This window comes from Dyella flagellata, assembly GCF_030160275.1.
GTDB classification, from domain to species: Bacteria; Pseudomonadota; Gammaproteobacteria; order Xanthomonadales; family Rhodanobacteraceae; genus Dyella_B; species Dyella_B flagellata.
The window spans coordinates 57672-144532 of record NZ_BSOA01000043.1; the positions used below are offsets into that span (position 1 = coordinate 57672).

General features: G+C 60.5%; 74 protein-coding genes (1 of these 74 only partly in view). 37 read left to right on the forward strand and 37 right to left on the reverse strand.

The window, feature by feature from the left end:
* On the reverse strand, positions 1-3167 hold the 5' portion of the coding sequence (locus QQJ96_RS17070) for a hybrid sensor histidine kinase/response regulator (protein ID WP_284333227.1). 370 nt of this gene lie to the left of the window's left edge; 3167 of the gene's 3537 nt are visible here — the first part of the coding sequence; its start codon is at positions 3165-3167; its stop codon lies off the left edge, out of view.
* Positions 3168-3319: 152 nt separating this feature from the next.
* Positions 3320-3670: a hypothetical protein gene (locus QQJ96_RS17075; RefSeq protein ID WP_284333228.1), complete on the reverse strand. Its 351-nt coding sequence runs from the start codon at positions 3668-3670 to the stop codon at positions 3320-3322.
* Positions 3671-3861: 191 nt separating this feature from the next.
* On the opposite strand from QQJ96_RS17075, the gene QQJ96_RS17080 reads away from it, so the two are divergent.
* Together QQJ96_RS17080 and QQJ96_RS17085 are read left to right on the forward strand one after the other, a co-directional pair.
* Positions 3862-4170 (forward strand): PadR family transcriptional regulator, encoded by a 309-nt coding sequence (locus tag QQJ96_RS17080; RefSeq protein WP_284333229.1) that lies wholly within the window; start codon positions 3862-3864, stop codon positions 4168-4170.
* Positions 4170-4535 carry a hypothetical protein gene (locus QQJ96_RS17085; protein ID WP_284333230.1) on the forward strand — a complete coding sequence of 122 codons (366 nt, stop codon included), beginning with the start codon at positions 4170-4172 and terminating at the stop codon, positions 4533-4535. The genes QQJ96_RS17080 and QQJ96_RS17085 overlap by 1 nt, the downstream gene beginning before the upstream one ends.
* A 37-nt stretch (positions 4536-4572) precedes the next feature.
* On the opposite strand, the gene QQJ96_RS17090 is transcribed toward QQJ96_RS17085, so the two are convergent.
* On the reverse strand, positions 4573-5535 hold the full coding sequence (locus QQJ96_RS17090) for a GlxA family transcriptional regulator (RefSeq protein WP_284333231.1): 963 nt from the start codon (positions 5533-5535) through the stop codon (positions 4573-4575).
* 106 nt (positions 5536-5641) lie between these two features.
* Between QQJ96_RS17090 and QQJ96_RS17095 the strand changes: the two genes are divergently transcribed.
* The 3 genes from QQJ96_RS17095 (at position 5642) to QQJ96_RS17105 (ending at position 8646) form a co-directional block, all read left to right on the forward strand.
* Positions 5642-5953 (forward strand): putative quinol monooxygenase, encoded by a 312-nt coding sequence (locus QQJ96_RS17095; protein WP_284333232.1) that lies wholly within the window; start codon positions 5642-5644, stop codon positions 5951-5953.
* Between the two features lie 126 nt (positions 5954-6079).
* Positions 6080-6838, forward strand: coding sequence for an alpha/beta fold hydrolase (locus QQJ96_RS17100; protein ID WP_284333233.1), 759 nt, complete (start codon positions 6080-6082; stop codon positions 6836-6838).
* Positions 6839-6924: 86 nt separating this feature from the next.
* Entirely contained in the window at positions 6925-8646 is a 1722-nt protein-coding gene (locus QQJ96_RS17105; RefSeq protein WP_284333234.1) for a cytochrome c biogenesis protein DipZ, read from the forward strand.
* 7 nt (positions 8647-8653) lie between these two features.
* Here the strand turns inward: QQJ96_RS17105 and QQJ96_RS17110 are convergent, their stop codons facing one another.
* From QQJ96_RS17110 to QQJ96_RS17120, 3 genes are all read right to left on the reverse strand, one after another.
* Positions 8654-9040, reverse strand: a complete 387-nt coding sequence (locus QQJ96_RS17110; RefSeq protein ID WP_284333235.1) for a VOC family protein — start codon at positions 9038-9040, stop codon at positions 8654-8656.
* A gap of 300 nt (positions 9041-9340) precedes the next feature.
* Positions 9341-10525, reverse strand: a complete 1185-nt coding sequence (locus tag QQJ96_RS17115; protein WP_284333236.1) for a right-handed parallel beta-helix repeat-containing protein — start codon at positions 10523-10525, stop codon at positions 9341-9343.
* A gap of 191 nt (positions 10526-10716) precedes the next feature.
* Positions 10717-11724 (reverse strand): LysR substrate-binding domain-containing protein, encoded by a 1008-nt coding sequence (locus QQJ96_RS17120; protein ID WP_284333237.1) that lies wholly within the window; start codon positions 11722-11724, stop codon positions 10717-10719.
* A gap of 58 nt (positions 11725-11782) precedes the next feature.
* Between QQJ96_RS17120 and QQJ96_RS17125 the strand changes: the two genes are divergently transcribed.
* The 3 genes from QQJ96_RS17125 to QQJ96_RS17135 all read left to right on the forward strand — a co-directional run bounded on the left by QQJ96_RS17125 (position 11783) and on the right by QQJ96_RS17135 (position 14251).
* Positions 11783-12424: a hypothetical protein gene (locus QQJ96_RS17125; protein WP_284333238.1), complete on the forward strand. Its 642-nt coding sequence runs from the start codon at positions 11783-11785 to the stop codon at positions 12422-12424.
* A gap of 439 nt (positions 12425-12863) precedes the next feature.
* A complete protein-coding gene (locus tag QQJ96_RS17130; RefSeq protein ID WP_284333239.1) occupies positions 12864-13700 on the forward strand; it encodes a TolB family protein in 837 nt (278 codons plus the stop codon).
* A gap of 122 nt (positions 13701-13822) precedes the next feature.
* The gene (locus QQJ96_RS17135; protein WP_284333240.1) at positions 13823-14251 is read left to right on the forward strand and encodes a hypothetical protein; all 429 of its coding nucleotides are present in this window, start codon (positions 13823-13825) and stop codon (positions 14249-14251) included.
* Positions 14252-14283: 32 nt separating this feature from the next.
* Here the strand turns inward: QQJ96_RS17135 and QQJ96_RS17140 are convergent, their stop codons facing one another.
* The 3 genes from QQJ96_RS17140 to QQJ96_RS17150 all read right to left on the reverse strand — a co-directional run bounded on the left by QQJ96_RS17140 (position 14284) and on the right by QQJ96_RS17150 (position 18295).
* Positions 14284-16080: a CHASE3 domain-containing protein gene (locus QQJ96_RS17140; RefSeq protein ID WP_284333241.1), complete on the reverse strand. Its 1797-nt coding sequence runs from the start codon at positions 16078-16080 to the stop codon at positions 14284-14286.
* A gap of 406 nt (positions 16081-16486) precedes the next feature.
* Positions 16487-17188 (reverse strand): YceI family protein, encoded by a 702-nt coding sequence (locus QQJ96_RS17145; protein ID WP_284333242.1) that lies wholly within the window; start codon positions 17186-17188, stop codon positions 16487-16489.
* Between the two features lie 825 nt (positions 17189-18013).
* Positions 18014-18295, reverse strand: a complete 282-nt coding sequence (locus QQJ96_RS17150) for a hypothetical protein (protein ID WP_284333243.1) — start codon at positions 18293-18295, stop codon at positions 18014-18016.
* A 115-nt stretch (positions 18296-18410) separates the two neighbouring features.
* On the opposite strand from QQJ96_RS17150, the gene QQJ96_RS17155 reads away from it, so the two are divergent.
* Together QQJ96_RS17155 and QQJ96_RS17160 are read left to right on the forward strand one after the other, a co-directional pair.
* Positions 18411-18791, forward strand: a complete 381-nt coding sequence (locus tag QQJ96_RS17155; RefSeq protein WP_284333244.1) for a hypothetical protein — start codon at positions 18411-18413, stop codon at positions 18789-18791.
* Between the two features lie 466 nt (positions 18792-19257).
* The gene (locus QQJ96_RS17160; RefSeq protein WP_284333245.1) at positions 19258-21108 is read left to right on the forward strand and encodes a hypothetical protein; all 1851 of its coding nucleotides are present in this window, start codon (positions 19258-19260) and stop codon (positions 21106-21108) included.
* A gap of 192 nt (positions 21109-21300) precedes the next feature.
* On the opposite strand, the gene QQJ96_RS17165 is transcribed toward QQJ96_RS17160, so the two are convergent.
* The gene (locus tag QQJ96_RS17165) at positions 21301-22125 is read right to left on the reverse strand and encodes a ParB N-terminal domain-containing protein (protein ID WP_284333246.1); all 825 of its coding nucleotides are present in this window, start codon (positions 22123-22125) and stop codon (positions 21301-21303) included.
* Between the two features lie 453 nt (positions 22126-22578).
* Between QQJ96_RS17165 and QQJ96_RS17170 the strand changes: the two genes are divergently transcribed.
* From QQJ96_RS17170 to QQJ96_RS17205, 8 genes are all read left to right on the forward strand, one after another.
* Positions 22579-23046: a chemotaxis protein CheW gene (locus QQJ96_RS17170; protein ID WP_284333247.1), complete on the forward strand. Its 468-nt coding sequence runs from the start codon at positions 22579-22581 to the stop codon at positions 23044-23046.
* Positions 23043-24479 (forward strand): CheR family methyltransferase, encoded by a 1437-nt coding sequence (locus tag QQJ96_RS17175; RefSeq protein ID WP_284333248.1) that lies wholly within the window; start codon positions 23043-23045, stop codon positions 24477-24479. The genes QQJ96_RS17170 and QQJ96_RS17175 overlap by 4 nt, the downstream gene beginning before the upstream one ends.
* Before the next feature lie 14 nt (positions 24480-24493).
* Entirely contained in the window at positions 24494-25135 is a 642-nt protein-coding gene (locus QQJ96_RS17180) for a chemotaxis protein CheW (RefSeq protein ID WP_284333249.1), read from the forward strand.
* 40 nt (positions 25136-25175) lie between these two features.
* Positions 25176-26645 carry a CHASE3 domain-containing protein gene (locus tag QQJ96_RS17185; RefSeq protein ID WP_284333250.1) on the forward strand — a complete coding sequence of 490 codons (1470 nt, stop codon included), beginning with the start codon at positions 25176-25178 and terminating at the stop codon, positions 26643-26645.
* Between the two features lie 5 nt (positions 26646-26650).
* Positions 26651-28975 carry a hybrid sensor histidine kinase/response regulator gene (locus QQJ96_RS17190; RefSeq protein WP_284333251.1) on the forward strand — a complete coding sequence of 775 codons (2325 nt, stop codon included), beginning with the start codon at positions 26651-26653 and terminating at the stop codon, positions 28973-28975.
* 52 nt (positions 28976-29027) lie between these two features.
* A complete protein-coding gene (gene cheB / locus QQJ96_RS17195; RefSeq protein WP_284333252.1) occupies positions 29028-30074 on the forward strand; it encodes a chemotaxis-specific protein-glutamate methyltransferase CheB in 1047 nt (348 codons plus the stop codon).
* 20 nt (positions 30075-30094) lie between these two features.
* Positions 30095-32830: a GAF domain-containing protein gene (locus QQJ96_RS17200; protein ID WP_284333253.1), complete on the forward strand. Its 2736-nt coding sequence runs from the start codon at positions 30095-30097 to the stop codon at positions 32828-32830.
* Positions 32831-33218: 388 nt separating this feature from the next.
* On the forward strand, positions 33219-33509 hold the full coding sequence (locus QQJ96_RS17205; RefSeq protein WP_284333254.1) for a hypothetical protein: 291 nt from the start codon (positions 33219-33221) through the stop codon (positions 33507-33509).
* A 4-nt stretch (positions 33510-33513) separates the two neighbouring features.
* Here QQJ96_RS17205 and QQJ96_RS17210 read toward each other — a convergent pair whose 3' ends face one another.
* From QQJ96_RS17210 to QQJ96_RS17225, 4 genes are read right to left on the reverse strand one after another with little or no spacing between them, the layout of a single operon-like run.
* Positions 33514-34479, reverse strand: coding sequence for a Csu type fimbrial protein (locus tag QQJ96_RS17210; RefSeq protein ID WP_284333255.1), 966 nt, complete (start codon positions 34477-34479; stop codon positions 33514-33516).
* Complete coding sequence (locus QQJ96_RS17215; protein ID WP_284333256.1) at positions 34476-36773, reverse strand: fimbria/pilus outer membrane usher protein; 2298 nt, start codon at positions 36771-36773, stop codon at positions 34476-34478. The genes QQJ96_RS17210 and QQJ96_RS17215 overlap by 4 nt, the downstream gene beginning before the upstream one ends.
* Positions 36774-36815: 42 nt before the next feature.
* Positions 36816-37535 carry a fimbrial biogenesis chaperone gene (locus tag QQJ96_RS17220; protein WP_284333257.1) on the reverse strand — a complete coding sequence of 240 codons (720 nt, stop codon included), beginning with the start codon at positions 37533-37535 and terminating at the stop codon, positions 36816-36818.
* 14 nt (positions 37536-37549) lie between these two features.
* On the reverse strand, positions 37550-38074 hold the full coding sequence (locus QQJ96_RS17225) for a Csu type fimbrial protein (protein ID WP_284333258.1): 525 nt from the start codon (positions 38072-38074) through the stop codon (positions 37550-37552).
* A gap of 203 nt (positions 38075-38277) precedes the next feature.
* On the opposite strand from QQJ96_RS17225, the gene QQJ96_RS17230 reads away from it, so the two are divergent.
* Together QQJ96_RS17230 and QQJ96_RS17235 are read left to right on the forward strand one after the other, a co-directional pair.
* Positions 38278-39222, forward strand: a complete 945-nt coding sequence (locus QQJ96_RS17230) for a GlxA family transcriptional regulator (protein ID WP_284333259.1) — start codon at positions 38278-38280, stop codon at positions 39220-39222.
* A 115-nt stretch (positions 39223-39337) separates the two neighbouring features.
* A complete protein-coding gene (locus tag QQJ96_RS17235; RefSeq protein WP_284333260.1) occupies positions 39338-40330 on the forward strand; it encodes a VOC family protein in 993 nt (330 codons plus the stop codon).
* Positions 40331-40467: 137 nt separating this feature from the next.
* Here QQJ96_RS17235 and QQJ96_RS17240 read toward each other — a convergent pair whose 3' ends face one another.
* Positions 40468-40716: a high-potential iron-sulfur protein gene (locus QQJ96_RS17240; RefSeq protein WP_284333261.1), complete on the reverse strand. Its 249-nt coding sequence runs from the start codon at positions 40714-40716 to the stop codon at positions 40468-40470.
* 216 nt (positions 40717-40932) lie between these two features.
* Positions 40933-41307, reverse strand: a complete 375-nt coding sequence (locus QQJ96_RS17245; protein WP_284333262.1) for a hypothetical protein — start codon at positions 41305-41307, stop codon at positions 40933-40935.
* On the opposite strand from QQJ96_RS17245, the gene QQJ96_RS17250 reads away from it, so the two are divergent.
* Positions 41284-42405 (forward strand): cytochrome C, encoded by a 1122-nt coding sequence (locus QQJ96_RS17250; RefSeq protein ID WP_284333263.1) that lies wholly within the window; start codon positions 41284-41286, stop codon positions 42403-42405. The genes QQJ96_RS17245 and QQJ96_RS17250 overlap by 24 nt on opposite strands.
* Positions 42406-42494: 89 nt before the next feature.
* Here the strand turns inward: QQJ96_RS17250 and QQJ96_RS17255 are convergent, their stop codons facing one another.
* Positions 42495-45737, reverse strand: coding sequence for a TonB-dependent receptor (locus QQJ96_RS17255; RefSeq protein WP_284333264.1), 3243 nt, complete (start codon positions 45735-45737; stop codon positions 42495-42497).
* Positions 45738-46049: 312 nt separating this feature from the next.
* Here QQJ96_RS17255 and QQJ96_RS17260 point away from each other — a divergent pair, with 312 nt between their 5' ends.
* From QQJ96_RS17260 to QQJ96_RS17270, 3 genes are all read left to right on the forward strand, one after another.
* Positions 46050-47063 carry a LacI family DNA-binding transcriptional regulator gene (locus tag QQJ96_RS17260; protein WP_284333265.1) on the forward strand — a complete coding sequence of 338 codons (1014 nt, stop codon included), beginning with the start codon at positions 46050-46052 and terminating at the stop codon, positions 47061-47063.
* A 69-nt stretch (positions 47064-47132) separates the two neighbouring features.
* Positions 47133-48428 (forward strand): MFS transporter, encoded by a 1296-nt coding sequence (locus QQJ96_RS17265; RefSeq protein ID WP_284333266.1) that lies wholly within the window; start codon positions 47133-47135, stop codon positions 48426-48428.
* A 279-nt stretch (positions 48429-48707) separates the two neighbouring features.
* Positions 48708-50477, forward strand: coding sequence for a beta-1,3-glucanase family protein (locus tag QQJ96_RS17270; RefSeq protein WP_284333267.1), 1770 nt, complete (start codon positions 48708-48710; stop codon positions 50475-50477).
* Between the two features lie 63 nt (positions 50478-50540).
* On the opposite strand, the gene QQJ96_RS17275 is transcribed toward QQJ96_RS17270, so the two are convergent.
* Positions 50541-51749: a cystathionine beta-lyase gene (locus QQJ96_RS17275; protein ID WP_284333268.1), complete on the reverse strand. Its 1209-nt coding sequence runs from the start codon at positions 51747-51749 to the stop codon at positions 50541-50543.
* A 73-nt stretch (positions 51750-51822) separates the two neighbouring features.
* Between QQJ96_RS17275 and QQJ96_RS17280 the strand changes: the two genes are divergently transcribed.
* Positions 51823-52770, forward strand: coding sequence for a LysR family transcriptional regulator (locus tag QQJ96_RS17280; protein WP_284333269.1), 948 nt, complete (start codon positions 51823-51825; stop codon positions 52768-52770).
* Positions 52771-52846: 76 nt separating this feature from the next.
* Here the strand turns inward: QQJ96_RS17280 and QQJ96_RS17285 are convergent, their stop codons facing one another.
* Complete coding sequence (locus QQJ96_RS17285) at positions 52847-53017, reverse strand: hypothetical protein (protein ID WP_284333270.1); 171 nt, start codon at positions 53015-53017, stop codon at positions 52847-52849.
* Between the two features lie 130 nt (positions 53018-53147).
* On the opposite strand from QQJ96_RS17285, the gene QQJ96_RS17290 reads away from it, so the two are divergent.
* Positions 53148-53735, forward strand: coding sequence for a hypothetical protein (locus QQJ96_RS17290; protein ID WP_284333271.1), 588 nt, complete (start codon positions 53148-53150; stop codon positions 53733-53735).
* Between the two features lie 73 nt (positions 53736-53808).
* On the opposite strand, the gene QQJ96_RS17295 is transcribed toward QQJ96_RS17290, so the two are convergent.
* Positions 53809-56103: an FdhF/YdeP family oxidoreductase gene (locus tag QQJ96_RS17295; protein ID WP_284333272.1), complete on the reverse strand. Its 2295-nt coding sequence runs from the start codon at positions 56101-56103 to the stop codon at positions 53809-53811.
* Positions 56104-56327: 224 nt separating this feature from the next.
* A complete protein-coding gene (locus tag QQJ96_RS17300; protein WP_284333273.1) occupies positions 56328-57818 on the reverse strand; it encodes a multicopper oxidase family protein in 1491 nt (496 codons plus the stop codon).
* Between the two features lie 322 nt (positions 57819-58140).
* On the opposite strand from QQJ96_RS17300, the gene QQJ96_RS17305 reads away from it, so the two are divergent.
* Positions 58141-59337, forward strand: coding sequence for an FAD-dependent oxidoreductase (locus tag QQJ96_RS17305; protein WP_284333274.1), 1197 nt, complete (start codon positions 58141-58143; stop codon positions 59335-59337).
* Positions 59338-59357: 20 nt separating this feature from the next.
* Here the strand turns inward: QQJ96_RS17305 and QQJ96_RS17310 are convergent, their stop codons facing one another.
* From QQJ96_RS17310 to QQJ96_RS17335, 6 genes are all read right to left on the reverse strand, one after another.
* On the reverse strand, positions 59358-60842 hold the full coding sequence (locus tag QQJ96_RS17310; RefSeq protein ID WP_284333275.1) for an asparagine synthase-related protein: 1485 nt from the start codon (positions 60840-60842) through the stop codon (positions 59358-59360).
* Between the two features lie 362 nt (positions 60843-61204).
* Positions 61205-63040 (reverse strand): CHASE3 domain-containing protein, encoded by a 1836-nt coding sequence (locus QQJ96_RS17315; protein WP_284333276.1) that lies wholly within the window; start codon positions 63038-63040, stop codon positions 61205-61207.
* 219 nt (positions 63041-63259) lie between these two features.
* Entirely contained in the window at positions 63260-63655 is a 396-nt protein-coding gene (locus tag QQJ96_RS17320) for a hypothetical protein (protein WP_284333277.1), read from the reverse strand.
* Positions 63656-63847: 192 nt separating this feature from the next.
* Positions 63848-65347, reverse strand: coding sequence for an asparagine synthase-related protein (locus QQJ96_RS17325; RefSeq protein WP_284333278.1), 1500 nt, complete (start codon positions 65345-65347; stop codon positions 63848-63850).
* A gap of 12 nt (positions 65348-65359) precedes the next feature.
* Positions 65360-66247 (reverse strand): glycosyltransferase family 2 protein, encoded by an 888-nt coding sequence (locus tag QQJ96_RS17330; protein ID WP_284333279.1) that lies wholly within the window; start codon positions 66245-66247, stop codon positions 65360-65362.
* 232 nt (positions 66248-66479) lie between these two features.
* Entirely contained in the window at positions 66480-67376 is an 897-nt protein-coding gene (locus tag QQJ96_RS17335) for a LysR family transcriptional regulator (protein ID WP_284333280.1), read from the reverse strand.
* A gap of 188 nt (positions 67377-67564) precedes the next feature.
* Between QQJ96_RS17335 and QQJ96_RS17340 the strand changes: the two genes are divergently transcribed.
* The 5 genes from QQJ96_RS17340 to QQJ96_RS17360 all read left to right on the forward strand — a co-directional run bounded on the left by QQJ96_RS17340 (position 67565) and on the right by QQJ96_RS17360 (position 71128).
* Positions 67565-68011, forward strand: a complete 447-nt coding sequence (locus tag QQJ96_RS17340) for an Ohr family peroxiredoxin (protein ID WP_284333281.1) — start codon at positions 67565-67567, stop codon at positions 68009-68011.
* A 105-nt stretch (positions 68012-68116) separates the two neighbouring features.
* A complete protein-coding gene (locus QQJ96_RS17345) occupies positions 68117-68563 on the forward strand; it encodes an Ohr family peroxiredoxin (RefSeq protein ID WP_284333282.1) in 447 nt (148 codons plus the stop codon).
* Between the two features lie 100 nt (positions 68564-68663).
* Positions 68664-69365 carry an SDR family oxidoreductase gene (locus QQJ96_RS17350; protein WP_284333283.1) on the forward strand — a complete coding sequence of 234 codons (702 nt, stop codon included), beginning with the start codon at positions 68664-68666 and terminating at the stop codon, positions 69363-69365.
* Positions 69366-69441: 76 nt separating this feature from the next.
* Complete coding sequence (locus tag QQJ96_RS17355) at positions 69442-70530, forward strand: alkene reductase (protein WP_284333284.1); 1089 nt, start codon at positions 69442-69444, stop codon at positions 70528-70530.
* 187 nt (positions 70531-70717) lie between these two features.
* The gene (locus tag QQJ96_RS17360; RefSeq protein WP_284333285.1) at positions 70718-71128 is read left to right on the forward strand and encodes a hypothetical protein; all 411 of its coding nucleotides are present in this window, start codon (positions 70718-70720) and stop codon (positions 71126-71128) included.
* 5 nt (positions 71129-71133) lie between these two features.
* Here QQJ96_RS17360 and fdxA read toward each other — a convergent pair whose 3' ends face one another.
* From fdxA to QQJ96_RS17400, 8 genes are all read right to left on the reverse strand, one after another.
* A complete protein-coding gene (fdxA, locus tag QQJ96_RS17365) occupies positions 71134-71457 on the reverse strand; it encodes a ferredoxin FdxA (protein WP_284333286.1) in 324 nt (107 codons plus the stop codon).
* A 64-nt stretch (positions 71458-71521) separates the two neighbouring features.
* Positions 71522-72715 (reverse strand): NRAMP family divalent metal transporter, encoded by a 1194-nt coding sequence (locus QQJ96_RS17370; protein WP_284333287.1) that lies wholly within the window; start codon positions 72713-72715, stop codon positions 71522-71524.
* A gap of 485 nt (positions 72716-73200) precedes the next feature.
* Positions 73201-75537 carry a nitric-oxide reductase large subunit gene (locus QQJ96_RS17375; protein ID WP_284333288.1) on the reverse strand — a complete coding sequence of 779 codons (2337 nt, stop codon included), beginning with the start codon at positions 75535-75537 and terminating at the stop codon, positions 73201-73203.
* Positions 75538-75714: 177 nt separating this feature from the next.
* Complete coding sequence (locus tag QQJ96_RS17380) at positions 75715-76500, reverse strand: helix-turn-helix domain-containing protein (protein WP_284333289.1); 786 nt, start codon at positions 76498-76500, stop codon at positions 75715-75717.
* A 183-nt stretch (positions 76501-76683) separates the two neighbouring features.
* Positions 76684-77424: a hypothetical protein gene (locus QQJ96_RS17385; RefSeq protein WP_284333290.1), complete on the reverse strand. Its 741-nt coding sequence runs from the start codon at positions 77422-77424 to the stop codon at positions 76684-76686.
* Positions 77425-77665: 241 nt separating this feature from the next.
* Complete coding sequence (locus QQJ96_RS17390) at positions 77666-77953, reverse strand: EF-hand domain-containing protein (protein WP_284333291.1); 288 nt, start codon at positions 77951-77953, stop codon at positions 77666-77668.
* A gap of 141 nt (positions 77954-78094) precedes the next feature.
* On the reverse strand, positions 78095-79417 hold the full coding sequence (locus tag QQJ96_RS17395) for an ATP-binding protein (RefSeq protein ID WP_284333292.1): 1323 nt from the start codon (positions 79415-79417) through the stop codon (positions 78095-78097).
* Positions 79410-80132 carry a response regulator gene (locus QQJ96_RS17400; RefSeq protein WP_284333293.1) on the reverse strand — a complete coding sequence of 241 codons (723 nt, stop codon included), beginning with the start codon at positions 80130-80132 and terminating at the stop codon, positions 79410-79412. Before QQJ96_RS17400 ends, QQJ96_RS17395 begins: the two co-directional genes overlap by 8 nt.
* A gap of 275 nt (positions 80133-80407) precedes the next feature.
* On the opposite strand from QQJ96_RS17400, the gene QQJ96_RS17405 reads away from it, so the two are divergent.
* The 4 genes from QQJ96_RS17405 to QQJ96_RS17420 all read left to right on the forward strand — a co-directional run bounded on the left by QQJ96_RS17405 (position 80408) and on the right by QQJ96_RS17420 (position 83223).
* Positions 80408-81241, forward strand: coding sequence for a sterol desaturase family protein (locus QQJ96_RS17405; protein ID WP_284333294.1), 834 nt, complete (start codon positions 80408-80410; stop codon positions 81239-81241).
* A 39-nt stretch (positions 81242-81280) separates the two neighbouring features.
* Positions 81281-81604, forward strand: coding sequence for a hypothetical protein (locus QQJ96_RS17410; RefSeq protein WP_284333295.1), 324 nt, complete (start codon positions 81281-81283; stop codon positions 81602-81604).
* A 19-nt stretch (positions 81605-81623) separates the two neighbouring features.
* Complete coding sequence (locus QQJ96_RS17415) at positions 81624-82289, forward strand: DUF3313 domain-containing protein (RefSeq protein ID WP_284333296.1); 666 nt, start codon at positions 81624-81626, stop codon at positions 82287-82289.
* A 208-nt stretch (positions 82290-82497) separates the two neighbouring features.
* Entirely contained in the window at positions 82498-83223 is a 726-nt protein-coding gene (locus tag QQJ96_RS17420; protein ID WP_284333297.1) for a carbonic anhydrase, read from the forward strand.
* On the opposite strand, the gene QQJ96_RS17425 is transcribed toward QQJ96_RS17420, so the two are convergent.
* Both QQJ96_RS17425 and QQJ96_RS17430 read right to left on the reverse strand, forming a co-directional pair.
* Positions 83224-84216, reverse strand: coding sequence for an alpha/beta fold hydrolase (locus QQJ96_RS17425; RefSeq protein WP_284333298.1), 993 nt, complete (start codon positions 84214-84216; stop codon positions 83224-83226).
* 123 nt (positions 84217-84339) lie between these two features.
* Complete coding sequence (locus QQJ96_RS17430) at positions 84340-85323, reverse strand: GlxA family transcriptional regulator (protein WP_284333299.1); 984 nt, start codon at positions 85321-85323, stop codon at positions 84340-84342.
* A 416-nt stretch (positions 85324-85739) separates the two neighbouring features.
* On the opposite strand from QQJ96_RS17430, the gene QQJ96_RS17435 reads away from it, so the two are divergent.
* Complete coding sequence (locus tag QQJ96_RS17435; protein ID WP_284333300.1) at positions 85740-86696, forward strand: IS1595 family transposase; 957 nt, start codon at positions 85740-85742, stop codon at positions 86694-86696.
* Positions 86697-86861: the final 165 nt, after the last annotated feature.

An 86861-nucleotide genomic window follows, 5' to 3' on the forward strand; every position in this document is an offset into this window, starting at 1 on the left:
AGCACGTGCGAGCGGCGGCTTTCGTGACGCAGTTCCGGTGACGGCCGTTCGACTGGCGCAGCCATTGCTTGCAGGGGCAGCCGCACGTAGAACCGGCTGCCCAAGCCGGGCGCCGATTCGAGCTGGATGGAGCCGCCCATGAGCGTCGCCAGTTCGCGGCAGATGGCCAGGCCAAGACCGCTGCCCGAGTCGCGCTGCGGGCTGTCCAACTGCTGATAGCGCTTGAACAGCTTGGCCTGGTCGGCTAGCGCGATGCCCGGGCCGGTGTCGCTGATGGTGAATTGCAGTCCCTCGGCGTCACTGACTAGCCCCAGGCGCACCTGCCCGCGTTCGGTGAATTTCAGCGCGTTGTTGCTGAGATTGAGCAGGATCTGCCGCACGCGCACGGCATCGCCCAGCACCAGCGCCGGCACGCCGTCGGCGATATCCGTGTATAAAGCCAGGCCCTTTGCCAAAGCCTTGGCCTGTTGCAGCTCGGCTACGTCCTGCAGCAAGCTGCTAGGATCGAAGATCGTGTGGACCACCTGCAGGCGGCCCGACTCGATGCGGGCCAGGTCGAGCGCATCGTTCACCAGCGTGAGCAGCACTTCGCCGGAGTTGCGGATGGTCTGCGCGTAGCGCCGCTCGGTATCGTCCAGCGGACGGCTGAGCAACAGTTCGGCCATGCCCAGCACGCCGGTCATCGGCGTGCGGATTTCATGACCGAGCTGGGCGAGAAACTCGGTCTTGGCCTGGTTGGCGGTGCGTGCCAGTTGGTGTTCCTGGGTGATCAGTTCCAGGCGGTGTCGCTGCGCCTGGCGGCGGCGCATGGCTTGCAGCAGCGCCGCGAACAACGCGGTCAGCAGCAGGGCGTAAGCGAGCCATGCCCACCAGCGCAACCACGGCGGGCGATCCACATGCAGGCGCAGCGGCGTGGCCAGTTCGCCCCAGCTGCCATTCGGGCCGGCTGCTTGCACATGCAAGCTGAAATCGCCGGCCGGCAATTGCGTAAAAGAGCGATCGCCGCGCGCGCCGGTATCGACCCAGCCGTTGTCCAGGCCGTCGAGATGGAAACGGTAGAGGTTGCGCTCCGGCGCGATGAAGGACATGGCGCGCGCTACCACGGTGAGATCACGATCGTCCCAGGCAAGCGTGATAGGGCCACTTTTCGGCAGCTGTTCAAGCATCCCGTTGCGATGGCGCACACTCAGCGCGCTCAGGCGTACTTCCGGCTGGCGATGATGCGGTTGAATCGCTTCCGGCTGGAATCCGACGATGCCGTTCTTGGAGGGAGCGTATAGACGTCCATCCGGCATGCGTGCGATCGCATTGCTGCCGAAATAGGTATCCACCAGGCCATTTTGCAAGCCGAAGCCGCGCAGGCTGCCGCTGGCTGGCTCGTATAGCCACAGGCCGGCGCTGGTGAACAGCCAGGCGCGGCCGGCGGCGTCCACGCGCAGACTCATCACACTGTCGATCGTGCGCGGGTCGGTGAGCGGATAACGTGCCACGCGTGCCGCGTGATCGCCTTGGCAGCGATACACGGAAAGGCTGCCGCCGTCGGCCACCCATAGCTCATCGCCATGAAAATCCAGCGCGCGCACGAAGCGCCGCTCCACGCCCTGTAGGAAGTGGCCGGGCTGGCCATCTTGCCAGCGCGCCAAGCCTTTGTCGGTGGCTATCCATAACGCATGCCCATGCCAGCGCATGTCGTTGATCGACGCTGCCGCCAGCTCGGAGTCGAAGGGTAGGGGCGTGCAGCGCGTGCCGTCAGCGGGAACGGTGCATACGCCCGAAGGGACCAGGACCATATACGCGTTGCCGCTCTCGTCCAGCTCCACGTTATACGGCTCTGCGGGTACCGAAATGGACTCGATATGGCCTTGGTTGTAGCGAAAGCTGCCGTTGGAGGCGTTGATCCACAGCCGCCCGCGCGTGTCTGCCGCCATGCCGTAAATATCGTGGTGGGTGCCGGGCAGCCGTATCACAGCCGGTTCCACGGCCTGCGTGGCCGGGTCGAGGCGCTCGATTACGCCGTCCTCGTTACCAATCCACAGCTTGCCGTCCGTGGCGGCAGCCACTGCGGAGAAAGCTCCCGGGCTTAGGCTGGTCGGATCGTCGGGGCGATGCACGCTGCGGGTGAACTCGTTCCAGTCCGGCGACAAATAGGCCAGGCCATTATTGGTGCCCAGCCATAGGCCGCCTTCGCGATCGCGCAGCAGGCGCAGCACGATCTGTCCGGGGAGTGCGTGAGGCAGCAGTTGATCCGCACTGAAACGGTAGATGCGCCCGTTCTGGTCGCGCAGTACCAGGCCATGAATGGTGCCCAGCCACAAGCGGCCGGTGCCGTCGGCGGCGATCGAGGCGACCGGTCCAGGCGGCACGCCTTCCAGCGGCACAGCTTGGGCAACCTTGTCGCGGTCTAGGCGAAACAGGCCGCGCACGGTGCCGATCAGCAGAGCATCGCCGTCGCGGACCAGGGCAATGACCTGGGGCGGGTCCAGGACCTGGCCGTCTTCGCTTTGAAAATGCACATGGCTATAACTGCCGTCACGCTCGCGCAGATCTACACCGGCACTGGTGCCTATCCACAGGCGGCCGTCGGGTTCGGCCAGGAGTGCGTGGATCTGGTTGTTGGCCAGGCTGCGCGGATCAGTCGGATCATGGCGGGCATGCGCGAAACGGTCTTCGCCCAGCATGCGGTCCAGGCCGCCGTCGCTAAGCCCCACCCACAGCGTGCCGTCGCGGTCCTGGGCCAGCGCTTCGACCTGGTTGCCACCCAGGCTGTCGGGCAGCTTGTCGTCATGGCGCCAGTGCACGAAGCGGTCGCGCGCAGCGTCATAGCGCGCCAGGCCATCGTCGCCAGCGTTCCACAGTCGTCCCTGCGAATCCACCAGCAGGGCGCGTACGCGATCGGATGGGGCGGCGTAGGCATCGCCGGCGCGGTGCGGCCAGGTCTTGAATTCCACGCCGTCGTAGCGCGCCAACGCTGCTCCGGCACCTATCCATACATAACCCTCGTGATCCTGCACTAACGCACTGATCGTCGGATCAGGCAGCCCCTCGGCGGTGCCGAAGCGACGAAATTGCGGCGTGGGCGCAGGTGAGATGGCCGCTGGTGTTGCGATGCTGCCGGCAGCGGACTGCGTGCCGCCGAGCAGCAGCGCGGCAAGCACGAAAGTCAGCACGGGCGCCCCGATGGCCGTATGGCCTGGCTCGGCGCGTATTCGGTGGCCGTCACTTCGTTCGATCCTGTCCCATAAGCCACCCATGATGCCGCGTGCGGAACCTGTTGGGTACATGTCCGCTCACGCCAAGCGGGCCTGTCTGACCTGTCCGTTCAGTCACCCGCAACCAGGAAGCCGTGCGCAAAAAACTTCGCCAGCACCGCCGCGAAGGCAACGCCTATGGCAAGCACCATCCAGCGCACTCGCAGCCAGGTCGCCCGATAGACCGAAAATTGCAAGGCGACATCCACGATGTACGCGGCGCAATAGGCGACATTGGCCAGCACTGCCAAGACAAACAGCGCTAAAAACAGGTTGAAACCCAGCTGGCTTCGCGAGGCGGGCAGGTTGGTGAGAAACACGGCGACAACGACCAGTACCAACACAAGGTTATAAAGGATGCGTCGCCGCTCCCAGTATCGAAGCGCGTCCGACAGCGCCAGCTGCAGAGTCATATCCGGCATGGGAAGCTCCTTGATGTTGCGCGTTGTAGCCACTTCAACGCGCCCTCGCCAGCTTACGCCCAATATGTAGGCTGGGATGCAATCCCAGCATCTTTATGTATGCGGCACAAGCAGTGCTGGGATTGCATCCCAGCCTACGAACAGGGTCGGGGGCGTTTGCATTGATATATCTACATATGTAGACTTTATGCATGACACAGTTCCGGACGCCCTCGACACAAACCAGGCAGCTGCTCGCCGCGCTGCTTGCGCAGCGTGCCCAATGGCAGCACGGCTATGACCTATCCGAGCAGACCGGGCTTCCCTCCGGAACGCTCTATCCCATCCTCATGCGCTTGAGTGATCGGGGCATGGTCGAATCCAAATGGGAGCCATCGCTGCACCAGGGCCGCCCACCCAGAAAGCTGTATCGCCTCACCGCCGAAGGGGCGGCCTACGCGGTCGAGCATGCGCAGTCATCTAGGGCGAAATGGCGACCGTTGTCGCCGGGGCGTGCCTGATGAGCAACAGCAACATGAGATCAGGCCGCTTGCCTGCGGCGGTTCGGTTCGTAACCTGGATATTGCCGCCGCACCGTAGAGATTGGGCTGAAGCCATGCTCAACGAGATGGCCTATGCCGGCTCGCATCGAGCCGCATTGCTTTGGGTGTTGGGGTGCACGCTATTTGCGATCAGGGCGCGAACAGCCTACGAACTGGAGAGAACATTCATGTCCCGCAGAATCCTCAGGGCGCTACTTGGAATAAGCGCCGCTTCGGTCATCGCCGTAGTCGGCGTATACGCCATACAAAAGCCTTATCAGCGCGAACGTATTCTGCTCTATGTCTTTCACGGGTGTAACAAGTTCGGCTGCCCGCGACACTGAAGCCGTTGGTAGTGAACGTTCTCCATCGCATCCACGCTTATTCGCGCGGACGCAACTCGCGGATGCCCTTGCCAAGCCGTCGGCGCAGCAACGTGCGTAGCGTCACGCCGTCGGCGTAACCCACTTGTTCGGCGATCTGGTCGACGCTGTGCTTGCTGGTTTTCAGCAAATGCATGGCGCGCTCGATGCGCAGATCTTGAATGTATTCAAGCGGTGTCTTGCCTAGCACGCTATCGAGACGTCGCGACAAGGTGCGCTTGCTGGTTCCCAATGCTTCGGCGATCGCATCGAGCGCGAGCGTCGAGTCGAGATGTTCCCGCACCCAGCGATCGAAACGCTCGACCAGGGGATCGGAATGGGCGAGCTGATCGGATATCACGTACCCCGACTGGGATAGTCGCGTATCGAAGACCAGGTATTTGGCGACCAGCGCGGCAAGTTCAGGGCTGTTGTTGCGGATCAGCCAGAGTGCAAGGTCCAGGTGGCTGAGCGCTGCACCCGCTGTCACCATCACGCCGCTCGGCACGACCAGTCGATTCGCGTCCAGCCGCACATCCGGATAACGCTGGCGAAACACTGGCGTGAGCCACCAGGTGGTAGTGGCTTCGCAGCCGGCGAGCAGGCCGCTTTCGGCCAGTATGAAAGTGCCGGTACAAGCTGCTGCAAGGCGGGCACCCTCGTCACGCCAACGACGCAACACGCTTTGCGCATCCACCACATCGTCGCGTGCAAGCGTAGGCAGCAGTCGCTCGGGCACGATGTCGGCTAGCGCCGGCACGATCACCCAATCCGGGGCCGGTGCATCGGCTACTTCGCGCACCGGCACCTGTAGCCCGAGCGCGGTGCGTACTTGGGGCCGCACACCCATCAGCGTGACATCGAAACCCGGCGTAGCTATGCCAGTCCATTGCGCCAGCGTGTTGGCTGTCGCAAGCGCATCCAGCACCGTCGTCAAACCGGTATCGAACATTCCTTCCAGGGCGAGGATGGTAATTTTCATGGCACGATCGATATCAAAGATGTCAATCGGGACAGTATTGGCCTGGGCCGCGTGTTTGTAAAGTTTCGCCCACTGCGCAGCCCCACCCAAGCCAATACCTGGAGAAATGACGATGGTTAAATGCGGATTGTTGGTCCGGCTCGAAGCGAAGCCGGGCCGGGAACAGGCGGTGGCGGATTTTCTCGCCGCCGGACTGGAAATGACCAACCGGGAGGCGGGAACGCCGATCTGGTTTGCGATCAAGCTGTCGCCCACGACCTTTGGCGTGTTCGACGCGTTCGCCAACGAAGCTGGCCGCCAGGCCCATCTGAACGGCGACATGGCCAAGGCCCTGATGGCACGCGCCAGTGAGTTGCTGGCTACCGAACCGTCGGTGGAGCCAATCGACGTGCTGGCGATGAAGAACCAACTGGCCTGACCTCTTTGCGCCCCGGCGTGGTGCCGGGGCGCGCTTTTATTGCACCCAACGCTGATCGCCCAGCCTTCACCCGGCCGCTTTGGCCTGGGCAAGTGCGGGCCATGCAAACCCTTTTGGAGACAAGTAATGCTCACCCTACGCAAGAAGACTGCTTTGGCATTGATGCTCGCGCTTAGTGGCACGATCGCCCAGGCCGCGCCGCAACCGGCCGCCAAAGACATCGTTATCGTCCATGGTGCCCTGGTGGACGGCTCAGGCTGGCGCGCCGTGCACGACATCCTGGTCAAGGATGGCTTCCAGGTAACCATCGTGCAGGAGCCGCTCACCAGCCTTGCCGATGACGTCGATGCCACCAGGCGCATCCTGGACCAGCAGACCGGCTCGGTCGTACTGGTTGGTCATAGCTACGGCGGCGCCGTCATCACCGAGGCCGGTGCGGATCCGAAGGTGAAGTCGCTGGTTTATGTATCCGCACTTCAGCCCGATGTCGGCGAAGCCGGCGGTCAATTGCTGTCGAAGTTCGCCGCGCCCAACGATGCGATGCGTGCGACCCCGGACAAGTATTTCTACCTGCCGGCGGCGAAATTCCGCGCCACCTATGCCGCGGACCTGCCCGCTGCGGAAGCCCAGTTCCTGGCGGACTCGCAACAGCCATTGGCGCAGAAAGCCATGGGCGCGCCGATCAGCGTGGCGGCATGGAAAACCAAGCCCAGCTACGCCGTCCTCACGACCGAGGATCGCATCGTCAGTCCTCAGCTGCAGCGTTGGATGTATCAACGCGCGGGTTCGAAGGTCACCGAGGTCGCTGGAAGCCATGCTTCGTTCATTTCCCAGCCGTCGGCGATCGCCCGAGTGATCGAGGCCGCCGCAAAACAGACGGACTGATCGCAGGTTCCCGCGATGCAGGCATGCCCGCCGCGCAAGCCGGCATGCCTGCATCGCCCCATGCATCCACCAAGGAGTTCGCCCGTATGCTTTTACTGATCCTTGCTTACCTGGGTGGCGTACTGACCATCCTCAGTCCTTGCATCCTGCCGGTGCTGCCGTTCGTCTTTGCGCGGGCAGACCGTCCGTTCGTGCGTAACGGACTGCCCATGCTGGCGGGCATGGCGCTCACTTTCGCCGTGGTCGCCACGCTGGCCGCTGTCGGTGGCGGCTGGGCCGTCCACGCCAACCAATACGGCCGTATCGTAGCTTTGGCCGTGCTTGCCGTGCTTGGTCTTACTTTGCTTTCAGGTCATGTGGCCGAGTGGATTAGCCGTCCGTTTGTCGCGCTGGGCAACAAGCTCTCCCAGCGTGAGGGTGGCGAAAATGACTCGGTGCTCTCGGCAGCAGGCCTGGGCGTCGCCACTGGACTGCTATGGGCGCCGTGCGCGGGGCCTATCCTGGGCCTCTTGCTCACTGGAGCGGCGCTCAAAGGCGCCAGTGTCCAGACCACTTTGTTGCTGCTCACCTACGCGGCAGGCGCCGCTACATCGCTTGCGCTGGCACTTGTCATCGGCGGGCGCGTGTTCGCCCTGATGAAGCGCTCGCTCGGCGCCGGCGAATGGGCGCGTCGCGTCCTGGGTGTGTTGGTGTTGGCCGGCGTCGCAGCCATCGCCCTGGGGCTGGATACTGGCTTGCTTACTCGCGTATCGCTGGCCAGCACCAGCGGCCTCGAACAGAAGCTCGTCGATGCGGCGCGTCCTGTGCCTGCGGTGCAAGCTGCCGTCAAAAGCGGTGAGCCATTGCCGGTGGAAGGCGACATGCCTTCGCTCGACGGCGCCGCTCAATGGCTCGGCAGTCCGCCCGTTACGGCGCAGTCGCTGCGTGGCAAGGTAGTGCTGGTCGATTTCTGGACCTACTCCTGCATCAACTGCATCCGCGCGCTACCTTACGTGCGTGGTTGGGCGGATAAATACAAGGATCATGGCCTGGTGGTAATCGGCGTGCATACGCCCGAGTTCGCCTTTGAGAAAGAGCCGGGCAACGTCACGAGCGCAGTCAAGAATCTGGGCGTCGACTATCCGGTCGCGCTCGACAACAACTATGTCATCTGGAGAGGCTTCGATAACGAGTATTGGCCTGCGCATTACTTTATCGATCCGCAAGGCCACATCCGCCACCACCACTTTGGCGAAGGTGGCTACCAGGAGAGTGAGGATGTCATTCGCCAGCTGCTTACCGAAGCCGGTCAGAAGAACTTGCCTGGCGGTTACGTACATCCGAACGCGCGGGGCGCGGAGGCTACCGGCTCCGGTGGCGCCAATCTCTCGCCAGAAACCTACCTGGGCTATGCGCGCGCCGACAACTTTGCCGGCGGTCAGGTAGCTCAGGACAGCAGCTCGATCTACCAGGCACCGCCGGCACTGAAGGTCAACCAATGGGGGCTCGACGGACACTGGACGGTGAGCGACGAAAACGCGCGGCTCGACGGCGCCCTAGGCCGCATCGTCTATCGCTTCCGTGGCCGCGACTTGCACCTGGTCTTAGGCCCCGGCCGCGAAGACAAGCCGGTACGTTTTCGTGTACTGCTCGACGGTAAGGCGCCCGGCGCCGATCATGGTGTGGATACCGATGCGAATGGCAACGGTACCGTCACCACCCAGCGCCTCTACCAGCTAGTACGACAGGCCAACGGCAACTCTGAGCGCAGCTTCGAAATCATTTTCCTCGATCCTGGCGTACAGGCTTATGCGTTCACCTTTGGCTGAGTCTTGCTTACTTCCCAGCCGGCGGCTGCCAGAGTTCGACCTTGTTCCCGTCCGGGTCGACCACCCAGCCGAACTTGCCGAATTCGGATTCGTCCACCTTCTCCTCGACTTGCACGCCTTCGGCGCGCAGTGCCGTCAACAAGGCATGCAGATCCTCGACACGATAGTTGATCATGAAGGTCGCCGAGCTTGGGGCGAAATAACTGGTGTCCGCGGCGAAGGGACCCCAGGCCGTTGTGCCAACTCCTTCCGGGTTGTCCGGTCCGTTCCAGCGAAACGCGGCGCCACCCCAATCCTGGACGTCGACGCCAAGGTGCGTCTTGTACCAGGCGCCAAGGGCTTTGGGGTCCTTGGATTTGAAGAAGATCCCACCGATGCCAGTGACACGTTTCATGGTTGCTCCCGTATAGGCGAATGGAGACGCCGGTTATGCGTGGCCTAACGCTTGAGTAGCTTTGTCCAATGCCCGCCAGTTGGCTAGCTGAGAGTGGTCGGGTCCGATAGACATGAACATTCCCCTCTGGCTGAAGCAGCACAATGGCCGGGGGATCATAGCGTCGATTGGGGAGCGGCGCTTGGCTTGGCTTCGAAGGCAGGATAGGCCGCGCGATGACGGCGGTCATGAGGGGGCGCCGTAGCGGCCCCTGCATCGGAGAAAAGCCGCACGGGTCGTCGACCCATGCGGCCTTGCACGTTACCTCATCGGAGACAGAAGGTTGTTTGACTGCGTGACATATTTCGTCGAGTTGGCGATATCGATGTCGCGCGGTGCCGTGCCCGGAGTGAAGATCGACTGCCCATGCGCGTAATACCACGCATCACCGTTGTAGTTGATGGTGTTGTCGGCAATCTTCACGTAGCTGGTGTCGGCAGAGAGAGACACGCCGAACAGGTTGTTCTCGCTCAGCTTGCTGTTGGCGATGGTCAGGTTTTTCGGGCCGCCGGTGTAGACGCCGAAGCCCTTGTTATGCTCGGCAGTTACCTTGTTCAAGGTCAGCGCGTCCACGTTGTGGTGAACCTCCAGGCCATTGCCGTCGTTGCCCGACAGGCTGGTGTTTTCCAGGCGCACCTGCGAGACCCAGCCTTGCGCTCTCGGCTCGATGTCGATGCCTGACTGCGGTGCCGTACCGTGGGTGCCGGTGAAACTGCTGTTCACCACATACACGTGGTTGGAAGGGGTGATCGACATGCCTTGGCGCCGGTTGTTCTTCGACTTGACGCGGTTCAACGTCACATTGGTCGACTCCACCATGCCATGGCCTGAGCCTAGCGCGCCGATCAGCAGGCCGTCGCCCCAGCAATCCTGAATCGTGATGTCATGTACGTAGACCTTGTCGGAAGAGGAGATGTTGATGCCATAGCCCCATTCGCCACCGGCGCTGCCGCGATGGCTGTAGCGATCGCCAATGATGCCGCCTCCTTCGATCTCCACGTTGTTGACGTTCCAGGCCTTCACCACCCAGTAGCGCCTGGCGTCGTTGCCGATTGCCTTGAGCGCCGCGCCACTGTGCAGCGACAGGCGGGTGTGTGAGCGCAAGCTGATGCCCTTGAGGGCGTTGATCATGTAGGTGCCGTCCGGCACCACAATCGTGCCGCCGCTGGCTGGCAGGGCATCAATGGCGGCCTGGATGGCCTTGGTGTCGTCCATGGAACCATTGCCCATGGCGCCGAATTGACGGACGTTCACGACTGCCGAACCGATCGACACGTTGGGTGTCGCCGTCCACCAATTGCCTGCCAAAGCCGGCAGGGTTACAGCCGATAGCGCAAGCGCTGCAGCGGATGCCAACAGCTTGCGGTTGAATTTGCGTCGTATGGATAGGCCCGAATATGGGAAGGAAGACCCCTGTTCGCATTGCTGCGCATACTTAATTTTCACGCCTGAAATCGCCTCTCTTGTGTGAATGGCGCGGGAAAGGTGCGTCATTCACAGGTGAATTGGCAAACGTGAAAATTTGGCTGGGGTTCAAGTTTGTGAAATAACGCTATTCGTATGCGTTTTTTTGTATGCTGAGCCGCTGTAGCGGGGCGTCTTTGTCTGGGTGGATTGTCAAATAGACGTTTATACGTCTATTTGGATATTAACTGGGAAATGGACTGGCCCGGTTTTGCCCGGCGAATGTAATCGCGCGCGGCGCGCAGATCCGCTTCGATTTCCTCGCACAGCCATTCGCGGAAGCGGGCAATCTTCGGGCGACGCTCCTTCGCACTGGGAAACGCCAGCCAGAACGAGCGGCCATCGGTGGCGACGAAGTCGTGCGCGGGCACGAGCCTGCCGGCGTCGATTTCGGCGCGGAACAGAATCGGCGAGCCGATCGCGATGCCGTGTCCCGCAACCGCCGAGGCAATATCGAGATATTCGGTGGGAAGGCTGGTGCCGAACTCGCCCGGGAGTGTGTCATCGCGGCAGCCTTGCGCGCGGTACCAGGCGGCCCACCAGTCCGGACGGCCAAGCAGGGGAACTTCCAGCCGCGCATGCGGGTTGGCGATGTGTTGCGCGGCGTCTTTCAGCGCAGGTGCGCAAAGCGGCATGAAGATGGCCGGAAACAGTGGCACCGCGCGCAGCCCGGGCCAACGGCCGTGGCCATTGCGGATGGCTGCGTCGAAGCGGCCTTCGGTGAGGTCCTGTGCGGGCACCGACACGTCAAGCTCGAAGGTGATCTCAGGGTGCCGCGCACGAAATTTTCCCAGCCGGGGCGTTAGCCAGGTCGTGCCAAAGGTGGGCAGGGTGGTCAAGGTGAGGTGCGATTCCTCGGTGTCGAAGGCCTTGATGAAGCTGGCGCGCAAGGCAGCGAAAGCCTGGGTGGCCTCCGTCGCCACCAGCTGGCCGGGCACGGTCAATTCCACCTTCTGCGCGTGGCGTGCAAACAACTGCACGCCGATCTGCTGTTCCAGGCGGCGCACGTGATAGCTGACCGATGCGGAAGTGGTGTCCAGCTCGGCAGCCGCCTTGGCAAAGCTACCCAGCCGTGCGGCGGCTTCGAAGGCGCGGATTGCCGTGAGCGACGGCAGCCGGTAATCGGCGACCCCAAGTGAAACTTGGCCTCGACGCCGATTCTTGAGTGGTGGGTGGCTCATGGGCAGGGCCAGAATGACCTGGCTGCATCCTCTCATCGCCCGACACTGGAGGTCCAGAATGACGCTGTTTACTTGCAAGCCGTATGCTTTTCTGCTCGCTGTGCCGTTCGTCTTTACAGCCGCGGCGGCGGCCGCCGCGAATGATGCGACCCAGCCCGATCCCGGCGCACTCCCTCCGGGGTATTCGACCGGGGTGACCGGGACCATGCACGATTTCGACTACTTCATGGGCAGCGGCTGGAACGCCACCCAGCACCGCCTCAAGGCCACCGGCGTCGGCAGCAAAGAGTGGTATGAGTTTCCCTCCAGGCTTTGCGCAACGCCTTACCTCGGCGGCATGGCTACGGTGGATGAAGTGGACATGCCCAGCAAAGGCGCTGCAGGTCTGACGGTGCGCACCTTCGATCCGGCCAAGCATCAGTGGTCGATCTATTGGATCAGCAGCCGCGATGGGATCCTGGAAATGCCGGCCATGGTCGGCGGTTTCCATGGCAGCCATGGCGAGTTCTATGGCCCGGATCACGACGCGCAAGGCCGACCGGTCAAGGTGCGCTTCCTCTGGACCCTGCTCGATCACGATCATGCGAAGTGGGAACAGGCGTTCTCCTACGACAACCGCACCTGGGAAACGAACTGGATCGCGGACTTCGTGCGCGGCGATCGTGCCGAGCTATGCGATGACGGACGTCCCAGGCGGTAAGGTCCATACGGATCGGACGCCAGTTTAAGGCGAGTCGTCATCCAGCGAGGACTCGCTGCTGTTCGGGGAAAGTTCAATACTTGATCGCAGGGCGTAGGCTGGGATGGCAATCCCAGCATCCGGTAATCCGCGGGGGAAGCTGGGATTGCCATCCCAGCCTACGACTGCCGCTCGCGGTGCGCGGGATACCGTTCACCCCATGCCAAGGATGCTCCGTCCCGTCGTTCTTGTCCCTCCATGTCAGCTCTGCGAAGGTTGAACAGCCATGTGCAAGACCGCTGGCCGACCTTCCTTCCCAACGCTGATCCGGGGCAAGACTCGCATGTCGAATCGCTCATTGGACCTAGACTTCCTGCGCAAGCTTCCCATCGCAGGACTCTTCTTGGCACTAGGTACTTTGCCGGCGAAGGCAATAACGCCACCCGGGCAAGCGGTACCAGTGACCAAAGCCTCGGCGCAGGTCAGTCTTTTCGAGCCCGAGGCCGTATGGCCAAGCGGCAGCGATTCGGCGCCCGCCTTCACGCCCGACGGCAAGACGGTGTTCTTCACCCACCGGGACGATGCCATCTCGATCATGATGGCCAGGTTACGCAACGACGTCTGGTCCAAACCCCAAGTCGCGCCCTTCTCGGGTAAATGGCGTGACATCGAGCCGGCCATGGCGCCGGACGGCTCTTACCTCGTGTTCGTTTCCAACCGACCGACGAAGGCGGGCGGTGCGCCCCTGGATGGCTATTTTGGCGGGCGAACGCGACCTGGCGCGGGCGGCAATATCTGGCGGGTCGATCGCAAAGGCGACGTTTGGGGCGAACCCATGCGGCTTCCGGACGTCATCAACAGCAATTCGGCGATCTATTCGCCCGCTGTCGCCGCCGACGGCAGTATCTACTTCAACCAGCCCGATCCGGTGACCAGGAAGAGTCATGTGTATCGCGCGCAGGCCAAGCGCAATGGTTTCGAGACACCTGTCGCGCTATCGATCAGTGATGGGACTCATCCGGGCTACGACGTGGCGGTCGCTCCCGACGAATCGTTTCTGGTCTTCTCGGCCAACCGCGCGCCGGCGGCGCAGGATCAGTCCTTGCTCTTCGTCGCTTTCCAGCGAAACGGCAAGTGGACCGAGCCGCAAGCGCTCGATCCCCACCTGGAAGGGATCGAGGCCCGGCTCAGTCCCGACCTCAAGACCCTCTATTTCCAAGCGGATGACGCGACCCAAAGCAAGACTCATGGCCGGATTTTTCAGGTTCCGTTGCACGCATACATCGCCCCGCATTGAGGCAAGCGCGCTAACGGCATGTCATTGCATTATGTATGCAAACCGACTCATGGACGGTGCCTTCAAACGATCATGACGTTCGGCTAACGGCTTGGTGTGCATGTTTGGTTGTGTGCTGCCGCATGAGCAGTTTTGCCCTGGTAGCCCACTTCGACCTCGGAGGTCCCGAAGGATCCCCCATGCAGAACACTTCTCTTAGCCTCATGGTGATACAGCTTGTGCTGGTCGCCGTCCTGTCGCTGATCGGAGCATCCCTGGTGGTGCTCATTCCGGCGATGATCTATCGAAAAGGCATGCCGGAACGACGCGAGATCAAGTGGGCCGCCAATTTTTGCCTGTTTCTCGGCATCCTCGCCGCACTCGGCATGTTTGACATGTTCCTCAGGAACGGTGGCGAAAGCGGCCTGTTCGCGCTGTTGATGTTGGGCATTTCAGCGGCCTACTGGTTTTGCCTCAGGCATTGGTCGACTCGCCCCGGCCTGAAGCCCAAGCTCAATCCGCGACGGGTGCGAACGCATCGGGCCCGGATGGACATGATTTCCCACCGGTGAGTAGCTTGCGTCTCGCGCTGCCAATCGGTCTGTCAGTCGTCGTTCAAGGTCGCCCGTAGTGCTTCAGCCAGCTCCCGGATGGTGAACGGCTTGGCCAAAAGGCGCGTTTGATCGTTACGCTGGGTGCGATCGATGATGTCGCGCGGATAGCCACTCATCAGCAGGACCCGCAGCTCCGGATAGCGCTTGGTCATCTCCCTGGCCAGGGTCACGCCGCTGGGGCCGGGCATCACCACGTCCGTCAACAAAATCGAAACTTCCGGGTGCTCCCTCAATACCTGTTCTGCCGCTTCGGCGCCATCGGCTTCCAGGGCGGTGTAACCCAGCTCTTCCAACACACCTTTCGCCAGTTCACGCACGTCCGGGTCGTCTTCCACCACCAGGACGACATGCGGGAGCGCCGAAACCGGGGTGTCTGCGTGTTCCCCATGGTGGTTATTCGCCATGGGCGCGCGAGGCAGATACAACTTGATGGTGGTGCCCGCGCCAGGTGTGCTTTCCATGGCGATGTGGCCATTGGATTGGAGCACAAAGCCGTGGATCTGGCTCAAGCCCAGGCCAGTGCCGCGACCGACGGCCTTCGTCGTGAAGAAAGGCTCGAACACCCTTTGCATGACCTCGGGCGTCATGCCTTGGCCGGTGTCAGCGACGGACACCATTACGTAATCGCCCGCCAGCATCCCTTCGTTTTGCCCGGCATGTTGTTGGTCGAAACTCGCATTGGCGGTTGTGATGATGAGTTGTCCACGGCTGTCCATGGCGTCACGACTGTTTACGGCCAGATTGAGAATCGCACTTTCAAGCTGAGTCCGGTCCACATACGCCGGCCAGGACAAGTCGGCGAGGTCCAACTTGATGGCGATGTTTTCCCCCAGGGTGCGAGTGAGGATGGTGGACATCTCATGCACACAGGCGTTGACGTCGACGGCAGTAGGGCGCAGGGCCTGTCGCCGGGAAAACGCCAGCAGCCGCTTGGTCAGGTCGGCCGCCTTGCCTGCGCCCAAAAGGGCGTTGCCGATGAATTTTCCGGCGTCACCGACGCCTCGCTCCAGTCGCAGTTGGGCGATTTCCAGATTGCCGACCACCACCGCGAGCATGTTGTTGAAATCATGTGCAATGCCACCCGTCAGTTGCCCGAGGGTGTCCATTTTCTGCACGTGCCGCAACTGCGCCTCGGTGGCCGCTTGTTGATGGATTTGCTCCTTGAGCACGGCGTTCTTCAAGGCAAGCTCAGTGTGTTGCCGTTCTCCTTGCCGGATGACGAATATGCCCAGAAGGAAGGCAACCAGCGTGGAGGCGATGATGGCGCCAACCAGCATCTGTTGCTGGAGATGGAACTGTTGCAGGCGGCTCTGCTCCAGGTGTTCCTCGCCATCATCCAGTTGACGAACCAGTGCTCGGATTTGCGTCATCAAGGCCAGGCCATGATCATCGTTGACGATGGCCAGGGCGCTTGCCGGGCCGGAGGTATCGTAGAGCTGGATCGTGTGTTCCAGCTCCGCCATTTTCTGGCCGATGACGGCATGCAACTGGTCCAGAATCCGCAGTTGGGTATCCGTGCGGGCCATCAGCGTCTGTAGCCGCGAACAGGTCTGGTCCAATTCCTTGCCGGCGCCATGATAGGGAACCAGATAGTCGGACTTCCCGGTCAGCAGATAACCCCGCTGTCCCGTCTCCGCATCTTTGACTTCGTTGGAAAGTTTTTCGATGGCATGGCGTGCTTCAAGCGACTGGCTGGCAAGGCGAAAGGCATGGGCACTGTTGACGGATGCAAGGATCGCCAGTGCACAAGCCTGCAACAAGAGCAGAAATCCCGCCAGGATCTCCATGCGAACGATCGTGATTCTTTGTACAACAGCCATAATGCAACCAAGCAGACGCACGTACGTGAGTTACGTAAAGAGATGAACGGTCCCTTGAAAAACGATGACTGACCAACGCGCCGTTGTTCAGCCGGAAGCCACGCATCGATGTGCGTGGTTCAAGCCAAAGGTAGGCGGTATTGCGTTGGAAAGTGGAACGTCGAGACCGCTGATCCATGCGTCCGAGATGGCTGTGTTCGATCGCGTTGCATGAACCACAGCCACCAGCAGTAATGCTGCTGCTGGCTGGGTTGCATGTATGATCGCTGGCGATACCGCGCAGCCATCGGCCCTGTTCCAGACGCTACGATAAAAGATGGTCAAATGCGCAGCAAGCAAACGGACTCGACAGTATCCGGATGGCCTAGGGATGCTAGTGCGATTTGCCCGCAGCACCCGCCAGCGCGGGACCCGTGAACTCGGCCTCGATCGTCACGTCGATCAAGTCACCTACGCCCATGGTGGTGCCCGGCGCGGGTACGCCGTAGCCCATCCCGAAATCGGAGCGCTTGAAGGTGCCATGGGCGGAAAATCCGATGCGCGCGTGCGGGTCCATGTCAGGCATGCCTGGATAACCACCGTTATAAGTGGCGGTTAGCATCAATGGGCGGGTGACCCCGTGCAGTTTCAAGCTACCCATGATTTCGAAGCTCTTGGTGCCGGTCATGCGAATCTTTTCCGAGCTAAAGACGATATCGGGATACTGGGCGGCATCCAGGAGCTTGGGTCCTTCCACGATATCCGTGCACATCTTCGGCGCCGCATCCATTTGCAGCGAAGCGGCATCGATCGTGGCCGTTAGCTTGGAGGAGGGGATGTTGCGCGGATCAAACGTCAAAGTGGCATCGAAGCGGCTGAATCGCGTGGTGTAGGTCGAGAACCCCATGTGGTTGACACGAAGTTGCAGACTCGCGTGAGCCTTGTCGATGCTGTACGCCCCGGCCGGCGGTGCCGTCATGGCGGGTGGCGTGGACGAATCGGCGGCGTGGGATGCTGTGCAAGGCATGCCGAGCAGGATGGCAACCGCGCCTACCATCAACGGCTGCAAAGTTTTTGGGACGGTGTTGTTGTTCATGACGAAGGATTCCGTATCAAGTTGAAGTATCCCGCTTGGCGGCTTGCGCCCCTTACGGTTCCGCGTGCCATGCGCTCAGTCGCGCACTCCGCCATCCATGCAACGAACGATTGCCTGCGAAATCGACATTTTCCCCCGTATGCCATGGTGCCTGGGCACGGTCATGGCTGCGCTGCGTAGGCTGGGATGCCAATCCCAGCATCACCATGCATGCCGCGCAAGCCATGCTGGGATTGCCATCCCAGCCTACACGGTGATCTCTGGGTCATTATCTTTCGCTTAGCTTGCGTGCATCCATGCCATAAGTCATGGCTTCCAACCCTAAACTTTCCCTCTAAATCTCGTACGTATAGCTGGCCATCAGGAAGGCCGTCACACCTAAATGGAAGCTGATCCGCGCGTAGCTGGTTACACTTTTTTTTCACGGATCATCACTAAATTTTGTACTCGGGCTGACGGGTCCTCTTTAGAGAGGGAAGTCCTTTGGACTTGGAATTTCTCCTGCACTCGATAGCACACCTATTTGTGGCGTACGCCCCGTACTCGCCAACGTGGCGTGGTTTTACCATCTCGGCTCCCTTTGCCGAACTCCTTTTAAAAAGTCATTTGAGGTGCCTGCCGGGAATGGCATCTGTATCGCTTTCGGAGGTGCTGCAGGAAGGTGGCCGCAGAGGGCTATGGGATGCTTGCGTTGACCCGGAGTATCAAATGGATATCGTTGTAATCCGCTGGGTATGCAGGGAAACAATCCAACAGGCACCTGCTGGCGCCAGCCAGGCATTGCGCAACAGCCAATGATGGCTATCGCCACTCATGGGATAGGGGCTAGGCGCGAGGCTTTTCGGCTGCGCAGATTGGGGCCTCTTCCTTGAGCCAACACCACACTTGATGTTGCTTGATCTCATCGATGATCAAGCCTCGATGCACCAAAAAGGCGTCGAGCGCGTCCTGCATCAAGTGTAAAAGCTCCTCCGGCAGCGTCGCGTCGCATCCCCATTCCTTCCATTGGTTGACCCTGTACGCTTGATGGTTGATCGACAGCCGCGCCTCGGCAATGTGCCGATCGGCGATCGACAAGGCGGAATTGGCGGCGGCAAGGCTTCTCACAATGCGCCCTCCAACCTGACTGATCTATGGCTAGCGCAACGATATGGTGCGTATGTTATTCCACCTGAAGTAGAGGTCAGGTTAAGCTGATATGTCGATCAAGCTCGGCTGATCCATGGGCGCCGACGACTTCCATAGGCTCACGCAAGCAAGTTGGAGTGCTGCGATGGCTCGTCAACCATTGAACGTAGAGACGCTCTATAAACTGGGAGACTGCGCGCAGGAGTACCTGGCGGCCGCATCGAAAATAAATCCGCTGTATGCAGCGAAAGACACTGTGATGTCGATCCAAGGCATGGTCGGTCTGGCCAAGGAAGCCGCGGGCATCGTACCCGCGCAAGGAAGTGCGATGGATTTCACCATGCGTGCGATAGATGCCAAGGATATAGCTGCCGTGCTGGACTATTCACGTGAAATGCTGCGGGCCTTGTCCCGTACCGAATCGACGAACGTTCGGGGTGCGATGCTTTATGCCTGGTTCCAGGGGGCGTGCTAGGGATGAGTTTGGCCCGAACGGCCTGTTGCTCTTGCATCCAGCTGGCGGCAATCACCACGGCCGAGCCTGTTCGCATTTTCGTTTGCCAACGCGTTCCATTTCATTGAAAGATGCTATCGCCAGGCATTTCTTATTACCGATAGTTCCATTTCGATGAAAAGCGCGCCAAGTCTCTATTGACGAATCTCGATAATCTTTGAAGGCCATTCCCTATCGAAAAGTCGAAGGGGCGATCTTTTGTTTTGCGTGTGCATGGCTTGGATAAATGCGCGCTGGGATCGACGGTTGCCCGTTTAAAAAAATCGTAGCCATTGCATGAACGATGGCGACCCATTACGAAAGCGCGTATCGTAACCGGGCGCATATAACAAGTATGCGTACTTGCGCGAACGCTCATCGGCACCGCCCACGTCGACGTTCACAAGGGGGCGCGGTCACCTAACGTAACAGACAGGAGACCACCGATATGAAGACTCGACTGCTCTTCGCAGTGGCGGTGATGGCGTTCGCTACCTGTGCCATGGGTGCGACCCCAACCGTTCTCAAGCTGCAACGAGGGGGCACGACGGTACCAACGACCACGCTGCTTGGGGGCGCGCCGCTGACAAACCTGGAGCTGGACCCGGCCATGACGGGCGGTGATACCGATTCAATCAATGCCAACGGTCTGGGATTGAAGCAGATAGTCAATCGCAGCATTGCGCATGGTCACGCTGGCAGCAACAGGATCGGCAATGCCACGCGCGCCAAGTCGAACCCTGGGCTCCTGCGCGGTTTCGACGGCCTCAACTTCTTCGACCAGCGTTTTGCCAATGGCGGCAACCAGTTTTCGGTGGAACCGCCCGATCAAGGCTTGTGTGCCGGCAACGGCTTCGTCATGGAGAGTGTCAACGACGTACTGTCGATCTATGACCGTTCGGGCAACGAACTGGTGGGGCCTGTCGATCTCAATACGTTCTACGGCTACCCGGCGGCGATCAATCGCGGCACTCTTGCGTATGGACCTGAAATCACCGACCCCTCCTGTTACTTCGATGCGGCGACGCAGCGTTGGTTCCAGGTTGCGTTGACGCTCGATCATATCGGCACGACACCGTTTCTGGCCGGCACCAATCACCTGGACCTCGCGGTCAGCAAGACCTCCGATCCGACCGGTGGCTGGATCATCTACAGCTTGCCCGTGCAAAACAATGGCACGCAAGGCACCCCGGATCACGGCTGTGATCTCGGCTTCTGCCTGGGCGACTATCCCCACATGGGTGCCGATGCCAACGCGATCTTCCTGACCACCAACGAGTTCTCCTTGTTCGGCTCGGCTTTTTACGGCGCGCAGATCTACGTCGTCTCCAAGCACGCGTTGGCCTCAGGCGCAGCATCAGCGAATGTAGTGCTGTTCAACACGGGCAGTCCGGCCGTTTCGGTGGAGGGATTTGCGGTGATACCGTCCATCGCGTCCGGTGGGCATTTTGCCAGCCTACATGGTGGAACCGAGTACCTCCTTAGCTCGGACGCCGTGTTCAGCAATGCTGGCACGTCGAACAACCTCTGGTTATGGTCGGTGTCGAACACGCGGGCTATCGATACCATGCCTGCGAACGTGACATTGAATTTCTCGTCGCTGACCGTGCAACAGTATGCCGTACCAACCAGTCTGGCCGAGCAGAAGGCAGGCGATACGCCCTTGCTCGACTGTTTTGCAACCAGTTGCGCGCCGACCTATCTCGGCTATCCGACCAACGTCTATCCTGGGCCGCGCGCCTTGGCGGTGAATGATTCGCGCATGGAGCAGGTGAGCTACGCCAACGGCATGCTCTGGAGCACGCTGGATACCGATGTCTTGCTGGCTGACAGCAGTCATGGTTCGGGCATCGATTACTACGTCATCAATCCGAACACCGGCTTCGTCTCTGCCAACAACACGCTGGCCTTGCCAGATGCGAATCTGACCTATGGCGCGGCGGCCATCAAGCAAAACGGAAACGGTGTCATCGCGTTCACCGTGGTTGGCCCCAACGACTATCCGAGTGCCGGCTACGCCAGCTTCGATGCGAAGACCGGTGCTGGCCCAGTGCATGTCGCCGCGGCGGGCGCCGGTCCTTGGGACGGTTTTACCGGCATTCCATTCTTCGGTAGCGGCCCGCGTTGGGGCGATTACGGAGCGGCTGTGGTTGACGGCAACTCGATCTGGATCGCGTCCGAGTACATCGCGCAAACGTGCACCTTGGCCCAATACTTGACCTCTCCGATCGGTCAATGCGGCGGAACGCGTGGTGCTCTGGGCAATTGGGCGACGCGTATCTCGCTTCTCGGATTCTGAGTCTTTGGACCGATGAATGTTCCTTGCTCCCTCCCCTATGTGTAGTGGGGGAGGGAGAGGGCAAGCTCGCGGTGAACGCAAAAACTGCCGCAAGCGCGTAGGCTGGGATGTCAATCCCAGCATCGGGATGCCGTATGGAAAAGCTGGGATTGGCATCCCAGCCTACGCGCTATCTGCCGTCCACGGCGCTATTCACGCCGACGCAGCCCGCAAATCGGCCAGCTCTTTGCGCAGCGCCGCGTTTTCTTCTTGCAGCTGGGCGACCTGCCGGCGCAGTCGTGTCAGTTCGTCTGCATCGTCGTCGATACCCGGCTCGGCTGAAGCCGTGATCGGCTCCTTGGCGGGTTTTTCCTTGCGCTTGGATTCGCGCACGCGCCGCGCCACCTCCTTGAGTTCCTTGCTGCCCGCCAGGGCGGCTTCGCGCTGTTCCTCTTCCGGCAGGCTCGACACCGCAGCCGCGGCATTGATGGAGATCACGCCCGAGCGCACGGCCGCCACGACCTCGGGGGCCGCCTGCTTCTGGATCTTTTCGATCAGTGCCACTTGATTGCCGCTGAGCTTGGCCTCGCGCGCGAGCGCTTCTCGGCTAGGCGGGCGCTCGGTGGCGGCGGCCGTGGCCGGTTCGTCGGCGGAAGCGGCCTCGCCCTCGTGCTCGGTGGCAGGCTCAGGGGCTGCCGCAACCTGGACGGCGGATCGTTGCGCCAGGATCTCGCGCTTGCGTAGCGCCAGCACGCCACGCTGGAAATCCGACACGCTGCGCCGGCCCAGGTGTTGGTCGATCATCCATAGATGCACGTCCTCAATCGACTGGAAACGGGGGTTCTGTACGGTCTGGAACGGCAAGCCGTGCTGCTGGCAAATGCCGTAGCGATTGTGCCCGTCCACCAGCACGTTGCCCCATAGCACCAGGGCGTCGCGGCAACCTTCCGCCAGCAGACTGCGCTCCAACGACTCGTGTTCCTCCGGCGTCAGAGGGTCGATGTAGGCCTTGAGTTCTTGGTTGACGACGATGTCCATCAAAATCCGCGCGGTCCGGTATCAGCAGAAAAGGGCGCGCATTGTAATGGGCCGGGCTGGGAAGGGAACACCGTGACGGCCGGGCATCATTCGTCGGCTTGACACCGTTGATGAATCGCGGGCTGGGATGGCAATCCCGGCATTTCAGGCAGCAGCAGGATGCTGGGGTTGCCATCCCAGCCTACCGGGCCGGTCCATGACCTTCATGTATTGAAGACCCAATATGCACATTTCATTAACATTTTTACTGACATTGTGCGGTCAGCGCCAAAGTGATTGAACGTCAGTACACAGAAGTATAACGTCCATGACGCCATCGCCAAAGCGATGCGCGGGTCGCGATGATCATCCGGCATCGGTAGCGACGAAAAGGGGCGGTCACGGAGCAGTGATCGGATTGAAAACGTCATTGCGGTGTCATGGCTTTAGGTCGACTTCCTGGGGGCGATCGAAATGCGCGACAGGGAAAACTATGTCGTTTTTCTGCTCGACCAGAACCGTTACGCCCTGTATCTGACCGCGGTCGAAAGGGTGGTACACGCGGTGTACGTGACGCCCTTGGCCAAAGCTCCCGATGTTGTCCTGGGTATCGTAAGCCTGCATGGCCGGATCGTGCCGGTCTTCAATGTACGTCGACGCTTTCGCCTGCCGGAGCGGGAGGCCAGTCTGGGCGACCGGATCATTTTTGCGCATACCGGGCGACGACTAGTGGCGTTATGGGTCGATACGGTCACCGATGTGATCGAGTGCGCTACCTGCGACGTGACCCACGCCGGGACCATCCTGCCGGCCATGGACTACGTGCGTGGCGTCATCCAGCTTGACGACGGCCTGGTGCTGTTGCACGACCTCGATGCTTTTCTGTCCCTGGACGAAGAAGAGTCCCTGGACAACGCTTTGGAAGCGAATCAGTCGCCATGATGCGGACGACCATTCCAAGGCAGACCTTGTCGCAGCTGAGCGATTGGCTTGCCAGTTCGATGGGCTTGAATTTTCCGGTGGAACGCAGCGGCGACCTTGAGCGTGGCATTGCCGCCGCCGCCCCGGCGTTTGGCCTGCCAAGCGCCGAAAGCTGCGCCAATTGGTTGTTGTCAACGCCGCCCACGCGCAGCCAGATCGAGACATTGGCCAGCTATTTGACCATCGGCGAAACGTATTTTTTCCGCGACGAGTGTTGCTTCAAGGCCCTGGAGATGAACGTATTGCCGGAGCTGATTCATGCGCGAATGGAAAATGAGCGGCGCCTGCGCATTTGGAGTGCCGGCTGCTGCACGGGCGAGGAGCCTTATTCGATCGCCATGCTGCTGGACCGGCTCATTCCCGATGCCCATGCTTGGCATCTAGCTATCCTTGCTACTGACATAAACCCTGCGTTTCTAAGCAAGGCGTCGGCAGCAGTGTATCCGCGCTGGTCGTTCCGCAGCACATCGGGCATGGCAAAGTCCATGACGGGGTACTTTCGACGTGTTTCCGAGTCACGCTACGAAGTAAAGCCCGGCATCCGGAAATACGTGTCGTTTTCGTATCTGAATCTGGCCGACGACATTTATCCCTCCATGACGAACAATACCAACGCCATGGACATAATCATCTGTCGCAACGTAATGCAGTATTTCACGGCGGATCAGTCGGAGCGGGTTTGCAAGAAGTTCCAGGATGCCTTGGTTGACGGCGGATGGCTGATCGTCGCACCTGCCGAGACGTGGGTGCAGCCACGCCAGGGCTTGAAGATGGTGGAATTTCCCGGCGCGATCTTTTATCAAAAACGTGCCGATGAGAGTAGTCGGGCGTCGATACCATCGCCGGCGAGGATTTCCCCAAAGTTCGCAGCAGCTTCCTTGCCTCACCCACTCGGCAACAGAGCAGCGAAGGCTCCGGATGTAAAGCAAACCGAAACGCGCAAAGCGGCAGTATCGATACCGGCTGTCCCGGCCATCGAGCCGGTGTCTTGCCAGGAAGCTAGGGACTACGCCAATCAAGGAAAATTGACCCAAGCGGCGGCCTGCTGCGAAACCGCTATTGCGGCCAATCGGGTCGACCCGATTCCCCGCTATTTGCTGGCCGTCATCCAGCAGGAGCAGGGCCGATATGACCAGGCCACGCAATCGCTGAAGCATGCCTTGTATCTGGATCCTGCGTTTGTGTTGGCCCATATGGCCTTGGGAAATCTTTATACATCGACCGGACGCCCGCGCGAAGCAAGGCGATCTTTCAAAAATGCACTTGACCTTCTGCTTTGCCTTTCAGGGGAGGAAGTGGTGCCCGAGTCCGATGGGCTCAATGCCGGACGTCTTGCGGAAATTGTCGCGGCATTGCTGGCAAGTCTCGATGGAATCGAAACGGTGAACGCTTGAAGGAGGAGGATGGGATGCAGGGCGAAAATACCAAGTCGGGCCGGCCTTCGACCGCTCGTTTCGACTATGCCGCCATGGAAAGGAAATTCGCGGCCGCGCTGGCTGTGATCGAGTCCGGTTGGAAGCCAACGCTCGAAGACAGTCGCAGGGTGCTCGCGTCAAGGGCGCAAGCCCTGGCCATGGTTCAGACACCTGATGAAGCCGCCGAGGCCTGTATCGAGGTCGTGGAATTTCATTTGGCCTACGAGCGTTATGCGATCGAATCGCATTACGTGCGCGAGGTCTATCCGCTTGAAAATCTCACTCCGGTGCCATGCACGCCGCCACACGTGCTTGGTGTCGTCAACCTGCGGGGCGAGATCATCTCGGTGATCGATATCCGGGTCTTTTTCGATCTGCCAAAAATAGGGCTGCCTGATCTCAACAAGCTCATCGTGCTCGAATCTGAACACATGAGTTTTGGTGTGCTAGTCGATGCGGTTACCAGGGCTGACAAGATCCGGGTGGCCGACATCCAACCGGCATTGCCGGCCATCACGGGAATCCGCGAAAGCTATCTCAAGGGCCTGACCGCCGATTGCGTGGCGATTCTCGATGGCGGGAAATTGTTGTCCGACGCGGGCATCGTAGTGAACGAGCAGGTACGCGAAAGTTGAGTCGAATCGGGCTACTCCAACAACCAGGCATGGGGGCGATATGAAACTCACCGTTGGGGCAAAAATAGCTGTCGGCTATGCCGTTGCCTTACTGATCATTGCCGTACTCGGCATTGCTTCGTACCGGAACGCCAGCGGCTACGTGGAGGCGGTGCAACAGCGCGCGCACGATTACCAGGTGATCGATAACCTCTCCGCTACGCTTTCCACCATGCAGGATGCGGAGACGGGTCAGCGTGGCTACCTGATCGTTGGCGCGGACCGCTACCTTGAACCTTACAATGCGGCAACCGTGAATGCGTACAAGGTCTTGCAGAACCTGAAAGACCTTGTCGGCAGCAACCCCGAGCAGCAACGGCAGCTCGATCAACTCCACGCGCTGATCGATGCCAAGTTCGCCGAACTCAAGGAAACCATCGCGCTGCGGCAGACCAAGGGGCTTCAGGCCGCGATCGAGGTCGTGCAAACCGACAAGGGCAAAAAGGCCATGGACGACATACGGACGGTGATAGCGGATATGAGCCGCCAGGAAAAGGCGACGCTGGATCAGCGCGATGTCGACCTCAATGTGAAGTCGAATGCTGCCATTCACACCATCGTCTACGGCGTGCCGATTGCTTGCGCGGTCCTGGCGTTGCTGGGCTTTGTGATCGTACGCACGATCACCCACGAGCTTCGGGACGGCATTTCCAGGCTGGCATCCTCCGCGTCGGAAATCCTTGCCACCACCACTCAACTGGCCTCCAGCGTCGTCCAGACGGCTACCGCCGTCAGCGAGACAACAGCTACCGTGGAAGAAGTAAAACAGACGGCGCAGCTCACCACCGAAAAAGCGCGCTATGTTCTGGACAGTGCGCAGAAGGCATCGAATGTCTCCACGGTGGGCCGCACCGCGGTGGACGACACCGTGCAGGGCATGCATCGCATTCAGACGCAAATGGAATCCGTCGCGGACAGCATCGTGCGGCTGAGCGAGCAAAGCCAGGCGATCGGCGAGATCATCGCCACGGTCAACGGCCTTGCCGAGCAGTCGAACCTGCTGGCGGTCAACGCCGCCATCGAGGCCACCAAGGCGGGTGAGCAAGGCAAGGGTTTCGGGGTGGTGGCGCAGGAAATAAAAAGCCTAGCCGACCAGTCCAAGCAGGCCACGGCCCAGGTGCGCACCATTCTGGGCGACATCCAGAAAGCGACCAGTGCCGCTGTGCTTGCTACCGAGCAAGGCAGCAAAGCGGTGGAGGCTGGCGTAAGGCAGACCGGCGATACCGGCGAATCCATTCGCCTGCTGGCCGACAATATTACCGAGGCGGCGCAAGCGGCCACGCAAATCGCCGCGTCCAGCCAACAGCAGATGGTGGGCATGGATCAGGTCGTGGTCGCGATGGAAAGCATCAAGCAGGCCAGCACGCAAAACGTAGCGGGCACGCGCCAAGCCGAAGAAGCGGCCAAAGGCCTGCATCAGCTGGGGCTGCGCCTCGGTGATTTGATCGGAAGCCATCGCGCGGCGGTGTAACGGCCATGACCAGGCGTCCAACCGACAACAAGAGCGACGATCTGCTGGAACGTCTACGGGTGACGTTCCGGGCCGAGGCCGGCGAGCATCTGCAGTCGATGTCATCAGGCTTGCTGAGTTTGGAGCAGGCCTCGTCAGGCGAATCCCAAAGCCTGATCGAAGCCATCTTCCGTAGTGCGCATAGCCTCAAGGGGGCCGCGCAGGCGGTCAATCTAGAACCCATCGGCCTGGTGTGCCAGCCGCTGGAAAGCATTCTGGCTGCATTGAAAGCGGGGCGGCTCGAGCTTAAGCCCTCGTTGCTCAATCTCCTGCACGAGTCGTTGGACACGATCGGCCGTCTGCTTTCGGACATGGCCCTGCTGGAGCAGCGCCGGCCACTCGCGGCGGCCGCGGCGCGGCGGCTCGATGACGCGCTGAAGGGGGCGTCCACGAATGGAGCAAAGCCCGATGACTCCGCCATGGAAGCCCCGGCCGAAATGTCATACGTAGTTCCCAATGTCACGCCTGGAACAGTGCGTGTTGCCATCGCGAAGCTCGATACCGTGATGCGCCACGCAGAGGAGCTGCTGGTACCTCGCCTGGCCGCAAGCCAACGTTTGCTGGAATTGAATGAGGCGGTGTCGATGCTGGCGTCGTGGAAGAAGCAGCGGGCGCGGCTGCAGCCCGCCTTGCGCGTGATCGAGCATTCGCTGCAGGCTTCCTCGCGAGGTGTAGCGGGGGAAGGCAGCGACCACGGCATCCTCAATGGTGCGGCAAGCCGCAAGCAGGAGCTGTTGAAGCTGTTGGAGTATCTGGATAGCGAGCAAGTGCAGCTGAAAGTTATGGAGGATCATCTGGCCAGGCTCAGCCGATCCACGGCGCACGATCAGCGTGTGCTGACCGGCATGGGTGACAGCCTGTTGCGCGACTGCAAAGAGATGCAGCTGCTGCCGTTCTCGTCGCAGTTGGAGGGATTTCCCCGTCTTGTGCGTGGCCTGGCGCGCGAACAAGGCAAGGCGGTGGAACTGATGATGCAGGGAGGCGATATCGAGATCGATCGGCGCATCCTGGATGCGATGAAAGACCCTCTCATTCACCTGCTGCGCAATGGCATCGATCATGGTATCGGCACACCGGCGGTGCGTGCCGCCAAAGGCAAGCCGCCGCACGGCACCATTACGGTGGCCATCTCGCAGAAGGACAGCGGCAAGGTCGAGGTAGTCGTCGCCGACGATGGCTCGGGCATCGACGTGCCGGCGGTAAAGGCCGCGGCCGGCAAGCTTGGGGCCATGGCCCCGCAGGACGGAGCAGGCATGGATGAGCAGGAGGCCATGGCGCTGGTTTTCAAATCAGGCCTCAGTACCAGTCCCATCATCACCGACGTTTCCGGCCGTGGCCTGGGTCTGGCGATCGTGCGCGAAAAGGTCGAGAAGCTCGGCGGCAGTATCGCCATTGAATCCCACCGCGATGCCGGCACGGTCTTTCGCATCGTCCTGCCCTTGATGCTGGCCAATTTCCACGGTTTGATCGTTCGCGAACGTGGCCAGCTTTTTGTCATTCCAACGATCCACATCGAACGCGTCATGCGCTTGGCCAATAACGCGATCCGCACTGTGGAAAATCGGGAAACGATACCGGTGAATGCGCAGGCGGTTTCGCTGGTGGGACTAGGCGACGTGCTGGAGATGCCGCCATCACGTGCAGGCGAACAGCCAAAGCCCAGTACCCTGGTGGTGGTCATTGAAATGGCCCATATGAAGATGGCGTTTCGCGTGGACGAGATCCTTGGCGAGCACGAAGTGCTGGTCAAGCCGCTGGGCCGTCAGCTGGTACGTGTACGAAATGTCGCCGGTGCGAGCGTACTGGGCACGGGACAGGTGGTGCCGGTGTTGAATGTTTCCGACCTGCTGAAATCAGCGACGAGACACATGTCCACGTCACGCGCCGCGAGCGGCAAGCTTTCAGGCGATAACAGCGAAGCGGTCGAAAAGCGCGCGATACTCGTGGTCGAAGACTCGATCACCTCCCGCTCCCTGCTGAAGGGCATCCTGGAGACGGCCGGCTACCGGGTCAGTACGGCGGTAGACGGCGTAGACGGTTTCACCACCCTCAAGACAGGTAAGTTCGACCTGGTCGTGTCCGACGTGGAAATGCCGCGCATGGATGGCTTTGACCTTACCGCCAAATTGCGCGCCGACAAACAACTGTCCGACTTGCCGGTGGTGCTGGTGACGGCACTAGGGTCGCGCGAACACCGCGAACGCGGAATCGACGTGGGTGCCAATGCGTACATTGTGAAGAGCCATTTTGACCAGAGCAACTTGCTGGATGCGGTAAAGAGACTGGTGTGACGCCGCCAGACCCGTTCCGGCCGATTCTGCAAAGGGCTCCAGGAGGAAGCGCGTGATCAAGGTGCTGGTCGTAGAGGATTCGTCCGCGGTCCTCGATTTTCTTGTTCACGTGCTGGGTTCGGATCCCGACCTGAAGGTCGTGGGTACTGCGCGCGACGGCATGGAAGCGCTGGATGCAGTGCGCCGTTACCGGCCCGATGTCATCACCATGGACATCCACATGCCGAAGATGGATGGATTGGAGGCCACACGCCGGATCATGGAAACCACGCCGACACCTATCGTCATCGTCTCCGCAAGCCGCGATGCGAGGGAGCAGGCGACCAGCTTCAAGGCGCTGGAGGCAGGTGCGTTGACCGTACTGGCAACCCCCATGGGCATTGGTCATCCGCACCATGCGAGCACGGCCAAGGAACTGGTGCAGGCGGTAAAGCTGATGTCGGAGATCAAACTGGTACGCCGATGGCCGCGGGGACAGCATGGAACACGCGCGTTAATGCCCGAGGCGACGGACCTGTCTGCCCCGTCAAGGATTCGCGTGGCGGCCATCGGGGCTTCTACCGGCGGCCCGCCGGCGATTCAAGCGGTGCTGGGGCGTTTGCCAAAAGATTTTCCCATACCGATGCTGATCGTGCAGCACATGACGGCCAGCTTCACCGAAGGATTCGTCGATTGGCTGAGGCCCACGATCAAGCTTCCGATCCAGATAGCCCGCCACAATGAACTCATTCGCCCCGGGCACGTCTACGTGGCGCCGGATGGATTTCAGATGAAAGTGTCGCACGGCGACGCCATCGTGTTGACCTCCGACCCGCCCGAGAGCGGCTCGCGCCCATCCGCGTCCTGCCTATTCCGTTCCGTAGCCGAGGTTTATGGTGGCGAGGCGGTCGCGGGCTTGCTCAGTGGCATGGGGCGGGATGGCGCCCAGGCGCTGCGCCTGCTCAGAGAGAAGGGCGCGATCACCTTTGCGCAGGACGAGGCGAGCTCCGTTGTACACGGCATGCCCGGTGAGGCCATCCGGCTTCAAGCCGCGATGCACGTCCTGCCGCTGGACAAGATTGCCGACATGTTCATGGCGGTCACCACTCGACGCCCATAAGCCACAGGGGATGGTGAATCATGACTTCTGAAACGACCAAGGCCATGGAAAAGACTCGCAGCACCGAGATTCTGATTGCCGAAGACAGCTCGACCCAGGCCGAACGCTTGCGCTATCTGCTCGATGAGCATGGCTATACGGTGAAGGTGGCGGTCAATGGCCGTCAGGCACTGGATGCGGCCAGGCAACACAAGCCTGCGCTGATCATTAGCGATGTGATGATGCCCGAGATGACCGGCTTCGAGCTATGCAAGGAAGTCAAGCACGATGAGAAGCTGCATGATGTGCCGGTGATTCTCCTCACTTCGCTGTCCGAAGCATCGGACATCATGCGGGGATTGAAATGCGGCGCCGACAATTTCATCCGCAAGCCCTACGAGGACAGCTATTTGCTGGCGAGGGTCGACTATCTGCTGATGACCAACGAGCTGCGCCGCAATCAAAAGATAAGCATGGGCGTGGAAATCTACCTGGGCGGGGAAAAGCATTTCATCACCGCCGAGCGGCAACAAATCGTGGATTTGCTGATATCGGTCTACGAGGAGGCCGTCCACCTGACCTCCGAATTGACCCGGCGCGAGCGTGAACTGTCCGAGTTCAATCTTACGCTGACCGGCTTGAACCGCATTGCCGAAGGCTTGAATGGCGCCATGAGCGAGCGCGAGGTATGCGCCCAGGCACTGGAAAATGCGACGTATCTTCCCGGCGTGGAAGGGGGGTGGATTGACCTGTGGAACGGCGATGAGTCGTTCCGGCTTGGTGGTACATACAACCTTGCGGGGATGCTGCGGGCCAAGTGCGCGGCCCACGATTTGTGCGAGTGCCAGCGCCAATTTTTTGCGGACGGCAAGGGGCGGGCTGTCAATGTGCCGGCTTGTGGAATGATCTCTGGGAGTGGCGGCGCGCGCGCCCATGCTTGCGTGCCACTATGGAGCGGGGAAGAGCGTTTGGGCATCCTGAACCTGATCGGTGGGGAAGAGGCTTTCACGGAAGCTGCGCTGGAAATATTTGACAGCCTGGGACAGCAGCTTGCCATTGCGTTGCAGCGCGCCAATCTGCACGCGCACCTGGAACGTCTAGTGGCTGAGCGAACGGCCGCGTTGACCGCCGAAATGGTTGAGCGCAGGCGCGTGGAGTTGAAGTTTCATAACCTGTTCGAATATGCCCCCGATGCCGTGCTGATGATGGACGGCAGCGGCAGGATCGCACTCGTCAATCGGCAGGCCGAAGCCGTATTCGACTACCGCCGGGACGAGCTTGTTGGTCAAAATGTCGGCAGGCTTTTACCACGTGTGCTGGACGAGGCTCACGTGGACCCGCATCGGAAGGTTCCCGTTGAAGCTGCGGGGATTGGCCTGTTCGGTGTGCGCCGGGACAAGACGACCTTTCCGGTGGACGTCAGTCTCAGCCCGATGGAGGCCGACGGCGGAACGATGGTGGCGATCGCTATTCGCGACGTCACGGAACGCAAGATCTATGAGGCGAAGATAGCCCGCCTCAATCGGCTTTACGCCGTACTCAGCGGCATCAACAGTGTCATCGTACGCGTGCAGGATCGCGAGCAGCTTTTTGATGAAACCTGTCGTATTGCCGTGGAACTTGGAAAGTTCGCGTTGGCATGGATAGGCACGGTGGATGAAGAAAACCAGGTGGTGACGCCGGTTGCCTGTAGCGGTCACGAAGATACCTGTCGGTTCATACTGGGCTTGGGCAAGGCCAAGGACGCAAGCTGGAGTGGCGCGTCGGCTCTGCACGCGTTGTTGGAGCATAAGCCGGTGATATTGAATGACCTTGCCCAAGACGATCGCCTGCAACCCTTGCGCGAGGAGGCATCCAGACGCGGCTATCGTTCTTCAGCCATGTTCCCCTTGACGGTACAGGGCCGCTTGGTAGGCGTACTGGGCTTTTATGCATCCGAGGAGGATGTGTTCGATACCGACGAGATACAGCTGCTGGTGGAAATCGCCAGCGATATTTCCTTCGCGATGATCCATTTGCAGAACGAGGAAAACGAACGTCGGCTGCGCGAGAAAAACATCGAATTGCGCGCCACCTCCGAAGCCAAGGATCGTTTCCTGGCTTCCATGTCGCATGAATTGCGCACGCCACTCAATGCGATCCTCGGCTATACCGGAACCTTGCTGATGCGCTTGCCCGGCGAGCTGAACGAAGAGCAGGAAAAGCAATTGCAGACGGTTGAATCCAGCGGCAAGCACTTGCTGTCGCTGATCAACGACCTGCTTGATCTGGCCAAGATCGAGTCCGGCCGCACCGGACTCAATATGCGCTATCTCTCCTGCAAGGAGATTATCGAGGAGGTGGCCACCTTGCTGCATCCCTTGGTCAAGCGCAAGAACATTTCGCTTGAACTGAAATTTCCGCCCACCGAGCTGGATGCCTATGCCGACCGGCGAGCATTCAGCCAGATCCTGATCAACCTGGCCAATAACGCCATAAAGTTTACCGAACAGGGCGGAAAGATTTCCATCGAAGCCGAGCGTACGATGGTCGACGGCGTGTTTTGCTGCGAAATACGAGTCGTCGATACCGGATGCGGCATCCGGCCGGAAGACCAGAAAGCCTTGTTCCAGGCCTTTTCGCAGGTCGACCAGGCCACGGACCATCCGGTCGAGGGCACTGGCCTGGGCCTTTATCTTTCCAAGCGCCTTGCCGCCATGCAGGACGGAAGCATCAGCTTCGAAAGCGAATACGGGCGTGGGTCGACCTTCAAGCTGCTACTGCCTGAGCGCCACTAGGCGATATCGACGTACCTACCGCATCTACTCCCTCCCCTACGTGTAGTAGGGGAGGGTTGGGGTGGGGTGAAGCAACCTCGCGATAAACCCAAGCACTGCTGCAAGCTCGTGCAACCCCACCCCAACCCTCCCCTGCAAGCAGGGGAGGGAGCCCCCTTGTTAGCTTGTTGAGCTTTACGCGTGACGACGGCGTCATTTGCTGAGAACTTCATGCGCTTGTTGCTACACATGGCCCCATCTGCACATGGCTCTTCGACGGAGCGCTTGTCACGCGATTGCGCTTATGGTTCGTCAGGCATCCTCAACTTTTGGTGCCGCTGGCCGATACCCGGTAAAGCCCCTTGTATTTGCGATACGGGTCGTCGTTTACTGCCAAGCAAAGCGGAATATGTTGTCACGTTTGTTGTGTACCGGAATCGCCGCGCTGCTTCTTGCAGCCGTTGCCAATGTCTCGGCCTCGTCCAGTCGATCGACGCCGATGCAAGTCAGCCTCGTGATCGAGGAGCTTTGCCAAATCACCGGCTTGGGCGTGAATCAATCCCCTGTGGTGCAATGCCGGCACGAAACGCCTTATCGCGTGATTCGGCGTATGTCGGGCAAACTGGCTGCCGATCCGAGATCCACTGACGCGACTTATCAGGCCAAGTCAGCGGGCGGCTTCTGGGTGGTCCAATTCTGAGCTTTCAGAACGCGACGGTCGCCGTGATGGTATCGCTGTAGTTGCCTGGTGCAGGTGTCGTTTGCGCAGGTACGTTGCCGTAGACGGTCGCGGTTTGGGCGTTGCCCGTGCCGGTGCCGGTATACATGCTGGTTCCCGCGGTGCCGTCGCCCCACGGAGTGCTGTGCGCGGCGTCCAGGTAGAGCTGATAGGACACCGTCCCCCCTCCGCCTGAAGGGGACAGCGTGCGCGCGCTCACATTGCCGCTGCCCCCGCCATTGAGCGCGATGCGATAGGCATCGTTGTTGGTGCAGGTTACCGAGATCGACGTCGTGGCATTGATGCCGCTGCTCAGCAGGCCGGTGGTACCGAAGCTGAGATTGCCGGCGTTGATCAGGCAATCGTTGACCACGGTGGCGCTGGCCGTAAAGGGGAAGGCCGTGGCGGGTGTAGTGATGGCCGGACAACCCGGAGGAGTAAGCGTGTAGTACGCATAGTTGAGCACGGTCTGGGCGCCGCTGAAGGCCTGGCTATAGACAGTACTGCTGTCGCTGACGGTTGGCACCAGCGGCTGATTGGCGGCGATAAGGCCATAGAACGAAACCGTCTGGTTGGCCGAAGTGCCGATCAGCGGCTTGGCAATCGTCAAGGATATCGGTGTGGTTCCGGCGCTGGTCGAGCCCCAGGCGATGGAATCGGCCGCATCCTGGTACAGGCCATACTGCAAAGCATTGCTGCCATTGGTCATGCTGAGCGGCGTGGTGGCAGCGAGGTTGAGGCAGACCTGTGCGTTAGGCGCCAGGGAAATCAGGGTCCAGTTGCAGCTTACGGTGACCGAGCCGCTGGCCGACACGGCGGCGCCGCTGATGGGATTGACGTTGCCAAAATTGATGTTCGTAGGGGTGGCTGAGCAGGTTTGCGCATGAACCATCTGTCCTATGAGCAGTAGCAGGGCGGCCAGCAACAGCTGCCATCGGTTGCGCCGGCTCATGGCCGCATGGCCTCGCGGCGACAGACCAAGGGCCCAATCAAGGGCAGGGCATGGTCAGTCGGCGGCTTGTAAGGGAAGGTGACGGTGCAATGCCATGCAACGCCATCGAGCTGAAGATGATTGCTGGCTTGCAGTTCATTGACGAACGTAAGGCCGTCGTAGCCGACGATAGTGTCGGAGCCACTTTCGACGTGATGGACTCTTGTTCCGGCCGGTATTGGCTTGCCCGCCTCGTCATGCAGAAGAATCGATGCGGCGGCATAGCGCGTGATCGTAAATCGTCCCAGCACTCCCGATTGGACTTGCGGTACAACGACCATTGCCGTGGTATCGATGCGCATGTCGACCGGCAGCGCCGAGGTGTCGATCGCTATGCGGTTGGCCTGGTAGGAATTTAAGTCCGGCACGAGCAAATGGCCGCTATCGTCGGTATGGCCAAGCAGGCGATTCTCATGCAGGACCGGCACACCCGCCACGCCGTTCGTCGAAACCAGGGCGAAGCCATCATAGATACGCCGGGAAAATTGAACGTCGCCGTCCATCAGCACGATGGAACCGAGAGCGTCGAACGATGCCGTGGTATGTCCGGCGTAGTTTTGCACGATACCGGTAAGCTGGCCGGCATTGCCCAGGTATTGCAATTGCGCCTGGTGAAAGCCCATCTGGTTGAATTGACCGGTTTGCAGGCCCCAGCCCCAGCCGCCGGCATAATCGACCGGACGAAACGCCTGCAGATTGTTGTAAGCACGCCCGCCTTGACTGCCCACCACCGCGTTCAAGGAGACGTGATCATCCAGCCCCAGGCTTACATTGAGAAACACACCGCGTGAAGCGTGCTGGTAAATGTCGCGGTATGCGCTCAGATTCACCGATAGGCTGTGGCGCAAACTCAGGCCGTAGGTCAGGGAAACGATACGCGATGCTTGCACCTGTGGAAGTTTCGATCCGATATAGCTCAAGGCGAAATTCTGGTTGCCGAAAAAGGGCAGCGAGACCGTCAGCCGATCGGTGTGCGTGGGGACGGGGGCGCCATCACGCGCTGCAAGATCACCATAGTGGCCAAACGTACGAATGCTCTGCGCATCGATGGCGTAGTGAGGTTCGAGCCATTGATAGCCCACGCTGAGCTGGGTGCCTGCCAACCGGCCAGCGCTGAACCCGATGGCGCCATTGACGACACCGTCGGCGCCGAGCCTCACCAACGCGCCGGCGCCGGCGTTGAAAAGATGATCGGTGGCCTCGCCATGCGCTTCGACGGTAAGCGCATCGCTGAGGCCCTGGCGCCAGGACCCGCTGCCGGCCAGGTGCGGGTCGTAGTCGAAAGAAGCGATGCCGTAATCACGCCGCAAAAAACCGACTTCCATCGAATAGCTCGACAGGCCCTTCGCCAGCATCTGGGTGTCGATGTAGATCGGCATCGACAGCGTAACGGTTTGTCCCAGGGCGTTGCGCGTGATCAGGGTGGCATTGCCGCCGCCGGTGATGCCGGGTACTTCATTGACCACGAATGGTCCGCTCGGCACCTGCACGTTGAAGTGCTGCATGTTGTTCACATACAGATCGAGCGATGAGGGCACCAAGGCCGATCCGGTCAGGACCGGAAGAGGGAAGGTCACCAGGTCCGGACGCAGGGCGAAGTTGCTGCGCCATTGGAAGCCGGCAAAACGGATCGAGCGCGACCAGGCCAGGGACGAAGTGATCGCATCGCCCCATTGGAATGTGCTCAGCGTATCCGGATTGGACCGGCTCCACGATGTGTCATAGCGGAGATAGTGTCGTGAAGCAGCGTCGAGATACGCAATGCCGGTATTACTGAACACCCCGGCAGGGTCGAAATAGCGCTGCTCCATCCAGAGTGCGAAACGATTGCCTGTCTGGTTTTGGGCAAAGGCATCGTAGTTGAGCACTAGGCCGCGCCCCGATGTCGCGGGCATGCTTGGCGACAACTGCCGTGAATCGACCATATAAGGCTGGCGCGCGTTATCCGGCAGCGTCAGGTCTACCCGCTGGTGCGTTCTGTCGTAACGGTAGCGAGCGCCCGCAATCGCATCGAGCTGCACTTGGGCGGATGCGGCGATACCCAACTTGCCGATCGCTACGCCTATGCGCGCAAGGTCGGCTCCGGTGGCGGACAACCTGGCTCCAGTCGCCTGGAAGTGCACGATGAAAGGGACCTCCTCTCCGTTCACCGCCACCTCCAGGTACACGTCCTGGGTCTGCTGCATTTCCCCCGCGAAGCTGGCAGGAACGGCTGCGCGTCCCGGCAGCAGCATGAAAGCGCCTGCCAATGCCATTGCCAGCTGTGCTTCGCGACGGGCGCAGTGATTGAGCACGCGTCAGGGGGAGGTATCGATGGCGACATGATCTTCAATCGACAGCGCATTGACGTTGGCGCGAATAGTGACCGGTGCCTTGAGCGCGCTATGGCTGTCCAGATTCACCCGCCACTGCATGGTCTGACCAGCCAGTGCGTAGCCGAGCAAGCCCTTTTCCACCGTGTAGGTTTTCCCATCTGCGGCCGTGAATTGCACCATGCTTATCCGCGCCCGGCGCCGGCCGGCATTGGTGACGCGCAGCCACCAGCCTTCGGTATCATGTAGCGCGTGCCAGGTAAGTGCAGGTGCTTGTGCCGAGCCATCAGATTCGACGAATACCGGCACGGAGTAGCGCAGCCGTATCGTCACGCCATTTTCGTCGGCGTTATCGGCTGCAGGCAGTTCGTCGATCAGCAGGCGGTAGCTTTGCTCTTGGTTGGCATTGCCCCTGTCGCTAAGTACCAGCCGGACGTACTGTTCGCCGTGCGCGGGAATTTCGATCAAAGGCGGGCTGGCTACCAGGCTCTGGGTGGGCAGAAGCTGGTCTTGGTCATTCGCCTGATCCCAACGAAAAACCCGCACCTGCCCGTACAACGAGCGCTCGCCAGGGTTTTTGAGGGTAAGGGTGGCGGCGCCTTCGCCGTGCCGCAGCTCGATCATCACCGGGGAAATCTGCAGCGACGACGCCCGCCCGATGACGCAAGGCGTCAGCAACCCCACCGCAAGCAGCAGGCGTCGCACCGGGGCGCCCGTACTTAGAAATAGACCGTTGCGGTAACGGTGGTCTGGTAGGTATCCGGTTTTGGACTCGTTTGGGCCTGCACCTGGCCGTACACCGTGATGGATTGCGCGGCGCCCGTTCCGGTACCACCTACCGTATTGGTGCCTTGCGTATTGCCCCATATCGTGGTGTGGCCGGCGTCCTGGTATAGCTGGAAGCCGATGGTGCTGCCCGTATTGCCGGTCGCGGTGCCGGCGATCAAGCGGCTGGCAACCGTTGAGCCGGACACCGTGCCTGCATCCAGGCCGACGTTATAGGGTGTGGTGTCACTGCATGTAACGGACACCGTCGTCTGCTGATTGATGGCCGATGTCAGCACGCCGGTGGAGCCAAAATTCAGCGGATTGGCCGCGATGCTGCAATTGGCCTGCAGCGTCAGGGTGACAGTGAAAGTCGAGGTACTAGTGCCGTTGCTATAGACAGCTGCGGCAATCGGCAGCGGCAGGGTTGCAGCGATCACAGCAACAGCCAACGCAAAGCACAACAAATGGCGCTTCATGGAGGGCCCCCCCTTAAGTTGCGGAATGATCAAGCAGCATGCCCGTCACGCACAACTTCCACACCGCTTCCTGGGCATGAACGACCTTATCTTTCTCGCATTTACTGGCCGGGTCAAGTATCGCCTGGCGATTGGCAAGTTCGGCCAACTTGACGCCTGCCTTGGCGTTACGCCACTTTCCCATAACTGGACCAAGTCATGCGATGACCACCATGCGACGCGAGATCGCCATCGTCGTTTTTCCCGGTTTTCAACTGCTGGATGCCGCCGGCCCCGTTGCCGTGTTCGAAATGGCGAATCGTTTCCGGCCTGACAGCTACGCGATCAACGTGCTGGCCCCGGCGGGTGGCGTTGTGCGCAGTTCGTCGGGGGTATGCCTGGTGGCTGCCCCGATTGAACAGGGGCGTTTCGATACGGTGATCGTATCCGGCGGCAACATGGCCCAGGTCGAAGAGAGTCAGGCTGGCATCGTGGCCTGGCTCGGCTGTGATGCTTGGCGCCGCACAGCGGGCGTCTGCTCGGGAGCGTTCTTCCTCGCGGCCGCGGGACTGCTCGACGGCCGGCGCGCCACTACGCACTGGGCGGTGGCCGAGCGGTTCCAGTTGCTCTATCCGCAGGTGCGACTGGACGCCGACCGGATGTTCGTCAGGGATGGCAGCGTGTGGACTTCGGCCGGCATTTCCGCCGGTATCGACCTGGCGCTGGCGCTGGTCGAAGACGACCTTGGTCCTGGCATCGCGCGACGCACGGCCCAGCAGCTTGTGGTGCACCAGCGCAGGCACGGTGGACAGTCGCAGTACTCGGTACTGGTCGAGCAGGGCGGTAAAACGGGGCGGTTCGGCGACCTGATCGGCTGGATGCGCGCGCGCATTGCCGAGCCGATGACGGTGGAACGGTTAGCCGAGCGCGCCGCGATGAGTCCTCGGAACTTTTCCCGAGCGTTTGTCACGGAGATCGGTGCTACGCCGGCGAAGGTCGTGGAAGGCCTGCGGCTGGAGGCCGCCCGCATCGCCGTCGAAACCAGCCATCTCAACCTGGACCACATCGCCGCGTCGACCGGCTTCGGCGATTCCAGCCGCATGCGCCGCGCCTTCGTGCGCGCGTTTGGCATGTCGCCCCAATCGCTACGTCGTAGCGCGGGCGCCTGATTGCAGCGCGTAGGGGTGCTCCCGCATTGGCCGTTTTTGTTCGGAAATTGTCCTTGTGGGTGCCGGCCAGGCCGTTCATAAAATGCGCGTCTGCAGGCACTTTAAGAGAATTGGCATGCGCTTGATCCTGTTTGTTGCGGCATGGTTTTTGTGTTTGGGAGCCGCACAGGCCTCGACATCCACCCCGGCTCCGGTGGCCTCCCCCACACGGCTGGACCACATCCTGCTGTGGGGGCGTGGGATCGACCAGGTCACCTCCATCATGGCGGTCAAATTGGGCTTCCAGGTCCGGCCAGGGCACGATCCCGGTGGGGTGGCCAACCGCTATATCCGGTTCTCGGACACCAGTTTCATCGAGCTGCTCGGCATCACCCGGCCCGACCCCAAGTTCGATCCGGGCATGCAAGAAGATCAGCAGGTGCTGAAAGCTGGCCCGGGCTCGCGCAGTTTTGGTTTCCGCTCTTCGTCGCTGGATGCGATCCATCGCTCACTGCAGGCGCAGCACTACGCAGTGACGCCTTTCTTTTCCGGCCCCGATAGTGCGAAGCCGGGCTGGCGCTTGTTCGCGTTCGACCGTGCGCCGTTGTCGAGCAACACCTTTTTTATTGACTATGCCGCCAACTACGCCCCCGACCAGTTCGACCCCGCCAATGCCGGCGACTATCGCGTGACGCGTGAACACCCCAACGGAGCGCGCGAGCTTTCCTCGATATGGCTGGTGTCGAGCGATGCCGATGCTGATCGCAAGCAGCTTGAGAAGATGGGCTTCGGCCATGCTGTGCCAGTGAAGCTACCCGAGCTTGGTGCGAAGGGATTTTGTGTGCCGGTTGGCCCGACCGCGCTATTGGCGTTACAGCCCGATGGCACGGGTCTCGCCGAGCAAATCATGACGAGCGGCGGTCCACGCATTCTGGGCGTGAGCTTCGGGGTGACCGACCTCGGCCGCGCGCAGCGCTGGGTCGAGCGTGGCTACGAGCGCAGGTTGGTGACCTACCGTGGACTATCGGGCGAATCCTTCCTCGCCCCCACCCAGGACGACCTCGGCTTGTCCATTGAATTCCACGCGATGCAGCAGCGCAGCTCGCCTTGTGCGGGTGCAGGCTTGTAACGCATGTGATGCCATTTCAAAGCGCGTAGGCTGGGATGACAATCCCAGCATCGAGATGCCGTGTGGAAAGCTGGGATTGTCATCCCAGCCTACGCGCTTTTTGCTGACCATCATCCATGATGAGCAAACCGAGTCGATCAGCCGGCTGCTTTTGGCGTGTATGAGGTGCACCAACCCTTCGAGCTGACGGCCTTGCCTGGATACAGCTGACACGGCCCATAACCGCTCGCGGCGCCCATATACAACTGGCAATTCGCGCATGCGCTGCCGACTTTGTGCAAGGTGTTGCTGGTCGTGCTGGCATCTTCCACGTAGTTCATGGCCTTCGCCGTCGGATCATTGAGGGTAACGTGCGGCATGCTGAAGGCTTCTGCGAATCGAGGCATGATGCCCAGCCCTAATGCAGTGGCAGTGACGCCTGTTGCGATTTTCAGGAAGTTGCGGCGAGTAGCTTTGTTTTGATCTGCATCAAACATGGGTTCCTCCATCCCGTAACAAGAGTGCAAAGAAAGTACTTCACGTAGATCACACGACTTCGGCTTACATAATCGCGGTTTGTTGTGGCAGAGATTCGCCGGGAAGGGGTTGTCGCATGCCCGGCGTCAAAACGATGCATAAGGTTCTGGGTGTCGCGCACGTGCGACGCCCATCTGTGTTTGTTTTTCTTGCAAACTCATGGAGGGAATATGCTTAGCCGTTGCAACGCTTTTTCCAAAAGGGTGCTCAGTTGCAGTGTGATTTTCATTCCAGTTTTGTTTTGTGTAATCGTTTGCACTTATTTTTTTCCTGACAAGGCACTTGCGGTTCCGGCTTTTGCGCGACAAACGCATCAGGCATGCGCGGCCTGCCACATTGGTGGCTTCGGTCCGCAACTGACACCGTACGGTCGTCAATTCAAGTTGCTTGGTTACACGCTCAAGGCAGGAAGCGATACCAAAGTCCCGCTCGCGTTGATGTTGGTCGAGTCGTATACGCATACTTCCAAGGCGCAAACCGCGCCGCCTGCAAACGGTTTCAACACCAACAACAATACGCAGTTGCAGCAGGCCTCGGTATTTGTCGCCGGACGTATCTCTGATCATATGGGGATGCTCGCGCAGGCCACTTACCAGCAAAGCAGCGGCTTGTTCGGTTGGGACAATAGCGACCTGCGCTATGCGCGTAGCTTGAGCACGGCCAATCACACCGCGATCTGGGGAGTGTCGCTGAACAACAATCCAAGCCTCAGCGATGTCTTCAACACAAGTCCGGCGTGGCAGTTTCCGTATACCTCCTCGAACCTCACGCCCGCTGCGCCGGCCGTACCCATCTTGATGGGCGGGCTTGCCCAGCAGGCTGTAGGCCTGGATGCGTATACGCAGATCGATAGCGCGCTTTATGTGGAAGGGGGCGTTTATCGAACCTTGTCGCCGGCATTCCTGCGCGATGTCAATGCCAGTTACGGTGGGCGTGTGGCCGGTGTGGCTCCCTATGCGCGCCTTGCCTATACCTGGAATCTCGAGAACGGCAATCTTGAACTGGGCGGCTTGGCATTCAATGCCAGGCGTGGTTTGACGGGAGCCAGTTCGGCCGGCCAAACGGTTGCCGTCGCCGGCCCATCAGACAGTTTTCGGGATATGGGCGTTGACGCCAGCTATCAGTTTCTCAACGGCGGCGATCACATCGTCACTGCGAGTGCGCTGTACCTGCATGAGCGAGAGCGGCTTGACGCGACCTATGCATCGGGTGGATCGTCTCACCTGCATGACAGCTTGCATGCCGTGAACCTTGACGCGAGCTATTGGTACCAGAACACCTGGGGCGCCACCTTCGGGGCGTCTTCCAGCGACGGTAGCAACGACGTCATCCGCTACAGCAACAACGGCAGCCCCAATACGGATAGCAGGATGGTCGAGCTGGATTGGAATCCCTTCGGCAAGGCCAATTCATGGGTGGCTCCGTTCGTCAATATGCGCTTGGGCCTGCAATACACCTGGTATACGAAGTTCGCCGGGCTCGTTCACAACATTGATGGCGCGGGTCGTAACGCTGCGGACAACGATACGCTTTACCTCTATTTGTGGATGGCCATATAGCCACTTGGGCTGGAGTGTGAACTCCAGCCCAGAGAGGGAAAACGGGGGATTCCAGGCATGCGCCAATACGGGTGCCTGAACGCAGCTTGTCAGAAGTCCGCGCGCAAGCTGAGGTTGAAGCGGGTGTCGTCGCGGAAGTAGCCCTTGGGTACGCTCAGTCCATTGGTATTGACGATTTCCCGGGTCTTGAACGTCGAATTCAAGATGTTGGCCGCCTGCAGCGATATCTTCAGGTGGTCGGTAAGCGCATAGATCAGCGAAGCGTCCAGGCGGCCCTGCGAAGCGGCCATGACCGGCAGGAACGGATAGTCCGCCTCGAAGCCGGTAATCAGGTACTTCGAACGCCAGTTGTAAGCAAGACGCGTGGACAGCGGGCCTTTTTCGTAATACACGGTGAAGTTGTAGGTATTACGGGACAGCTCGTACGGCGGCAGCTTGAGCTGGTTGACGCACTGCGTGGCCGGCGCGTAGCTGGTGGGGCAGAAGTTGACCGAGCCGTAACTCAAGCCGCGTGGTCTGATGTACGTGTAGTTCATCTGCGTGCCGAAACCGGACAGCCAGCCGGGCAGGAAATCGTATTTCTGCTGATAGGCCAACTCCGCGCCGGCCACGCTGCCTTGCTTGTTCAAGTTGGCCAGGCCCGTGGTGTACTGTTCGGGATAGCTCACGCCATTGTTCGTTACCGTCGTGTCGACCACGCTGGTAATGGTCTGGATAGTGTTGTTCAACTGTTTGTAGAACAACATACCGGATACGGAGCCGGCATTTCCGAAATACCACTCCTGAGTCAGGTCGAAGTTGTGCGCCGTGATGGGCTTGAGGTACGGATTGCTGCCGCTGAAGCCATTACCTACCGTCGGCACCGTGCTGCCATTGGTGCCATAGGGCAGTAGCCCGCTGACCGACTGACCCGCCTGAAGCTGGTTGAGCGTTGGCCGATAAACCGACTCGGAGAAGGCGAAGCGGGTGATCAGGTCGCTGCTCCAGCCCACCGACAAATTGAAGCTGGGAAGCCAGTTGCTGTAGGAGTTGCGGGCGGTGATCGGGGTGTACGCGCCATTGGCGAAAGTCATGTACTGCTGTTGCTGCGCCGGAGTTAGTGCGCAGAACGTACCCGGCGACGGTGTTGCGCCGCCCTTGGTTTGATTCAGGCAGTACTGGGCGATGCTGACCCCGTTGAGGATTGCCGACTGGTTCGGCAGGATCAGGTAGCCCGCTGCGTCATCCTGGGTGCGTACATAGCGCAAGCCCACATTGCCGCTGATCTGCAGGCCGCTGAGGAAGTCGGTGTTGTCGTTGCCGAAATTCAACCGCACGTAGGCGGCGTTGGTCTTCTCCTGGTTGGAGGCGACTTCCTGCGGCAGGTAGAACGTGCCGGGAACAAAAACATCGCCCGCCACGTATTGCGGGCGCTCGTAGAGGGTGTAGTACTGGCCGACACTGCCAGGCGCGTTGATGGCTTTGGCCTGGCCGTTGATCTGCTGGATGATGGCGGCAGCCTGGTGGAACTGCGTGAGCGGATTGAGGTTGAAGTAGGGCGCGACAATGCCGCCAAAATCGCCATTGCTGAAACCCGGCAGATTGAGGTTGTACAGGGAAGTGACGCCAGGGGTGTTGGCGACGGTTACCGCGTTCTGTCCGTACGGAAAGCTGATGGACTCGTAGTTGTACGCCGAGTTTTGCACCACTTCGCGCTGGTCGGAGTGGCGGACGCCGAACTGCAGGTTGTCCAGGAAACCGGAGTCCACGTCGAAGGTGCCGTCCAGGCGCAGGGTGCGCTGGTTGCCCCAGGAGTTGGCGAAATGATCCTGCGCCGCCGCCCAGTAGGTGTTGTTGGGATCGGTGAAATACTGCGCTGTCGTCTCATTGCGATTGGGCGAAAGCAGGCTGACACTGGGCACGTTGTTGCCGTGCAGGGCGATATCCCAATTGGCCTGGGTCAGCTGGCGGATGTAGTAATAAAAGTTGTTGAAATTGGATTTCGTGTCCTGCACATCGGCGCTCAGGTGCAGACGATCGTTGACGTTCCACTTCAGGTTGAAGCTGTAGTCGTTGGTAATGTAGCGGTTCCTGTATGCGGTGCTGTCGAGCTGCGTCTGTACGCCGCCATAGGTGATGGGCAGGAAGCTCGATGAACCCGGGGCGCCGCCGATGATGCCCGACTGGAATACGCCGTTGGCATCGTAAGTGGGCGTTGCGCCGGCTACCGGGACGGCGCAGCCAGCGAGCGATTGGCCAAAGGCGCAGCCATCCGTCGAAGCTTGCAGGGTGTGCTCGTAGGTGGTTTCCGTGTCCGAGGCGCGATCCCACTCCAGGGTGGCCTGCCACGCCTTGTCAGGGCTTTCCCACTGGGTGGAAAGCACGTGTCCGAAGCGCGTGCTGGTTTCGTCCTGGACGCGCAGATCGGCGCCGACCGGCACGTAGGCGTATTGGCCCGGCGCCAAGCCGGGATAGCTGTCGGTTCGGCCATTGGGAAGCGAGCAGCCATCGCATCGCCGCTGGAAATCGACCAGTGAAATCGCGTTGTCCTGCTGCTTGATGCGGTCGTAGGCCAGGTTGAGCAAAACCCCGAAGCGACCGATCTGGGTGTTCCAGTTGTGGCTGAACAAGCCGGCAATCTGCGGCGTGCCCTTCTTGTCCAGGCTGCCCCAGTAACTGCCCAGGGTGATGGATGCCTGTGTATCCTTCTTGCTGTCGAAAGGCTTGCGCGTATTGAGGTCGATCGAGCCGGCGATGCCACCTTCGATCATGTCCGCTGTCTGGTTCTTGCTCACCACGACCGAGCCGATCAACTCCGGCGACACGGTAAAGAAGTTCAAGCCCTGGCCGCCGCCGGCGGAGAACACCTCGCGGCCGTTGAACAGCGTGCTGGTGTAAGGCAGTCCCTGCAGGCTGATGTCAGCGCCCTGGATCGAGAAGTGGTCCGGGTCAGCAGCGACGCCAAAGGCGCTGACGGCTACGCCCGGTACACGCTGCAGGGCTTCGGTGACCGAGGTGTCGGGCAGGGAGCCGGCGTCCTGCGCTGAAATCGCATCGACCACCGTATCGGCGTAGCGCTTGATCTCTTGCGCGCGGTTCAAGCTGCTGGAGTAACCATTGACGGTCAGGCCGCTGAGCAGTTTGGCCTCCTTCTCATTGGCCGTCGTGGTGGCGTCCTTCTTCTTGTTCGCAGCCTTCGAGTCGGCAGCTGCGGTTTGATCCTTCGACTGCGGCGCGGGCTGCTCCTCTTGCGCATGCAGTTGTCCGGCGGCAAACAGTGTCATCGCGATCGCGAAGGACAGCCGGCACGGCTGGCTGGCACTGCGCGCATGCGAAATGGATGGCTTCTTCATTCCTGAATCTCTCCCCATGTTCAGTGAATACTCGCCGCCGGTCGCCTGACACGATCCCGCGAGCGAGCGGTGAAGCTGCCGTAAAGCGCATCGCGGCGTCCTCCTTGGAGGCGCCCCCCTTATTCCCCTTGCGATGCGCGCCGCGGCACGCGGGCTTTTGCCCTCGACGCACGCTAGTCAAATGTACCAGCGCTGTCAATAGAAAATACCAGCGCTGGTATTTTTGATGCCTAAGGATGAAATCCGGGTGGTTGCGCGCCTTGCGCATGGGGTAGCATGGGTCACCGCGAATCACCCACGGGTTGGGGCTACATGCCTGCGAGAATCGAAGACGTTGCTGCGCACGCCGGCGTATCCACCAAGACGGTGTCCCGTGTCCTCAATGGCCATCCGAGCGTGCGCGCCACGCTGCGCACGCGGATCGAGGCCTCGATCCGCGCGCTCAATTACGTGCCCAACCCCGCGGCTCGCGGCCTCGCGGGAAACCGCTCCTATCTGATCGCGCTGCTCTACGACAACCCGACGGCCAGTTCCAGCTACATCATGGAATTGATCGTGGGCATGCTGCAGGCATGCAACGGCACGCCTTACAACGCCGTGCTGCACCCCTTCCATGCGGCGGACGACCTGGCCGCGCGGATCGACGGCTTCGTGGCGACGCACCGCCCGGACGCACTGGTGCTGGTGCCGCCCCATGCGAACAACGCCAAGCTGCTGCAACGCCTAGATGAATTGGACATACGCTATTCGACGATTTCCTCGAAGTTGCGTCAGTCGCGTATCGACATAGGCTTCGATGAGCGCAGGGCGGCGGCAGATATCATCGAGCACCTGCTTTCGCTCGGGCACCGGCGGATCGCCCACGTCAGCGGGCTGAAAGGACACGGTGCGCAAGTCTGGCGGCTCAACGGCTATCGCGATGCATTGCGCAAGGCTGGCATCGAGTACGACGAATCGTTGGTGGTGGAGGGGGATTTCACTTTCGCATCGGGCGCGGCCGGCGCCAAAGCGCTGCTCAGTCGGCGGCGTCCGCCCACGGCGATCTTCGCGGCGAACGACGACATGGCTTGCGGCGTGGTGCGCGAAGCCTACGAACGCGGGCTGGCCATCCCTGACGACCTGTCGGTATGCGGCTTTGACGACACGCCGGTGTCGCAGTTGATCTCGCCCGGTCTGACAACGGTGCGCCAGCCCTGCCGCGAGATCAGTTGCCTGGCCGTCGAAAGCGTGTTGCAGTCGATCCGTGACCCGGCCATGAGCTTGAAGGCGCGCGTGCCCTATCAGATGCAACTGCGCGCATCCACGGCCAAACCCGCAAAGCCGTAGGATTTGCTCCGCGCCGTCGGTTAGGCTCGCCATGAGTCTGACCCACGGCTTCACGGAGATGCGAAGGCAGTGACCGACGACACAGCCGAAACGGCGATGCACGGATTCCCGCAAGCGGGGGCGACCGCCGCGGCCGCCATGAACGTGCGCCAGGTCGGCTGGCCACTCATCCTGGTGTATGGCATGGCCTATACGGGCCTGTGGATGGCGCTGCTTCCGCCGATCCTGACGGGTTTGACGATGCGCGTGCGCGAGCTTGCTCCGGCGCATGCGGCCGGGAGCCTGTCGCTGGTGGTAGGCGTGGGCGCGCTGATGGCCTTGTTCGGTAACCCGTTCTTCGGCCGCCTTTCGGATCGCACCATCTCGCGTTTGGGCATGCGGCGGCCTTGGTTGATCGCTGGCGCCTTGGGCGGGGTAGTGGGGCTGGCGGTCATTGCGACGGCCGCTTCGGTTTCGCAACTCCTGCTGGGCTGGTGCATTACGCAACTGGCCTACAACGCAGAACTGGCCGCGCTGGCGGCGATCTTCGCCGACCAGGTTCCTGCGTCGCAGCGTGGCACGGTGTCGGGCATCGTGGGCATCAGCTTGCCGGTGGGCATGATCAGTGGGACTTACCTGGTGCAGGCCCTCGCGTATTCCACGCTCGCTGTGTTCCTGGTGCCGGCCGCTATGGCCTTGGCCAGCGCATTCATCCTGGCCTGGATACTGCCCGATCACCGATTGGCGGTGGCGCAGCGAGCACGCTATGGATGGCGCGAATTCCTCGGCAGCTACTGGATCCATCCGCTGCGTTTCCCCGACTTCGCCTGGGCTTGGAGCAGCCGTTTCCTGCTTTTTGCCGGTGTGGCGGTGCTGATGACTTATCAGGGGTTCTACCTGATCCACCAGCTGGGCTGCGCGCCGGCCGAAGTGCCGCGTCGGATTTTCCTGTCCACCCTGGTGCAGTCCTGCGCGGTGGCGCTCTTCAGTGCATTGGGCGGTGGCTTGTCCGATGCCGTCGGACGGCGCAAGGTGTTCGTGTTCGGTGCGGCGCTGGTATATGCCCTGGCCTTGCTGATGATCGCCTTCGCCACTTCGTATGCATGGTTTCTCGTGGGTATGGCGGTCACCGGCGCCGGGCAGGGCGTGTACCTTGCCGCCGATCTTGCGCTGGTGACCGACGTATTGCCGGAGCGTGAAACTCAGGCAGCCGGTAACCTCGGCATCTTCAACATCGCCAACGTTATGCCGCAGTCGCTGATGCCGGCCGTAGCTCCGGGCATCCTGTTGGCGAGCGGTGGGAGTTATGCGGTGCTGTTTGTCGTGGCGGCCATCCTGGTCGTGCTGAGCGCCTGGACCATCCTGCCGGTGCGGGGCGTGCGCTAAAGCTGCTTCCCTGACTCGACGTAGGCTGGGATGAAATCCCAGCTTTGCTTGCGAGTTCCCGATGCTGGGATTTCATCCCAGCCTACATGACCGCCGTCACGGAAAAATGACAGCGCTTGTATTTTCATTTTGACAGCGCTTGTACTTTTGACTCCGGCGCGCCACAACAACCAGAAACTACCGGCGGCGACTGTCCCCACACGGCTGCGTTCAAGCGTGCCGTGAGCGCCCATTCCCATCGTTTGGCAGTGATTTCACCTAGAGCAAAGGAGACAGTCCATGCAAAAGAGCAAGGCTTCAACGGTTTGGTCCAAGCTGGCTTTGAGTTCGCTGGGCACCTCGGTCTGCGCGGCGCTTTCCACGACCGTGTTGACGGTCGCGCCGGTACAGACGGCGTCTGCGCAAACAAGCTGTGCTGCGGCCTGGAGTGCTTCGGCCGTCTACACGCAGGGCCAGGTCGCCAGCGAGAACGGCATCAATTACGTGGCCAACTGGTGGACGCAGGGCAATGACCCGGCCACCAACAACGGTGGCGCCGGCAGCGGCCAGCCGTGGACGTCGCAGGGCAGTTGCGGAAGCTCGCCGGCTCCCACACCAACTCCTGCCCCGGCACCGACACCCACGCCAACACCGGCGGAGAGTTACGGTGCCACCGACGAGGCCGGCGGGGTGGTGCAGTTCTATGCCGACGGCGGCGCCTGGGCCGACCTCCATTACACCCTCGCCGGTGGCAGCCAGCTCAACGTTCGCATGAGCAATAGCGGCACCGACAACACCTACCAGGTTTCCGGCCTCAGCAATGGCGAACAAGTCAATTACTGGTTCACGATCGGCCAGAGCGACGGATCGGCAGTGAATACGCCCAGCCAAACGTTGACCTATGCGGCGCCGACGCCCACTCCTACGCCGACACCCACGCCATCGGGCCCGGTGTTTCCCGCCGCAGGCACCACCTTCAACCTGGTCAACGGCACCAACGGCACCTATGCCGACAACCAGGTGTACTGGACCATGGTCGGCCAGGATCCCGCCCACCCCGGCACGTTCGTGCACGTCGATTGCGCCGGCGACCTCATTCCCATGGCGCCAGGTGACAACGGCGCGCAGAGCAAGAGCGGCCAAAGCTACGCCGACTACTCGATCCCGTTCTCGCAGTGCAAATCGTTCACCGTGCCGCAGATCCTTTCGGCGCGCATCTACTTGAGTGTGGGCAGCCCGATGTACATCCAGGCGGTAGGCAATCCGGTGTACGGCTACACCGGCCCGAACATCGACAATCCCAGCGATCCCAACCTTGATGTGACCTTCGACTTCGTGGAAGTGAACATCAACGCCAGCAACTTTTACGGCAATACCACGCGGGTCGACCAGTTCGGCATGCCGGTTCGCCTGGAGCTGCAGGATCCCAGCGGCTACGACCACACCGTGGGCGAAACCGAATCTCGCGCGGCGCTGTTCCAGGAGTTCGTGGCGCAGGTGCCGCAGCCCTTCCAGTCGCTGGCCCAGATCCAGGCGCCGTATCGAATCGTGGCACCGGCGCACGGCAGTTTTGGCGCTGGCGGCGCCCAGGCCACTTATCTGGACAGCTACATCCAGTCCATCTGGAACCAGTATCGCAGCCAGTCCTTGGTGTTCACCGATGCCCAGGGCACCTTCACCGGCAACGTCGTCGGCAACCAGTTCGTGTTCACGGATGGGCAAGGGACGTACTACATCAACAATGTGCCGACTACGCAGGAAGTGCTGCTGGGCAACGGCGTGTTCAACGACGCCAGCAACGCCGCGGCAGGCGTTGCGACGGCCAAGCAATTGCAGATTCAGGCGCAGGTGGATGCCGCGTTGAATCGCCACATAGCGGAAAACGCGGCCGAGTGGGACACGTCGGGGGACTTCTACAACAGTGCACCGACCAACTCATACTCCGCGTTCTGGCATGCGCACAGTATCAATGGGCTCACCTACGGTTTTCCGTATGACGACGTGCGCGGTTTCAGCTCCTCGCTGATCGGTACCAATCCCACGGTAGCCACCATCACGGTGGGCTGGTAAGGGAGCATGGGAAGGCCTCGCGCGACGGGGCCTTCCCGCAACGGTATCAGCGCGCCCTGCTCATCAGAACGAACCCACTGGAGCGGCAGAAAATAGCTTCTGTTCTGCCTGATCACCGGCCCTGAGGCGGTCAAAAGCTTGCCGTAGATCATCAATCAGGTCGTCGGGTTCTTCCAGTCCGATATTCAGGCGTACCAAGCGCCCCTCATAGCCTCGATTCGGCCGGCGCAGATCCGGATAGACCATGGCCAGCGAAGCGGTGCCGCCCCAGCTGAAGCCCTTGCGGAATAGCGTAAGGCTGTCCACGAACGCCGAAACCTTCTCACGCGAGACCTTCGATTCGAGTACGAACGAGAAGACGCTAGCGGAGCCTTTGAAGTCACGCTTCCAAATTTCGTGGCCGGGGCTATCCGGCAATGCTGGGTGCAGGACTGTCTCGACCTCGGCGCGGTCTTGCAACCACTTCGCGACCTTCAGCGTGCTCGATTCCAGCCGCTCAAGGCGGATGCCCATGGTTTGCAACCCGCGCAGGGCAAGGCTGGCGTCGTCCGGCGACACCGCCATGCCAAGCTGGCTCCAAATCGAGCCAAGCTTTTCGTAGAGTGCGGCGTTGGCCACCGATACAGCGCCAAGGAGAAGATCACTATGGCCACCCACATATTTGGTGAGCGCCTGCACGCTTACATCCACGCCATGATGAAAGGCGTCAAACAACACGCCAGCGGCGTAGGTATTGTCGAGCGCCACCGGTACACCACGTGCTTTGGCCGCAGCGACGATGGCGGGTACATCTTGGACCTCCATCGTCACTGACCCCGGACTTTCCGTCCAGATCAGCGCGGTGTTGGGTCGAATCAAAGCAGCGATTCCCGATCCGATCGCCGGATCGTAAGTCTCGATTTCGATCCCCAATCCCTTCAGCAGTCCATGGGCCAATTCCTTGCTCGGCCCATAGGCGCTGTAGGGCACCAGACCATGACTGCCTGCCGTGCAGAAGGCGAGATAGACGACCGCGATGGCTGCCTGGCCGCCCGGGACGACGAAGCAGTAATGCGCGCCGTCAAGCTCGGCAATCCGCGCTCCGAGTTCGAGCACCGTCGGACTGCCATAGAGCCCATAGGTGTAGCCGTGAGCCTCCTGCCGCCATTCATCGGCGATGTCGGCCGTCTTCTCGAACAGCACCGTCGAGCCACGATAGATGGGCGTCACCAGTGAGCGGAAACCACCGGGGGCGTGGGATGAGGGATGCAGCAGTTTTGAACGCCAGTGCACGGCTTTCTCCAGGTAGGTACGGCCATGCTAAACAATTGGTAGAATGCACGTGCTGCATTTTATTCAGTGACCCATGAAAGATATGCACGTCAGCCTGCGTCGCCTCGATCTCAATCTCCTGCTGGTTTTCGATGCCTTGTTCCGGCACCGCAGCGTGGCCGCCGCCGCTGATGAGTTGTCGATGAGCCCATCCGCGTGCAGCCACGCGCTTTCCCGCATGCGGGATGCTTTATCGGATGAGTTGTTTGTCCGCTCCGGCAGCACGATGCAGCCCACGGCACAAGCCCAGCTGATGGCCGATGGCATAGGCGACGCTCTTCGTATCCTTTCGGATCGACTGGGTAGTTCGGCACCGTTCTTACCGGCAAGCAGTACCCAGACCTTTGTGTTCGCGGCGACTGACTACACCGCCTATGCTCTACTGCCCGCACTGATCGCCAGGATCGAAGGACTTGCTCCCCATCTTCGCGTCAAGGTGATCTATGCCACCCATCAGGATTCGCTGGGTGAGATGAAAGAAGGGAGAATCCACTTCGCACTGGGTGTATCCCATGATCGCGTTGCCGCGCATGAGGGTGTTGAAGTCCTCGACTGTTACACCGACGACTACATAGTTGCCGCCCGCCACGACCATCCGCGGGTTGCGGGCTCACTTTCGCTCGAACAATACCTGGCTGAAAGGCATGTCGCTGTGCTGCCGTGGAGTGACTCCGGCAGTGTGATCGATGCAGTGTTGGCCCGGCAGGGGATACAACGGGATGTTGCCGTGCAGTTGCCGAGCTTGATGGCAGCCCCTTTCCTCGTTATGCGTACGGACCTCCTCATTACCTTGCCTCGACGAGCGGCACTCCAGTTCAGCAAGGTCGCCCATCTACGGCTGCATGCCGCTCCCTTCGAGACACCTCGCTATACGCTCAAGATGTTCTGTCACGCGCGCCACCAGAGCATGCCCGGGCACCGGTGGCTGCGCGAGCAGATGAGACTGGCCTTGAGCGAAGAACTGGACGCTGAACTGGAGTAGTTCGGTAGCAACACCAAGCAAAACGGGACCGGTCCAGGATGCCCCCATCTGCTCTATACGCCGTTCAATCCTTGGCTCATGGCAGCGCATCCAGATGCATTTGTTTCAGGAATGGATCGTAGATCGCCTGCGCTTGAGGGCCGGACAAACCGGAGATCGGGCCGTCCTTGTCGCGGACACCGATACTCAGCACGTAGCGATCCTTGAGCAGGGCCGTCACAACTGTGAGCGCCTCGCGGTGTGTCATATCTCCTTGACAGCTTGCGCACAACATCGCAAGACTAGTCGACGGCGGTCATGAAGCTTCGCTATCAGCTGATGCGCAGCGGGCCAAGGACAAGGCCAAGGGGCGGGACGGAATATTCAGGGGAAAAAATATGTCATTGCGTTGGCTATGGCTGTTGCCGTTGGTCGTGCTGCTTGGTGGTTGCGCTACCGACAAGAATATGAGTGACTCCAAACAGTTACCTCCCGGGACCGGCGTAATGGTCGCCAATCTCCGGGTCAGATCGCTCGGCGGTGTGGCGTACCCGCCTGTCACGATCAACTTCGACAAAATGCATGGTGTATCCACTTCGAAAATTATTGCGTTGCCCGCACGTAATAATCTCATCGTGATGCAGCTTCCCGCGGGAGACTACAGCTGGACCAGTGTCCATATAGGCGACCTGTCCGGTTCAACGTCTTATCGCATGCCTTTCACGGTCGAAGCGGGAAAGATCAACTACGTCGGTGACGTGTTGCTGTTACTGGACAGTTACCATCTAAAAAGGGCCAACGGCAGCGGCATTCCCGAACCTAGCTACAACTTCTTCATAAAGGACCTTTCGGCGAGCACGCTCCCCGGCGTAGCGTCCACCTATCCGGAGTTGTGGCGCGCCTATCCCGTGGTGACGCACTTGACGCAAGATTTTCGGCGCAAAGAGTCAACTCCCTCGATTGATGTTCTCCATTTGTCGAAGTAGGCGCTGCCGTTAGTGCCCATGAAGGGCCTGGTTAACGACGCGACGACATGTGGACGTCCCCGCGCGTTCTAAATCAAGAATGTGCCTGCCTGTCCGCGCGTGACACGCGTACCGGTATCGATTTGTAAGACGGTGTGCCGCTCGCTTTGTCGATGTAGTCGAGCGGCACCAGGCAATTGCCTTCCGGGTAGTAGGTGGCCACCGCACCTCGGGCGATCTTGTAGGCAACGGCGATGACCTTGCTCAGGCAGCGTTCCTGGCCCTGGCCGAAGGCGGTTTCCACCCGAATTTCGTCGCCTTCCTGGATACCCAGTGCGGCGAGGTCGGCCTCGTTCATGAATACGACGTCACGACGGCCGAAAACGCCGCGATAGCGGTCATCGAGCCCGTAGATGGTGGTGTTGTACTGGTCATGGCTGCGTAGAGTGGTGAGCTTCAGGATCGTCGGATCGGTGCGGGTAGGATCTTCTTCCAGGCCGTGGAAGGGCAGGAACTCAGCTTTGCCTGACGGCGTGTTCCAAATGCGCTCCGTGGGCGGCAGCGGCAGCCTGAATCCTCCTGGATGACGGATGCGTTCGTTGTAGTTCTGAAAATCGGGAAAGACCGATTCGATCGCGTCGCGAATCCGATCGTAGTCGGCGATCAGCTCCATCCACGGCACGCGGCTATTCGGCAACGTGGCGGCAGCCAGGCCGGCGACAATGGCCGGCTCCGATCGCAGCGCTTCGGACGCCGGCGTCAGCTTGCCGCGCGACGCATGCACCATCGACATGGAATCTTCCACCGTCACCGCCTGCGGACCGCTCGCCTGCATGTCTCGCTCGGTGCGCCCCAGGCAAGGCAACAAGAAGGAGTGCTTGCCGGTGAGCAGATGCGAACGGTTGAGCTTGGTGGCGACGTGTACCGAAAGTTCCAGTCGCCGCATCGCGGGAAGGCACGCCTCCGGATCGGGCAAGGCCACGGCAAGATTCCCACCCAGGCATAGCAAGGCTTTCGAACGGCCGTCGACAATCGCCTGCATCGCCGCGACGGCATCGTGACCGTGTGTAGCCGGCGGTCGGAAACCGAAGGTCTTTTCGATCCGGTCCAGCATCGCCGCGGTGGGCTTTTCCGTAATACCGACGGTGCGATCGCCTTGCACATTCGAATGCCCGCGCAATGGACAAATACCCGCGCCCGGCTTGCCGAAATTTCCGCGCAACAGCAACAGATTCGCGATCTGCTGTACGTTCTGGGTCCCCATGCTGTGCTGGGTCATGCCCATGCCGTAGGTGACGATGGTGGCATTCGACTTGGCGTAAGCATCGGCAACGGCGCGCAATTCCGCTTCGCTCAAACCGGATATGGCCACGATCGCCGACCAAGTTGTCGCGTGCAGATCGGCGGCAAGGGCTTCGAAACCGTTGGTGTGGGCGCGTATGAAAGCGTGGTCGAGGATGGTGGAATTCGGTCCGGCGGCAGCATCCATCTCGAGCAGCGCTTTCATGATGCCCTTGAGCGCGGCCGCATCGCCACCGACCTTGACTTGAAGATAGGTCGACGCAATCGGCGTCGAACCAAGCGTGGCCATCTCAAGCGGGTCCTGCGGATCGGCAAACCGTTCCAACGCACGCTCGCGCAGCGGATTGAATACGATGATGGGTGCGCCGCGTCGGGCTACTTCGTGCAGCGTGCCCATCATGCGCGGATGGTTGGTGCCTGGATTGTGGCCCATGGCGATGATCAGTTCGCAGTGGTCGAAATCGTCCAGCGACACCGTACCCTTGCCGATGCCTATCGATTGCGGCAAGCCTACGCTGGTCGCTTCGTGGCACATGTTCGAGCAATCCGGGAAATTATTGCTGCCCAATTCCCGCGCAAAGATCTGATAGAGAAAGGCTGCCTCGTTGGACGCTCGTCCCGAGGTATAGAACTCGACCCCATCCGGATTCGCCATGCCGCGCAGGATCTCGCCAATGCGCGCAAAGGCTTCGTCCCAGCCGATCGCCTCGTAGATATCCTTCTGGGCGTTGTAAACCATGGGATGCGTCAGTCGCCCCTGGTCCTCCAATTGATAGTCGCTCCAGGCAAGCAGGGAAGTGACGGTATTCTTAGCGAAGAATGTCGGTGGCACACGCTTGGTGGTGGCTTCCCAGGTAACGGCCTTGGCGCCGTTTTCGCAGAACTGGAAAGTCGAGGTGTGCTTTTTGTCCGGCCACGCACAACCTGGGCAGTCGAATCCCTCCGGTTTGTTGGTGCGAAGCAGGGTTGCTGTCGCTTCGCCGGCTTCCATTTGCTCGCGCACGGCCCGCGCCGTTGCGCGTAATGCACCCCACCCACCGGCGGGACTTTCGTAAGGGCGAATGCCTGGAATCGATTTATCGGCCATGACGCTACCTTTAAAGTGCTCAAGCCCAGCGGTACAAGGCTGCATGCGATGTTAGCTCGCAAGCGTGCATTTGTACCGAAGGCAGTGTTGTCGTCATTCGAAAACGGTCGCAGCCAGCTTAGCTCCATGCTCAGCTAATGGGTCGTGAAATTCGGCCGTAGCGTTGGAGAAATGCCGTGCCCAGCTTCCAGGGATAGCCTGCCTTGAAAACGAATAAGACTTAGCTACGCACAGTCGAACAAGGTCATGAATCCGAAATCCATATGCAGCTGCATATGGCAGTGAAACAGCGATAGCCCGCGCTGATCAGCGGTGAAGTCGATATCCATGCTCTGGTAGCCGCCGAGCATCGCTACGTCCTTGATCAAGCCGCCGATGGGTTGGCCGGCGATGCGGGTGATCTCGAAACTGTGCCGATGCAAATGCATGGGATGGATATCGTCACTGGCGTTGTGCATACGCAGCCGATAGCGCTTGCCGTACTTCAGATGAAATATAGGCTTCATGGCTTGCATGTCGAAGGCCACGTCGTTAATGGTCCATCGGTTGAAGCCGTTGATGGCGGCGTTCTGCTTGGCGAACGTCATCTCGATGATTTCGTCCGGCTCGGCCGATTTGGCATTGGACAGCGCGAAGCGCCGGTAATCCCAGGCGTAGGGCGACGGTTTGATCCATTGCGGTTTGCCGCGATGGCCGGCGTACTCCACCACGATGCCCATGCCATGGCCGCGGTCGTCATCATCGAGATCGCCCAGGATCCATGTGCCGGGATGGTTCATTTCGACCATGGCACTGATACGCTCGGCGGTGCCGATCCACAGTACCGGTACCTCGGCAGGGTGGGGCACCGGGTTGCCATCGAGCGCTACCACCTTGAACGTATGCCCGGGTAGCGCAAGGCTGCGGATCTCGGTCGCGCTGCCGTTGAGCACATGCAACAGCAGCCGCTCGCCGGGCTTGACCCGAATCGGTTCGCCGGACCCAAGCATGCGGCCATTGATGGCGAAGGCCTGATAGCCCACTTCGTAGCCCTTGGCCTTGCCGCTCGCCAGCGACGCTTTCATGGCCGACTCGCCGCGCTCTTCCAGCGAAGGCTCGCGCTCGCTCGGGCGCAGGAAATCCATCGCCATGTCGCCGCCCTTGCTGAAGTAGGGATCGAACTCCTTCAGTACCAGAAAGACTTCCTGGTCATAGCTGCCCGGTTCATGGCGCGGCTCGATATACACCGGGCCCACCTGGCCGCTGTACTGCCCCAGGGTCAGATCGCTGCCGGCGACAACATGCGTGTGATAGAAACGGAATCCCGACGGACCGGGCACGAACGACAGGCGGCGCATGCCGTGTGGCGCAATGTAGGGCGAGCCTTCCTCGGCCGCGCCATCGATAGCCATCGGAACGGCCTGTCCGTGCCAGTGCAATTGCTCGGGAACGGCTGTGTCGTTGTAGACATCGACCACGACCCGCTGTCCTTCCTTAAGGCGGATCAGCGGACCAGGAAATTGGCCGTTGTAGGTGGTGGTGGACACGATGTGATCAGGGGCCAGTTCCACCAGGCTACGCGCGATGCGCAGTGTGTAGTCGGCTTTGCCTTGCGGTACAGCGGCTGGCGCCATTGACGTTGCGGCCAGGGAGTTGGCGCGCCCCAAGACAGGCAATCCTCCCGCCAAGGCGGCCAAACCGCCAAGCTTCAGGAAATCACGACGATCGATCGGCATGAGGCGTCCTTGGCGGCTGGTGGGATAGGAATGATAGGTGGGCGTTCTTGTAGAGCTTGCTCGCGACTCGTTCGATCATCCAACGATGTGCGTCATCATAGCTACCCGTTGGCCCGGAAATGCTGTGCTGCCAACAAATCGATGTAATGCCTTGCCGCGCACATTGCCCTGCGTTTGGGCTGTCTCGACAGCCATTTGGCCGTTTTTTGCCATCGAACCGCTATAAGACCAGTGCAAGGTAGTGGGCTGCTTCGACACGATGCGAATTTGATGCAAGCCTTTGCCGCGTAGGGCTGTTTCCACATCACAGGGGGGAGTATCCGTGCAACGACGTCAATTTCTGCGTTATGCAGGGAGCACGCTCGCCATTGGCTCAACCGCCACGCTCGCTGGTTGCGCCCGGCAAGCCGTCGTCCCAAACGCGAAACCAGTGGTTCCACCGACAGTCGCGCAGCTGGATACGAGCGTCGCCGAGCTGGTGCCGGTCCGGGCGCAGGTGGACCGCATCACCGGCGTCTACGTTTGCACCCGTCCTTTCCGCGCAGCGGGACCGCGTATCGAACTGGAAAAGCTGGGCCGCAAGGCCATCGTGCATAACTACGGGCATGGTGGCAGCGGTTGGTCGTTGTCGTGGGGTTCGAGCGCGCTGGCCGTGGACATGGCGCGGGCCACTGGCGTGCGCGAGTTGGGCGTCATCGGCTGCGGTGCGCTGGGACTGACTTCGGCCCTGCTGGCCCAGCGTGCCGGGATGTCGGTGCGCATCTATGCCAAAGCGTTGCCGCCCGATGTGTTCTCGATGCGCGCCAGCGGCCTGTGGACACCGCACTCGCGCATTTGCGACGCGCAACACGCCGCGGATTTCGGCGATCGCTGGGAAACCATGGCGCGCACCTCCTATGCCATGTACCAGAGCATGCTGGGCCTGCCCGGCGATCCGATCGAATGGATCGACGGCTATCACCTGCTCGATGCGGCGCCGGCTCAACCAAGCGAGGCGGTTTCCGACGAGCCGGACTACGGCGACTTGAGTGATCGCATCAGCGATCTCGCGCCGAACTCCGTCACCCTGCCGGTGGGCAGTACGCCTTTCCAGCAGCCAGTGCGGCGTTTCAGCATCATGATGTTCAACATCACCAGCTACGCACGCATGCTGATGTCTGATTTCCTGCTGGCGGGCGGCAAAATCGTCGTGCGCGAGTTCACCCACCCGCGCCAATTGCTGGCACTACCCGAACGCACCTTGATCAATGCTACCGGTTACGGTGCCAGGGCCCTGTTCAGCGACGAGTCGATCATTCCCATACGCGGTCAGACCGCGCGCCTGATCCCGCAGCCCGATGTGAATTACGCGCTCAATACCAGCCACCTCAGCATGGTGCCGCGCCGCGACGGCCTGCTGGTGCAGGTGATCGGGGATACGGGCAACTTCAACAATAGCGACCTTACGCCCGATCGCGCCGCCTCCGAGGCCGCGGTGCGACAGCTCGCCGATATCATGGCGACGATGCGCCGCACCTGAGAGGGCTCATCATCTACTCGTCAGTTGTCTGGACCATGCATGCGGTCAAGCAGCCAGGGCAGGGTGATGGCGAGCAGGTAGTACTTGGACGCAAAGAACTTGTTGCCTAGAAATTTGCGATGCGCGTCCAGCCAGGCTGGCGCGCCCGGCATGACCTCGCGCGCCTGTTCGGCAAAGTTGCGAACCTGATCGTAGCGCCGGCTGGCCAGCCCGCGCAGATCAAAACGGAAACTGCCCTTGGATTGCACGTAGGGCAGCTCCTTGAAATGCCGCGCGATGTACTTGCGCATCAGCACCTTGTTCACGCCACCCGGGCCGATCAGCTCATCATCGGCGACGTGATGGAAAACCAGGTCGCGCAATCGTTCGTCGCAATAGGGGAAGGCCAGCCTGAGCGACATGGCCTTGGCGATGTACATGCATTTGGCGAGCTGCCCCGATTCCACGATGGTGAGCGCAATGCGGCGTACCGCTTCCTTGGATTTCGCCGCGTCGATGTCGGGGCGAAATGGCTTGAGGCGCTGCCGTGAGCGGTCCGCGATCGTGCAGCCGAACAAGGCATCCACTTCCGCATCACTAAAACGCGAGCCGGGAAAGAACCGCTCGAAAGTATCCATCTGCAAAGTCGAAAGAAAGAAGCAGAGCTTGAAGTGACGGCTCACCAGGCTCGACGTGAACAGCTTTTGCGGTAAACGCAGGCCGCGCGCCAGCAGCCGGAGCAAGCGCTCCCTGTTGTGCAAAGGAGCCCCGAAATATTCGTCCGCGCCCAGGCCGTCGATGATGCCGTCGCCACCCCGGGCATGAACTTCCGTCGCCAGATCGGCATAGGACAGTAGGGCAAAATCGGCGGTAAGCAAGGGGATGCGCGGCAGCATCGCGAGGTAACGATCGTAGGCGCGCTCCGGTTCGCACACCAGCGTCTCGTGGCGCAAGCCAAGTTTTTTTGCGACCAGGCGCGCCGACGGAACTTCATCTTCCTCGCTGCCGCCCAGGTAGGTGAAGCAGATGGTGTCGGGGCGCGCCTCGGCCAGCGCGATGGCCAAGGTGGTGGAATCCTTGCCGCCGCTTTGAAACAGCCATGGAGCCTGCATGTTTGCCGTAGCGTGAGTGATTGAATCGCACAGCAGGCGGTGATAGGACTCAAGCAACTCGTTTTCGTCGACCGTCCCGGGCGGAGGGCGAGAAGGCGCCAAAGCCGATTGGAACCGGTAGTGATACCGCGGATCGCCGTGCATGTCCTGCGCCGGGTCGAAACCGGTCCCAGCCAGCTTCACATTCCGATAGATGGAATGCGGCGGATAGACAAACGAATTTCGCATCAGGTCGGCGAGTGAAACCGGATCGAGCCGGAAATCGCCACCTTGGAGCCGATCGAGCGGCGAGAAGTCGATTTCGCGTAGATAAGGCGAAGTGCCGATCTGGACGTTCAAACGACCGCGGGGGCCGGGGCTCAAGGCAAAGTTCGTGGCTCCCATGGCGCTCTCGTCGATTTGGGAATCTCTCATGGCTCAACCCCCCAACCGTTTCCTCGTTTTTCTTGGCTGCGGTCGAGGAACCCAGCACTGCAGTGTTGAATGAAGTGGGACATGAGTGGGTTGCGCCGTTGCTCGTTTTTGGTTGCCGCGCGCAAATCACGAGCGTCCCTGCGGGTTGGTATCGGGCAAGCACGCGCACAGCCGGTTAGGTGAATGAGCTTAGCCAAAGCAATGTCTACGCGAGAGCAATGTAGGGTGACGGTAGCTATGAATATGGCTAACCCGGCATGTTGGGGCTGCACCATATACGTCTGGCTGCGTGTAGGCTGGGATGACAATCCCAGCTTTCTGTCTCGCATCCCGATGCTGGGATTGCCATCCAAGCCCACGTGCTAAGGATGCTTGTTCAGAGTGGCGTGCAGCGCTTCGGCAAGCTGCCGAATGGTGAAGGGTTTGGCCAACAAATGAATGTGCTTGTGGCTTTGTGTGGCGCGTTCGACGATATCGGGCGCATAGCCGCTCATCAGCAATACCCGAAGCTCCGGAAATCGTCCTGTCATCGCGTCTGCCAGCTGCACGCCGCTGGATCCTGGCATCACTACGTCGGTGAGCAGGATGGAAACTTCCGGGTGCGCCTCCAGCACGCGCTCGGCAGCCTCGGCATTTTCGGCTTGGAGCGCGCGGTAGCCAAGTTCTTCCACCGCCGTAGTCACAAAGACACGGACTTCGGCGCTATCTTCAACGACCAGCACTGTGTTGGGTAGCGCCGCAACCAGACTATTACGGCCGGCGACTGGTGCGGGCTCGGCTTTTTCAGCGCGCGGCAAATAGAGCTTGACGGTGGTGCCAACCCCCACCTCGCTGTAAATCTTGGTATGCCCCTTGGACTGGGCCAGAAAACCATGGATTTGAGCAAGCCCAAGACCTGTGCCTTTCCCCACCGACTTGGTGGTGAAGTAGGGCTCGAAGACCTTGTGCAATACCTCCTGGCTCATACCGTGGCCGGTATCCGATACCGACACCATCACGTATTCGCCCAAAGCTACCCCTTCATTCTGCCTGACGTAGCTCTGATCGAGATAGGCGTTGGCGGTTTCGATGGTGAGTTGTCCGTGCCCCTCCATCGCGTCACGGCTGTTTACCGCGAGGTTGAGAATGGCGCTGGCCAACTGGGGCTGATCCACAAAAGCAGGCCACACGCGTTCGCCAAGCATGAGTTGAAGGGTGATGTTCTCGCCCAGCGTCCGGCTGAGGATGGTGAACATCTCTTGCACACATTCATTTACGTCAATGGAAGTGGGATGCAGAGCCTGCCGCCTTGAAAAGGCGAGCAGCCGTTTGGTCAACTCAGCGGTCCTGCTGGCCCCTATCAGCGCATTGTTGATGAACTTGTCTGCGGTGTCGGCTCCCAGGGGAAGCCGGCGCTGTGCCATTTCCAGGTTGCCCACGATGATGGCAAGCATGTTGTTGAAGTCGTGGGCGATTCCTCCCGTCAACTGTCCAAGGGCCTCCATCTTTTGTGCTTGACGGAGCTGGGCTTCGGTGGCTTGCTGATGCTCCATCTGCTCTTTGAGTACCGCGTTTTTGAATTGCATTTCGTAACGTTGTTGCACCTCCCTGCGAATCACCAAAATGGCGAGAAGGAGCGCCAGCAGGGTGGTGGCGATGATCACCCCCAGAAGCTGCTGCTGCCATTGGTGGGCGCGCTGCAAGTTCGCTGCTTCCCGCTTTGTTTCGTACGCATCCAATTGCATCAAGAGCTGGCGGACTTGATCCATCAGATGAAGGTCGTAACCTGCTTTTGCGGCGGCCAGCGCGGATGCCTGGTCATTGGCTCCGCGTAGCTCGATGGTGTGCGCAAGCACAGCCATCTTTTTCGCTACGACCGCATCGAGCTTGTCCAGGAGCTTGCGCTGGATCGGATCATTGGCAATCAGCGAGCGAAGTTCCGCCTGGGTATCAGGAAGTTGCCTTCGAACTCGAAGGTAAGGTTGCAAATAGTCGGCCTCGCCAACCAGCAAGTAGCCGCGTTGGCCGTTTTCGGCATCGCGCATCTCGCCGAACAATTCTCCAATGGCCTGTCGGATTTGCATGGACTGGTTCAACTGTGCATTGGCATGACGACTGTTGACGGAGGCGATCGTGGCCAAGGCGCAGGCCGCCAACATGAGCAGGAGCCCGGCCCAGATTTCCGGGTGCACAGTTTTTTTCTTAGGATGGCTTGGCATGCCGCAACATCCAGTTCAATCGCGAATTTCGCCGGTCGATGCGTGGGTGCTTCGCCGCATTGCACTGCGAAGGCATACATTCCGACGTGCAGCAATTCGATGCGCTACAGCGACTAGCCATCGCGCAATGCCAAGGCTCGTATGTGCGAGCTGATTTATTGGCAACGGGTGCCCAGCGGCCAACCGAGAGAAAGCCGTTGGTAAGCGCTTGCACGACAATTATCGATGGGGCGCGGCGGACAAATGGCCGACGTCACCTTCGCCTCGTTTGAGCGCGCCCGTGTCCGGGACCTTGCCTTGCGCGATCAGGCACGTGGCCTGGAATAGCCCGGGAAACAGAAGCCGATAGCTGATGGTGCCACCGCGCCGCGCAATCAGGCGCTCGATGTCGGGCCATGTATCGGCGTCCAGCGCTTCTGCGAACGCTCCCTGGCTTGGCGATTTCGTGAAGTCGCGGGGAATCTGGAACCCGCTGAGCAGAGCACTGAAAGGAAGCATGGAAAGGGTGGCAGCATCCGGGTCCACGTCGGATGGCTCGACGACGAACTGGACCGATCCGCCACCCAGTAAAAACTGCCGAAACTCCATGGGGTCTGGACGTTCAACAATCGTCATGGACGGGTCCCTCTTTCTTCGGACGCCTGCCTCTTTCTTGTACCTTACGAAGTCAAACAGTTGAGTGAAAGCAAGCATTTTCGACAGGTCATGGGCATGTCGCCGGCGGGCGATTCGTGTTGCCGGGTGCGACTGACATTCACAATATGTAGACGCCTCCAATGCGCAGCACTCTGCCGTCATGAAGGGCGCTCACTTGACGTGGGTGGCGATCTTGCTGCCGTGTATGCGGTCAAGCAACCAGGGCAGGGTGACCGCGAGCAGATAGAACTTGGACGCGAAGTATTTGTTGTCCAGGAATTTGCGATTTGTATCCAGCCAGGCCGGCGCGCCCGGCATCACGTCGCGCGCTCGTTCGGCAAAGGCGCGAACCTGGTCAAAACGCCGGCTGGCGAGTCCGCGCAGGTCGAAACGGAAACTGCCCTTGGATACCACGTAGGGCAGCTCCTTGAAGTGCCGCGCGATGTACTTGCGCATCAACACCTTGTTCACTCCGCCGGGGCCTATCAAGTTGTCATCGGGTACGTGGTTGAAAACCCAGTCGCGCAACTGTTCGTCGCAATAGGGGTAGGCCAGCCGCAGCGATACGGCCTTGGCCATATACATTCCCTTGGCAAGCATGCTCGATTCCAGGATGGTGCACGTAATACGACGTATGGCTTCCTTCGATTGGGCCGCGCCGATGTCGGAGCGAAACGACTCGATGCGCTGCCGCGAGCGGGCCGATATGTCGCAACCGAACAAGGCGTCCACTTCCTCGTCACTGAAACGCGAGCCAGGGAAATATCGCTCGAAAGGATCCATCTGCAGGGTCGACAGCACAAAGCAAAGCTTGAAGTTGCGGCTCACCAGGCTGGAGGTGAACAGTTCCTGCGGTAAACGGATGCCTTGCGCCAACAGCGCCAGCAAATGGTCCATGCGATGCAAAGGCGTTCCAAAATACTGGTCCGCGCCGAGGCCGTCGATGATGCCGTCGCCGCCCCGTGCGTGAACTTCCGTCGCCAGGTCGGCGTAGGACAGTGCGGCAAAATCGGCGGTCAGCAGGGGCAGGCGCGGGAGCACCGCGAGGTAGCGATCGTAGGCGCGCTCCGGATTGCATTCCAGCGACTCATGACGCAAGCCTAGCCTTTTGGCGACCAGCCGTGCCGAGGCAATTTCATTTTCCTCGCTACCGCCCAGATAGGTGAAGCAGGTGGTGTCGGGGCGCGTTTCGGCCAGCGCGATGGCCAAGGTGGTGGAATCCTTGCCGCCGCTTTGCAGCAGCCATGGAGCACGCATATTTGCCGTGGTGCGAGCGATCGAATTGCACAGCAGGCAGTGATACGTCTCAAGCAATTTGTGTACGTCGAGCGCCCCGGGTGGTGGGCGCGACGGCGCCAAGGCCGACTGAAAGCGGTAGTGGTACTGCGGAGCGATGTGCATGTCTTGCGCCGGATCGAAACCCGTCCCAGCCAGCTTCACATTCCGATAGATGGAATGCGGGGGATAGACGAACGAATTTCGCAACAGGTCGGCGAGCGAGACGGGATCCACCAAGACCTCTTCGCCTTGGAGCTTGTCGAGCGGCGAAAAGTCGACCTCGCCCTGATAGGGGGAGGTGTCGATCTGGACGTTGGACCGATCGCAGGTCCCGGAGCTTAAAGTGAAGCTCGTTGCTTCAATGGAGAGCGTGTCTATCTGGGAGTCTTTCATGGCTCGAAACTCTCAACCGTGACGGATCCACTTGCGCAGGCAACGGCGAAGGTGTCGCGCCAAGCCCATCACATGAGCTGCGTACAGCTGTCCCGTGCTCAACAGGCCCTGCTTATGCAAGGTATTGCGCACATCCACGGCAGCCAGGTACATGGCCGTTAGATCGCCGCTCAGTCCGCCCGCTCCGAAGGGAGGTTTGTGCCAGGAGGCCAGCACCTGGTTGAGCCGCGCGCAGCGATGGCCGGACAACAGGATCTGTGCCCATAACAGGAAGTCCTCGGCGCGACGCCGGTTCTCGTCGAAGCGAAACGGCACGTCTCGACGCAGCATGATCGATGCCGTTGGGAACGAGCGGCGGAACAACGAGAAGCCTCGCCGGGAGATCCGGCATTCAATCGGATAGCACAGGGCCGGTGCGAGGGCATAGCGTGCCTGCACGTTCATGTCGTGGGCGATCAGGGCAATCCGCGGGTCGTCGTTCACGGCTTCCATCTGCAAGCGCAGCTTGTGTGGATGCCAGCTGTCGTCGGCGTCCAGAAAGGCCACCCATGGCTGGGTGGCATGGGTCCAGCCCCAGTTGCGGGCCGCTGCAGGGCCTCGGTTTCCGGGCATGGCCAGCACCTTGATCCAGCCCGGCGGATACTGCAGCGCGATAGCTTTCAGCTGTGCCAGCGTGCCATCGCCGCTGCCATCGTCGACCAGCAGCACCTCCGCCGGACGAAACTTCTGGCTGGCCACCGAACTAACGGCTTGCGCGATGGTGTGCGCGCATTGAAAGCAGGGCACCACTACGCTGACCGGCGCCAGGGCTCGCTGGTTGAGTTTCCTGATTCGGTGGATTATCGACGCCGCGGGGCGGCCGGTTCCTTCTGCGCTGCCCAGGATCAATCGATAGGACATAAAGGCGCTCCCGCACCGCGTTACGCATGTGCGCCATAGGTCATAAACCACCACTGGCGACGCATGGCATCGCGGGTGGCGCATCCCCTATTAGCTGGTACCGGGCGGTAGTGTGATCCTAGTAGCGGTTCTGTCGAATTGGGGTATAGGCGCGGGTACTCCATCGGATGGGCTGCGTGAACCTGCTGGGCATGCTCCAGCCCGCCACCTGGACCCAAGGTGGCCATAATCCTTAAGCGGCTTTTGGACTTTCATAGCCAAGGCGCTGCCGCAGCCGTGGCGTTGCAAAGTCCAGGAATGCACGCAACTTCAACGGGATGTGGCGCTGTCTCGGATACACCAGGCTGGCCGGCATGGGCGCGGGTTCGAATGCTTGAAGCAGCCGTACCAATGCGCCGGATTTCAATGCATCGGCGACTTGGTCCGAGAGGACGCGCGCAATGCCGGCATCCGCGATAGCGGCAATGACCGCCGCTTCTGCCGAATTCACGGTGAGGCGCGATGCCACTTGGATCACTTGAGTACTTCGTTCGAAGCGAAACTCCCACTTATCCGCGGCCGAGTAACCCTCATAGGTAATGCATTCGTGTGAGGTGAGATCGTGCGGGTCCTTGGGGACGCCATGCGATGCCAGGTAGGCGGGGCTTGCGCAATGCACGCGACTGATCAGTGCGATGCGGGTGGCGATGATATCGCTATCTGGAAGCTCGCCCAGGCGGACGGCGACATCCACATGTTCCTCGAGCAAGTTGCTCACGCGATCGCTCAACTGGATGCGTGCACGCACCTTCGGATAAGCCTGAAGAAACTCGACCAAGACAGGGACTACATGATGGCGGCCGACAACCAGCGGCGCACTGACGACTAGCTCCCCCTGGGGCGCTCGATACTCGCCGGTTGCCGTGCGCTCGGCTTCCATGAGGTCTTCCAGGATGCGCCGGCATGCAGCGACGTAGTCGCGGCCCGCATCGGTCAGGGTGAGCTTGCGCGTGCCTCGCAGCACTAGGCGCACACGCAAGTGTTCCTCCAATTCCGATACGCGGCGGCTAACGGTGGCCAATGGAATATGCAGTTGGCGACTGGCTGCGGAAAGGCTGCCGGAGTCCACCGCCGCGAGGAGGATTCTCATGGCTTCGAGTCGGTCCATAGCCTCTCACTGCTGGAAGGGTTCTTACCAAATTTACCGGCTAGTGGGCTCACCTGGAAGGGTCTAATTTTGCGCGCATCCGGCCAACCCATGCAGCAACGCGTTCCTGTTGATGACCGGTACCTCTGGCAACACACAACCCAACCCCACGAAGCATTGAGAAACCAGTCATGAAAAAGATCGAAAAAGTTCGTTACACCGGCCTTACTCATACCAAGGTCAACCGCGATCCCGCCCTTCAGCGTGGCGAGCACGGCGTTGTCGACATGAAGCTGTCGACACCGGGTGGGCAAAGCTACGAGTTCATCGCCGCCGAGTTGCATCCCACTGCCGAACAGCTGTTCGCGGGGGCATGGTCAGCCTGCTGGATCGCTGCCCTCGGTATCGCAGCCTCGTTGAAGAAGGTCGCGCTGCCGCAAGACACGACGGTGAACATCCAGGTCAGCATCGGTGAAAACGGCCCGGCGTGGGTGCTTGGCGCCAAATTCAATATTCGCATTCCGGGCGTGAATCAGGCCGTTGCCGAAGCGCTTGCCCATGCGGCGCATCAGATCTGCCCTTACTCCAAGGCAGTGGAAGGCAATATCGAAGTCGCCATGGACGTTGTCACGGCTTGAAGCGTGGCCAAGCCGGTTCGTTGAGCCATTGGCGACGAACCGGCTAACGGCCGACTCAACCGAGTTATTCAGATTCATCCCCCCAATCCCTGTAAGAAACGCATCATGAAAAAGATCGAAAAAATCCACTACACCGGCCAAACCCTCACCAAGGTCAACCGTGATCCCGCGCTTCAACGCGGCGAACACGGCGTTGCCGACATCAAGTTGTCGGCCGCGGGTGGGGAAAACTACGAGTTCATCGCCGCCGAACTGCACCCCACCGCCGAGCAGTTGTTCGCAGGCGCATGGTCGGCTTGCTGGATCACCGTCCTGAATATCGTTGCCTCGACCAAGAACATCACACTGCCTGAAGACACGACGGTTGATCTCCAAGTCAACATTGGCGAGAACGGCCCGGCTTGGGTCCTTGGCGCCAAATTCACTCTTCGTATTCCGTGCATGGAGCAGGCCGCCGCGGAAGCGCTTGCCCATGCTGTCCACCAGTTCTGCCCGTACTCCCAGGCAACGAAGGGCAATATCGAAGTTGTTACGGAAGTGATCACGGCATGAAGCCCGGCCAAGCCGGTTCGTCGCGTCATCGCGGCGAACCGGCTCACGGCGAGCTTAAAGACGACGCTCTCCAGTTCCACCTTCCTTGGAGTTAAGACTTATGAAAATTGAGAACGCAACCGTTCTAGTCACCGGAGCCAATCGCGGGCTCGGCCTGGTATTTACGCGCGAGCTGCTTGCGCGAGGCGCCCGCAAGGTCTACGCCGGTGCGCGCGATCCGGCAACCATTACGCAAGTCGGCGTTCAGCCGCTGCGACTAGACGTCACCAACGCACGCGAGGTGGCGGCAGCCGCAGAACTGGCGCCGGACGTGACGCTGGTGATCAACAACGCCGGCATCGCTCAGACCGGCGGCTTTCTCGCAGCGGACAGCGAAGAGGTCACGCGACGCATCTTCGAGACCAATTTTTTTGGCATGTTGAGCGTGAGCAAGGCCTTTGCGCCGATCCTCAAGGCCAACGGCGGTGGCGCGTTGCTCAATGTGCTGTCGGTCGTCTCGTGGATCAGTGGCTCAATGGCCGCCTATTCGGCAAGCAAGTCCGCCGCCTGGTCGCTTACCAATGCCTTGCGTCTCGAATTGGCGGCACAGAAGACGCAAGTAATGGCGCTGCATATGGGCTTCGTCGATACCGACCTGGCACGGGGTTTCGATGCCCCCAAGTCCAGTGCCGAAGAGATCGTCAAGCGCGCGCTTGATGGACTCGAATCGGGCCTGGATGAGGTGTTGGCCGACGAGCGCTCCCTGCAGGTGAAGCAAGGCCTGACCGCGGCCAGGCCGATCTATTTGCCACAGACCCCCTGAAGCAGGCATCCGATCGCCGGGCCCGCCCTCTACCGACCACACTTTTCGAACCGTCTGTACTTACCGAGTAGCCCTCATGCTTTTCGAGCCTTTCACCACCACGTCGATTCAGCTCGCCAATCGCACGGTTATGGCGCCGATGACGCGCAATCGCGCCGTTGACGCCAACATCCCTAATGCGCTGATGGCCGAATACTACGGCCAGCGGTCATCAGCGGGCCTGATCATCGTCGAGGGAACTTCGCCTTCATCCAACGGCCTTGGCTACGCACGCATGCCTGGGCTGTTCAATGATGCGCATGTACGCGGATGGAAGTTGGTCACCGATGCGGTCCATGCCAAAGGCGGCAAGATCTTCGTGCAGCTCATGCATGCGGGGCGTGTGTCACATGTAGCGAACCTTCCTGTCGGCGCGGAAGTGCTCGGCCCGACGGCCGATGCATCGCCCGGTCAGATGTACACCGACAACCTGGGTATGCAGCCGCGCAGTACTCCGCGAGCGATGAGCAAATCCGACCTCGACCATGCGATCGGTGAGTATGCGAAGTCCGCTCAACTCGCCATCGAAGCGGGATTCGACGGTATCGAGTTGCATGCCGCGAACGGCTACCTGATCGAGCAATTCCTGAACGCCAATGTCAATCAACGGACTGATGATTACGGCGGCAGCATCGACGCCCGTAATCGCTTCGCGCTTGAAGTTGCTCGGGCCACAGCCAGCGCTATTGGTGCCCATCGCGTCGGGATCCGACTGTCACCCTACGGCGTGTTCAATAGCACGGGCGCGTTTCCCGATGTCGAGGCGCAATATGTCGCGCTCACTCAGGAGCTGTCGAGACTTGGCTTGCTGTACGTCCATGTGCTGGATCATTCGGCCATGGATTCGTACATGGGCGCGCCGCAGGTGCCTGCCGAGTTCAAATTACGGCTACGCGCTGCGTTCCAGGGCTTGTTTATTCTTGCAGGCGGCTTCGACCGCACAAGTGCTGAAGACGCGCTTAGGGCAGGGCATGCAGATCTCATCGCTTTCGCGCGCCCGTTCCTAGCCAATCCTGACCTGGTCGAGCGCATGCGCGCGAATCAAGCGCTGAATGCCGTAGACATGGCGACGTTGTACACCCCCGGTCCCAAGGGTTACACCGACTATCCTGTGCTGGCGGCCTGATCGATGCCGTTTGGAGGATCCAGGGTGATGATCAGTTGGGCTGCTTGTATGTGTCGCCGTTGCTCGCTCGAACGCAGGTAGCCGCGTTAGCTGATCCAGATCAGGGCAGCCATGCCTTTGGCAGTACAGCATAAGAGCCTGCCCTGCTTCATGGCTGGCCATGGCCTCCTGGTATCCCTGGATCGTTTTGCTGCATCTTTCCTGTGCCATCGTGTTTGTTGGGGCGGCGGCCTTTGAGGTATTCGTGCTGGAAGCGCTGCACAAGCGCATCGGCCCCGAAGCCCTGCGGCAGATCGAGCATGCCGTCATGGCGCGGGTACGCAGCTTCATGCCCATCGTCGTGTTGCTCCAGTTTTTGAGCGGCGGCATGCTGTTTGACCTGCGTTGCAATGGCCTGAGCTGCGTTGGCGCGCGTTTCAGTTATTTCCTCCTTTTGAAGGTCGCTCTTGCCTTGATGGTTCTTGGCATATTCATCAGTGCGGTGTGGGCGGGAGCCCAGGGGCGCATGAATGCATGCCGCTTCCGCCATACGCACCGCATCGTGCTGTTCTTGATGGTGGTTATCGTCTTCCTTGCGAAGACGATGTTCTACTTGTAAAGCGCTTATCGCTTCAGTAAAGGCAGCTTGTCGGGGACGCCATCCCATTTGGCCGCGTCTTCCATCGCAGGAATTTTGCGGGTAAGCACCGGCCACTCCAACGCCAGCTCCGCGTTGATGCGCAGGAAGCCTTCCTGACCGGCGGGCAAGTCAAGCTCAGGGTAGATGGCGCCCACCGGGCACTCCTCCACGCACAACGTGCAATCGATGCATTCGTTCGGGTCGATCACCAGAAAGTTGGGCCCTTCGTGGAAACAGTCCACTGGGCACACTTCGACGCAATCGGTGTGTTTGCAGTTGATACAGTTTTCGGCAACGACGTGGGTCATGCTGCAAGTGCGCCTAGATGGGGTTTGGATGCCTTTCTTGGTTTGCCGATACGGGGCGCAAATATCAGCTCAAGCTGCCGACGATTCCAGCAAACAGGCCAAGTCCGGCTGTCGCGGCTATGGTGATTGCCACGATGGCGGCATAAATTCCCTTGAGGCGGTGGGCTTCCGGCAGAGCGCGGCGAGCCAGCATGAAAAGGAAGCCGAGAACCACCGGAAGCAGCAGCGCGTTCATGACCTGCACGGCCACGCTCAACTTGACCAGATTGATGCCCGATGCCACCAGGGTGCCTCCGAGGGCCAGGATCAGCGTGTAGAAGCCATAGAACCAGGGGGCTTCTTGGGGGCGAAGGGCAAGGGAGTGCTTGAAGCCCAACACCTCACCCAGCGCACGTGCCGCGGTCAGCGTGACCACGATAGTCGCCACCAGCGACGCCCCGATCATGCCCGATGCAATGGCCACGGTACCGGTCCATGCGCCGAGAAACGGCGTCATCGCGTGCACGATCTGCTGCACTGTGTCCAGTGGACGCCCAGGGTCGCTACGTCCGATCGTCGCGCCGACAGCGATCAGCACAGCAGCCATGATCAGCTGGGTTATCACCGATCCGATCGCCGTATCCCAGCGTGCCGCGCGAAGCTCGTTCAAACCCAGGCCTTTCTCCGCTATCGAGGACTGCTGGTAGAAAACCATCCACGGCATGATGACCGCGCCGATGTTCGCTGCGACGAGGTAGAGATATCTGCCTTGCGAGGGCGGGGCGATCAGTGCTTGCGAAACCATGGCCGTGACGTCGGGTCTTGCCTGCCAGGCGACATACAGGAATACGCATTCGAGCAGGCCGACGGCCAATGCAATGCGTTCCACCGTCAGGTAGGAGCCACGCCAGGCCATGATCGTGAGCCCGAGGACGACGATGGCCACACTGATCCCGGGACGGATGCCGAACAGCATTCCCACGCCGGCTATGCCACTTAATTCGGTACAAAGCGCGCCGACACAGGCAAGCAGCACGGACGCTACGGAAACCCATGCCCAGGCCGGCCCGAAGTGCAGGCGGATGGCGTGACCGTGCCCTTGGCGCGTGAAAATGCCGAGTCGAACGGTCAGCTCCTGGACCACGAACAGCACCGGGATCATCAGCGCCTGCAACAGCAACAGGCGGTATCCGGTTTCAGCGCCGCTTTGCGCGGCGGTAATGACGCTACCGGCATCCGTATCGGCCAGCATCACGACCATGCCGGGCCCCGCCGTCATGGCAAAGCGTAGCAAACGGGATGTCGGCCGTGGCAACGCGACGACGCTTATCGATGGCATGGGGGGTACTTGCGCCGGATGGAACTTCGCACGGAGGCCACCTGGTACGGACTTCAGTCCTTCACCAACTGCCGCTGCCTGGCGGCAGCACATCGGCCCATCCAGTACAGTGCCGGCGTTTAGGGGTGCCTGCGCACGAGACACGCTCGTGCCCACATGGTTTGGCGTTACCTGGGAACCTGCCGACGATGACCCTTAGCTCGTACATTCGCCCGCCCATTGGTCTTGCGGCAAACAAAAGACCGCGGTCGTAAGCTTGCTGCTTCAGCTCTTTCGCGGCGGCGCCGACGTGGCTGAAAATCCCATCGAAACAGAGGGACATCGAGATACTCCCAGGTGTCATGGATCGGAGGCTTTTGGAGCCCTGTGTCCGCCGGGAAAAGGGGGCTGGTGGTGCAGCCCCTTTTCGGGGAATGGGCGAAAGTTCAATCGCTCCGCGCAGCTATCGCCGCGACAGTGGGAACGCTTTCCGGCTGCGCTTGCTGGTCACGCAATTTGAGCAGCTTGCTGATGAAGTCCCAGGCCATCAGCAGGGCGCCCAGCGCGAACACGATGTCGCCGGGCATGCGCATCCATTGCCAGAAGCTGGTGGTGTCGTAGAACTGCAGGCTGCGCGCGTAGGCGTACCCATGCGTGTAGACCGCTTCCAACTGTTTCCATCCGACTGGATAGAAATTGAGTGCGATCCACATCGCCACGCCGGTGTTGTAGAGCCAGAACGCCCACACGCCTACACGGTCATTCCAAGCCCGGTCGCCGGTGAGGTAGCGCAGAACCATATAGAGAAGGCCGATGGCCAACAGGCCAAAGGCGCCGAACATGGAGGTGTGCGCATGATTGAGCGTGAGAAAGGTCGCGTGCTCGTAGTAGTTGATGAGCGGAGCGTTCAACGTGCCGCCACCGAATACGCCCGCGCCGACGAAATTCCAGAATGCGGCACCAAGGATGTAAAGATAGGCGAGCTTGTAGGGAAAGCGCTGTTTTTTCTGGATGTGCTGATGCTGTTCGATCGCCTCCAGCACCAGCAGCACCAGCGGAAGCACCTCGATGAACGAGAACATGCTGCCTACCCCGACCCACAGTCCAGGTTCGCCCGCCCAGTAAAGGTGATGACCGGTGCCGAGCACGCCGCCGATGATGATCAGTATCCATTCGAACAGCACGGCACGCTCGACCATCTGGCGCGACACCAGGCCAAGCGCCATCAGGAAGTAGCCCGTCACTGACGCGGTGAATAGCTCGAAGGCCAGCTCTACCCACAGATGCACCACCCACCAGCGCCAGAAATCGGTGATCGAGAACGAGGGGTTGGGTGCACCCAGGGGGATCATGCCGAACACATACAGCAGGGCCACGCTCAAGGTGCTGACCCAGAGCAGATGCTCGATGCGGAACAGCCCATACAGCGAACGGCCACCCTGCCGGTAGAGCGTTGCTAGCGTGGGCCAGAATGCACGCAGCAGCACCAGGCTCCACACCGCCAGGCCGGCGAAGAACAGGATCTGCCAGAACCGTCCAAGCTCGAGGTAGGAAAGTCCCTGGTTGCCGAACCAGAACCATTGCTTGTCCACCAGGCCCATGATGCCCAGATAGTCGCCCGTCAAGGCACCGGCCACGATCACCACCAGCACCCAGAAGATCAGGTTGACCAGCAGTTTTTGCCCAGTGGGTTCGCGCTTGCCGATGAGCGGCGCCAGGAACAGGCCCGCGCCAATCCAGCTCACTCCGATCCATACGATCGGTGCCTGCAAATGGACGCTGCGAAGGAAGGCGAACGGCAACCATTTGCCGACGTCGATACCATAGAAGCTGACGCGGTCGGTGTAGTAGTGGGCCATGATCGAGCCAGCAAGGATCTGCACCAGCAACACACCCGCGACCACCAGGAAATACTTCCACAATGCCTTCTGGCTGGGCGTGGGTGCCTTGAAGCGATCGAGCGCCGGTTCAAAGGTCTCGTGGGCGGCCTTCGGTTCGATCCACAGGCGGAAGATCACCAGTACCGCGCCGATGGCAAAGAACACCATGGTGAAGGAAGCCCAGGTCCAGACGAAGGTCGATGAAGTAGGGGTATTCCCGACCAGGGGTTCGGACGGCCAATTACTGGTCCAGGAGTAGTCCTTGCCCGGGCGGCGGGCCACCGTGGTCAGCGACGAATAGAGCAGGAACGTGGCCGTCTGGCCGGCGCTGGCGGCGTCCAACGCGCGCGCGCCCGTATAGCCCTTGATGAAGTCGTCGCTGCGCAGCGATGTACTGATGCGCACGCGCAACGTGCCGATCGCGTTCGCTACCGCATCAGGCAGCACGACCTGCGCCTGGGTCAGGTCGATGCCCCTGAGCTGGGCCTGCATTTCGCTGGTGATCGCCGATTGCTGCTCGGCCGCGATCGCATCGAAGGGTTTGGCGTAGTGTGACAGGGCGAGATTGTTACGGACTTCCTTAGCCAGCTCCACCAGGTATTGGGCGGTGTAGTCTTCACCAAAGGCAGAGCCCATGCCGTAAAGGCTGCCATAGTCCATCAGGTCGGCCTTTTGAAAGCCGGCCTTGCCAGCCACGATGTCGGCATAACTCATGACCTGAGCGCCGTCGGGTGAGTTCATCCGTTGCGGTATGGGCGCCGACTGCTGGTAGGTGGTACGGGTCGCGGCAGCCATGCCCAGGCAGCAGGCTACGGTAGCCAATAGCAGGACCCAGATCAGGATCTTGCTGATACGGTCTTGCGGCCCGGCCTGGGCCTGGGCAGGAAGAGGGGAGATGCCCATCGAAGAGTCCCTGTTGGTGGAGGTGACAGGGCCCATGCTAGGCAGCCCGCTCAATCACCCCACTGATCTGGATCAGGGAAATGGGAAATTTTGGCTTGGACCTTCACGCAACCAGGCACCTGACGCGTCCAGGTCGCGCCAAGCGGCTGGTCGACGCGCTCTTATGCCCGGGGGCGATCAACTGCCATCGCCATGGTTGGCTTGCTGCGGCAGGCGTTCCTCTGCGATCTCCCGCAATCGCACCGGGTCCAACAGCTCCAGCTCGCGACCCTCGATGAGGATGAGGTTTTTCGCGCGAAAGCGAGTGAGCACCCGGCTGACCGTCTCCGAAGCAAGGCGCAGATAGTTCGCGATATCGCCTCGCGACATGCTCAGGTGAAAGCGCGTGCTGGAGAAACCGAGCGTGGCGTAGCGACTGGCAATATCCAACAGGAACGTGGCCACGCGCTGGTCGGCGCTATGGTCGCCGGCCAAGGAACTGACGGTGCCGATCTCCTTGCTGAGCATCCGGAACAAATGCTGCTGCACGGCCGGAATACGCCCGGCGAGCACGCTCATGGCCGGGAACGAAAAACGGCAAAAGAACGTGGTATCCAAGGCCACCGCATCGCAGGGAAAGCGTTCCGGATAGATCGCGTTGAGACCGACTACTTCACCTGGGAGATAAAATCCGAGCACCTGTTCGCGCCCCTCCTTGTCGGTGATGCAGGTCTTTACGGTGCCGCTACGCACGGCAAAGATCGTGCGGAACGGATCGCCCGCGCGGAAGACGTAATCGCCGGCCCGGAACGGCCCGACGTGCTCCACCAGGCACTGCAGCTCGCGCAAGTCGGGCTTGTTGAAACCCACTGTGAGGCAGGCTTCGGAGAATGCACAGGTTCCGCAGAAATGTGCCTCGTCGCCATCATCGGCGATCGGGTTTGGAGGGCCAGGTGATCGTCCTGGGGGAAGTTTCGAATGCATCGCGCATGACGCTCGTATCGGCTTTCAGATGGCATCGTACGCGACTAGAGCCGTGACTCCAAATTGAGTTCGGCGAAGGAAGCGGATCAAGAACGCGTACGCCATGGCCTAAGCCGAGCTGGCTTTCAAATACCGCGACCCGGTTCGCGAAATCTGCGCAAACCGGGGCATTCTTCCTTTTGTTCAGTTGCAGCTGACCGTTGCGCCGCTGGCATTGGTGCAACTGGCGCTGTGCGTGTAGCCCTGTCCCGGCGTGTAACTGGTGTTGCCTTTATAGGAAGCGCCACTGGCGTTGGTCGCGTTGGTGTTACGCGACGTCGCGCCGTTGCTGTTGGTTACGGCGGTGTTGTAGTTGCCATTCGGACCGCTAGCGCTGCGATTGTAGCCTTGACCTTGCGTATAAGTACCGCTGTGGTCATACGTCTGGCCGTTCGCATTGGTGGCGGTTGCGGTGTGGGTGGTTACCCCATTGGCCGTACTGGTCGAGGTTGCGTAGCTGCCATGCGGACCGCTGCCGCTGGACTGGCTGTTGCCTGACCAGCTGCCGTTAGTACCGCGCGAATACGATCCATTGCCCGCGAAGTTGCCACCGGCCGACGTATGGCCGGCATTGGAAAAATTGGCCAGGGCCGAGCCATCCGGGTTTTTGCTGTAGCTGTTGTGGCCGCTGAAATTGCCGCCATTCACACCATCGGCCCAGTGCCGGCCTTGATGCGTTGTGGCGCCGCCTGACCAGTTGGTGTAGCCGCCGCCTCCTGCACTGCCGTGCTCACCATGCGCATTCATTCCATGCAAGCGGGTTTGCGCCGAAGCGTTGGCGGCCACGCCAACAGCCGCAAACAGTACGGCGCCAGCCAATAGGGATTTCAAAGTGGGTAGTACGCGCATTCTCAAATTCACCTGCCAAAAAGGGGAGGTCGACATGACCAGTCCCGACGAGGAGCTATGCTGGATGAAGGATCTAACTAGGTTATGTAGGCCACGACGACAAATGTAAGCACGTGTTACAGCCATGCCTTGCTACGAAGCTTTGCTCGTCTCAAATCCATTCCAGCGCAAAAAAAAACACCACTTGCGTGGTGTTTGGATCAGCGTGAAGGGGGCAAGACGGCAGCAGGCGGGGGAGGGGACGGAGGTGCTGATGCCGTCTTGCCAAAAAGTGTGCTCAGTGGTCGGCGCGGCTGGCCGCGAAAGCCTTGATCTGGTCAAGCGTGATGTAGCCTTGGTGATTCGTGTCGATTTCGTCAAAATGCTGTGCGATGCGCGGCATGCCGGCCTTGGCCTCGGCCAGGCTGAGCTTGCCGTCATGATTGGTATCGGCGGCATCGAACCTCTGTTGCAGCATCTGCATCATCTGTTGCGCGCGCGGGGAGGAGATGTCGGTTTGCGGCGCGGCCATCGCGATGGCCGGGAGCAGCAACGCCGCCAGAAAGAGGGAATACGTTTTGCGCATGAAAAGGGTCCTGTAGCGAAGGGGTGGCCGCAGAGGGGGCCACGCCGGCCAGGGAAGTCGGCCGACAAAGATCATGCTAAGTGCGAGATGTGGGGCAAGTATTGCCCGCATGGACGAAGATGTTTCAGCTTGTAACAGCGCCTAAGCTACGGTATCCGCCATCGACCTGGTGAGCGATAACACCACACGCGCTTCCAGGCCGTTAGGCTGCCGGCGGATCAATTGCAGCCGGCCGCCATGCAAACGCGCCACACGATCGACAATGGCCAGCCCCAGTCCCGAGCCGCTGATGTTGGAGCGCCCGATATCGCCCCGCGTGAACGGCTGCAGCAAGCGCACCTCATCGCCTTCGGACAGGCCAGGGCCACGGTCGAATACCGCCAGCACGATCGTGTCGTGCTCCCTATAAGTGTGTACCTCCAGGCCGACCCCGCCGTACTTCACGGCGTTCTCCATCAGGTTCTGCACCAGCCGCATCATGGCGATCGGCCGGAATGACCAGGCCGGCAGTGGATCGAGCTGTAAGGTGAACACATGGCCACGTTCGGAAAACTCGAAGGCGAGCTGTTCCACCAAGGTGTTCAATTCGCCCTCGATCAGTCCTTCGTCGCTACTCACGCGGCCGAAGTCGATGAACTGGCCAATGATGGCATCGATCTGGTCGATATACTGGCCCACGGGCAATTCGCGACCACGCTCGTCAATCGCCAACATGAGCCGCAACTTGGCCAGCGGCGAGCGGATATCGTGCGAAATGCCGGCCAGCATGACGGTGCGGCTCGCTTCCATCTCTTCCAGGTTGTCCATCATGGCATTGAACTGCTTTGCCACGATCGCCAGTTCGGTGGCATGGTAGGTCGGCAAGCGCTCCGGCCGGCCGCCGGAGCCGACATTCTGCGCGGCGTTGGCAAGGTCGCGCAGTGGACTATTGATGCGCCGCTGGATCAACAGCGCGCCAAGCGCGGCGGAAACCGCCAGGCTAAACCACAGCACCAACGCCGAGGTGAGCCAACGATAAGGAAGCAGGGCGTTGATGGGCAGCTTGATCCAATAGGGCGCGCCACTGACATTCATGCGCACCCAGATCACCAGGCTCGGCGCACTGCTCAGGCGAAGGACGATTCCCCTGGCCAGGTTTCGCCGCACTTCTCCAATGAACAGCTTCGCCAAAGGCGTACGGTAGTCGGCATTCTCCGGTGGCGGCTCTGCGAGCTGGGCGCTGATCAAGCCGACGCGGTTCAATCGCGCCACATAGGCTTCGCGGTCATTCGCCGGAACCTGTGAAAGTGCTGCATCGAGCATGTTCGCCTGAGTGGCGACCAATTGCGCTACCTCGATGACCCGGGGGCGCTGGAGCAACAGGTAAAGCACGATCGTGGACATCTGTGCGACCGCAATCAATCCCAGTAGCAACAGCAGATTGCGGCTGAACAGCGAACGCGGCCACAGACGCAGCCTAAGCATGACCGCCATCCGGCGTGAACATATAGCCGACGCCCCATACCGTTCGGATATAACGCGGCGCGGCAGGGTCATCTTCTATCTTGCGCCTGAGACGCGAGATCTGTACGTCCAGGCTGCGGTCCATGGCCTCGTAATCCTTGCCTTTGACCTTGTCCTGCAGGTGATCACGGCTCATCGGACGGCGCGGATTGGCGGCAAACACACGCAGCAATTGAAATTCCATATTGGTGAGCGGAATGGCTTCGCCCTCACGCTGTAGCTCCATGCGCGAAATATTGAGCGTGAAGGGGCCAAATTCGGTGACCTCATCATTGCCCCACACCTGCGTGCTGTGCAGCATCTGCTGGCGGCGGCGCATTGCATTGAGCCGCGCCACCAGCTCGCGCGGTTCGGCTGTTTTGGGCAGGTAATCGTCCGCGCCCATTTCCAAACCGACAATGCGATCGACGGAGTCGCCACGTGCGGTCAGCATGAGAATGGGAATGGTCTGCCCGCTCGCGCGTAAGCGGCGGCAGACCGAAAGGCCATCTTCGCCCGGCATCATCAAGTCCAGCACCAAGGCGTCGAACGGCTCGCGCTGCAATAAACGATCCAGTTGCTCGGAACTATCGATGGCCTGGACCTGGAAACCGTTATCGGTCAGGTAGCGGCGCAGCATGTTGCGCAATTCAGCATCATCGTCCAGCACGATGACGCGCGGTGGGCGCTCGTTCACGGACCTAAGTCTCCCCCGTCTGTGTTACGGCGCGGCCATTATGCCACTCGCCTACCTCGGTACAGGCCGTCCGGTCGGCATGAATCCGATCGTCACGCCAGGCCGCAGGGCCATGGATTCTGGCATTTTTCCTAATAAGAACAATCATCTGGCTTGATGTCACAAGCTCTTACAAAGTCGGCGGCAGCGGACATTGCCAAGTTACGAGTCAGGACCAGGCTGTTCACCCAGCGCAAGACCTCCCGCTCGCTCCCGCCCTGACTCCGAGTACCGCCATGTCAAACTTCCTGCATCACTTCCAGTCGGTCCATATACCCGGCTTTCTACCGCTTGCCGCGGCCCTCGTCGCGATCGAAATGCTATGGCGCCTGCTGGTGGCCGGCAAGGGTTACAACTTTCTTAGCTCCGGCAGCACGCTGCTCATCGCCCTGGGCCACACCCTCACCGACGGCTTGACCGCGTTGATCCTCGCGCCGGTGTTTGGATTGGTTTGGCATTTCGCGCCATGGCATTTCTCCATGCATGACTGGCGTGTCTGGGTCATCGGCTTCTTTGTGGTGGAGTTCGCCTACTACTGGTACCACCGCCTGAGCCACGAAGTGCGCTGGATGTGGGCTAGCCACGCCGTGCACCACACGCCGGAGGAGATGACCTTGCTTTCGGCCATTCGCCTGGGCTGGACGAACCTGATCTCGGCCGGCTGGCTGGTGTATCTGCCGGTAATGTTCTTAGGGTTCGACCCGCGCATGGTCATCATCCTGCTTGCGCTGGATCTACGCTTCCAGTTCTTCCTGCACACCGAAGCGCGCGTCAACCTCGGTCCGCTGGAGTGGGTCCTCAATACGCCTGCGCACCACCGTGTTCATCACGCTTCCAATGCACCCTATATCGACAAGAACTACGGCGGCGCGCTGATCATTTTCGACCGCATGTTCGGCACTTTCGCGGCCGAACGCGAAGACGAGCCCCTGCGCTATGGCCTTGATCATCCGCTGGGCACGCATAACCCGATCGGGATCGTGTTTGGCGAATGGCGCCGCCTGCTGGCAGATCTTCGCCGTGCGCCCAACTGGTACGCAGCCGCACGCATCGCACTGGGCCGTCCCTAAATCCCGCTTGTCTATCCGTCCCCAAGAGAAATGCTTGTCATGAACACAAACCGTTACTTGCTTACAGCTGCATTTGCAGTGGGAATCAGCGTGCAGCTGCCTTCCGCCTACGCCGCCACTGTTGTCACTCATTCGGCAACACCAGCTTATGCCGCAACCACCGTTCATACGACCGGTCCCTATTGGGGCATTCAACCTGCTCCCTGTTGCTATACCCGTGTAGTAGTCGCTCCGACGGCAACTATTGCAGTGGCTCCTGTGGCGCCACCGCCGGCGCGAGTGGTGTACACATTGCCAACGGTAACCGTATATCCGACGGCGAAAGCCATCTACGTGCCCAGCACGCACAACTACGTGCCGTAAGCCAGGGAAGGAATTGTCCATGAAGAAACGAAGTGTATTGCGATGCGTGTTGCCGGTGCTTTGCATGATTGGTCTGGCTGGCTGTGCGACCACCGCGCCGGTTCAATACCGAAGCCTGGATTCCACCGCACAGTTGGCCCCGAACCCGCAGGACGAGAACGGACATATCCCGTTCTATTACTCCTCCCCGGATGCGCAGCTGGCCAGGTATACCCGGATCATGCTTGATACGGTAACGGTCTACGGCGGCGAAGATCAGCAGTTCGGAACGCTGAGTGCGGACCAAAGGCAGCAGCTTGCCGACTGCATGCAGACGCAATTCAGCCAGGTGCTCGGGCAGAAGTATGCGCTGACATCGGTCGCCGGACCGGACACCCTGCGAATCCATCTCACCCTAACCGGCGCCTCTTCCAGCGCGCCGGTGCTGGGCACGGTCCAGCAGATCGTGCCGGTTGGCGCAGTGCTTGGCACCCTGAAAAGTGCGGCCGATAAACCGTCCAGGTCGCTCGGATCGGTCACCTATGCCGTGGAAATCTATGACAGCCAAAGCGATCGATTGCTGCGGGCGTTTGTCACCAAGCAGTACCCGGCGGCTGAAAACATCTCCGCCAGTCTGGGCACCTTGAGCGCTGCCGAAACAGGCATCAAGAAAGGCGCCAAGGCGTTGTTGACGCAGCTCCAGTGAAGACTCCGATTTCACACTACACGGCCGAGTACGCCCGTCAGGAAAAAGGGCAGGGTGCGTTGGCATCCGTGCCCTTTTTGCCCCGGGTCTTGCAAAAGCGCTTGCTTGCATCTATACCGGCGCGAGCGTCGCCGCCATCCACCGCCCGCCCGGCGCGGCACGACCAGGGACGTGCCACCTCGTGTTGACACCGAAGTGGAGGCTTACCATGTGCGATCAACTCACCCGCGATCATGTCGTGCCATCGCGCCGTCGATTTCTGGAAGCCGGTCTGGGACTGCTGGCATTGGGCTTCCTTCCTCCCCTGAACGCTTATGCGGATGCCTCGCCACCGCAGAACGCCATCTCACCCGATGCGGCACTACGCCGGCTGATGCAAGGCAATGCGCGCTATGCCGCCAACCAGCTCGGCGCCAAGGATTTCTCTTCCGGACGCGCGGCGCGTGCGAAGGCGCAATACCCTATTGCCGCCATCCTGGGCTGCGCCGATTCGCGCGTGGCGCCGGAACTGGTGTTCGATCAGGGGCCGGGCGATATTTTCGTCATACGCACGGCCGGTAATTACCTCAGCGCTGACGGCCTGGCCAGCCTCGAATACGCGGTAGGCGTGCTCAAGACACCGCTGATCATGGTGCTGGGACATTCCGAATGCGGCGCGATCAAGGCGACGATCAACGAGATCAAACAGCCGGCGCCGCTACCCGGACATATCTGGGACATCGTCGACGCGGTACGTCCGGGCGTCGCCACAGCGGTAGGGGCCGGCGGCACCGATATGCTCGCCAAGGCAATTGGCGCCAACGTGGATTACAACGTGTTGCGCGTAGCTTCTGCGCAGCCTGTGATATCTGAAGCCGTTCGCAGTGGCAGTGTCAAAGTGGTGGGTGCGGTGTATGAGCTGGCCACTGGCAAGGTCTTGGTCCGCCAAACCTAGTCAACGTTGAGCGTGCATGCCCGAACCGTATGCAACGAGCGCCTCATAGGCAGCATCAAGGTCCGCGCGTGTATGGGCAGTGTGTCTAGCAGCGTTGGCGGTCGGTTCGTCACATAGAAAGGCGAGTACTCGATCCACCACCGATGCGTCACGCAGTACGCGCCGATGCCCGAGTCCGCGTGTCACCACGAGTTGCGCCGAAGGCCATGAATCGGCCAGTGCATTCGCCTGCGCCAGCGGCACGTCATAGTCTTGCTCATCGTGGATCACCAGCAGGCGTCGCCATTTGTGCGAGTCTTCCAAAGTGGTGATATCCAGAAAGGACCAGGGATGGCCCAGCCAATGTTCCACCTTGCGGACGAAACTGGCGATGACCTCTTCGGTGGTGCCAAGCATGCGTGCGAAATCGGCGACGGCGTGCTGCGGCTGTGCAAACGGTGCGACGAAGACTATGTTGGCCGGCGCTTTCCATCCGGCGCGCAGCGCCAGCGATACAGCGGTGCAGCCGCCGGAATGGGCAATGATGCCGACGATGGCTGATTCACGAGCCGTCACGGTTTGCAGCGCATCGGCGAATTCGAAGAAGGTCACCCGCCGGCCACCGTGCCGGCTGTTGGCCGACGCGCCATGCGCAGGCGCGTCGAAGGCAACGACGCGAAATCCGGCCTGGCGTAGTGGAGCAACGAACGCGCTCATCTGGCCGGCATGGCCTCCCCAGCCATGCAGCAGGACGACTGTCGGGCCATCCTCGCCCCAGGCCCACGCCGCTACGCGCTGACCATGCACATCAAACGAAATACATGAGCCCTGATTCAATAGGGCTTGCTCCGTCTCGCGCGGCTTTCGCCGCGGTGCCGCGAACCAGATGCGATCCATCAAGGTGGCGGCATAGCCAGGATGGATGGCCGCAAGCAGTCGCATGCCGGCACGCAACATATGCAGCTGATAGCTGGGCAAGATCCAGCTTGGTGTCCCGGTAGGGTTTGCCGACATGGCTTTTGTCCATGATGGGTTGGCATGCACACTTGTGCGGTCAATGGATGCTAGCAATCGCCGTCGGCGGCTGGATCGGGCGCGATGGACAGAATGATGGTCGAGTTCGCCAATCCCATGGTGTCAGAACACGCTGACGTCGATGGCCTTGAAGCGCTTGCGGAAAGCGGCGGGCGTCAGCTGCGTGCGACGGGCAAACAATCGCGAGAACGTTGCCACATCGAGATAACCCACTTCGGACGCTACCTGGGCCACGCCGAGCGTGGTGGTCTCAAGCAGCAGCTTGGCTTTTTCCACCCGCAGGTCCTGCAGCAATTCAAGCGGCGAACGCCCCGTTTCCGCACGGAACTTGCGCAGCAGGGTGCGGCTGGAAAGATTGAATGCCTCTGCCAGCGTTTCCAATCGATAGCGCTCGGTGATGCGTTGTTCAAGCCAAGCGCTGACCGCGCGTGCGAAGGACTCGCGCCGCCGGTGGCTGAGGCGACGGTCCAAGTAAGTCGCCTGACTGCGCGGACGGTGATCGATAAGACTGAAACGGCCCACGGCACGGGCCAGGCTGGTGCCCGCGCAGTCACGGATCAATTGCAGGGCAAGATCGCCATAGGCCGTGAATGCGCCCGACGTAACGATCTCGCCAGCACGGACAAGCACCGCATCGGGAATCACTTCGACCTTGGGGTAACGCCGAGCCATTTCCCCGGCAAACGCCCAGGCGGTGGTGGCCTGTCGCCCGTCCAAAATGCCCGCATCAGCCAAGAGCAGACTGCCGCCGCAAATGGAGGCCACCTTGCGTTGCCCTGCGGCACGACGAATGAGGGCTTTTTCCTCGTCGAGGTCGGCAAGTGCCGAGGCGATGTCATCGGCGCTGTTGATATCGAAGGCAGGCACCACCAACAAGTCGAAGGGCGATGGCGCCGCAACCAATAGCTGCGTGCCACCCGCAAGGCGAACCTGCCCGGCACGCGTACCGATGATCGTCACAGAGAAGGGCGGCGGCGCATCCGGCGTGCGCATCATGCTGATGCGGTTGGCCACCAGCAGGATGTCCGACAGGCCAAGCACCTCGGCACCCATGCATCCGTCATAAGCAAGAATGGCGACGCGCATGTTGGTTTCCTTCGATCGTACGATGCAGCAAGCGTGGCGATTTTGCCCTGGGCGTCAAGCATGCCATTGGCTTGGTGCGCGCGTGGTGGTCCGCCGTCGTTTCAAAAATAGCTAATCTTTTCAGTATGCTGCTGGGAGGCCGTAAGTGTAGCCATGGCGGCTGAGCCAACAAGATTGGCGCGATCGCCCATGTTACCTGCTGATACGTGGCGAAATGGCCCTTTGATCTGTCGCTGCCACCCAGTGACCGCCTACGACAGCGAACCTACGCTGGCACTTCTCGTTTACTTGACTAGCGCCATGCATCAGCTGACGAGCACTTGCTCCCTCCCCTACGTGTACCTGATTAGCGTCGAGTCTCAGCTGGTGATTTAGACAGGGGAGATCCTGGCGGCGTTCTCTGTGGAGGCGCCGCCATGCCTATGAATCGCGTGCAGTTTCAGCCTGGATTGTCTTTATCTGCGTTCTTTCGCCGCTACGGTACCGAAGAGCAGTGTCTGGATGCCTTAGTCCAAGCCCGCTGGCCTCGTGGTTTTGTCTGCCCGCGTTGCGAGCATAGGCAGGCATCGCGGTTTCAACGAGGTCGCCAATGGTTGTGGCAATGCACGCGCTGCCGCACGCAGACGAGCGTGACGGCCGGTACGCCGTTGGCTGTAACAAAGCTGCCATTGCGAACATGGTGGCTAGCCATCTACCTAGTGACCCAGTCCAAAAATGGCATCGCCGCCTTGGAGTTAGCGCGCCAACTGGGCGTGTGTTACCGCACGGCCTGGCGCATCAAGCACACGTTGATGGCCGTGATGGCCGACCGAGAGGCTTCCCGCCAGCTCACCGGTATGGTGCAGATCGATGATGCCTACCTGGGCGGCGAGCGAGCACGTGGGCCGGGGGAGCCGCAGTGGGACAACAAGATCCCTTTTATTGCCGCCATCGCGACTCGAAAGGGTGAGCCGACGGTGGCTCGGTTCGATATCGTCTCCAGTTTTCGGCGCAGCGTGGTGCATGAATGGGCGCAACAGGTCTTAGCACCCGGGGCTTGTGTCGTGAGCGATGGCTTGACGGCCTTTACCGGCGTGACCTGGGCCGGCGTGCCGCATGAGCCCATCGTGACCGGCCGCGGTCGCAAAGCTGCCGGCGAACCCCGATTGAATTGGGTCAACACGCTCCTGAGCAACCTCAAAACCGCGCTCAGTGGCACCCATCACGCGCTGAAATTCGCCAAATACGCCACACGCTACCTGCACGCGCATGCGTATCGCTTCAATCGACGCCTGGATCTACCCGCCATGATCCTGCGCCTGGCCGGAGCGCTCGTGAAATCCTGCCCGAGGACCGAGCAGGATTTACGAAACCCAGCTGAGACTCGACGCTAATCAGGTACGTGTAGTAGGGGAGGGCTGGGGTGGGGTGAAGCAACCTCGCGGTGAACTTCAACAGTGCGGCAAGCTCGTGCAACCCCACCCCAACCCTCCCCTGCAAGCACCTGATTAGCGTCGAGTCTCAGCTGGTGATTTAGACAGGGGAGATCCTGGCGGCGT

Bases quoted from the DNA above. Each gene is read 5' to 3' on its own strand.
- QQJ96_RS17075 (WP_284333228.1), bottom strand. From the start codon at position 3,670: ATGCCGGATATGACTCTGCAGCTGGCGCTGTCGGACGCGCTTCGATAC.
- QQJ96_RS17080 (WP_284333229.1), top strand. From the start codon at position 3,862: ATGACACAGTTCCGGACGCCCTCGACACAAACCAGGCAGCTGCTCGCC.
- QQJ96_RS17085 (WP_284333230.1), top strand. From the start codon at position 4,170: ATGAGCAACAGCAACATGAGATCAGGCCGCTTGCCTGCGGCGGTTCGG.
- QQJ96_RS17090 (WP_284333231.1), bottom strand. From the start codon at position 5,535: ATGAAAATTACCATCCTCGCCCTGGAAGGAATGTTCGATACCGGTTTG.
- QQJ96_RS17095 (WP_284333232.1), top strand. From the start codon at position 5,642: ATGACGATGGTTAAATGCGGATTGTTGGTCCGGCTCGAAGCGAAGCCG.
- QQJ96_RS17100 (WP_284333233.1), top strand. From the start codon at position 6,080: ATGCTCACCCTACGCAAGAAGACTGCTTTGGCATTGATGCTCGCGCTT.
- QQJ96_RS17105 (WP_284333234.1), top strand. From the start codon at position 6,925: ATGCTTTTACTGATCCTTGCTTACCTGGGTGGCGTACTGACCATCCTC.
- QQJ96_RS17110 (WP_284333235.1), bottom strand. From the start codon at position 9,040: ATGAAACGTGTCACTGGCATCGGTGGGATCTTCTTCAAATCCAAGGAC.
- QQJ96_RS17120 (WP_284333237.1), bottom strand. From the start codon at position 11,724: ATGAGCCACCCACCACTCAAGAATCGGCGTCGAGGCCAAGTTTCACTT.
- QQJ96_RS17125 (WP_284333238.1), top strand. From the start codon at position 11,783: ATGACGCTGTTTACTTGCAAGCCGTATGCTTTTCTGCTCGCTGTGCCG.
- QQJ96_RS17135 (WP_284333240.1), top strand. From the start codon at position 13,823: ATGAGCAGTTTTGCCCTGGTAGCCCACTTCGACCTCGGAGGTCCCGAA.
- QQJ96_RS17140 (WP_284333241.1), bottom strand. From the start codon at position 16,080: ATGGAGATCCTGGCGGGATTTCTGCTCTTGTTGCAGGCTTGTGCACTG.
- QQJ96_RS17145 (WP_284333242.1), bottom strand. From the start codon at position 17,188: ATGAACAACAACACCGTCCCAAAAACTTTGCAGCCGTTGATGGTAGGC.
- QQJ96_RS17155 (WP_284333244.1), top strand. From the start codon at position 18,411: ATGGGCGCCGACGACTTCCATAGGCTCACGCAAGCAAGTTGGAGTGCT.
- QQJ96_RS17160 (WP_284333245.1), top strand. From the start codon at position 19,258: ATGAAGACTCGACTGCTCTTCGCAGTGGCGGTGATGGCGTTCGCTACC.
- QQJ96_RS17165 (WP_284333246.1), bottom strand. From the start codon at position 22,125: ATGGACATCGTCGTCAACCAAGAACTCAAGGCCTACATCGACCCTCTG.
- QQJ96_RS17170 (WP_284333247.1), top strand. From the start codon at position 22,579: ATGCGCGACAGGGAAAACTATGTCGTTTTTCTGCTCGACCAGAACCGT.
- QQJ96_RS17175 (WP_284333248.1), top strand. From the start codon at position 23,043: ATGATGCGGACGACCATTCCAAGGCAGACCTTGTCGCAGCTGAGCGAT.
- QQJ96_RS17180 (WP_284333249.1), top strand. From the start codon at position 24,494: ATGCAGGGCGAAAATACCAAGTCGGGCCGGCCTTCGACCGCTCGTTTC.
- QQJ96_RS17185 (WP_284333250.1), top strand. From the start codon at position 25,176: ATGAAACTCACCGTTGGGGCAAAAATAGCTGTCGGCTATGCCGTTGCC.
- QQJ96_RS17190 (WP_284333251.1), top strand. From the start codon at position 26,651: ATGACCAGGCGTCCAACCGACAACAAGAGCGACGATCTGCTGGAACGT.
- QQJ96_RS17200 (WP_284333253.1), top strand. From the start codon at position 30,095: ATGACTTCTGAAACGACCAAGGCCATGGAAAAGACTCGCAGCACCGAG.
- QQJ96_RS17205 (WP_284333254.1), top strand. From the start codon at position 33,219: ATGTTGTCACGTTTGTTGTGTACCGGAATCGCCGCGCTGCTTCTTGCA.
- QQJ96_RS17210 (WP_284333255.1), bottom strand. From the start codon at position 34,479: ATGAGCCGGCGCAACCGATGGCAGCTGTTGCTGGCCGCCCTGCTACTG.
- QQJ96_RS17215 (WP_284333256.1), bottom strand. From the start codon at position 36,773: ATGGCATTGGCAGGCGCTTTCATGCTGCTGCCGGGACGCGCAGCCGTT.
- QQJ96_RS17225 (WP_284333258.1), bottom strand. From the start codon at position 38,074: ATGAAGCGCCATTTGTTGTGCTTTGCGTTGGCTGTTGCTGTGATCGCT.
- QQJ96_RS17230 (WP_284333259.1), top strand. From the start codon at position 38,278: ATGACCACCATGCGACGCGAGATCGCCATCGTCGTTTTTCCCGGTTTT.
- QQJ96_RS17235 (WP_284333260.1), top strand. From the start codon at position 39,338: ATGCGCTTGATCCTGTTTGTTGCGGCATGGTTTTTGTGTTTGGGAGCC.
- QQJ96_RS17240 (WP_284333261.1), bottom strand. From the start codon at position 40,716: ATGCCTCGATTCGCAGAAGCCTTCAGCATGCCGCACGTTACCCTCAAT.
- QQJ96_RS17250 (WP_284333263.1), top strand. From the start codon at position 41,284: ATGTTGGTCGAGTCGTATACGCATACTTCCAAGGCGCAAACCGCGCCG.
- QQJ96_RS17245 (WP_284333262.1), bottom strand. From the start codon at position 41,307: ATGCGTATACGACTCGACCAACATCAACGCGAGCGGGACTTTGGTATC.
- QQJ96_RS17255 (WP_284333264.1), bottom strand. From the start codon at position 45,737: ATGAAGAAGCCATCCATTTCGCATGCGCGCAGTGCCAGCCAGCCGTGC.
- QQJ96_RS17260 (WP_284333265.1), top strand. From the start codon at position 46,050: ATGCCTGCGAGAATCGAAGACGTTGCTGCGCACGCCGGCGTATCCACC.
- QQJ96_RS17270 (WP_284333267.1), top strand. From the start codon at position 48,708: ATGCAAAAGAGCAAGGCTTCAACGGTTTGGTCCAAGCTGGCTTTGAGT.
- QQJ96_RS17280 (WP_284333269.1), top strand. From the start codon at position 51,823: ATGAAAGATATGCACGTCAGCCTGCGTCGCCTCGATCTCAATCTCCTG.
- QQJ96_RS17285 (WP_284333270.1), bottom strand. From the start codon at position 53,017: ATGACACACCGCGAGGCGCTCACAGTTGTGACGGCCCTGCTCAAGGAT.
- QQJ96_RS17290 (WP_284333271.1), top strand. From the start codon at position 53,148: ATGTCATTGCGTTGGCTATGGCTGTTGCCGTTGGTCGTGCTGCTTGGT.
- QQJ96_RS17295 (WP_284333272.1), bottom strand. From the start codon at position 56,103: ATGGCCGATAAATCGATTCCAGGCATTCGCCCTTACGAAAGTCCCGCC.
- QQJ96_RS17300 (WP_284333273.1), bottom strand. From the start codon at position 57,818: ATGCCGATCGATCGTCGTGATTTCCTGAAGCTTGGCGGTTTGGCCGCC.
- QQJ96_RS17310 (WP_284333275.1), bottom strand. From the start codon at position 60,842: ATGAGAGATTCCCAAATCGACGAGAGCGCCATGGGAGCCACGAACTTT.
- QQJ96_RS17315 (WP_284333276.1), bottom strand. From the start codon at position 63,040: ATGCCAAGCCATCCTAAGAAAAAAACTGTGCACCCGGAAATCTGGGCC.
- QQJ96_RS17320 (WP_284333277.1), bottom strand. From the start codon at position 63,655: ATGACGATTGTTGAACGTCCAGACCCCATGGAGTTTCGGCAGTTTTTA.
- QQJ96_RS17325 (WP_284333278.1), bottom strand. From the start codon at position 65,347: ATGAAAGACTCCCAGATAGACACGCTCTCCATTGAAGCAACGAGCTTC.
- QQJ96_RS17330 (WP_284333279.1), bottom strand. From the start codon at position 66,247: ATGTCCTATCGATTGATCCTGGGCAGCGCAGAAGGAACCGGCCGCCCC.
- QQJ96_RS17335 (WP_284333280.1), bottom strand. From the start codon at position 67,376: ATGAGAATCCTCCTCGCGGCGGTGGACTCCGGCAGCCTTTCCGCAGCC.
- QQJ96_RS17340 (WP_284333281.1), top strand. From the start codon at position 67,565: ATGAAAAAGATCGAAAAAGTTCGTTACACCGGCCTTACTCATACCAAG.
- QQJ96_RS17345 (WP_284333282.1), top strand. From the start codon at position 68,117: ATGAAAAAGATCGAAAAAATCCACTACACCGGCCAAACCCTCACCAAG.
- QQJ96_RS17350 (WP_284333283.1), top strand. From the start codon at position 68,664: ATGAAAATTGAGAACGCAACCGTTCTAGTCACCGGAGCCAATCGCGGG.
- QQJ96_RS17355 (WP_284333284.1), top strand. From the start codon at position 69,442: ATGCTTTTCGAGCCTTTCACCACCACGTCGATTCAGCTCGCCAATCGC.
- fdxA (WP_284333286.1), bottom strand. From the start codon at position 71,457: ATGACCCACGTCGTTGCCGAAAACTGTATCAACTGCAAACACACCGAT.
- QQJ96_RS17370 (WP_284333287.1), bottom strand. From the start codon at position 72,715: ATGACGGCGGGGCCCGGCATGGTCGTGATGCTGGCCGATACGGATGCC.
- QQJ96_RS17375 (WP_284333288.1), bottom strand. From the start codon at position 75,537: ATGGGCATCTCCCCTCTTCCTGCCCAGGCCCAGGCCGGGCCGCAAGAC.
- QQJ96_RS17380 (WP_284333289.1), bottom strand. From the start codon at position 76,500: ATGCATTCGAAACTTCCCCCAGGACGATCACCTGGCCCTCCAAACCCG.
- QQJ96_RS17385 (WP_284333290.1), bottom strand. From the start codon at position 77,424: ATGTCGACCTCCCCTTTTTGGCAGGTGAATTTGAGAATGCGCGTACTA.
- QQJ96_RS17390 (WP_284333291.1), bottom strand. From the start codon at position 77,953: ATGCGCAAAACGTATTCCCTCTTTCTGGCGGCGTTGCTGCTCCCGGCC.
- QQJ96_RS17395 (WP_284333292.1), bottom strand. From the start codon at position 79,417: ATGCTTAGGCTGCGTCTGTGGCCGCGTTCGCTGTTCAGCCGCAATCTG.
- QQJ96_RS17405 (WP_284333294.1), top strand. From the start codon at position 80,408: ATGTCAAACTTCCTGCATCACTTCCAGTCGGTCCATATACCCGGCTTT.
- QQJ96_RS17410 (WP_284333295.1), top strand. From the start codon at position 81,281: ATGAACACAAACCGTTACTTGCTTACAGCTGCATTTGCAGTGGGAATC.
- QQJ96_RS17415 (WP_284333296.1), top strand. From the start codon at position 81,624: ATGAAGAAACGAAGTGTATTGCGATGCGTGTTGCCGGTGCTTTGCATG.
- QQJ96_RS17420 (WP_284333297.1), top strand. From the start codon at position 82,498: ATGTGCGATCAACTCACCCGCGATCATGTCGTGCCATCGCGCCGTCGA.
- QQJ96_RS17425 (WP_284333298.1), bottom strand. From the start codon at position 84,216: ATGTCGGCAAACCCTACCGGGACACCAAGCTGGATCTTGCCCAGCTAT.
- QQJ96_RS17430 (WP_284333299.1), bottom strand. From the start codon at position 85,323: ATGCGCGTCGCCATTCTTGCTTATGACGGATGCATGGGTGCCGAGGTG.
- QQJ96_RS17435 (WP_284333300.1), top strand. From the start codon at position 85,740: ATGCCTATGAATCGCGTGCAGTTTCAGCCTGGATTGTCTTTATCTGCG.